We start from the raw sequence: 115,343 nt of genomic DNA on the forward strand, positions 1-115,343 counted from the left end.
TATATTGTATAAAGAACCTACTAACATACTTATTATGGCAGGCCCTGAAAATTTAAGGATTAACTTCCCTATTCGTTCGCTTCCAAGCGGATTTACTACATTCTCACTCATATGCTCCTCCTTATTACTCTTGACATTTTAGTACGTTTGTACTAGAATGTCAAATATGAAAACGCCTACAAAAGTAAAAATTTTAAATACAGCTCGAGATTTGTTTAATAAAGAAGGTTATAATCGTGTTTCTATGCGTGATATTGCAGCTGCTTTAGACATGAGTGTTGGTAACTTAACCTACCATTTCAAGAAGAAAGAAGACTTGGTAGAAGCCATCGTATTACGAAGTCATATGGCTTATGTAATACCACAACCAGCTTCATCGATTGAAGAATTGGATGAACTGTTTAAAAAGAAAAGAGTTCATCATAAAGACAATGCTTATTACTATCGTCACTATAAACAATTATCTCGTATCAGTATTATTATTAAAGATGTCCAACAGGAAGCAACCTATGACTTCTACCATGCACTGAAGAAAACATTTGAGAATCTTCAGGCCAATGGACTTATGCAAAAGGAAAGCATTCCTAACCAATATGATTCGCTTATTCAGATTATTATGGCATCTAATGTTTATGGTGCACCTGAAGTAACAGGATTTGAAAAAAGGCCTCTTGTGGAGACCTATTGGAATGTTATCCATTTTTTCTTAACTGATAAAGGAAAAGACGATTATCATAAAATGCGCACTCAGAATATATCCTGAGTGCGTTTTTCTATATATTATATTTAGCAACTTCCTGCACATAACGTGCCGTAATTACTTCTGGTCTGGTAATGCTGGTTCCAACAACAACCGCATATGCCCCAGCTTCCAGTGTTTGTTTTGCCTGTAATGGAGTTTCAATTTTCCCTTCCGCAATCACAGGAATATCTAATTCCTTTGTGATTGATCTGATTAAATCTATATTCACACTGGTTACTTCCCGACTCGCTTCTGTATATCCAGATAGCGTAGTCGAAATAAAATCAAAACCTAAGTTTTCAATTGCTTTTGCTTCTTCCAGTGTTGATATCTCACCCATTAACAATACTTCAGGATAGTTGCTTTTAATTTTAACAACGATATCCTCTAATTTTTCCCCATTTGGTCGTTTGCGATTTGTAGCATCAATCGCAAGTATTTCAACCCCTTCATTTAACACAGCTTCTGCACTAGCATACGTTGGTGTAATATATACATCATACCCATCAATGAATTGCTTGTTGATACCAATGATTGGTAAATCTACACATTCTTTAATCGCATGAATGTTATCCGCTCCAGTTGCTCGTATCCCAACTGCACCACCTTCTTGTGCTGCTTTGGCAAATGCTGCCATAATACTATTTCCATACATTGCCCAACCTACTCGTGCCTGACAGGACACAATTAGACCATGCTTTATTTTTTCCATTACATCTTTTTTCATACTAGAACATTCCTATCGCTTTACCTAAGATACCAATTACAAAACTTCCAATTACACAAATATACATTCCTTTTTTGTTTTTTACTAAGATTTGGTAGAAACCAAGAGTAATTAATAATGGAAGCATACATGGAAGAATCGCATCTAACAATTCTTGTACAATGATTTCTTTTTCACCAAAGTTCCAAACAAAGGCAACTGGCATTTTAACAAATCCAACAATCATTGCACCTACAACCATCATTCCAACAATTGTAGCTCCTTCAACAAACTTATCTAACAAGTTACCTTGTTTCATTTTACTTACAATACTTGTACCTAGTTTATGTCCATACTTAATAAAGTACCAGCGTGATCCAACATTTAGAATAATGTTAGGAACAATAAAGATGATTGGTCCCAAGATACTTCCATCCAATGCCAGACCAGCTCCAATCGCTGCGAACACGGTCATAAACGTTGCTTTAAAGACAGAATCCCCAATTCCTGATAATGGTCCCATAAGCGCTGCTTTGGTAGACGAGATTGCCTCTGCAGTAATTGGTTTTCCCATTGCTCTTTGTTCTTCAAGCGCAAGTGCTACCCCTAATACTGCATTTCCTGTATATGGATGACAGTTAAAGAATTCATTATGACGAATAAGTGCTTCATTTAATTCATCCTGATCAGTATATAATTTCTTCAGTGCAGGAATCATTGCGAATGCAAATCCCAAACTGCAGTAACGTTCGTAGTTAATACTTGTCATTGAGAAGAATGAACGAACAAACGTTTGCCTTAATTCTTTCTTTGTCAGAATGCCTGGTTGTGTATCTTCTTCAACCACCTCATCGTCATCCAACACAAACTCATCATCTGCTTCTTTATCTTTCTTATTAAGTAAGAACAGTGATGCTGCAATACTAAATCCAATTAAAGAAATTGGTAGTACTGCTAATTCTAGATAAGTAGCTAATACAAATCCAAGCATAAATAATGGCCAGAATTTCTTCATGTTCATCATCTTTAATAACATTGCCATACCAACAGCAGGCAAGATTCCAGATGCCACTTTCATACCATCCATCAGTAAAGCAGGCATTCCAGCAACTACATCATTTACAAAGCCACTACCATAATACACTGCTAAAAATGATGGAATGAAGAATACAATAAAGAAAATTAACAATCCTGAAAGGTGGGTTAACTCCACTTTTCTTGTTTCTCCATTTGCAAGATATTTATCTGCTCTATGCATCAATAAGATATTGATATTCCAGGCAAACATAATTAATAATTGAGCAAGCATCCCAATTGGAAGTGCCAAGGTAATTCCGACTTCAGGATTCCCACCATTTTGAATTGCAAATACAGTCGATAGCATTCCTGCAATCTGTGCATTTGGTGGAACACTACCACCGATTGGCAGAATTCCCATATACATTAATTCAACACTACCACCAACGATTAATCCAGTTTGCACATCTCCTAAGATTAACCCAACTAATGGTCCTGCAAAGATTGGTCTGGAAATCATCCAGTATCCATATCCATAATTTTCGGTAATAATAACTGCTATAAAAACACTAAGCAATAATGCTGTAATAAGACTCATGACAATTTACCCCCCCTATAGTAGTTTCATTAAATCAATACTGGTATCCGATGGTGTTGTGCGAACCTCCAGTGCTACTCCTAATGTATTTAACTTCTTAAAAGTATCCACCATTTCATCATCCACATACACCGTTTTTTCAATTTGTCGTCTTCCTTCTTTGAAGTATAATCCCCCAACATTGATTGATTCTAAAGGTATTCCATGTTCAACTAAATATAAAAGTGCGTTTGGATGTTTCACCACAATAAAGAACTTCTTATTTGGATTATTCTCTAAGAACTTTACTGCCTTCACTTCATCTACAATCAAACACTTCAATCCAGCTGGACAAGCCATTTCTAATAATGATTTTTGAAAGTCATCTTTTGAGACTTCTTCATCAATCACCATAACTGCCTGACATTTATAAGCAGTTGTCCAAGCAAATGCTACCTGTCCATGAATCAATCGTTCATCTATTCTTGCAATTGTAATCATAGTTGTGCTCCTTTCAATTTCATTTTATCTTTGCGAAACAAATTGTCAATGAATCCTATAAATAACGAAATAAAGTTTCATATTATGAAACTTTATCTTTGTTTGTGATTCGAGTTTTTACTACTTTTGCTTTTACATTATCATAGTCATATTGACAGCATAATGCATATAATATATCTACGATATATAGTTGTGTAATTCTTGAAGCCATCGCTCCACTTCGAAATAAAGTTTCTTTGCTACTAACAGAAATTGAATTATCTGCAAGTTTCGCCAATGTATTCGATGAACTACAAGTCACAGTTATAACATAACACCCATTTTTCTGCAATTCATTTAATACCTCAACCATCTCTTTGGTTTCACCACTATAGGAGAAGATAACTGCTACATGCTTAGCATCTGCATTTACTGCCTGGACATACTGGCGATCATATAACTGATAACAAGCTACATTCTTACCAATTCGCATAAACTTATAGGTTGCATCAAAGGCGACAATATTACTGGCACCAACACCAAAGAAATCAATAATGGTTGCATTGTGTAAATGGTCAGCAGCTTTCATCAAATCCTTTTCATTCAACAGCATCCTTGTTTCTTCAATTGATTGTCGCTCGATATTAGTGATTTTATCTATAATCATCACTGGACTATCATTTGGTGAAACATTAGTCACATCCAAGATATCAAGTTGCATATTATCAAACCCTCGAATCTCTGAAGCAAGTTTAATCTTAAACTGATTGAATCCTTTTAAATCCAACTTCTTACACAAACGAATGACCGTTGCTGGTGATGTATAAGAATTCTTTGCCACATCATATACTGTCATTTCCAGTACTTCCTTAGAATTCTTCAAGATATACTTTCGAACTTCACTCTCAGCTTCTGGTAGATTTCTATAATCTCTTAACTTTATTAGTACACTCATAACTATGTCCTCCATTGTTATTATACCAATATACGAAATAAAGTTTCAAGATACTCTATATCCATTGAAACTTCCATTCCTTGAGGTATGATATGAATAGAGGTGAACTATGCAAAATATTACAAAATTAAATACCGAAAGAAGAAATCCAAATACAACAAAAATAGATACTTATAGTACTAGAGAAATATTGGAAACAATCAACAAAGAAGATGAAGTAATTACAGGTGCTGTAAAAAAGACAATCCCTGAAATTGAAAAGATTGTGGACTATGCAAGTGAACACATTCCACAAGGTGGAAGAATCATTTATATGGGTGCAGGTACATCTGGACGCTTAGGTGTACTGGATGCAAGTGAGTGTCCTCCTACTTATGGTGTATCGTTTGAAATGGTGCAAGGAATTATTGCTGGAGGTTTCCCTGCTTTACTGAAAGCAAAAGAAGGTGCAGAGGATGATGCAGAGTTAGGACGTAGTGATTTAAAAGAACTTAACATCACAATTCACGATACAGTAATTGGTATTGCAGCAAGTGGTAGAACTCCATATGTCATTGGAGCACTTCAATACGCAAATGAAGTTGGTGCATTCACTGGAGCAATCAGTTGTGTGGAAGACAGCGAAATATCAAAACATGCGAAAGCAAGAATCGAAGCAATCACCGGTCCTGAAGTAATCAGTGGATCTACTCGCATGAAAGCAGGTACTGCACAAAAACTAATTCTTAATATGATCTCAACAAGTACCATGATTAAGATGGGTAAAGTTTACAGCAACTACATGGTGGACTTAAATCCTTCTAATGAAAAACTGGTAATCCGAGCTAAAAACATGATCAAAGAAGTTGTGGGCTGTGATGATGAAACTTGTGATCGATTATTTGAAGATAGTAAGCACAATGTTAAACTAGCTATTTGTATGGGATTAACTGGACATAGTATCGAAGAATGCATGCAGGCATTAACTGACAACAGCGGACACCTTCATTTAGCAATCAAATCATTAAACAACTAACAACTTGTCCTGCTTCATTTCATTCCCTATATTAACAGGTTCATTTGATTAACAACTATAGAACCTATATAATATACAAGGGCATGGAAAAGGAGCTAGTATGAGAAGAAAATGTATACTTGGACTATCATTATTACTAACACTTACGTTAGTCGCATGTGGTGGTAGTTCAGAACCAACAAATGTATCGAAAGACGATGCAAAGATTAAGGAATTAAAAGGGAACGAAACAACAGCAGTGTATATCGGAGATGAAATGTATCAGCTATATGAACCATTTTCACAGTTTTTAGAAAATGACGAATGGGTATTTCAAAGTGGTGATAATATTTACACCACACAAGATAAATTAGCAGATATCACTTTATATAGTGAAACTTATGAAACGATTTATCTAGAAGGTGATGCAGGAAATCTTGAAGTTATTGTCGCAAATAAAGACAAAGGAACTCCAGTTACAGAAGCAGAAGTTATTTCAATTAAACTAGAATTAAATGAAGACAAGAAAGAAACAGACAAAGATATCTTTGTGTTAGCAAATGGAATCAACCAGACAACTACATCACAAGAAATCAATAGTATATCAAATGACTTAGGATTAAATGAAAACAAGAATACTTCATTAAATGATGGAACTTGTGAAGTATCATTTGTATTCGCTACTGATGGTGAAAAGATTGCTAATTTCACAGTAGCTGATACCAAATATATTGAAGATAACAATTTAGAAGAATACGAATTACATTATTCAGGAACTAATAAAGAAAAAATATTAGAACGTTCTGATGTAATTGAGGGAACGGTAAGTGGCCAAGTCGAAATAACATCTACAAGTTTTTCTAGTTCAAGCAGTAATTCAACAAAAGAAACTTTATTTACAGCAACAACAGCTGATGGAACTCAATTTATTATTGGAAAAAATCAAGAAGGATTCACTAATTTCCCAGATCTTAAAGATGGCGATCAAGTAAAAATCTACTACACTAATTCAGAATCAGTTTTCTTTGATAATTTTTCCTCAAGTATGAAACTAGTTTACAGTTCTATTATTTATGTAAACGATGTTGAATATTTCTGTTTCAAATAGAATACAAAAGTTTAAAACACCTAAGATTTTAAAAATCTCAGGTGTTTTCTTTTTAACAACATTACTCTTCTGCAGTTCTCTCTTGCACTACAATTGTAATTTCCTTTTCCGTTTTATTCCCATACTCATCTTTTGCAGTAGCAACCGTTTCATATCTACCTACCTTGGTTAAGTCAACATTATCCATAGCCACAGTAACAACTACTTCACTTAAATCATAAGCATTAAGATCCAATTCTTGAAACTCACCATTACTTCCATCAGCATCAACTTGAACTTCTATTTCATCATCTAAATCAACAAACTCAGGAGCTGTTGTATCTTCTACGATTAATTTATATTCTATCTTTTTATCTTCATATTCAACATATGCATTGTACTCACCGACTGGCAGATTCAGTATAGAAACAACACTTCCCATATTATCTTTAATTTCAGTAACCTCTTCATCCCCAGTATCAACACTAAGTACAACATCTTCTAACACATCATTATCATCTGTATCTACGATATCTTCTTTCACAAGATTAACTTCACTACCTAGTTCAAATCTAAGCTCTTCTTGCTTAAGACTCAACTCATCTTCACCACTACCACATGCCACCATTAATAATGATAATATTCCTACAGTTATAATCTTTATCTTTCTCATACATGTTCCTCTTTCTTATATATTTAAGTAATCAATCAGCTTTCTTTTTTGACATAGTAATATCTTTATAGCTTTCACCACTCAGATCATCGTCTATTAGATATACGTCAAATGATTTAATATGATTCCATCCTGCAGTAGTGGTTAAACACTCACGTTCTAGATTAAAAGCAATATTATTCATTATAGATATAAATGAATCTTTATCTTTACTACTATTTTTTAAAAAGCTTCTGAAATTATATATGACTATTATAAATCCCTGTTCTTCTCTAAAATCTAAATCTCTCATAGAATCATAAAATGCATCTAGATTGTCTTTTAAATATGATGGTAAATTATATGCTTTTTTGAAGTTTAATAAATAATCTTCTTTTGTTTGAATTACTTTTCCATCCATATAATGAACAAAATATTCTTTTAAATGTTGAATATACTCTTCATGAAATTGTAAGAATTCTTTCTTTTTCATTTTTGTTATACCATTTATAATCATGGTTTCCCCCTAATATAAATAATTTATTTGTACTTAATACTTATCATCACCTTTGATTATTTCATTACTTTTTTCAAATTCAGTTGGTTTAATTTGCTTTAAAGTAATCATTATCCAAATTAAAGCAAATATAATTTCCAATCCTAATAACCAGAAAACAAAATGAAAATTATTTCTATACACAGGATATCGTGAAGTTATATATACAACCATAATAGTACAAATAGGTAAAAGTATGCAGGGTAAACTAATAAGTACTGTCTTCATAGCATATCGAAAGGATTGGTCATTTTTCCTAGCAATCATTCGCGCATATTTTCTATACCATTTTCTATGCTTACATTCACCAAACATAAATTGTTCACTATCTTTATATAATTCTATATATTGATTTACTTCATATTCAATCTCTTCTATCGGTTTCTTTTTTAATTTATTATAATCTTTTAGATACATACTAACATTACTGGAGTCTATACCTGAATAATGGATATGAAAATTTGGACATGCTCTCATTAAATCACTTAAGTACGGAATATAGATAGTATTACCATCTATCCATATCTTGCCTTTCAAAAATGAAGGGAGTTCTTCTTCTATTGAAATTATATGAATTAAAAATAATATTTTTTCTGATTTATCAAAGTATTCTTCGGGATTCTTTAATTTAGTCTGTCTACTGCATAGCATTGATAAAATGATGTCTTTCTTGATAATTTCAAAAATCATTAAACTCTCCTTTCATATAGAAATGGTTTCTCCTTCTAAATATAACTTAGTTGATTAATTAATAATAAATATAGTTCAAGTTAAACTCTATAGCATACTGTTCAGCAAGTGATCCTTCCTTTACTCGAAGTATAATATCATCTGGAAAAATAAATATATTATATTCAGGAAACTTTACAACTGAAGCTGGTATATATAGTTCTTCAAGATTATAAGGATGATATCCAAATGCTGCCTCTATCTCTTCTACTCCATCTGGAACATAATATCTTCTAGTATTACTTCCTTCTGGGTATGCTATTAATCGCTTCATTTCCTTATCAAAGAGAACACCATCGATTGAGATAAAATTAGGATTTAATGGATCCACTTCTATAGAGGTTAACCTTATACATCGAAAGAACGCACTACCATCTATGTTCTCAACTGATTTTGGAATAACTATTGACCCCAAAGAATAACACCGATAAAAAGCACTTCCTTCAATAGTTTTTAGCGTATCTGGAATTTCAATTTGTGTCAAATGAGTACGTTGATAAAATGCATTCCATCCAATCCCAGTAACTGGTTTTCCATCTAAACTTTCAGGTATTATTGCTTTTGACATAGTACCATCAAAGTCAGTTATCGTGATTGTTCCATCGACTTCTTCATAATAGTACTGTCCGGATCTATATTCTATATTCTTAAGCGATTCCTCGTAGACATCAGGACAATATGCCATATCCCCATTCATGTATGTTGTATCGTATATATCTTGAAAATATGCAGTTAAATCTTCAACATCAAATCCAGAATCATTTAAAAATTCATCCTTAGCTTTTTTACTGATTTCCGATTCGCTCTCTTCACTCCAATCAGAATTAGGATCGGAATTATAAAGTACACTACGATAGCTTGAGTGTCCTTCAATACGACTAAACCAAGCAGACTCTACTTCTCCATTCTCTATTGTAATAGAGAATCCATTTTTTCTGTTACTTACATGAATATAAATAATATCATCTTCCTGCGTATCGTTGTAACAAGAAGTGTAATGATTCTCTTCAAAATATTGATTTATTTTTTCACCTGTTGTAGACATACAGCCACTAAATAGTAGTATAGCTACGGTGACGATTATAGATTTTTTAAATATTCTTTCCATTTCCCCCATCACCTTCTTATCATTTAATTGATTAACATATTTTAAGAATTCATCTTATTTAACTATATCCCATTTAAATAATTCTTTAAAATCTTCGAAGCATTTATCGCAAATCCAATATTTATTATCTAAAGTTAAGTAACCAAATATAGAACAATCAATAACATCAGTACAATCCTCCATAAACTTGTGCCAACAGAATATACAGTGCTCATGTTCATTAGTTTTAGACGATACATACCTTGTATATTTTAGTGAAACATTTATCAGATAGTCCTCTTGCCCATTTAATCTCCAATCATTTTCCATTATATTTATCTCCGTTTCAAAAGTTGTTACCATTTAGCAACAAATGTAATTTTACCTACTGTTTTTCTGCTTAGTTAATTTTCATTATTATTCACAAACCTAATAATTCTATTAATATTAATCAATTTTCTTAGAATAGCAGTCTAATGCTTTATTTAAAATATTATTTGTTTTCTAAAATCATTTTTGGTTTCATCCATAACGATACCAATTCATTATCTACTATTACAACACCTATATTTTCTGCAAACATAATTGCATCTTCAAGTGTATCTTTATCTCCTACACATACCCATCCACTGTTCTTATCAAAATAAGTAAGCCAATCATTACATTCCTCTAATGTACATCCAATTCCTTCAATGAAATCTCCTTCACATTCAATTACCCCATTTTTAAAGTCAGGCACTTTTAGACTTGTCTTTTCCCACACACGATCTGGATGCAATCCCCATACTGAAACAAATTTGTTATTAATTACATCTACAGATATTTGTAAGTAATGAATTAAATATACAAATGTTCCATATTTATTTGACAAGAAATCGAAAGAATATTCATATTTTCGATAGATCAACTCACCTTCAGTAATTTGATTAGAATAATAATATTTTACTTTCATATATATCACTTCCTATTTTAAAACTTAATCAATTGCTTTTATACTATTTGTATAATTCTGATATAACTTATAAACTATGAATTCATTATTTTCTCTAAATCATATCCGAAAGAATCTTTTTTGCTAATTTAGTTTTTATTATTCACAGATAATTGATTTACTTAATTCACATAAAGAGATTTCCTATTTCATCAATTAATTTTTCTAATCGTATTCCATAATTATTTGGCTCATAATTTTCATTAAACCCTTTAGCTATTAATTCGCAGCCTACAACATCTCGTAATTGATTATAAAAACTTTCGGTGTATTTTAAAGTATTAACATCTTCAACCATTAGTATGAGTTCAGGTCTCCATTCTTTTAGACATTTTTTTAACAGCGTATTAGACTCTATAGATAAATCAATCATATTCTCCCTCCTAATCCTCACATTGATTATTTATTCCCAATTTACAGTATCAACAAATAACCCTAACTTTTCAATTTCATCAATTATTGTTTCACTCAGATTATCACATACACAATACATATAATAATCATATCCAAACGTAATTTTAAATGCTTGATTCACATCATTAAGTTCACACCATAGTTGTTCACGAAGAATCATAGCAATTATTAATTTAATATCTTCTTCATTAAGAATCATTCCGTTCTTGGACAACTCAAGTAAACTTTTTACCCTTTGATTAGGTAATGCAAATACTCTATCTTGAATTTCATAATGAGATGACCATTTTTCAATTCTTTCTATAACAGTTGAAGAAGATTTAAAGTCTCTCATAATAATCAGAACTGCATTTATATATGCATTTTCCACATTCAAATATGTAGATTTTTCAAGGATTGTTCCATCGAACGTCATCCCTATATCGCTTACTGCTGTCCAATCATCTACAGTATATGCTCCATTTTTTGCTCTATACTCAGGATTATATTTTGTTATTCTGTATCTCATTTCAACTTCCCTCAACAAGGCTTCTTTATTCAGTCTATCTAATTCTCATTTAAAACAATTTATATTTTTTTAAAAACTCCAAGAATGATGTATTTTGAATATCATTTATAATTTCATTATCTTCTGACCACCATGCATCACCTATGTATTTTTTTCCACTACATATGTCCACTCAATTTTATCTTTCACAATTCTTGTATCTTTTCTATATAGATTAATATGTCCTTCATCATCTATTTGAACTATGTAATCATCGCTTAGTTCATATGCACAAGCGAAGTAATCATTATTCTTTCCTGTATCTTTTATCTTATTGTAATAACTGTATAGTTTCTCAAAATCTCCATCTTTATAATACTTTGCTAGAATTTCTTCCTGTGATATTGAATCAATCTCATCTGCGACCTTACTGTCATAATTCCACAAATCAATTTCATCCACATTTATACTACTGTATTCCTTCAAAATTTCTTTTCTAATTATAACCCTTTTCATAATATACCTCCTATCAAAACCTACTACCTATCATTTTCAAGCCAATGGTAAGTATCTAAGTTAGATTGAATATTTTTATACCCCTTTAACAAAGATAATGCTTCTTCTTTTATTCTTATAATCTCATCATCAAGTTTATCTGGTATTATTGACTCAAAGTCTTCTAATAAGCATCCATCCTTTATCAATTCTATTATTTCTTTTTTTACCTTCATCTCTTCCAATGTAATAAAAGTGTATGGGGAGAAAAGTCTTCTGTCAATTTCATTTATACTTATTGCATCGCACTGTAGAGATTCTAATAAACCAATAATTGCAATTAGTAGGAATCTTTCTATTTCTTTTGAATCATCTAAATTTATTTTTAGATTCTTTTCTTTTTCACTTTGATTTAAAGAATCATAACTCTTTTTTAACCTGTTATAAACTAAAGATGTTTCTTGACCCATTAAGTCTTGTAAATATTCATCATGTTTTAAAATACTAAGACTACTTTCTAAAACACTCAAAGTAACAACATCTTTTACATATGCATTATTCATATTTAACAAGTCTTCTATAAATTTAAAAAGTTTTTTTACTTCATCGATATTTTCTTCTTCAATGCAATTAATAAAGTAAGGAGTAAAAACATCTCCATATACTACATGAGATCCTGTGGAATCTCCTTCCTGCCAATTTACTTCGTCTAAATATTTACTTTTTAGATTTGGAAATACTTCAATGATTTTACGATTAAGTTCTTCTACTATCATTGTTTTACCTTTCACTTTCAAACATTTTATTAAATAATTTTTGAATTTTACACTTTAACTTTTATTATAAAATTTAGTCTGTATCATTTTTCTCCATTATTAAAATAAAACTTTCACGCTCATCTTATTCCAATAATTAACAAAGTAACCTTCACCAACTTCACCCTTAATAACCAAACTCCATACGTCATCAAAATACAGCGAGTTATCATTATCTGCTAGAATCAATTTATCATTTAAACGAGTAATACTAATAACTTCATCATTGTATCTAAGTTCTATTTCTCTTCCCATTTCAATCAACTGCATTAACGCAGCAATGGAGTGATTTTGTAATAGTTCAGTTGTTAATAATTTATGTAAGCTTATATTGTTTTCAATAATTTTATCTTTTTCCATATTTTACTCTACCTTATCTGCTCAAGAATACTTGGATCCTTAATCTTATTATCTTCAGCAAACATTACTATTTTTGATATTATTTCTGCAGATTTTGGATCTTCATCAAAGAATGGTAAATATACTTTTCCTCTTTGTCCACTAAATACAGGAACAATATGAATCTCCGCTCCACCACTTTGATGAATTAATCCACTTCCAAGATGAATACTATATTCATTTAATACACCTTTTATATTCACAAAATGATCCTGTACTTCTATATTATCCAACTTCATAAGTTGAGCAGTATATTTTACCATTGATCTTCTAAGTTCAATGGTAGAGAAAGAAGTGACAGGATCTACACCACCTACATATGCTGTACTAACTGCAAGATCAATATCTCTCATTATCTCACTAAACAATACATCATCAATATCTTTTATCTGGATACTACTAAATCCTGTTCTATCTCTAAATTCAATATAATCAATACTTGGTGCCTCAATTTCACTTGGTGAAAACCAGTCTGCATTAGCATACAAATTAACTACTAAATTACTTTTGTAATATACTCTTTCCAATCTGTTCTCATAACTAATATTCCACCCTCTTCCTTTAAGTGTGGCAGCTGCTTTTTTAGCTTGAATTTGATATCCTGTATAACGATTGGTGCAATAACCAGTAAACTCATCATTTAATTTTAAATACAGTTCTCTAAACACTTGTTTGAATGGTTGAATTATTTTATTGGTAAAAATATACGCCTGAAAATCTTGCCATACTCCTGCTTCATATAAGTCATATGAATGAGCTATATATACTTCTTTTTCTATAGCAACTATATTCTCCTTGTTTACGATTTTTCCTTTATCATAAAAACCAAAATTATCATTGCTTTTTAATACTAATTTTTTCATAATTGGAGCAACAATAGGATTGTTCATAATTATTTCAATTTCATCTTTATCAAACATCATACGTTCTTCCAGTGCATTTTCTAATGTTTTTCTAGAACGCTTGTATTGTTCACTCCAATTTTTATGTACTTCTTTAAGTCTTAAAATCTTATCATGATTTCTTAAATTTTCTGGAATTGATTTTTGAATTTTATCATTCTTTCTCACTTTAATTTCATTTTTTCCATTTTCATCTATTTCAATCCACACTTCAATATCTTCAATAGATTGTGGATTCAATACATCAGCATTTTCAGAAACCATTACCCCTTCTAAGAACCAGCTTAAACGAGTAACTGTTTCAAAACGTGAATTTCTAGCTAGATTCAACATTGCTATATCACATGCACGTTTTTCACTCGCCTGTCTTTGAGAACCATAATTTTTTGACTCTTTTTCAAATTTTTGTATTATCATATAACGTTCTAATAAATCTTTATCTTTTTTCATTTCCATGACACAATATGCATTTAATGAGTCTTTATTCCTTTTCTCATTTATTTGTTTAAGCAATACTTTTTTATCCGTCTTTCCTAAACAAGCATCTGCATACTTTTTAGCTCTTGAATGATTTGAATTATCACATAGGAATTTTGATGCATTATAAATCATTTTGAATCTCTTCTCGCCTAGAGATGCATATATTCTTTTACACCATTCACCATCAAAAGCACCATCACTTAATTCATTTGGTTCTAAAGATGTATAATGAGCAATTTCTGCTTTCTTTTGCGCATAATCATAGTGCTTCATATGTGCAATGAAATAGTAGCAAGCTTCTTTTAAACTATCCCACCCTAAGACTTCCACTATTGTGTCGATCCACTGAGGAGCCAGCATTGCAACTTCCACAAGTCGTTCTTCTTTTATGTTTGCATCTCGTAACTCTTGAATATCATCTGAATCCAATAGATATGAATGCTTAATAACGCTCACAAAAACTGAAGTTCTACTATGTGGATCATTTGTACTTCTAGTAATTTTTTCTTTTTCAATTTCTCTTAATGCAAAAAGTAAATATTTGATTCCTGGAAATACTGTAATTTCTTCAATATAACGAGTAGCATCTGTCTCTTCATTTATTCTTTGTTGCTCCATTGCAAGCAATGTTTCCATAATTTCTACCAAAGTTTCTCTTAATAAAGCAATTACTTCCTTATCTATCTCTTTATCCCCAACCAAATAATTACTCATGTCAAATGTTGGTACTTTCTTTTGATACATATCTTGAAAATAAGCAATTAAACACGCTTCACGAATTTTATTATCTTCTCCCGAATAGCCATACCCATTTTCGATATATGTATTCAGAATATTTTCATATAACACCTCTTTAGGTAACATATTCAAATGAACTGCTCTAGCAATATGGAATGGATGAATTGTGTATTTTGATCTTGCATCTTTACTGCATTCAATATTAAAGTTTACATAACTTTTATACTCTAATGGAAATTTTTCTTTAAATTCTTCATCTGTATCATAGTAAGATAAAAAATCAGAGGAATAATAATTCAGCCTTGCTCCTGTTGAAATAATAAATCTGTCATGCATATAGTATTCTTGTTCATACTCTCTTCTTTTAGCATATTCATTGATGAACTGAATCAACATGTATTTTTTATTTATATTTTCTGTACAATTTCTTTCTTTACAAAAATGCGTAATAATGGAAATTACTTGCCATATATAAGGTATTGTATTAATTTCAGTATTTGTTATAGCAAGAAAACTTGAAGAAACCGTAAACTCATCTTCAAATACACTATCACGTGGAACTGTTAATATGAGATTTAATTCATATAAAATATCTTCTGATAAATTATCTTCCTCAAAATAAGAACGCCATAGTTCTGCTAACGGAAGTGCATCTAACCCTCCAACTTGATAATTCAAAACAAATGAATGCATACTATTTTTTATTTGACAATATTCTCTACCATTGTAGTATTCTTCATTTTCATGTTTCAATAATCTTTCCGTCCATTTTTTTAGATAATTAAATACCTCTTCTTTATTCCATACAAAAATAGAGTCTAAACATTCTGTTCTATTATCCTCATCTTCTTTTCTAATCAATTTATCTTGATAGGGTAAATCATAAATCATTTTTGGTTTATAAAAACCAAATCCATCTTCTTTTCCTAACAGTTTAACTGTCTTACTTTCCCCTAATATTTGAGGAACTTTATTCTTTAGTTCAATAGATGCATCTTTAAGTATATTATTGTTTGAAGCAGATAACCTGTTGTACACATCTTTAATAATATGAATATCTTGTTTTGATAAAATATCAATTATCAACGCTCGATTATATGTTTTCTTAGTTGTGAGTTTTCTTTCTAAAAATCTAATTTCTTTATCTGTTAAGTCCATTCTTTTATATTTAATAGCACACCAGTCTGCAAGTTGCTGTTTTGATGAAATAATACCTTTTTCCATAACCTGCAATTTTACATCATGGGATGCATTATCAAAATACCTTTGCATAAATGTATCCAGCTCATTTTCATAGTACTGTGTGCTTACATTCATATACGGCATAAACAAATCAACATTTTCTTGAGTAGGAGCCTTTTTAACAATTTCATGCATACATGCTGCAATCTCATTTTTACTTACACGAACCCTAAACCACTCAAACCCTTTTGAACTATATGTCTGAGATGCTTTTAGCTTTGGTAAGCGCTCAGCAAATTCACTCATCAAAAACTCTGCTTCTTCATTACTGAATGGCATGAATTCGAAATAAAATCTATTGTATTCAGATAAAATCAATCCTTGAATCCATTCATCATCTTTATACTTCTTTAGTAAATATGAATGCGCTATTAAATTGAATCTACATGAAAGTTTAAAGTATACTAAGGCAGCAGCTACAATATGTCTTTCTTTGCTGTCTAGCAAATGGAGAACCTCTTGAGTAGCCTCTTCTATAGAATAAATACCTTTTACATATAAGGCTAAATAAACTTCTAACGGATTATTTGATAATAATCCTTCTTTGCGACATTCATCATTCTTTAGATAAGAATGTATAATATTCAATATATACTGAATGTCTTTCTCTTTCGCTGTCTTATAACTTATACCAGTCCATTTCATTACACCACGTTGTACAGATGAAAACCTATACAATTTTTCTTTCAATATTACATCTATTATTTCCATAAAGTAAGAAATACTATTTTCGTTAACTGTTTCAACTACAGCCTGACGTAATCCTTCTTGAAGTTTTGCAGCTAGAAAAACTTGAGTCAGTAAATCTTGCAACTCTTTATTGTTACTTTGTTCAATAGCAATAATTACATTTCTAGTCAAAACTCCTGTATTATTTTCACTCATCAAAACATCTTTACAATACTGAATAACCTCTTTATTATTATTCAAAAGTTCTGCAGTAATAATGCAATGTAATTGAGATTGTCTAGGTAAGTCACGATACTCTCCATATATTAAACTTTTTATAGATAAATTTGCTCCATAAAAAACATAAAAAGCTCCAATTGTACTAATTATCTTAAATTTATAATTGAGTATATTATCACTCCTGGTATCTACCTTTATTCTTCCCATACTACAAGAATACTTTCTAATATTCTGTAAGTAGAGAAGTAATGCATCTGAATTATCTTTCAACAAACCTTTAAACTCATTATTTTTTGTTATCAATTCTTCTAGAGTATCTTCAAAATGTTCCGTATTACTATGGATAAAGTAAAAATCAAAATACATATCTTCAACTTTTTCGGTTAACTCTTTCTCTAAATCACTCAGTCCATGTAACGTCTTATTATAATCCAAAAGTCTTTTTTTCAGTTCTTTTGCTTCCATTACCATAACCTCCCTGCTAACATAACAAATCTTATAAACACAAACGTATCATAATCTTTTATATCTAACTTTTCATCTAACGACGTACACTCTTCTTCATTCCACCAAACTCGAAACAATCCATCTATAAAATCTAGAATCATTACTTTTATTGCATGATCCAATTCTTCTTTATTATCATTATAAAATTTCGAAAAAGAGACCTTCCCCAATTTAGCTTGATCTTCTATTATATCTTTTGTTAGATTTTTAATCTCATTTTTGTTGTAATGTTCATTATATACTTGTACAGTTACTGCAATCAAAAGTTCTTTTAAAGTAGTAACTGTAGGTATTGTATATTCAATTATTTCCTCTTTATGTGCTGAACTGGCCTTCTTTTTCACAACCCTTATTTTCATAATCAGTTTTCTCCTACCTTAATTTTTCTATTATATGCATAAAAAAATCATACAATCATTTTAGATTATATGACTTTTGTTTATTATAAAAAGACCGTTTACGGCTAAGTTACTATATTTCGTATCTTCTCTCCTATTTGCTTTTGTTTCCCTCTGCAATTTAGAAAGTGATAAACTTTGCTCCTCCATAAAGTTTGTCTCCTTGTTTATTGCCCATTATCTGTCTGTTTTTATTATACCAAAAATTTTAATTTTATTAAATTCTTTAAAATTTAATTCAAAAGAATCAGACTCACTTAAGAATCTGATTCTTCATTTACTTATATCATATCTATTAATAGTAAATCTTATTTGCATAATATAGCTAAGAGTTAAATACTAAGTTTTCTCTTTACTAGAATAATAAAAATGATTGTTAGCACTTCATTTTAAATACAAGCTTCATCTTCAATTATACACATTACTTTCTCGTAATAATGCAGTAATTATTTGTTTTTCTAATATGTATATTAGTTATCTTTTCTCCAATTGCTATAAACATCTTGAAAACTTACGAAGTGAGAACTATAATTATTTACTGCAAAATCATCATTCATCTCCTCGCAATCAATTATTAGATTTTTTTCTTTCTCTTTATGTAAGGTTACTAAACTCATTTCTTTTTCACAAGCAAAAATCAATTGTACATATGAATGTAAAACTATCATTTTGAATTTCATTTCTTCTTTACCTATAAAATCTTCATCATGAAACCATATATTATTACGTAAGAAAGTAAAATGGATCTGCATATAGTACTCTGAACAACATATTAAAACTTTTATTTCATTAAAGTCACCTACTATTGTTTCTATTATACTTAATAATATTTCACATCTTGCCTCTAAAGATTTTGAAATTTCATATTGATTTCTTATATTCTCAATATATTTTTTTGATTCATAGGATAGTTTATCTTGATTTCTCACTCCATAATTCCGAATAATATTCTGATAATTATGTTTATCTTCTGCGATACTATCCTCCAAATTATCATTGTTATTTTGATCTAATCCAATTTCTAAAAAATCACTAAATGCTTTAAATCCTTTCTCGTCGTTTCCAAATACTCTTATAAGTAACCCTCGAGAAGAAATTAAAGAATTGTTTAATGACGCTGAGTATTTATTAAATAACCAATTTTCTATTTTTAAATTTAAGTTCAGACTAAATGAGTATTTTCTTCCAAAAAGATAACCATCTATAAAAGTATTTAGATAGTCTATTCTTCTTTTTATTAAATACATTTCAGGTTTCGAAATGACTTCAGAAATAAAATTTAGAAATTCTATTTTTTCTTTTTCTTGTATTTTATCCATAATAAAACCTCCTTTTATACAAAGTATTATGCATATGCAGAATACTTTGCAGGATCAATTGTTCTTATGCTACCAAATTGTCCCCAAATCTCTCGTGACACTTGATTTTACTTTCTATACTTCACTTATGACTATATTATATAAATCTATTCTTGTTGCATCATTATATGAACCTGCTCCACCCAAGAAAAATACTTAAACGATCTTAATACATTCCCACTTGGATCTATAATATTTATAAAATCAACTATCTCTTTTGCTATTTTGTCACACTATCTAGTAACAACTATATTAATATTGAACACTTCAATTACATTTTACTAATTATCCTTTAATATTTCATCTAGTTGTTCTTTAGGATTCCATCCAATAGGAGCTTTCCTTGCTTTCGAAAACCATTTATAGCCACTTTTGACCCATTTTGATCTCCATGCGTTAATACCAGATTCTTTTTCCGGATAATCATTAAATACAAAACCTCCTGCAGTGTGTGTAACATCCGAAGGAATATATGTTCCATAATATCCATAATCTTGAAGTATTTGGTCTCCATCTATTTCTTCCCACACTATTGGTATTCAATCATATTAATTGTGTCTTTTATTAATACAGCATTTCACATTCTAAGCAACAAAAAATTATTTCCTTTTCGTTCTCAACTTAAAATGGCAACTTTAATTTTTCAATATTTTCTTTTATATTTTCTGTTAAATATTCATTACTTTTTTGAGGATCACTAAAAACTTCTTTTGGGATTTTTAGCAAACGCATATATGCATCAGTCTTAAATACCTTTTCACCTGTGAATATGCTTTCAACGTTATTCAAAGCATATTCATAATCTTTCTTTGCTTGATCATAGTTTTTATAATATAACTCTATAAGGATTTTTATGTAGTTCTTAAAATTAACCATCCCTCCAGCTGTTGCTTCTAGTAAAATTTCCTTCTTTTCATATTGTTTCAGTATAGGAAACACAATATTTACAAATATATCATAAAAATCATTAAAGGCTTTTTCGCAATCTTCATCTGTTTCTAACGGCCACCAAAATGATTTATCGTAGGGCGATAACTTATCAAATCTCGTATTCCTCGTATTCCCTAAGAAACTTCCTGGATAAAGTGGTTCATATAGTATAAAAATATTATAGTTTGCGGTTATTCTTCCTCCACTACTAAGACGTTGTATATGAATTTCTTGAACGATATCATTATCTGTACGCCTTACAAATCTATTTGTTCTCTGTCGATTAAACCCATACTCCCTCAACTTCTTCGTAAATTGTCTTAAATATTTATTAAATACCTTATTATCCATAATACATATTCACTCCTTTCTTTACGGAAATGCAGGTTTTAGACGTTCTAAAATTGGTATTGATATAGGTATAGAAGCTGGATTAACAATCGCTGCCGCTACTGCACCTACAAGAGCAAGTGCAAAGACTCCTTCTGGAGTAAAAATTGCATTAACTGCTCCTTCCACATATGGCTTTGCTGATTTTCCAAAATTATAAAATGGATTTTCATTCTTGTAAGCTTCAACTTGCTTATTTATGATTATACAATATGCTTCCCACTCTTTTTGAGTATACCTATTCTTTAAAAAATCAGGAACTGGATTTGGGTTAGGTGATTTAACCTTATCTTTATCTTTTACCATTTCAAACACTAATGTTGGTATTTCTTTTCCTATAAATTTTCGCTCTGGTTGTTCATAACTAACTAATCTAGTAGTATAACCTGCAGTTTGAGTCTGTACATCTATATAGTAATCTGCATATGAGAAAGACATTGGTGCTATGTATATTGGTCCGCCTCGTCTTATGGGCCTTTTTAGAGCATCAGGAGCCGCAAGAATATAACGATTCAATTGATTCTGACCTTCAATTTCTTGACCTTGCGGTTTAATTTCCCATACCTCTCCTGTAGATTCATTAAATAAATCCATTTTTTGAGCATATGGCCATATCGCTGTAGGTTTCATATAGCGCTCAGGAGTCAACCATGGATGCTGTATTACATATCTTGCTTGGACTATAATATGCCCAAAACCTTGAGCTAAAGCATTGTTCCCATCCTTATCTACATATTTATATGGATTACTTAATGTATAGTTATATCTATTCTGTGTAGCTACATTCTCTGCTTCTCCAGCATAGTTGTTATCTATCTGAATAAAGTTTCCTGTACTTGGATTATAGTATCTTGCTCTTAAGTATATCAATCCATTTGATTGTACATACTCTCCATTATAAGCATGACCTTCTTCTTTTGTGTTACTAACTCCATAATAACTATAGCTGTGAGTGGTAATTTCTTCATCTTCATCCACTTCTGCTATTACAGATCCATTTAATCCTACTACTTCTTTATCATTTCCTGATAATACAATCTCTTCATTTGCATATACATTACTTTCACCATTCTCTTGTAACACTACTGCATACTCTTGATTTCTATCTAATGTATAGTATGTTATCTCTGGATCTTTTCTATATGAGCCTTCTTTATGTGCTGTTACTTCTACATCGCATGTATTATCATTCGCTTCTCTTTTTGCTACTTGTTCTCTCAACATTTCAAATGTTTCATTGTGATCTTTCTTCACATCTTTAAACTCCATGTTGACAGTGTAATTATACCATGTAAGCATTGGGTAATCACGAACATCTATTTTTACTTCAGTGATTCTTTCTATTTCTGAATTATAGAAAAATATGTTTATCTTTATAAAAAAATCAGGCTTATTTCGACCTGATTTTTCAGATTATATAAAATAAATTTATAAAATCTATATATAACCTTTTCCTATTTTCTTTCTACTGCTTTACACCCTGATTTTAAAATTATGTCTCCCATAAAGCTCTTCCTCTAAGGAAATTAGTTACCTTTCTTTTCAAGAAAATCTATTTCCTTCTCAGTATAACCCTCTTTCCTATCATGTAATAGTTACACGCTTCCTTTTACTTGTTCTTGAATTTGTTCAAAGCTTCTGGTTGTTTAGGTTGACTCATTCTAGCAATTGATGCACAAGATAGTGTACCAACTGATTTTTTCAAACAAACATTTGACATTTTCTTTAGTAAAAGTTTTTTCATTTGAAGACCTCCATTTCTGTATAGAATTAATATATACCAAAAAGGAGGTTTTGTATCACTTTTGTGACAATCGGTCACTGAGAAGTGATAATCGGTAATTATTTGATTAAAATTGAGCAATAAAACCGATTATTGTCTTCATAAAAATCAACTGTACCATCATATCGTTTTACAATTTCTTTGATACTTTTGACTCCATATCCATGACCTTTGCTTTCTTTAGTAGTTTCTAAATTTTCATTATTTTCTAAAACACTATTTTTTATTCTATTACTCACTGTGATATGTAGATATTCATTCTTGTCTTCAATTCTAACTTCTATGGTTTTTCCTACGCAGTTTTCTATTGCATTATCAATTGCATTTCCTAGCAGAATTACTAAATCAACATCATTAATAAGTAATTCATGGCAGAAATTCAAAACAAACCTCATTGAAAGTCCACGTTCCGATGCAACACCATTTTTTGTATTTAAAACATAATTGATTATCTCATTCGAAGTTAATATAACCTTGTTATTTAGCTCACTATTCTTGGAATGTGCTTGAACTGCATCAATTGCTTCACTATATCTCTTTTCTCTAAGTAAAAAATCGATATGTGATAAAAAATGTTTTAAATCATGCTGAATTCTTCCTGTTTCGCGATTTACTTCTATTGCCATTTCATTTAAACCTTTTTGATAATCTAATGCTTGCAATTTCAGCTCATTCTCTAAGTTCTTTTCATTGGTTACTTGCATTTTAAAGAATACGATAAACACAGCAATAACTAGCAGTAATAATCCTACTAGCGCAATTGTTACATCCATCAAGTTTACATAATTCAAGTAAAGGATATCTTCTAAACTAATATAAATAAGTAATGCAACTATAGAGAATGCCGCAAAACCAATAAGCACACTAAATTGTAATGATGATTTAAGTTTTCTCCTTTCCTTGGCAATGATTAAACTCACAATTAAGAATACAAACTTATTTATCAATGTACTAATTTCATAATAGTTTTGTAAAACTTTTGATGTATCTACAGTGCCATACATAATTAACGAAGTAATGATAACAACTAAAATCCCAACTAGTGCGAGAAGTTGAACTGTAAAAATACTTATATATCCTTTTTCTATAACACTTCCTTCTGCAAATACTAATAACCAAGGAAAATATGCCCACAAAGGAATTAATAACATAAAGTATTTTTCATATCCTAAATAAACATTCATTACTGTAACTCCAACAACTAAATATAATACCCAAATTATAAAATATACTGCATTAAATGATGTTTTCATCCTGAAATATCTAGTTAAAAAGAAGACAGCAGTTATTGCCTCTACAAAATTAATAAATAAATCAAATAATGATATTGGCATTAAACGTCACGCTCCATCAAATATTTTTCATAATCTTCTTTGAAATCATGGAAATATCTTCTACTAGTTCTTAGATTAAAGTTATTTTTCAAGTAAATATCATAACCATTAAGTCGTGTTACACATGCTAAATTCACACATGTACCTGAATTAATCATACTAAAATGATGCTTTTTTAAATCTATTTCTTCATTTAATGCTTTCATAGTTTTCACTTCGTAAAAATCCCCATAATTTAGAGTAGCGGTCAATAGTTTATTATCAATTTTTTCAAAATACAAAATGTCACTGTACCTAAGGGCTGCTTTATTTCCTCTTGTTTCAACAATATAACGTTCCTCACGTTTTGAAAATTTCTCATATGCACGATGTAACGCATCATTCATATCTGCATCAAAATGATCTTTCCTTACAAAATAGAATGCCGAAAATTTAAAAGAATCATACACAAATTCATTATGACTAGAAACAAATAGAAAAATTGCATCTGAATATTTCTTTTGAATTTTTACAGCTAATTCAAAGCCACTGATTTCTGGCATATCAATATCAAGGAAATATAAATCAAATTCTTTTTTCATAATTCTAGGATCAGAAGGATTAGAATAGGAATGCACATCACAATCTTTGAATACTCTTTGAGATTCAATAAATCTTCTCATCGTTTCTAAATACAGTTGATCATCATCAACAATACATATCGTTTGACTCAATCTAAATCACCCCTTTCATTAAATAGTAAACCTAACATCATTAGTATTGCATTCATAAAAATTGGAATTACTAGAGTTAATGCATAATAAACTTCGTTATATACTATTAATCCTATAAATATTAACGAAAACATACAAATTAATAAAATACTCCTTTTTTTATATTGCTTCATCTCTATTTTTGATAATGGATTATGTTCATGCGTAACTGGTGCTTTCACACAAATAAATAGACTCGATATTATAAATGTAATAATTATTATTAAAAGTGGAACCTCCATATTAATCACAAATAAATAATATATACCATAAGCAAATAAATAACTTACATTGCATCCCCAATACGTTTTTGCATGATATCCACCAGTATATTTACGAAGCGACTCAAAGAATACTATAAACATTGCGGTTTCAATCCAAAAGCCACTGAATATACAAAATATAATTTGAATAGTGAATCCCACCATATAAGATAGAATTAACTCCAAACCATGTTGGTATATCTCTCTTTCGTGTTCTAACACATCATTTTTTTCAAAAATACTAATTATTTTTGCTGCTATTGCCTGTATCATTTTATCCCTCTATTTCTTATTTAAACAGGAAATTAGTTTTCCCCATTGTTACCTACTCCATTATTATAGCACAAACACAGGCGAATAAAGATGCCTTCATAAAACTTATACAATGTAAACATGCTCATCATAGTATAGGAAAAAAGTACGTCATTACGACGCACTTTAGTATTTTTTTTCTATTAATTTGTTGATTGTTAAAACTGACAATAACGCAAGTGACATAAATAAAACAACATTTGTAGTATCACCTGTAGCAGGTGCTATAGCATTAGAACTTGTTGTATTACTACCACTGTTAGCAGTATTAATTCCATTTTGGGTTTGGTTTGATTCTTGGTTTTGATTATAGTTTTGTCCTTGGTTACCATCAACTGGTGGAATTACAATTGTATCTTCCTCTGAAGTAATTTTAAATTTCATTGCGAATTCTTCACCATTCATAGTCCATGACAGAATATACGAACCATCCGAGCTCTTAACTGCACTACCATATACTTCTTTTCCCTCAGAATTTAAAACATCATATGTTGCTTTATGTGTTCCATCTAAATTGGCAGTTATTACTTTTGCTCCATAGTCAGGAAAAGTACCTGCTCTTGCAACATATACATATCCATTTGTATTCACAAATGTATCATGTATACTAAATCCTTCGTACTCACTTTCCCATTCAACATCACCATTAGAATCACACTTTACAACAACACTATAGTCTGTACGAACTCCTTCAGCGTTTATTTTAATTTCAACAGCCGAATATATGAATCCTCCATCTGAAGTTGCAGAAATTGACGTAAAGTTAGCAAAATTTCTCGTTGCTGATGGATATAATTTTGATGAAAGTACATTTCCACTCTTATCTACTTCAACAACAAAAACCACTCTACCTGGAGCTGCTGAAGCTCCATCAAGACTTCCAGCAATTAATACTGTTCCCCTTGTTGTAATTGTTGAGTCAGAGAAATTATTTGCTGATCCATCTTCAATATTATGATAATTCTCAGAAACTAGATTTCCATTTTTATCTACTTTAACTATATTTACTTTGCTTGATCCTTCTCCAGTAGCTAAATAGGTACCATCGTCTAATTCTACTACTTTATGAAAAATATCAAAAGATGTGTATGAAGTTTTATACTGCCACTCTTCATTACCATTTGCATCTATCTTTACCAGAAAACCATCTCCATGAGTAGTATCTCTAGTAACAAGAGTATATCCAGCTGCTAAATATCCTCCATCACTCGTTGGAATGATATCCCAAAGTTCATCGTTGCCTTCTGTTCCATATAATTTTTGCCATTCAATTTTTCCTGACGAATTATATTTTGTTACAAAACCATCTGTAAACCCTCTGACAGATTGATTAGGTAAATTTGCAGAAGTTTGTCCTGCAACAACATATCCACCATCAGGAGTAGCTGCTACAGCTCTACCATATTCACTTCCATCTGTCGTACGCTCGTTATACCATACTTCTTCTAGTCCTTCTTCTGCATGCAATGTCCCTGTAAATGTAACTAAGATTGCAGCAAAAAGACCAATTTTAAATAATCTTTTCATTCTTTCCCTCCTAAGATTATGAAAGCGCATTCACTTCCTTTTTGATTATACCATATTCTTTTTTTGATTAATATATACAGTTTAGGATACAAAAAAGTTACAGTATAAACTGCAACTTTCGTTAGACTTCTTGAATAATATCAATTATTCTTGTAACTCGTTTCTTTAACTTCTTCTTAGGAATTGCTCCAAATCCTCCAGTGATTCCCATTTCCCCTAGGAATATTCCTGGTAATAAAGCAAACTTAATCCAAGCTCCAAGAACAACTGTTCCTTCAAAGTATTCAACTTTTAAATACTCAGGTCCTGTTAAAATTCCATAACCTTTCTTAAAGACATCTTCCCCTTTATAATTGGTTAATTTAAAACCTTCTTGGTCCATATAGTTTTGAACCTGTACTTCTAATTGTTCCTGATTTCCATCAAAAACAAACTCTTCTGTATATCTAGCCATGTATACCCTCCATTATATCTTCACTATTATACCAACTACATCACTGTAAATCAATTTACAGTTTTAATATGTTCAAGATATCTTTTTCTTAAACTTATAATATCTTCTTCTAAGACTTCATCGTCAAGTTCTGCAATAAATAAGAAGAATGATCTTGCATCTTCATCTAAGTTTTTTGGTGCTTTCTTATGCCTTAACCATGTATCTTTTGCACCACGCATTCGCTTCCAATACTTATAGTATGCTAATTTCATTTTAAACATAAATCCTGAAGCATCTTCACAGACAAACCCTTCTATGTATTCTCCATCAAATTTATATTCTTTATCATCAATTACTCGATCATGAAATTCTTTGAATGATGCAAAGTCATCAAACACAAAACATACTTCTTTGAATCTGCATCCAATTCCTTTTGCACATGCTTTTCCTTGATTATTATCTTGTCGTTCAAATTCAAGTTTATTGTAGATACAATCAAGTAAAATAAGTTCTGGTTTATCATATTCAATCATATGTGTATCAAATGGTGGAGCGATTACTTCAAAGACTAATGTACAATTATGTTCTTTTGTATACTTCTTAATAAACTCAACATCATACATTCCACTATATAGTATCTTTTTAAACTCTACTGCAAAGTCTCCATCAAGTGAACCTTTCGTTCCTACAATTAAATCATCAGTTGCATCTAAGTAACTGACAAGTCCTAAATAACCATTATATTTATGATACAGGGTAAGTGGGAAGATTAACTTCTTTTCTAATGTAGATAATCTTGTTTCACTCACTTCTCCTGTATTCATAAATTTCTCATACCCACGCATGACTACTTCATTAGTTTTGGTATTGATGAATAATCCTCTAGCTTTCATTGTTAATGCATTCCATTTCTGTTTTGTGAAAGCTTCACGGGTAAAGTTAAATGCTGATATATCATTATCAAACACATTCTCACGAATGAATTTACTCTTTCTTAATTCATCAACAATACCACCACTGCTTAAGTCAAAGTTATTGTTATCACGGGTTGTTGGTAATGAAGTCATTCCAAATACATTGTTCTTTACTTCAATACAATCAAATCCTGATTCATCTAAAACTACTGCACGTAAATGTCCACCAAATTCTACTTCACCTTCTAAACAGAAGCATGATGTATTTACTTGAATATCACTTTTTTGAATATTACGATGTCCAAAAATCTGATAGATATTTTGGTCATTTTCAAATGCAGTACAAACTTCTATCATTTCTTCATAATTTCCTACTCCCTTAATTAACTGGTAAGTAGGTACTTTATAAATATCTTTATCTAATACTTTAGAGATACCACCATGATCTACTAATACCGTTTTATCTCCGTATGTATAACTAGCTAACTGTAATAATGACTTACAGAATCCTTTAAGTTCTTTTCTAGAGAATGATTCTAAGTCTTTCATTGTATCTGTTTTGAATCCACGATTACGAATCTTGTGGATGTCATCATTTGCATAATGAAGAATCCATTGTTCATGGTTTCCCTCTAAAAACAATAGATTAGGCCTTTGATAGTTTTGAAGAATCCACTTCATAACTTCTTTGTTTTGAATTCCTCTATCTAAATAATCACCACAAAAGATATAAAGTTCATCTTCTTTGATTACTCCATTACTGTAAGTATCAAAGTATTCCATTAATACATCATAACATCCATGGATATCGCCAATGTGATGAATCTTCTTATAGTTTGAAAAGTCTCTAGGTGCATACAGTTTTTCAATTTCTTCTTGATAAGTATCTGTACTAACAATCTGAATTCCACCTGGCACTGCCTGTGTATCAAAACGTTTATACATACGATCAATTACATGTTCAGGCACATACTTATAATACTGTTCTCCATTCAATCGCATTTCATTTTGTTTCTTTGCCTGTTCAATTGGGACATTACTCATATCTACTAACAGTACTCGATAACGATATTCTTCTGCCAGTTTCTTATAACGTTTGATTTCTGAACTGGTTGATGCTGTTGCATCAATTACCGTAAAAATACCATCTGCCATTCTTTGTTCAAGAAGTTCATATAGTAATTTCCATGTTGATTTTTCCTTTTCTAAGGATACGATTTCTCTTCCCTCACTACTCAATACAATTCCATGATGCATCAGTCGAATGTCATCTGGACATAAGGTATAAGGTTCTAATTGGTGTTTTCTAATGAATGTACTTTTCCCACATCCTGGCGCACCACGCATAATAACTAAAATTCTCATATTCTATTCCCCTCGCTGATTTTAGTATACATTATTCGACAAAAAAACACGAGTATGAATTACCCGTGTCTCTTGTATTAATGTTTGAAATGACGTACGCCTGTGTACACCATTGCGATGTTATGTTCATCACATACATCGATTGACAACTGATCCTTAATCGAACCACCTGGTTGAATAATTGCAGTAACTCCTGCAGCAACTGCTGATTCTACTGTATCCGGCATTGGGAAGTAAGCATCACTGCTCATTACACTTCCTTTTGCTTTTTCTCCAGCTTGTTCAAGAGCAATCTTTGCAGCACCAACACGATTCATCTGTCCAGCACCTACTCCGATTGTCATATTGTCTTTTACTAAAACAATGGCATTACTTTTAACATGTTTTACTACTTTCCACGCAAATAGTAATTGTTCAAGTTCTTCTTTGGTTGGTTTTCTCTTTGTAGGGAATGTAAGTTCCTCTTCGCTAATCTTTTTAAGATCCATATCCTGTACTAATAAACCATCGTTTACGTTTGTTACTTTTAGTTTTGAGTTTACTGCTAAACTAGTATCTAATTGTAATAAACGAATGTTTTTCTTTTGACTTAATATTTCAAATGCTTTATCACTGAATTTTGGGGCAATAATGATTTCCAAGAAAATCTTAGATAACTTTTCTGCAGTTACTTCTTCTACTTCACCATTGAAGGCCACAATACCACCAAAGATTGATGTAGAGTCTGCTTCATAAGCTTTATCCCAAGCTTGGTCAATCGTTGCTCCAATTCCTACTCCACATGGGTTCATATGTTTCATACCAACTGCACATGGTTCATCAAAGTCTTTTAATACTTCAATACAAGCATTTGCATCTTGAATATTGTTGTAAGATAATTCTTTACCATGTAGTTGTTTTGCATTCGCAATTGAATATTTAGGATCTGCTGATTTATAGAAAGCAGCATCCTGATGAGGGTTTTCCCCATAACGTAAATCTTGTACTTTATCATAAGTAACCGTAAATGTTTCAGGGAATTTCTCTCCTGTTTTTTCAGTTAAATATTGCGCAATAATTGCATCATAACTTGCTGTATGACGGAATACTTTCGCAGCAAGATATTCTCTAGTAATTGGACAAGTTTCTCCATTTTCTTTTAGTTCCTTGATGACTGGTTCATAATCTTTAGGATCTACTAAAACTGGAATAAACTTGTAGTTCTTCGATGCACTACGAAGCATACTTGGACCACCAATATCGATGTTCTCAATAATTTCTTCATGTGTTACTCCATCTTTCATAAGCGTTTGCTTAAATGGATATAAGTTTACACATACAAGATCAATATACTGAATATTCAAATCTTCTAATTGTTTTACATGATTAGGATTGTCACGAACACAAAGCAGAGCTCCGTGTACATTTGGATGTAATGTCTTTACCCTACCATCCATAATTTCAGGAAAGTTGGTAACTTCACTAATTCCAATTGTTGCAATTCCATTTTCATCTAATGTCTTCTTTGTTCCCCCTGTAGAGATGATTTCGTATCCTAAGCCTACTAATTCTTTTGCGAATTCTACGATTCCATCTTTATCGGAAACACTAATCAATGCTCTTTTCATGATTTACCTCCTTGCATACATTTTCTAATACAACTGGAAACATTTTGTATTCCAGTTCATGTATCTTCTCTTCAAATTCATCAAGCGACCACGTTGGCTCAATAACCACCTTCTCCTGATGAATAATCTCTCCTGTGTCAATTCCTTCATCCACATAGTGAATCGTCACTCCACTGTACTCAGCCTTTGCCTCATAGGCATCCTGAATACTGTGAGCACCTGGAAATGCAGGCAGATATGCAGGATGTAAATTGATAATGCGATTTGCATAATTGGTTAATAATACATTACCAATAAAACGCATATATCCTGCTAATGCAATTAAATCAATTTCATACTTTTTCAAGTATTCTACAATCTTTTCTTCATATTCCTTTTTTGATGAAAAGGCTTTTGGGTTCACATATACATAAGGAACTCCAAGTTTTAATGCACGCGTAATTGCATATGCATTTTCTTTGTCTACAATCAGCAGACAGATGTTGGTATGTTCATAATCTTTACTTACCAGGTTTTCGAAATTGGTTCCACTACCTGAAGCAAAGACTGCAACATTTACCATGTCAGTTCAACCTCACCTGAGTTTGTAACTTCACCAATTACATATGCTTTTTCATCAATATCATTTAACAGCGACAATGTCTTATCAACATCCGCTTTATCTATAGCTAATACAAATCCAATTCCCATATTAAACACATTAAACATTTCTTTTTCTTCCATATTTCCTGTCGACTTTAATAAATCAAATATTCTCGGTCTTGGGAAAGATGTAACATCGATTTTCACACCTAAACCATCTTTCAGCATTCTAGGTACATTTTCATAGAATCCACCACCAGTGATGTGTGACATTCCTTTGATTTGTACATGTTCCAACAGATGCTTAATTGCTTTTACATAAATTCTAGTAGGCGTTAACAACACTTCCCCAAGTGGTTTGTCAAAGTCCTCATATGTTTTATGAATATCTAGATGTGCATCTTTTAATAATATTTTACGAATTAGTGAGAAACCATTTGAATGAACTCCTGATGAAGGTAATCCAACCAATACCTGACCCTCGCCAATTGTAGAACCATCTAACAATTTACTCTTTTCAACTGCCCCTACACAGAAACCAGCAACATCATAGTGATCAGCACTATACATATCTGGCATTTCAGCAGTTTCTCCACCAATCAGTGCACATTCACTTAATTCACACCCATCAGCTACACCCTTAACAATCTGTTCGATTTGTTTTGGGTTGTTTTTGCCTACTGCAAGATAATCCAAGAAGAATATTGGCATTGCCCCTTGCACAAGAACGTCATTCACACACATTGCAACTGCATCGATACCAATGGTATCGTGCTTGTCAGCAGCAAATGCAATCATCAGTTTGGTCCCTACACCATCCGTTCCTGACACTAATACTGGTTCTTTCATTCCTAATACACTTAAGTCAAACATTCCACCAAAGGCACCGATAGAATCCTGAGCACCTTTAATTTTCGTTCTTGCTACATGTGACTTAATCAATTGTACGGATTCATAACCTGCTTCTAAATCTACACCAGCCTCACGATACTTATCGCTCATTTTCTATTTCCTCCTTCAGTTGTACTCCTAAGTTAAATAAATCAGTAGGATATACTCCATTGAAACATGCAACACAAAGGTTTTCGGTTTCAAATGCTTCCATCATTTTATCTACTTCTAAAAATTTCAGTGAATCAGCAATAATGAAATCTCTAACTTCTTCATTGTTTTTTCTGGCACTAATTAATTCCTTACGACTAGATGTATCTACACCATAGAAGCAAGGGTGCGTAATTGCTGGTGAACCAATACGAACATGTACTTCCGTTGCACCTGCATCTTTTAATAACTGTACAATACGTTTACTTGTAGTTCCACGCACAATACTGTCATCAACTAAGATAATTCGTTTTCCCTTAACAATATCACGCACTGCACTTAACTTCATACGTACACCACGTTCTCTTTGGGCTTGGGTTGGTTGAATAAAGGTTCTACCTACATAACGGTTTTTAATTAACCCTAATTCGTATGGAAGACCACTTTCTTCTGCATAACCCATTGCAGCACTTAAACTTGAATCTGGAACTCCAACAACGATATCAGCTTCAACATCACCTGCTTCTTTGTCGATTTTCGCTAACATTCTTCCTGACAACTTACGTGCCGTATGAACATTGATTCCATCAATACTACTATCTGGACGTGAGAAATAGATATACTCCATTGCACACATCTTTAACTGTGTTTTTTCTGCATATTGAATATGCTGTATTCCATTGTAATCAATCTTTAATAATTCCCCAGGTAATACATCAAATTCTTCTCTACCATTTACGATATCAAAGGCACATGATTCACTACTTACCACATAACCATTATCAACTTTCGCAACACTTAGTGGACGAAGTCCATTGTGATCACGTACTGCATACATTTCATTTTCACGCATTACCACAAAGGCAAATGCACCTTCCAAATGAAGTACGGCTTTTCTGATTTTCTCTACGAAATCACCTTGTTCACGTTGAATCAAGTGACCAATAATTTCCGAATCACTCGTCCCTTGGAAAATACTCCCATTGTTTTCCATCTCTTCACGTAACTCTTTCGCATTTACAATATTACCATTGTGCGATACCGCAAAGTCACCTTTGTGAGAACGAACCATGATTGGCTGAATATTTTCAATTTCATTACCACCAGCAGTAGAATAACGAACATGTCCTACTGCATGTACTCCCTTTAACTCTTTAATAACACGGTTGTTAAATGTTTCAGTCAGCAGTCCTCTACCTTTGATACATTTAATTTCTTTTTTGTTACTAGTTGCAATACCACTCGCTTCCTGACCACGGTGTTGTAGCGCATGAAGACCGAAATACGTAAGAGAGGCAGCATCTTTGACATTGAATACCCCAAAGACACCACATTCTTCATTGATTTTACCTGTTAAGAAATAATCCTTTTCAAATAGCATTCTTAATCCTCTTTCTTTTCTAGTCGAGCAAAGATTTCTTCATATGCTTCTTCCACATTTCCCATATCCCTACGGAAGCGATCCTTGTCTAGTTTTTCGTTAGTTTCTTTATCCCATAAACGACATGTATCAGGTGAGATTTCATCTGCCAGTATAATTTCTCCATCACTTGTTTTACCAAACTCAACTTTGAAATCAATCAGACGAATTCCCATATGATCCCACATCTCAATCATTAATTCATTAATCTTCTTTACTTGTGCATACATTTCATCCAACTCTTCACGAGTTGCCAAACCAAATGCAATTGCATGATAATCATTGATAAGTGGATCACCAAGATTATCATCTTTCCAACATATTTCAAATATTGGTTCTTTTACTTCTGTTCCTTCATCAATATGATATGCTTTCGCTGCACTTCCAGCGATTACATTACGAACGATAACCTCAAGAGGTAGAATGTCAACTTTGCGGCATAACTGATCTCTCTCATTTATAGTTTTAATCAAATGAGTTTTAATTCCATGTTTCATTAAATACTTATAAATTAATGTAGTAATCTTATTATTTAAGACTCCCTTATTCTCTATAGTTCCTTTTTTCTCTCCATTACCAGCTGTAGCATCATCCTTGTAATGTACAATAATTTCTTCTGGATTTTCTGTTTCAAATATTTGTTTTGCTTTGCCTTCGTATAACATTCTCATAATCTTTACCTCACTTTATTTTTTGAAATACTCAATACCATTTTTGAATATGTTCTGTTCCTTTTCACCATAGATGTTTTTAAACAGACCATCTTCATAACGTTCACTATGTCCCATTTTACCAAAAATACGTCCATCAGCACTTGTGATACCTTCAATAGCATAACTACTTCCATTTAGGTTATAGGTACCATTCATTGTTGGATCACCATTCAAATCTACATACTGTGTAGCAACCTGACCATTTTCAAATAATGCATTTGCTTCTTCATCACTGATGACAAATTTACCTTCACCATGTGAAATGGCAATACTATGAACATCATCAGTTTTAAAACTACTCAACCAAGGTGACTTATTAGAAGTAACCTTCGTTGAAGCAATATGCGATACATGTCGGTTGATATCATTTCTGAATAACGTTGGTGATGATTCATCTAATTTACTAATGTCACCATATGGTAATAAACCTGATTTAATTAATGCCTGGAATCCATTACAGATACCCAAGATTAATCCATCATTTGCCAGCAATGTCTGAACTGCTGCATTTACTTGTTCATTACTCAGTACATTGGCAATAAACTTACCACTACCATCTGGCTCATCTCCACTACTGAATCCACCAGGAATCATCAGAATTTGTGCATTAGCGATTTTATCGCTTAATTCACGTAATGATTTCTTTGTATCTTCTACACTCAGGTTATTGAATACATAAATCTCTGCATCTCCACCTGCGCGATCGAATGCCTGCTTACAATCATATTCACAATTATTTCCTGGGAAAACAGGAATAATAACTTTTGGTTTATCAACTTTTTGTTTTGGTTCTACTTGTTTATCTGCATTGTACACTGGTGTATCAATTACTTTTTTATCTGCATCAATCACTGGTGCATAGATATCTTTGTAACGTTCTTCCCATGCGTCAATCGCATCATCCATCATAACTGCATCATCATTAATGAAGATTTCGTTATTGTCTGTCGTTTTACCAATTAGGATAAAGTTATCAGCACTAATCTCCTGCGTACTTTCAACAATTAAACTACCGATTGACAATTCATATACATCTTCATGCGTTTCCACGTGGGCACCAATCTTATTACCAAAACTCATTTTGGCAACACTCTCAGCTACTCCACCAAACTTGACAGTTGAAGCAGAAACAATTGTTTTCGCATCTACTAACTCTTTTACTTTCGTAAAGTTGTTACGTAGTACTTCATAATTCGGTGCATCATCCAGATGTCTTTCATGCTTTACATAGTAGATATAATTTCCAGGTTTCTTAAATTCACTAGAAATAATATTATCAACATTTTCCGTTGTTACTGCAAAGGTAATCAAAGTTGGAGGAACATGAATATCTTTGTATGTTCCACTCATACTATCTTTACCACCAATTGCAGGGGTTTTAAATTCATATTGTGCTTCCACAAGTCCAAGTAATGCCTGTGCTGGTTTTCCCCAAGCCTTTGGATCCTGATTCAAACGTTCGAAGTATTCCTGACAAGATAGTCTTGCTGACTCATAACTTGCACCAACGGCAACTAAACGAGCCAATGCTTCAACTACACTATACGCTCCTCCTAAGTACGGTGAGTACGCACTTAGTTTTGGATGATATCCATAGCTAAGAACACTTGTTGTTTTGGTATGTCCAAATACAGCCACCTTCTGAACACTTGCTTCACTCTCAGTCAATTGATACTTACCACCAAATGGCATCAGTACGGTTGACTTTCCAATTGTCGCATCAAACATTTCAACTAATCCACGTTGTGATGCCACATTGTCTTGTTTTAAGTTTTCCAAGATATGTTCTTTTTTAACTGTAAACGGATTTACATATTCTTCACTGTAATCACAAATGGTAACTGCCTGGCTTTGAGTAACTCCATTGGTGTCTAGGAAGTCTCTAGAGATATCTACAATTGTTTCTCCCTTAAACTTCATTACCAGACGATTGTCATCACTTACCTCTGCAACTACATAAGTGTTTAAGTTTTCTTCATATGCATATTTTTTAAATTCTTCATAATCCTTTGGATCAATTACACAAGCCATACGTTCTTGTGATTCACTAATTGCCAACTCGGTACCATTTAATCCAGCATACTTTGTTGGAACTTTATCTAAGTCAATGTGAATACCATCGGCCAATTCACCAATCGCAACACTAACACCACCTGCTCCAAAGTCATTTGCCTTTTTAATCAAACGTGTACAGTCAGGATTACGGAACAGACGTTGTAACTTACGTTCAATTGGTGCATTCCCTTTTTGAACTTCACTTGAACATTTAGTCAGTGATGTTTCATTGTGTTCCTTACTGGAACCAGTTGCTCCACCAATCCCATCCCTTCCTGTATCTCCACCTAGAAGTACGACGATATCGTTTGCTTCCGGATGCTTTCTAACTACATTCGCTTTCGGTGCTGCACCTACCACAGCTCCAACTTCCATTCGTTTTGCCACATACCCTTCATCATAAATCTCTTTGACATAAGTAGTAGCCAAACCAATCTGGTTACCATATGATGCATATCCTTGCGCTGCGGTTTTTGAAATTACGCGTTGTGGTAATTTATTTGGCAGGGTATCTTTTAAATCTTTAGTGATATCTCCTGCACCAGTAATACGCATTGCCTGATATACATAACTTCTTCCAGATAATGGATCACGAATCGCTCCACCAATACATGTACTCGCCCCACCAAATGGTTCGATTTCTGTAGGGTGATTATGCGTTTCATTTTTAAACATCAATAAGTAATCTTCTTGTTTACCATCCACATCCACTTTGATTTCAATGCTGCATGCATTAATTTCATCCGTGATTTCCATGTCATCCAGTAAACCAATTTTACGTAAATATTTTCCACCAATTGTTGCCATGTTCATTAGCGTAATTGGTTTATCCTTTTTATTTGCTTCCTGATTTAGTTTTAGGAACAGTTCATATGCTTCCTGAATCTTTTGTGAGAATTTACCTTTTTCAATTACGATAGAATTCAACACTGTTTCAAATGTTGTATGACGACAGTGATCTGACCAATACGTATCCAACACCTTAATTTCGGTAATCGTTGGATCACGATCTTCATCCCTGAAGTATTTTTGAATAAACAGAATATCTTCAGCACTCATTGCCAGGGATTCATTTACTCTATATTCTTCTACTTCTTTTGGATTCCAGTTAATAAATCCATTTACGGTTTCCACTGGTTCAATCGTTACATCTTCATCATTCTCTAAAACACTTAAATCTTTTTCTCTCATCTCTACTGGATTAATCAGATAGCCTTTGATCGTGTCTAACTCATCTTTAGAAATGTTACCTTCTAATACAACTATTTTTCCACTCTTCACAACCACATCTTCTTTACTATTCAATAGCATCAGACACGCTTGTGCACTATCACTTCTTTGATCATATTGACCTGGAAGACTTTCAAATGCAATGTATGTTTTTCCAGTCAAATCAAGTTCTTCATATACATTATCAGTTACCACTTCTGAAAGAACTTTTGTTTTCAGTAAATGGATATCCTGATCATCTGCATTGAAGACATCATATACATTATAGAGAACTACATGTTTTACACTATCAATCCCAAGGTTATGATTAAGTTCCTTGTTTAAGGAAAGTGCCTCTACATTATATTCTTCTTTCTTGCTTACAAATAATCGTTTATTCATTAGTTTGACCCCGTATATGTTTCAACATTTGTATCTTCTAATACCTTTTCAGCCATTGACTTCTTATAATCCTGAAGTCTGTCTGCCATTTTCGCATCACTTACTCCTAAGATTTGTGCAGCTAAGATCGCAGCATTTGCAGCACCTGCTTTTCCAATCGCAACAGTTGCAACTGGAATTCCTTTTGGCATCTGTACAATTGATAACAGTGAGTCCATCCCACCTAGTGCTTTGGTTTCGATTGGAACACCAATTACTGGTAAAGTAGTTGTCCCAGCAATTACTCCAGCCAAATGAGCAGCTCCACCAGCGGCAGCAATTACCACTTGTATACCACGCTCTCTCAAGCCTACTGCATACTCGTGTGACTCCACAGGTGTACGATGCGCTGATAAGATTCTAACTTCATATCCAATTTCAAATTCTTTCAGCATGTCCATACAGTTCTTCATTACTTCTAAATCACTTTTACTACCCATCACAATACTCACTTTTATCATTTTCTTTTACCTCCAAAAAATAAAAAAGCGCGGTAAGATACACTCCACCACTACTACACTAAAATATACAGTTGTAACTTGTAGAATCCGTTCACGTAATAGCTGATGTGCATTTTTATACCTCCTACAAAACAACGATTAAATAAAAAAGCACCTATCTTTTTACGTTCACAGATTGCTGTCCTTGTAGTCCGACAATAACGGAGTCGGGTAGAAACTTGTTGACCTTATCTCAACGACTATACAAGCACTTTTTTATACAAACCTATCATACAAGAAAAAGAAGCGTTTTTCAACCAACAATTACGCTTTATTTACATTATTTTCACTGATATTTATTCTTTTATCACATTTCTAAAAAAGTAAGCCTTTTCATAACTAGCAATACGTCTAATTATAGATAACTTTTGAGATTACCAACATATCTTTAGAAGAAAACCGATTATTCAAATATTCATAGTAAGTACCTGGAGTAATGATTCCATTCATTTTTAAAACATCAATTCCTGCACTACCAACAATCTGGTCTGCCAACTTTACACAGTTACTTCCCAATACAAAGAAGGTCTTAAATTTTCCTTTTTTAAATTTATAAAATTCAGTAGGAACATTAAAACTAAGTCGTGATGCATAATAGTCATTTCTTCCCACATAAAATGGTGGTACCCATTTATACAAATCAACAATTATTTCATCCAGTTTTCGTTTCGCTTCCTGCTTCTGTTCTTTGGTTAATTTCAAACCAAAGGACACAAGAGTTTTATTACTGTCTTCAATTACAAAAGGGATATATTTTTCACGTTTCGCAAAAAATAATACACCATCACCAATCATCTCAAAGAAACGCTGGGAATGATGGTCATAATTACCATAAGACATTACAACACCTTCAAAACAGACATCCACATGACCAATGATTCCAAATCCCTTTGGACTCATATGAACAAATACTTCAATATCTGGTTCTTCATCCAATTTAATTTCTTCCACTTCGGGAATGGTATGTTCCTTATATTTATCACTTGGCGCAAGAAACTCATTCATTTCATCCAGTACAAACTTAGGAATTAGGAACTCTACAAACACTGGTAAGGTAATACGTATCTTACGTTTTATTTTATCTTGTTGCTGTACTGGTATAACTTCTTTTAATCCATCATTACAATACGTAAATCCATAAAGAATAAAATATACAGCTATAATATTTAATACGACATTCACATGTAAGTATGGAGAGAATAGTAAGAATCCACCTAGTCCTAAATAGAATAAACTAAGAAACAGATCTTTCACTCTTCCTGTTACATTGTTTCTCCTTAATATATAGTAGTTAAGTGCCCGAATCGCACATTGTAGCAATGCATATAATCCACAGATAATTCCAAATAAGGATATCTGCATCGTCTGAAAAGTAATAACTAAAATCCCTAACCCAATATTTAGAACTGCAGTAGACAGTGGAATTGCCCCTTCTTTTCCACGCACCTTATGAAGAATCAAACGTAAAATGTTCGATACCCCAACGACAATAAATGCGATACCAAAAATGTAGAACATTGCCTGCAAGGTAAAAAGACCAGTGTTTAAAATGAAAACACCTAGTCCAATTAATGCAATCCCCGTAAGAAATAAGCGAAGAGCGTCCGCTTTTTTAGTAACAATCTTTTTCTCCATATGATAATTATACCGTTTGTGCAAACGATTACAAGCCTGTTATTTTCTATTAATATCTGTTCACTTACAACCCAATTAGAGTTATAATGATTTTAGTGAAGGAGGATATCTCATTGAAACCGGATATTAGAGAATTTATTGCAGAATTAGATACAGGAGTTTTAGAAAATTTAATGGATGTACACTCTGCAAGCCGACTACAAGCTGGGATGGATATTCAAGAAGTAGTTATTCAATTAAATCATGGATCTATGTTGTTCGCTTTAGATTTATTAAACCTATACCACGATTGGTTAATGGAACGATTGGATAAAGATGCATTAACATAATTCAACAATATAATTATATTGTAAGGTCTTCCCATGAAGACCTTATTTATTTTATAATAAGTATATAAATGAGGTGATTCTTATGAGTGCATATTTTGTAGTATCAGTAGAGATTAATGAACAAAGCAACCAGCAAGACTATGATAAGTATATTGATAAAGTAGTTCCTATCGTTAAAAAGTATGGTGGCGAATATCTTGTCAGAAGCAACCTTATCACTCCATTATCAGATAACTGGAAACCAGATCGTATGATTATCATTCGCTTCGATAACAAACAGCAAATTTTTGATTGGTTAAATAGTGAGGAATATAAAAACATTGCCGACTACAGAATTAACTCTGTTATCAGCAATGCCGTTATTATTGAACAGTAAAAGAGGAACGATTGATTCCTCTTTCTTTATAATATAACGAAGGGCAATTATTATATTATTGCATTTTTCTTTTCTTAGTAACTACTGCAATTCCAAGTAATGAACTAATTAATAATCCATATAATAGAACCATATTCGTTTGATCACCTGTATTTACTGTGTTTACGCCAGATGTAGAAGTTCCATTAGGATTTACACTTGGTTTTGATACAGTAGGTGCATCTACTGTAGGTTGTGATGGATCTGTTGGTTTTGTAGAAGGGTTATTACTTACATTAACTGTAAGCTTTGTTTTCACTACTGCTCCGCTACTAAACTCTACATCTACATCATATGTTCCATTCGCAAGTGTTTTTAAGTATGTTCCATTTAATGTAATAACGGTACTTCCACTCGTTACTTCATAATTACTTGCTGCTAGTTCTTTTCCATCTACATAAACTTTTGTAAACTTTTCTACTGGTGCATCAATTTTTGTATATACTGTTCCTTTTCCAGTGAAAACCTTGAACGCTTCAAGAACTACAAAGTTTTTCTCATCTAATTGTTTTTGTGCTTCATCCAATTTATCTTGAAGTTATGCTTTCTTATCTTCATCTTTTACTTTGTTTACCAATTCTTGTGCATTGTTAATATCTTCTTGCGTTACAGTGTCTTTAATTTTTGCATCTTCATTAAATAAATCATCTACTGCTTTTTCCGCATTTTTTTTATTCAATTGTCTTTGTGCTTCATCTAATTTATCTTGAAATTCTTTTTTCTTATCTATGTCCGTTACTTTATTTACCAATTCTTGTGCATTGTTAATATCTTCTTGCGTTACAGTGTCCTTAATTTTTGTATCTTTATCAAATAAATCATTTACTGCCTTTTCTGCATTTTTTTCATTTAATTGTTCTTGAGCATCTTTAATTTTACTTTGAAGTGTATCTTTTAAATCACTTTCCGCTAATAGATTTACAGCAGTATTAGCATTATCAATCAGTTTTTGATCTAAATTATCAACTATTTTCCCACTATTATCGGTTTTAAATAATTCATAAACTTTCTTTTTGGCATCTTCTCTAAGATCGAATTGTTTTTGTGAGTTTTCAATTTTAATTTCACCCTCTTTTACTAATAGATCCCAGTAGCTTCCTGATCCAGATTCTACATTTTTTATATCTTTTAAGTTCTCTAGTGATTCTAATTGCTCATTAATATCATCTTGTGTCAGATAATCATAAATATTACCATCTTCATCAAATAAATCTGTAATAAATACTGTCAATATATCACTTTCTGGTCTGTTTTTTGTTGTTGAAGTACCATTAATTACTAAAAAAGTTAATGAAGGATGTAGAGCGAACATTGTTTCTAAATCACCAGTAAGACCTTTGTTATTACATATCATAAGTTCTCTTAATGCTGTATTTTTAGCTATTTCAGCAGGAATTTCTCCACTCAAATAGTTATTACCAACATATATAATCTGCAATGAATGATTTCCCAATGAAGATGGAATAGTACCTTCTAACTTATTTTCATTAAGCAGCAATTGTTGTAGATTTGATAAATTACCTAACTCTGAAGGAATATTTCCCTCTAATTGATTATTGTTTAAATAGATAACTGTCAATGAACTTATATTACCAATTGATTTTGGTATTGATCCAGTTAATTGATTTCCTTCCAAACGTAACAAGGTTAATCTTTTCATTTCTCCTATTGATTCAGGAATTACTCCAGTAAACTGATTATTGTTAATCGATAATCTTGTGATATTGGTAAAATTTTCTATACCTGTAATCGTACCTGTAAGTTCTTTTTTAGATAAAACTATTGTTCCAGTATATGCATTAGCCTCACCAATAGTAATAGAACCATCCTTATTACTATCAATACCTGGATAATTTTTCAAAATAGCATCATGAAGTGGTTTCGATGACTCAGGAAATGCTGAATCAGTTAAACCTAAAGGCGTTGTATCTACCGTCTTTTCCTCTTCCTCCATTTCATTCGCTTTCGTCATAGTTTGCGTTGTTAGTCCTAATAACAATCCACCAATTAATAAACTTATAAAAATCTTTTTTTTGCTTGCTTTCATTTTTTCCTCCATCTTTATTAATTTTATAAATATTATTCAATACTAAAATCAAAGTCATATTGTATACGGTGATTATTATAGTCAAATATCGTTACTGATATTTTTTCATCGAAACTTCCATAGACTTGATTATTTTTATTGATTTTTATTTTTCTTCCATTATATTCAACATATGATATATCATAATTAATTTGAGATAGTTCATCATTTACAATTAATTGCAAATAATTATGATATCTTTGTACTTCTACCACTTCTGGTGCATATTCATCAATCACATTAATATAAAATATTATTTCTTTATTATCTATTACAAGCTTATATTTTCCATTCTCGCTTATTTGAACTATCAGTGATAACCCATCTTGATTAAAATGAATATTTTCATCATTAAATAATACTTTGATATCTTCCTTATTCACTTCTTTCTTTAACTTAATAGTCACATCTACTGACATCCTTGTTGGAAAGGAGATATACTCAATACTTTCTACATAAGGACTCTTCTTTATTTGTTCATAGGTATCTTTATCTTTTATATAAGAAATATCATCAATATTTTTAGCTGGCTCTTCATACAAATTTGAGTACACAAGACCTGCAATTCCTACAAGTACCACTATTGAAGAAATAATAAGAATTTTTGTTGATAACAGTTCAACTAAATTTGATAGTCTCATTAAATGATTCATTTTATATAAATCATTATGAAACTGAAAATTTTGTTTATCACATATCTCATTTTGGTATTCCTGAAGAAGTAATCCTAGCATAGGAATTATCGCTATATTGTATAGTTTCACTTTATTTTTGTTTTGATATTCTTCTATCTGCATTTCTAAGTTTTTTCTTCCTGCATGCAAACGAGACTTCACTGATCCTGCATTATAATCAAGTAACTGTGCAATTTCTTCTATCTTATATTCTTCAAGATAATGTAGTGTTATAACTTCTCGTTGTTTTTTAGGAAGATTATCAATGAACTTAATAACTAGTTTTTTTGTTTCATTTAAATCATACACTTCATTTGGTAAACTATCTCTTCGTTCATCTTTAATCGTTGATTCAAATGATTCTTCATAATCATTACTATGTAGAAACTCAGAATCATAACGATTATTCTTTTTCAGATAATCTAGACAAGAGTTGCGAACTACTCTATACATCCAAGAACTGAACATTTCTGGATTTTTAAGTGTATTTAACTTTTTGTAAATTAGAAACATTGCATCCTGTGAAGCATCTAGTGCATCAGCTTCACTTCCCACTACGACGTAACACCAGAAATATACTTTATTTACGATTAGTGAGTATAACGACTCAAACTGCCCTCTATCTTTTTGTACTTCTTTGACAATCTGGGTAAGTTTCTCCTTCTTATCCATGATTTCGCCCTCCTTTATTACCATAATCTGCTTACCCTAATACTTAAACGATTGTCGCTACTATATGGTTCGCAAATTTCTTTTTATATTTTTCATCCATGAATTAGTCGAAATTAAACCCAACTTCGTTCACTATAATATTAATTATTTATTTCAAGCACAAAAAAAGCACCGAAGTGCTTTTCATTTTAATCAATTCCTTCAAATCGTTTAGTTACCATATCCCAGTTAACAACATTCCAGAATGCTTTAATATAGTCTGGACGAACATTACGATATTTTAAGTAATATGCATGTTCCCAAACATCCAATGCTAATAATGGTGTTTTACCTTCACTAATTGGAGTGTCTTGATTTGGTGTAGATACTACTTCTAGTTTATCTCCATTCTTAACTAACCAAGCCCATCCTGATCCAAAGCGAGAAGTTGCTGCTGCAGCAAACTCTTCCTTGAAGTTATCTACACTTCCAAATGCTTCTTCAATCTTAGTTTTCAGTAATCCTTCTAATTCTGTCTTTTCACCAGTCATACTATTCCAGAAGAATGTATGGTTGGCATGACCACCACCATTGTTACGAACAGCCATTCTAATATCTTCAGGAACATTATTTAAGTCCTTTAAGATATCCTCAACACCCATTTCAAATAATTCTGGGTGTTTTTCAACTGCTGCGTTTAAATTATTCACATATGTTTGATGATGCTTGTCATGATGTATATGCATTGTTTCCTCATCAATATATGGTTCTAAAGCGTCGTATGCGTATGGTAGGTTTCCTAATTCAAATTTCATAATAATCACTACTCCTTTTCCTTTTATCTTTAAACACATTCTAGCACTAGAACACAAATAAAGGAATTAGTTTGCTCGAGATAACTTTTATAAACTAAATACTTTATTTCTTATATAGATAGGTATATAATAATTATGTAATCTTCAGGGCAGGGTGAATCCATGTAATGGATAATTCCCGACCGGCGGTAAACTCCGCGAGCCATTTTTTGGTTGAACTGGTGCAATTCCAGTAGCGACAGTAAAGTCTGGATGAAAGAAGAACATTCTTTTCATATAAAAGTATCGCCCTGTTTTAAAACAGGTTTTTTTATTGAAAGGAGATTATAATGAAACCAAATTATTTACAGCTTATTGTTAAGATTGCCTTTATGGCAGCCGTTGCAGCGGTGGTGATGACATTTAAATTTGCTACACCATTTGCACCACCATTTTATACAATTGACTTCAGTGAGGTGATTGTATTACTTGCGGGATTCGCGTTAGGGCCAGTTCCTGCGATTGCAGTAGAAGCACTAAAGATTCTATTAAATCTTTTACTTAATGGAACATCTACTATGGGAATTGGAGAAGTTGCTAACTTCTTAATGGGATGCTCATTTGTAGTAACAGCAAGTGTTATTTACCACAAGAATAAAACTAGAAAACAGGCACTTATCGGAATGGGAGTTGGAGTTGTTGCATTGTGTGTGGTTGCATCTTTAATGAATTACTTTGTATTATTACCAGCATATGCATATTTCTTTCATATTCCAATGGATGCATTAATTGCACAATCGCCAATTACGGTTGATAATATATTCACGTTTATCCTTATTGCAGTTGTACCATTCAACATTCTAAAAGGAGTTGTATCTTCAACTGCTGTGTTCTTAGTATATAAGAAAGTAACACCAATTTTAAAGAAATCTATATAAGTATTATCAAGAGGACTAATTTATTAGTTCTTTTTTTAATTTAAAAGGCCTATTAACGATTGTTAATAGGCTTCAGTTTATCATATTATTTTTCTATTAATTTCAAATATTCTTCTCTTGTATATCCACCATATTCTTTATTAAACTCATCAAAAGAAATATCTGGTTCTATCCCAAAGTAACGAAACATAATTTCTCTTTGAGGATGATTTAAGAAATCAGAATAAGGAATATGAGGCTTATTATCTTTGTTTAAAATATACATTCCCCCAATTCCACGATTTGACATCTCAAAATATTTATCACATGGGGGCAACTTATTCATTAGTTCTTCAGTACTTTTTATTTTCATACCAAATCCCCATGCTAAACTTAATTGTGGTTTATATCCAAGTGATACTAAGTGTTTCAAGTGATCATTATCTTCTACAAGAAATCCTTTACTATTACTATTTGGATCATTTGATTTATATAAGATACTACAGTACTGTGGAAGTAAAATATCTTCTTCCTCTAATTTTTTGTGTAGTATTACTGGATATGTATTTCTTAAGATGCCATCATCCATTATAATTACTGGAGATTGTAAAGGCTGTTTATAGAGTTCTTCTAAAGTTGGCTTGTCATTATCACTTAAAACATCAAAAAAACGTAAAACAATAGGTACAGTCATAATATTTTTAAATGGATGATCTTCAGGAATTAGATTTTCTTTTCTATATTCAGAAAACCTTCCAATAATAAGCGCATATGCAAAGGTCTTCCAATCCAATGCAACTCTTACAATATCACCATTCTTATAGCGAATAGTTTTCTTTGGCAGATTCTTAATATCATCAACCATTTGTCCCCAATACGAAGGGGCTTCTTTCATTATTGTAGGTATATAATCAATAAAGTCATGAAACTCTTTAATTGTATCTGGAAGAGGAATTATTATTTTTAAATTATTATGTTCATTGAATACTTCAATATGTTCTTTTTGTGTTTTTGTTGGTTTTGTCACTTTAAAGAATACACCTTTGTGTTTCCTTTTCCCTAACTGCATTGAATCCAATTTTTTATTCTTTCCTTTTTTCGTAGTTGAAAGTATCCATTCTCTATTTTCAGTTTCCACATTCATATCGGTTTCACTATAAATGCTATAGTCACTTGTATAGTTGACTCTTTTCTTTATTGTATCTTTTTCAAAGTACAACGTAGTACCATTCATATCAAACTTATCCCACTTTGGATTAAGTGGTTCTAATCCAAAAAAGGCTCTTATTTCATCATTAATTAAATGTTCCACTATAATTCTCCTTTTGCTTTGTATAGTAACTATTATAGCATATGAAGTTTTTTAGTAATAAAGCAAAAAACTGATGATTTGTTCATCAGCTTATTGATTAAAATCCAATATATTCTAGGAATGTATCTTCATCACGATCACCAATTTCAAAGTTAATGTGTTCGTCATTTCCGTTGTCTTCCTTGAAGTTTTCTTGTACGTAATCTTTAATTGCTTCTTTGTCTAATGAATTCTCTACTTGTTGTGAGATAATTCCTACAATTGATAATATACTTAATGCGATTACAATTCTTTTTGCTAATTTATTATTTTTTAAGTTGTTCATGTTATTTTCTCCTCTGTTATGTTAACTTTCTTTATTTAAAATCCGATATACTCTAGAAATGAATCTTCACTACGATCACCAATTTCAAAGTTGATGTGTTCATCATTCTCATTGTCTTCTTTGAAATTTGTTTGTACATAATCTTTGATTGCTTCTTTGTCTAATGAACTTTCTACCTGTTGTGAGACAATTCCTACGATTGATAATATGCTTAGTCCGATTACGATTCTTTTTACTAATTTGTTATTTGTATTTTTCATGATTTTTCTCCTTATTTTTCTTTATCTGTTAAAATCCAATGTATTCTAGAAATGAGTCTTCATTTTGGTTCCCATTTTCAAAGTTAATATGTTCTTCATTATTGTCATCTTCTTTAAAGTTTTCTTGTACATATGCTTTTACTTCTTCTTTGTCTAATTCTTTTTCTACTTGTTGTGATAATACTCCTACGATTGATAATACACTTACTGCTACGACTACCTTTGCTACTAATTTGTTATTTGATTTTTTCATGATTTTCTCCTCTTACTTTCTTTGTTTATTTCACGAATGGTATTTTATTTTTTAATTGTGCTTTTGCTGTTTGGAAGAATGCTTCCATTACTGCTTGTATTTCATCTGTTTCAATATTTGTTGCTTCATGTACGTATTGTACGATTGCTTCTTTATGCTTTTCTCTTCCTTTAAACATTTGTCCTTCACAATACTTTTCGTATGCCTTTAAAATTTTTGCACTCTTTACTTCTTCTACATTTGATACTCTACTTACTTCTCTGATCATTTCTTGATTGTTCATGTTCTTTCTCCTTTAGATTTTTGAATTTTCTTTTTATTTTGATTTTATTGTTCTTTTTTAGTGAATGGAATTTTGTTTTTCATTTGCTTCTTAAATGTTTTGAAGAATGCTTCCATCACTGGTTGTACTTCATCTGCGTCAATGCTTGTTGCTTCTGTAATATACGCTACAATTACTTCCATATGTTTTGCACTTACTTTAAATACATTTGTTTCACAATACTTTTCATATGCTTTTAAGATCTCTGCACCCTTTAATTCTTCTACGTTTGATACTCTACTTATTTCTTTAATCATTTCACGGTTATTCATTTTTCTTTCCTCCTTGACCGACCGTCGGTCTTTTTGATTGTGTTTTTTAACTCAACTGTTACGTTGAGTTTATTTTGATAATACTTTATTTAGTTGTTGTTGCATATCCTTCATATTAATCTTTGTTTCATTTACACCTAATACCCGAAAGATTACGGTAATAAGTGACTGTATTCTTTGCTGAGGATCTTCATGTCCTTCGCTTACAATTCTTGAATCTAATAATGTCTGAATCCCTGCTGTCAGAAACTGAATTGATTCCAAAGGGTATGCTGTATTGAACTCCCCTGTTTTATTTCCTTCTTCAATTACTTCTGCCAGAATTGGACATATATATTCAATTGTTCTTTCTAATGATCTCTGTTTCATAAATGCGTTCTCAGTATATTGAAACTGTTCACTCAGCTGACTCTTTGTATCTTCTGGGTTAGCTGATTGTGATAGAAAGAATGTCATCAATTTTTCAAATGGTTTTAATTGTTTATCTTCAACAATCTTTTTTACTGCTTCAACTTCATGTTGGACAATTCGGATGATAACAGCATCCATTACTTCTTCTTTAGATTTGAAATAGTGATAGAAGGTACCTTTTGCTATTCCTATTGATTTAAGAATATCATTGATTGTTGTTTTTTCATAACTCTTGGAAATGAATAATGACTCTGCAGTATCAAGTATTTCATTTCTTCTTTCTTCATGTTCTTTTACTACTCTCATATGTATCCTTTCTCTAGACCGTCGGTCGGTCTACACTTATAATATACTATCACGTCAAACATATGTCAACACTTTTTTTAAACTTTTTTTGAAAAAGTTAATTGTCAAAGTAAACGAAACAAAGTATTTCATTAAATATAAGAAAGATACTGATATATAATTTATAAATATTACTAGCATGCAAAATAAAACCCTAAGTTCATTACTTAAGGTTTTACATCAGTATTAATCCCAAATACTCCTATGTCATAAACTATTTTATCCGTAATCCAGTTGTTTTCTATTTTTTTTAAGTAGAATGTATAGTTTACGGTATAAAACATAGTGTCTTTATTATCTTTTGTAATAGTGTTTGTTCCTATTCTATGTGGCTCATGTCTAAAAACAGTCATAATTGCTTTATTTTCATCTATAGTAATTTTATCTACATAACCAACATGTGACATTAAATTTTCTTTATTTCTTTTTTGCTTAAACATCTGAATTAATGATTCTCTTCCATAAATTGAATTTTCTTGTATGTCTGAGAATACATTTTCTGATAATACTGACTTAGTTATTTCAAAATCATTATAATCAATTCCCCATGCATATCTATTATAAACATCCATTATTTTTTCTTTTTCACTCCACTCATCTGAGTAATCATAATTTCTCCATGGAGCCTCAATATTAGAATTGATTGGATAATTTTTGTAACCATTATATATTGTGAAATCCATTAGCTTCCACCAATCACTAACAAAAGATGTATTTCCATCAATCATATCTAAGCCATATTTCAGTTTTGCTATTTTCCAATCTAAACCACTTTTTTCATAATAAACTAAGTATCTTCCTCCAAACTGAAGATAATGAAAATAATTATCTTTTTCATAACCAACCAAGGCTACTACATATACACTTTGAATTCCTGTCTTATCATTTGTAAACACTGAGTTATTAAATAACCTATATCTAGAATAGTCTAAATCTGGACCTTTCCATTTGAATATTTCTTTAGCTGTTTCTATATTACTGAAATTCCCAAAAATAGTTGTTTCAAATTCTACATTATCTGCGAAATTAATATCAAAACAATCAAATTTATTTTTTTCCAAACCATTAATAAAAGTATCAAATATTTCTTTTATTATTTTTCTACTCATAAGCTACCCCAAATGTTCTCCATTTGAAACTATTACATTCTTATACCAGTAGAAAGAATCTTTTTTTATTCTTTTATAAGTACCTGTGTCATCATCATTTTTATCTACATAAATAATCCCATATCGTTTAGACATTTCTCCTGTACTTACACTAATTAGATCTATACATCCCCAAATGGTATAAGCAATTACATCAACTCCATCATTATATGCTTCACTTATCGATCCAATATGTTCTCTTAAATATTCTATACGATATTCATCATGAACACTATTTTGCTCTATTGTATCTCTTGCTCCCAAACCATTTTCCAATACCATAATAGGAACATTATAACGATCATAAATATCATTTAGGGTATATCTAAGTCCTACTGGATCAATTTGCCAACCCCACTCACTATTTTTTAAATAGGGATTTTTTGATCCTTTCATCAAATTACCCATTGCAGGTTCAAGTGATGTAGTTGCACTAATGCAATTTGAGAAATAATAACTTATTCCACAGAAATCTACTGTTCCTTTTTTTAGAATATCTTTATCAGATTTATCTACTTTTACTTTGATACCATTTTCCTTAAAATATCGATCTATATAAGAAGGATATTTTCCTTTTATCTGAACATCTAAACAAAACAGATTATGAACTTGATGATGTTTCTGTGCAAGCAACATATCTTCAGGATGACATGAGTAAGGATAAGTACAATAATATGCAATCATACAACCTATCTTAATATCTGAGTATTCTTCATGAGTATATTGAGAAACTACTGCACTTGCTAGAAACTGATGATGCAGGCATTGAAAACGTTCCTCTGCATTATTCTTTTCCGGCAATAATGCTTTCTCATCTAAAAGCATCCCACCCCCATATACTGTTCCCAAAGGAATCGTCAGACAATTAATCTCATTAAAAGTAATCCAGTATTTAACATATGAATGAAACTTATCAATTATATATTTTGCATACTTTACATAACAATCAATAACTTTTCGATCCGTCCATCCATTATATTTCTTACTTAAATATAATGGCATTTCATAGTGAGAAATCGTTACAATAGGTTCTATATTATAGTTTCTACATTCTTCAAATATATTTCGATAAAATTCTATTCCTTCTTTGTTCGCTTCTTCCTCATCACCATTTGGAAAAATTCTCGTCCATGAAATAGACATTCTATAACATTTAAACCCTGCTTCTGCAAAAAGTTTAATGTCTTCTTTGTAGTAATCATAAAAACGAATTGCATCATGAGAAGGGTATTCATATTTCTTGTTTAAGTTTGAACTACATACTCGTTCTGTTGTTTTGCTTCCTTTTGTAAGTACATCAGCTATACTTATTCCCTTACCATCTGTATTCCATGAACCTTCTATTTGTGATGCAGAGGTAGCACCTCCCCAAAGAAATCCTTTGGGGAAGGCTGTAGTCTTATATCGTTCCAATCAATTCATCTCCTTGCTTAACTGCTTTTTTATTTAGCGCAAATATATCATTATAATTTTCCACATTTGTTATAATCACAGGAGTAACCACTTCATAACCTGCATCTTTAATCTTTTCAATATCAAACTCAAGAAGCAAATCTCCTTGCTTCACGATATCTCCTTGCTTAACTTTTGGATAAAAGTATTTTCCTTCTAATTGAACCGTATTAATACCAACATGAATCAATAATTCAACTCCTTCATTTGTTTTTAAACCTATTGCATGATTAGATGGTAAAAATGAAACTATTTCTGCACCATCAGGTGCGAAAACTTTTCCTTCACTGGGTTGAATCGCGACACCTTTTCCTACCATTTCGCTGGCAAAAACATCATCATTCAAATCACTTAGTTGAATTACTTCACCTTTAATTGGCGTTAATATATTCTTTGCGCCTTTTACTACCTCAACTTTTTCCTTTGTAAATCCGAATAATATCATTCCTGCAAACGCACAAATAACAGTAGTAAGAATTGCAATTATATAATATACAAATGTATCAGAGTAATAACCTGGAAGGCCTAAAATTCCTGCATTCACGAATCCATGTGCAGCACAATTGAAAATCCCCATAATTGCACCACCAATTGCACCTGCAATTCCAATCACTGCAAATGATCGTTTATATCTTACACACAATCCAAATAAAATTGGTTCAGATATACCTGAAATAATCGCGGTTGCTGAAGATGCTGCTGCCAACGACTTCAGTTGCGGATCTTTTGCTTTAAATAGAATGGCTAATGAAACACCGATTTGCGCATAACAAGTTGCTGACATAAATGCCAATACTGGATCATAACCAAAACTTGTAAAGTTTAGTAAGATGATTGGAAGTAATGCTAAATGCATGCCAAGCATCGTTAAATATCCACAAGTTCCTCCTACTAAAATACCCAGAAGAATTGGATTATTCTCATTTAACCATGTACTAAAATCTTGAATCCCTAAAGATATAGTTTGACTCACTGGACCAATCAGCATAATCAACAATGGAACTAAAATTACAATACATGCCATCGGTACAATTAATAATTGAATTGATTTTGGTACAAACTTTTTTAATCCATCTTCTAGTAATTTCAATATTGGTGTCATAATTAGTGCTGGAATTATTAAATTCGAATAATCAATTATTGTTAATGGAAGCCCAAAAAGTGATACACCACCTTCCACAGCAGCGAGTGCTGTGAAGTTTGGTTCCATTAATGCACCAACGATTACCATTCCTACCAAAACATTTACCTTTAGATATTTTGCAGTATTATATGCAATCATGAATGGAATAAAGTAGAATACTGCATTTCCTGCAGCAGTAAAAACTGAATAAACTGTTGAATCTGCTGCTAACCATCCTAATGATGTGAATAATGCTAAAAATCCTTTAATCATACCAGATCCAACCAACGCAGGAACCATTGGTATAAACGCATTACTAATATAATCTAAAATTGCTTGTCCTATATTTTTTTTACTACTAGTTTCTTGATTTTTCTCTCCTATTATTTCTTTCACTTCTTTATATACATCACCTACATGGCTTCCAATCACTATTTGAAATTGTCCTCCTGCCATTGCGGTTCCATAGACATCATTTAATTCTTCTATTTTATTACGTTGAATCAATGAAGTATCTTTTACTACAAATCGTAATCTAGTTGAACAAAATATAACATTTTCAATATTTTCCTTATCTCCAACTAATTCAATAATCTTTAATGCTAATTCATTGTTTTTCATATGTTTTCTCCTTAAATAAATAAAAACCCAAACAATCACAAAAAATGTAATCATTCAGGTTATGCCTTTTCAGTAACAATCCTGTCTTTCTTTTCATCTCTTAATATTCTCTGAATATGAATTGTGAGATATAACAATTCATTATCTTGTATATCCACATTATACTTTTTTTCAATAAACTGTTTGATTTTAATTGAACAGTTATATGCTTCAACATAATTTATTTTAATATTCCTTAGTAAGTCATCATCTTCTTCAAGTCGTTCTCCCCTTAAAATTCGATAAGCAAAATATTTTAAATGAGTGATTAATCTTGAATAATTCATAGTTCCTTCATCCAAAATTATAGCTAGATGAATTCTTATAATTTGAACTATTTCCTGAATCAATTTTGTAATCTGCTGACTCAAATGTGTATCATCTCCATACATTGCATTCACAAAGTGAAAAACAATATATCCTGCTTCATCTTCTGGGAAGTGAATACCCGTTTTTAACTCAACCATATTCAATGATGCCAATGCAACTGCATATTCTTCTGGATAAAATCTTTTCAAATCCCAAAGCATCATGTTTTTGAATTTAATCCCATCTTTTTGTCTCTCAATGGCAAAGTTCAAATGATCCGTCAAAGTAAGATAAATATTATTATGAAATTTCGTTTTCAGAAGTGATTGAGCATACTCAATTATTTCACTAGATAATTCAAAAATATCTGGTGAAATATTATTGATTAAATTCATTAAATCATTCGATTCTTTTTCTATAAAGATTTGTGTCGCCGTTTCTTCGTCAATAATCTCTCCAATTTTCTTATTAAACCCAAGTCCTTTCCCTATTAATATTTTATCGATATCATTCTCATCTTTGGCCTGAATTACATTATTATTGTAGATTCTCATAATAACTAGCTTTTTCAAAAAATCACCTCACAAACCAATAATTTTTCAAGAGATTACGTACAAAAAAAACCTGTTCTCTACTATGTGTGCACAACAAACAATAGTCGACCTAGGTTTCGCCTTTTCATATAAAGTAACAATCCTTATTGTCACTTTTATTATAGCATGATTATTTTATCGTGCAATATGCAATTTTATTATTAAATTCTAAGTTGTGATTATTGTTACTAAAAAAGGCTCCCAACATAGTTTGTCAGCAACCTTTGATGTATTTCTATTTTATTTCTTCAAGACGGAAAATAAAATCATCTCCATCTTCAATTACTAATTTATCAATTGTATCGCACCCATTGTTCTCAAGACACTGAACATTATTTTCTGAATAATAATTCCAGTATAGATTCTCTTCCTGATCTTCGACGATTAATGTATCTTCTCCAAGACCAACGATTCTTACTTCTCCCTCATTACTTCCTGATTCAAACTTAATTTCGTTTTGGTCATTCAGTTCTGTAAGTAGTTCATCTAATTCTGTTTGTGTTGTTTCTATATCTTCATCATATACAACATCATCTTTATCATCAATGATGGTAACATGAATTACTTTTCCATGTCGGTTTGTTACAACTGTATAAACTGCAAAGATTGCAACAATTACAACTATAGAAAATAGTATAAGAATTAATGTCTTTCGTGTGCTGTGTTTCATTTTTTTCTACTGTCTCCCTCGAATATATGCAACAATAACATCTGCAGCATGCTCAAGGCCTACCTTCGATGTGTTCACTACTAAATCATAATTTCCTATCTTACCCCAAATTTGATTACTGAAATAATTATAATAATTTGCCCTACGTTTGTCCATATCCGCCAAAGTTTTTTCAATCCCTTCAGCTTCTTCATGGTAATCTTCAATTGCTCTTTTCTTTTTATCTTCAGGATTTGCACTAATATATACCATTACTGCATCTGAGTTATCTCTTAAGATGTAGTCCGAACATCTACCTAAGATAACACAAGAATCCTTCGCAACATTTTCAATCACCTCTTTTTGTACCTGATAAATCTTTTCATGCATTGATAGTTCACCCAAGACAGAACTTGGCCCGATAAACTTTGTTGTTGGAATACTAAGATAATATTCTTTCTTACTCACCTGATCATATATCTGATCATATAATTCTTTATCAATTCCACTTTGCTCGTTGATCTGCAAGAGTAATTCTTTATCATAGTATGGAATGTTTAGTTTTTGTGACAGGAGTTTTGCCACTTCTTTTCCACCACTCCCATATTCTCTTGAAATCGTAATAACCACTTTTTTGCTCATGATGGACCTCCTTGATATATGTTTATTATACCATTCTAAGAAATTAATAAAACTTAAATTACTGCTTATTTATATCATAAGCAAAAAGAATGCTATACTTATAGATGAAACAAAGTACCTGTTTTAGGCAATGTAAAGACATTTTGATAGTGCTTTATTTCATTGATTGTTATAGTTGAAATACAAAGGAGAACTTATGAATATCGCAAATCAGTTAAAGACATTTCGAAGTAGTAGACAGATATCACAAGATGAACTTGCTGATATCATCCATGTATCAAGACAGACCATTTCCAGTTGGGAGAATAATCGAAGTTATCCTGACATTCACAGTTTAATCTTACTGAGCGAGTTTTATGAGGTTTCTTTAGATGAACTAGTTAAAGGAGATATAACAATGATGAAAGAAAAACTAGAAATAAGAAAAATGAATCGTCTATCATATTTAATGCTTACTTGTTTTTGCATGATGGTAGTTACAATGCCAATTGGGGCGAACTTTGGAACTCTATATTTTTTGATTCCACTATTCTTTATGATTAGTATGCTGATTATCAGTTTGCGTTTAGAAAAACTAAAGAAGGAAAAGAACATTCAGACATATGAAGAAATATTAAATTATATAGAAACTGGTGCTTTACCAAATCCAAATAAAACAAAGTCCAGAAAAAAAATCATTATAGAACGAATTCTATTTGCTGTTGGTTCCGCTGTTGTAGCATTTGTTTTAGTTTATACATTTATGAAGATATTTTAAAAGGTAGAAATCAGTGGATTTCTACCTTTGTGTTTTATGATTCCGATGCTGTGTAACTAAACTTTTGTAGCATTTCACTTACTGACTTACCATCTTCGATTCTTTCAATCGTAGATGCAAGTACTTCCGCTACACTGATTACTCTCATCTTCTTTAAGTCATCTAATTTATCGCTTTGATCAATTGTATTTGTACAAACGAACTCAACAATGCGAGAGTTGTTGATTCTTTCTACTGCTGGTCCAGATAATACTCCATGTACACATGCTGTGTATACTTCAGTAGCACCTTTCTTATACAACATATCAATTCCCGCCATCAATGTTCCTGCAGTATCTACAATATCATCAATAACGATTGCTTTCTTTCCTTTAACATCTCCAATCAAATTCATAGCTTCTGCTACATTTGGTTTTGGACGACGTTTATCTATAATAGCTAATGGACAATCTAGTGCTTTGGCTAGTTTGCGAGCTCTGGTTGTTCCACCATGGTCTGGTGATACCACAACGATGTCTTTCCCCATTTTCTTTTCCAAGAAATAATTACCAATAAGACACATTGCGCTAATATCATCAGCAGGAATATTGAAGAATCCCTGAATCTGACTTGCATGCAACTCCATCGTAATTACACGAGTTGCTCCAGCTGCCTGTAATAAATCTGCTACAAGTTTTGCTGTAATCGGCTGACGTGGTTTCGCTTTACGATCCTGACGCGCATATCCAAAGTATGGCATAATTACACTGATGCTTTTTGCACTTGCTCTTTTACATGCATCAATTGCAATTAAGATCTCCATAAGGTTACTTGAAACAGGTGCACTAGTTGATTGAACTAGAAATACATCTTTTCCACGAACAGTTTCTTGTAACTGTACCATAATCTCTCCATCAGCAAAATGTGTTACGTCACACTTTCCTAATGGTAAACCTGCATGTTTACAAATTTCTTTCGCTAATTCAACGCTTGAAGTTAATGAAAACACGATTGCTCTATTCTTGTCCATTTTGTCTTGTTTCTCCTCTTATTTGTTCTTGTATTTATCTCCAAAGCCGGCTTTATTTTCCTGACGTGATCTGGCAATTCCCATATCACCATCTGCAACATCGTGATCGATTGTACTACCTGCAGCTAATAGTGCATTTTTTCCAACTTTCACTGGTGCGATAAGATTGACATTGCTTCCAATGAATGCGCCATCACCAATTGTTGTTCTGAATTTGTTTTTTCCATCATAATTAACGGTAACAACACCACATCCGAAGTTGACCTTCTCACCCACGTCACTGTCTCCAATATATGTTAAATGTGCACACTTGCTTCCTCTCCCGAAGCTTGAGTTTTTGAACTCAACAAAGTTTCCAATACGTGCATCACCTATGATTTTTGTATGATTACGTAAATGCGACATTGGTCCAACAACACTGTTTTCTCCAACTTCACTGTCTGTAATCTTACTTGAATCAATCGTTGTTCCATCTCCAATTATTGAATTAGAGATAAATGAGTTTGGCAGAATAGTTACATTCTTTCCAATTTTACTACCTTTTAGAATATGTACATTTGGATAAATAACACTATCTTCTCCAATTTCTACATCTTCATCAATGTATACATTTCCTGTATCCATGACGAACACTCCATTACGTAATAATTCTTCATTCTTTTTAATGCAATTCTCTTTGTACTTTAACATTTTGTCTGTATAGTCCATAGTTAACTCCTTACACCCCAATATAGTACCAAATTTTCAAGAAATATTCATCTCTTTCTTACGAATTTTCTTGTTTTTTATAATCCTTCTCGTAAATTGTCATATTCGCTCTACTAACTTTACGAATTTTGCCTTTAATTTTCATATTTTGTAGAGCATCTAAAACCAAGTTTCCTTTCTGATTCAGGATTTCTACAAATGTTGCAACATCAATTACTTCAATAATTCCAATATCATCACTAGTAATTCCTTCAATTGAACAAATCGCACCAACAATATCCATTGGTCGTATCTTTGCTTTCTTACCTGCATTGATATGCAACTTCATAATTTCATCTTCAAACAACAAGTTCTTTTCTGCTTTGATTGTTCTTGAAGAAGATGCATCAGCAAACAACACTTCTTTTTCTTTTAAAATTTCATCATCAGGTAGCGTGTACTCATTCAAATCTCTTCCACTATCTTTAATCTGGTTAAAGAATCGTTTTCCTTCTTCATCCACAATAGTAACTGCTTTTCCCTGTTTTTCCATTCTAGCAGTTCTACCAATTCGATGCACATAGATTTCACTACTAGTAGGAACATCATAATTAACAATAAGTTCAATACCATCTACATCAATTCCTCTGGCTGCAACATCAGTTGCAATCAGGTATTTTATATACCCTAGTTTAAATTCTTTAATCGCCTGAATTCGTTTCTTCTGTTCCATTCCTCCATGCAGTTTGCCAACAAGTTTACTCTCACTAGATAATTTATCATATAAATTATCTACCTCTACTTGCGTATTACAGAAGATAATAGAACTGCTTGGATTTTCATTTACTAAGATATCAAATACTTTTGGTTGTTTATCTTCACTATATATATAGTATTCATCTATTTGCGGCCTCGAGTCTTGTTCAACTTCAATATAGGTTGGATTATCCATATAGCGTTTACACAATTGTTCAATGTTCTGATTTAAGGTTGCTGATAATAACGTCATCACATATGGTGTAGTAATCGAATCCAGAATATCATTTACCTGTTCTTCGAATCCAATTGCAAACATTTCATCTGCTTCATCTATTACCACATATTCTATTTCACTCAAATCAATAGTACCTTGTTCAATGTGATCCAGCACTCTTCCAGGAGTACCAACTACAATGTGTGTACGTTGCTGTAATTGTTTCTCTTGCGCTTTATAAGAAACCTGTCCATAGATTGGTTCTACCTTTAATCGTTTATATCTTCCAATATGAAACATCTCTTCACGGACCTGTAATGCTAATTCTCTGGTTGGCGTTAACACCAATACCTGTGGTGTTCTCACACTCCAATCCAGCATCTGAATAATTGGGATTGCGAATGCAGCCGTTTTTCCACTTCCAGTTTTTGACTTTACAATCGCATCCTGATGCGAAAATAAAAGAGGAAATAACTCTGACTGTACAGATGTTGGTTTCTGATACCCCAACTTATCCAGTGCCTTTAATATTTCCTCATCGAAATTGTAATCTTGAAAATTTGTCATGTCTATCCTCTTTATTTTCTTATGTACTTTAAGTATACCCTCAAAATCAATTTACGTCTATCACTCGAAGATATAAAATCTACATCTGCCATGCATTGATTACCACCCATAATTGAAATATAATAACTATAGATAACAGGAGAGGAAATCATATGAGTGACTATTTAATATTTTTCTTTGTTTATGCTTCTATTCTTACTTTATCAATGATTATAAGCAAAAAGCATTATACATATCTTGGTTTGCGATATAAATTTTATGCTTTACCGTATGGTAGAGTTTATGATGTGTTAATCATTTTAGTTCTTATTATTATTCCAATCATTATAGAAGTAAATTCTATAGACAATTATTTAATTCTTATGAGTCCTTGTTATTTACAATTACTTATTATTGCAATCACTGAAATAGCACATAAAATAATCAATAGAAAGAAAGTTGTAACGCACAGTTAACCATTACAATGATACTATACGTTACAACTTTTTATTTTTTTATTATGCTCTTTGTTTTTTTATTTTAATTACAACTATGCTCAACAATGATAAACCACCTAATAACATCATTGCAGCTACATTTGTTGAATCACCTGTTGCTGGTGCAACTGATGCTGATGTTTTAGTTGCTGCCTTTGTTTGTTTCTTATACACGAATATCATTTTTTGATCAGGGTTATCTTTTGTTAAAGTTACTGATTGTGATTCAGCTCCACTTAACTTGTAACTATCAAATGATTTAGCTTTTGCTTTATACTCTTGCAAACCTAATCCTTTATCAAATGTTTCTGTTGAAAGAACTTTCCCATTTTCATCTACATGTTCAACTGTATATTTTGGGTGTACATAGTATAATTGAACACTTTGAGGATTTGTTGTATAGGTACCAGTATTTGCATCAAGACTACTTCCTACGTATACATAATCACCAATTGTTGCTGGTGGATTTACTGTGAAGTTTTGACCTTCATATCCATCTGCTGTCATTGTATCTTTTACACTCATATTGGTATCACCCAAAGTTGTATAATCAATGAACTCAACATTCACTTCTCCTACTTCACGTGTTGTTTTTGAAAGAATTGTAATATCTGAGAAGGTTGCATAAGATAATGATGAGCAATAGTGTGAATTATATGCACTGTAGATACCAAAATCATTACCACCTGTGTACCCTGTTGGAACTTGGTCACTAGTTGCAGTTGCAAGATCTAAATCAAAATTAATCATACTAACTGAAGAATCACTCGCTGTTCTTGTTACTTCAACTGAAAACTTAGTTTCTTCAGATTTTAACTTTACTGTATATGTATCATTTGATCCTGTTGGAATTGGTTGTGAATAAACTACTGGACAAGAATAAATTAAACTAGATCCGCCAAGTACATGATTTCCTTCTAAATCGAAATGATCCATTTTTCTTAAAGCAATTCGGTAACTTTCAAGTGAGAAATAATAACCACTGTATGTCCCATCAGTATTTTTTACACAGTTCACAAAGAATCCTACACTATTAATTGTATGCCAATCCATTTGGTCTTGGCTTATACTAAATGTAAATTCTTTCGCTGAAGCATCACTTTCTGTATAATATAAAAAATCTAGATATGGGTTAGAATAGTAACCAAAAAACTTAACTTCATTTCCAATTAATTGAATATGTTCATCACTTCCATCACCAAGTAATCCTGACTGTGCTGAAGTAAAGGCCATATCATGACCTACTTCCTGATATTTATCCCAACTGATTGCAGTTACTGCTGGATTATTGATTGTTGAATCAAAATTTTCATCATTTACAACAATCGCCTCTTCTTCCTCTGCAACTACATTGTTTGGAAATATACCAACTACTAAACTAAGTGCAATCGCTGAGATTGCTAAAAATATACTCTTTTTCTTCATTCCCTCTCTCCTCTAAAGTAACTTAATACTTCTCATTTATAAGAACGTATTTACAGTTTGAACTTTTCTTATCCATTCATAAACCGCATGCCCTCTATTTATCGTCCTCTAATTTAAAGATGCAATTTATCTTAATTTAGTTCCATCTTTTTATTGTTTTTTTCATATCGATCAAAAAAAACGATAGAATATGGCTAATTCCATAATCTCTATCGCCTTTTTATATAAACTGTTTTAAATATTCAATTACTCCATTGTTGCGATTACTTCCACAAAAGGCTTTGGCAACTTCTTTCAATGCTGATTCAGCATTTGCTACAGCTACTCCATATCCTGCAACTTCAAACATACTAATATCATTATAATTATCTCCAAATACAAGTACTTGTTCTTCCTTAATATTTAAATAGTTACACAATCTATGAATTGCTTCGCCTTTTGTAGCTAGTCGATCAGAAAAAGTATAAATAGAACCTTCTGATTTTAGAAGAATTGACTCCTTACAGATAAATTCTAATTCCTTCTGTATTCTTTTCATTTTATTATCATCTTCATCAATACAAACCAATTTAAGTATTGCTTTCTTAGGTCTGACAAACGTTGTTGTATATGTAATATCAACCTTTCCTTCCAGTCTCTTTATAAAAGGAATTATTGGATTTGTCTTTCTCACAAAGACTTCATCATTTGCATAAGCAATATACCCAATATTATTTTCTTCCAATACTTTAGTTGCGCTCTCTAAATCATCCATATTGATATTTTGCTGGTGTAGGCATTTACTATGATAAAAAATATTTGCACCATTATTGCAGATAACTGGAACTTCTATTTTAATCTGTTGAATATAGTTTTCTAAGATATGAATATTTCTTCCACTAGCTAAAGTGAAATCAATTCCTTTTGATCTTAGTTTTTCCTTTATCCAAGATACTTCACTACTTAATTCTTTTTCATCATTCAGCAAAGTTCCATCCATATCACATACAACTAGTTTATAATCATCAAGATTCATCATAAAATACCATATCCAGATGATTTCTTAAAAATTTAGATGCATCTTGAATCACTGTTTTCCAGTCCTCATTATTTATATACCAGAATTCACCAACGAAACGTTGAACGTTCATATCTTTTAATACTTTTAGGTTTTCTATATATTCGGTATGTCCAGTTCCAAAAGGAATCTCACGATAATGATTAGGTATTGTTTCTTTTAAATGTGTTGCGATAATCTTTCCAGTTCCTAATTTTAAATCTTCACTAACACTAGTTCCATATAATAGACTGGCATTTTTAAGATTACCAATGTCTGGGTAAACGCCTAGGTATGGATTATTGATTAAGTTTACATATTCCATACTCTTACTTACGGTATCCATAAACGATGTTTCCATTGTTTCAAACCCTAATAAGATTCCTTTAGCTGCAGCCATCAGTACACAACTCTTTAAGTTCTTTTCAAACAATTGTTTTGTTTCATCATTTCCTTCTTCATAATATACATCATATCCAGCTAATTGAATAATGGGTATTCCTAAATCACTAGCTAGCTGAATTGCTTTTTTCATAATGTTCAGTGATTGATTCTGCATAACAGTTTCTGGATGCCCCAAAGGAAATCTGCGATGTCCACTTAAACATATAGAACCAATTTTTACTTCGGTATCGTACATTGCTTTTACAATCGCAAAACGTTCGTCTTTTCTCATATCAAGTCTGGATAATTTCTCATCACTTTCATCAATACTCAACTCAAAAAAATCAAATCCACATTCTTTGGTAACTGCAAGCTTCTCATGAATGCTTAAACTATTTGGCATTGATTTTTCATACAAACCTAATTGATAACTATTTCTTTTGTCCATAATAAGCATTCGCTCCATGTTTTCTTAAGAAATGTTTATCTAATAATACTGGCTGCATTTCTTCAATCACTCCTTGGTGCAGTTGTGATGAAACAAATGCCATCATTGCACACTCTTCCATTACCACTGCATTGTGTACTGCATCCGCTGCATTCTTTCCCCAGGCAAAAGGTCCATGACTATGTACCAATACCCCAGGAACTGCATTTGGATCAATCTCTCTTTCATGAAATGTCTCAACTATTACTTTACCAGTTTCTAATTCATAGTCTTCTACAATCTCTTTGTAATTCATTTTCCTTGTACATGGAATCGCACCATGAAAATAATCAGCATGTGTTGTTCCTAATGCAGGTAAATCCATTCCTGCCTGTGCCCAAGAAGTTGCCCATCTGGAATGCGTATGTACTACTCCACCAATATCAGGGAAGTTTTTATAAAACTCCAGATGTGTCATTAAATCACTTGATGGATTTAATGTACCTTCTACAACATTCCCATCTAGGTCACATAAAACAATATCATCACTCGTCATACCATCATATTCAACTCCACTTGGTTTGATTGCAACAATACCTTTTTCACGGTCAATTGCAGATACATTTCCCCAAGTGAAGGTTATCAATCCATGTTTTGGCAGATCCAAATTAGCTTGTAGGACTTTCTCTTTTAGTTCTTCTAACATAGAATCCTCCTAATCTTTCACTATATATACGGCTGCTTCATTTAATGTATGATTCGCTGCAATAATCAGATCCTGATCTTTCTGATTAACAACTGCAAGATTGGCTGGTCCACAACCACGTTCAATTACGGTTGTTTCAAACTTCCCATCAATATATTGTACATAAAATAATTCACAGTCATTTCTACGTACTCCAGCTAGGAATGTTGGAACTCCTCTTAATGTAGTTGCGACTAATGTATGGGCAAAATCAATCTCATTGCGATATTCATATACACGTTTATATTCATTTCCATCTTTCTTATAAATATATATTTGATTTCCATGGAATGGCTCAATGGTCATGATTTCATCTTCACCATCACCATCAATATCCATAATAGCAATTTCACTAATCGTTCCTTCCATAATTGTTTCACTCTTCCACTCACCATCTTCTTTCTGTGGAGGTGTAACCTTCAGGATACCTTGATCACTTCCAAAGTAACCAATATATTGTCCATTTTCAATTCGACTAAAATATCCATGATTTCTAAACAATCCATCTTTTAGAACAGTTAATTCAATTCCATCTTCTAAATTATCATTCATCTTTCCAATATATATTTTACCTGGTGATCTCCAGTCTTCTTTATTTTCTTTTACCGTTGCTATGGTAGCAGCAATAAAGTAATTTACTCCATTTACATCATAAATATCAAAACGATGTAGATATGGAAGATATAAGACATCTTTGATTTCCCAGCCATTTTCACCATACTTACCCCAAACAATTTTCGCTTTGCTCGGTGATACTTTTAGATAAAAGTCTTGTACTGCCAGAAACTCATTCTTTTTATTTGGAATCGGAATAATTGACATTGTTCCTCCACCATGATCCCAAACACTTTCACGCTTTTCAAAGCGTTCTCCACTGTATGCATAACAAGGTCCATCCACTTCCTCACTCGCTAATAGCAAGTTCAGTTCATCGTTCACTTCAATACTGCTTGCACAGTAACAACGATACATGTCGTCCAAGTGTATTTTTGTTATTTTCATTTTCTCCTCCATTTTTAAGAAAACAACTATCGGCGAAGCCGATAGCTGTTTACTTGAAACGTTGTGCTAAATCTGTCTCTTCGACACGTTCTTTTACTTCTTTTGGAGACATTACATTACGGATACCAATAACAGTGATTCCTTTTGCTTTTGCATCTGTAAACATGTCTACAAAGTTCATCGGTGTAAATACTACATCATATTGTGATGCAGATGATTTACCTTCGGCAATTGAACAGTGATGTGACTTTGTAAGGTTAAATCCTAAATCTTTCAATCCAGTTTCTACACTCTTTTTCAACATCAAACTTGTTCCCGATCCATTTGCACATGATATTAAAACTCTCATAATTACCTCCTTAAAATTTTAATTATTGAGAATTACCAACTTTTTCTAAGTAAGCATCATAGTCTTCTGTAATTAAGAAGTAAGTATCTTTATTTTTACGGTATTGCAGTTGTGGAATCGCTATTAAAATAATTACAACGATACCAATTCCAATATAACCTGCGTATTTCATAATTACGGTGAATACTGGCCATACTGTAGCCCAGTCAAACATTCCTAAGTATCCTCCATATTGAGCCAATCCCACCCATGTTGCAATCAGTGCTGAACCAGCTACCTGAATGATTCCTGAGAAGAATGGTAAGATACATGCGGCTTTTACTCCACCTTTATTGTTGGCAAATACTGCGATTGCAGCATTGTCAAAGAACATTGGAATAAATCCTGCAATAATAACGGTTGGTGATTTAAATAGAATCAATAGACCAATTGTTAAAAACTGTCCTAATGCTCCAAATAAGAATCCAAGAGTTACAGCATTTGGTGATCCAAACGCCAGTGTTGCTGATACATCGATACCTGGAACTGCTCCTGGTAATAATGTATTTGAAATCCCATGGAATGATTCAGTTAATTCATCAACGAATGTACGTACTCCTAATTGTAGGATAGCAAGATATACTGCAAAGTTCAATGATGTCGTTAGGATATAGAAGAAGAAACTTTGTCCTTCACTCATAAACCCTGCTTCAATCAGATATGGCTGTCCAAGAACTAATAAGATAATTCCAAAGAACAGTAACATAAGAATTGAAGTTGATACCATATTTTCATTAAAGATTGACAAGAAACCTGGTAGGTTAATATCTTCTATTTTTTTACTTGATTTAAACTTTAATTTACTAGCTACCCATGAACTTAAAGCAATCCCAAACATCTGTTGGTGAGCTACGGCAAATCCCGCCCCTCCAGTTAAGTCCTGGGTGATATCGGCAGTTAAGTTGGAACCAACTGCCCAATACAATCCTAATACTAATCCCATAACAGCTAAGATTTCAATTCTTCCCAAGTCTGGGAAACAGAATAGAATTAGCCAGAATGCTGTTGCGGCCTGTTGTACCTGTACATTACCAGTCGTAAATACAGAACGCATTTTTGTGTACTTCTTTAATCTAACTAAAATCAGATTGGCAATAAAAGCAATTAGTAGAAGAATCATTACATCTCCAAATGTTCTTCCAAATGTTTCTTCTATTCCATCCGTAATTGCATTTTGCCCAAAGTAAGGGTCAATTACAGTTGCACTTAAATCAAATCTTTCTTTTAGTCCTACCAAAATTGGTCTAAAGTTGTTGATTAACCCTCCAGAACCAACCGACAGAATAAAGTAACCTACGGTTGCTTTTAAGAATCCTGCGAAACTTTGGTATAACGGTTTCTTTAATAACATATATCCTAATAATACGATAAATCCAATAAAGTATGCTGGTTGCGTCAATACGTTTGTCGCAAAAAACTCCCATATATCTAGTAAAAAATCCATCTCTATTCCTCCTCGACTACGTCCTTATATTTTTCTTTAATTGCAGTAAAGTCTTCCATGGAATTCATTTCCATCAAATCCTCTACGACTCCTTCATGCATAAGCATATTTGACAATCTTGAAATATTATTGCAATGTTCATCATGATTCTTTGCTGCTAAAGTAAAGAATAACTTCGCACTCTTATCAGGATTCCCCACTTCAAATTCAATATCCTGATCAAATTTTGTAAATCCAATACCAGTCCCTAAAACGCCTTCGCTTTTATCTGTAGAATGTGGCATTGCAACACCTGGAATCAATACAATGTATGCTCCATGTGTTTCCACACATTCAATGATTTCCTTTACATATGTTTCTGTAATGATTTCTTTTTCAATCATATTCTGGCAACTTAAACTAATCGCTTCTTTCCAATCCTCTGTACCTGTTTCGAAACGAACTAAATCATTTTCATACAGGTAATCTAACATCTTCATAAATTATAGAATCGATGTAAACGGAACGTTTGGTTCGTCCGTGAAACAGTCTTCGAATCCTCTGCGATAGTGATAAATTCTCTTATCTTTATCAGTTGGCCATACATATTTTCCACCTACATCCCAGATGAATGGTGTGAACTTATAATCTAATGTATCTTTTTTGAAATCATACAGCATTGTAATTTCTTTAGGGTCTGCTTTAAAGTTGGTCCAAACATCATAGTGAATTGGAATTACAACTTTGGTTTGTAATGCTTCTGCCATTCTTAGAATGTCGATAGAAGTCATTTTATCTTGATTTCCAACTGGATTTTCCCCATAAGATCCAAATGCTACATCGATATCATGATCTTTCCCATGTTTTGCATAGTACACACTATAGTGTGAATCACCACTGTGGTAAACATTACCTGCTGGTGTTTTAATTAGGTAGTTAACTGCTTTATCATCCATGTCATCTGGTAAGACACCACGAATATCTTCATCTGCTGTAACTAGACAAGTACGATCGAAACTTTCTAATACAACGATTTCAATATCTTTTACTTTTACTACATCTCCTGGTTTTACAATTTGACAACGCTCTTCTGGAACTCCATAGCTCAACCATTTCTTAACACTTTCAAGTGGTCCAATAAATGGAACATTACCTTCAACATTCTTTAATACAGAAGCTGCAAAGAAAGGATCAATATGGTCATTGTGGTAATGCGTTGATAATACTGCATCAACTTCTTTTACCGCAAATGGATCAAACACAATTGGTGCTGCTCTAAGATTTGGTTGCGTTGCTCTTCCACCAGTCATGTTTCGCATTTGGTGATATGGTGCCATTTCTTTTGTCTTTTGTGTTCGTTTACCATTACCAAACCATAAATCAATTGCTAGGTTTGTGTTGTTTTCGGTCTTAAACCAAACTCCAGTACATCCTATCCACCACATTGCGAATGTACCTGGTTTTACTTCTTCGTTTTCAATCTCTTCATTTAGCCAAGTTCCCCATTCAGGAAACGCGCCAAGAATCCAAGATTCTCGTGTTATATCATTTATCTGACTCATTGTTTCTCCTCCAATACAAATTTCCTAGGTTTTGTTGTACACCTAAATAGTAATGAATAAAAATTCATAACGCAATGCTATTTTATGATTTATTTATCTTTTTTATGAACGTTTACGATTATGTAACCGTATACAGTTCGTAAAATATAAAATTTATTTGTTTATTACGTTGACAATCATTCAAAACGAACATATAATGCAATTAGAGGTGATCATCATGAAGTTTCTAAAATTTAAATCAACAATCTCAGATAAGACCAGAACTTATCTTTCTTATCTGGTATACATTGTCTTTTTCTTTTATAGTATTAATATTATTGTAAACGCTGAAAGCATGGGTGGTAAAGTTTTAATTGGAATAATTGCGGCTATCTTTCTTTCTGTTACCTTACTGGGAGAATATCTGAAACACCTGCAGCGTAACTTAATTCTAACTCTGGCATATAAATGTCAGGTAGATGAAGTAGAGACTATTATGAATAAAATCAAACGTTTGGATATCTTTCATTCTTATAAAGAGATCTTACTGACATTTGAAACTCTTTATAATTGTGATATTGATAAACCACAAGATAATTTAGACTTACTTCAATCAAATGAAAAACTATTTTTATCTTCATTAGATTATTGTCTAGTTTATAACTATACTAGTTTTTATTCTTTCTATCGTATGGGGAATAAAACCAAAGCAAAAAAGTATTATAATGAATTTATCAAAATGAAAGATTTGAAAATTAAACGTAAAAAAGTATCTTCTGTTTATTCTTGGGAGTTTGCCACAGGAACTTACTACTCAATGATTGGTGACTATAAGAAAAGTAAATCTTCATTTCAGAAGTGTGACTTAGATACATTCAATCATCGCGAACAAGCATTGTATTATCTGGAGTATATGAAAGTTTGCAAACAAATAAAAGATACCAAGACGTTTGGTAAATTAGCGCAAAAAGCAGTGAAACTTGAAGGAAATTCAGCTATACTAAAGGAAATAAAAGAATTATAGGAACTGGGGTGAATTAATTATGAAAATGAATAAATCAGTTGTGGATGCAAGAAGAAATAGAATCATGCAACAGATTCAAAAAAATGGAAAAGTAAATGTAGATGACCTGGCACAGGACTTACAGGTATCTCCACTTACGATTCGCAGAGACTTGCAGTATTGGGAAGAAAAAGGTGCAGTAGAACGCTTTTATGGTGGGGCCAAACTGATTCAGCAGTTTGTGGATATTGAAGACTTCTCTTCATCAAATGAACCATACAAACATGCAATCGCAAAATATGCAGCTAATTTTGTAGAGGATGGAGATACCATCTTTATCAATACAAGTTCAACTGCATTATTAATTCTTAAATATATTATTAATAAACGAGTTACGGTTATTACCAACAATGGGAAAGCTATCTTGATGGAATACGATCCAGGAATTTCTATTTTCTTAACTGGTGGAGAATTAAGAACACCAAAAGAAGCAATGGTTGGAGAGTTCGCATTAAACAACCTAAACCGGATTAGTGCAAATAAATGCTTTCTAGGATGTAGTGGTATTAGTGCTAAAGATGGAATGACGACTGCAATCTTACAAGAAGTTGTAATCAATGAAGGAATGATCAATCGCTGTATTGGTGAAACTTTCATCCTAGCTGATCACACTAAAATTGGAAATGTGCATAGTTTTGTATCAGGAGAAATTCATAACTTTGACTATATCATCACTGACAAGTTAGCTGATGAAGGTGAAATGATGGCAATGGAAGATATGGGAATCAAGACAGTGAAATTGGATCCCCTGCAAAAAATATAATAATTAAAAAAAACTAACACCGCATCATTTTGGTGTTAGTTTTCTAATATAGCCTTTTGCTCTTTTTTGGTCATTTTTGATAAGACCAATTCATAAGAGATATCAATCATTTTAAAGATATCTTCATCTGTGAGTTCTTCCGTATTCAGATAAACTGAATTCCAGTGAACCTTATTAGCATAGTAGCCAGGAATTACATCCTTATACATTTCACGCATAGCTTCATTATCTTGAGGATTCCCTTTTAAAGTAATGATTTCATCTCCCATCATTCCAAAACATTTACCATTTAATGAATAGTAGTAACACTCCCAATCATCACGATAATAAACTTCTGCACCTTTCAACTTATTTCCATGTTCAATGAAACTCTTTGTTCTTTTCTTGATATCCTTCATAAATACTCCTTTATTTATTGCAATATAAACTTAATAAATTCCCATCTGGATCTTTCACAATTGCATAATACTGTCCCCAAAATGCATCCCATGGTTCTTTATAAACTGTATAACCTTGTTCATTTACCCATTTACATACATTATCTAACTCTTCATTTGATTCACATTCAAATGCTAGCTCTACTTTATCTCCACTACTTTCTGGAGTAAAGCCATACATACCTGTTACCATTTCTTTACTGTTTAAAGAAATACGTAATGATGAATTATTAATCTCTACATAATTATCATCATAATCACCATTTAAATGAAATCCAATACACTCATAAAAGGCAATTGCCTTTTTCATATCTTCCACTATAATTCCAACCATTCCTAATCTCATGTAATACACCTCTTTTCAGTGATATATTAGCATAACCAATATGACAACTATCTGTCATATTCATATAAATTCTTCATATTATTTGCAATATTCCTTATTTCTTCTCTTATTTCTAGTGGTTCTAGCACTTCTATCTTATCACCAAAACCAAGAATCCATGTCATCATATAGTCCTTGGTTGTGAATCCCCTTTTAAAGTACAACCCATCTTCCTGCTCATCAAAACTATTGATACCATAATCATCAATTAAACGATGACGTACTTCTTTATCAAAGATCGCAACTAATTCATAGTTCACTGTTTCAAAGTAATGTTCTTTGTGATGATACTCTCTTACTACAGCAACTTCTTCAGTTATTTGTAATTGATCCATTCGATTAAGCTTATATGTCCTGAAGTCATCTCGCTCATCACAGATTCCAATCAGATACCAGGAACTCCAACGAAATACGATTTTAACTGGAGATACTTTCTTCTCACTCGTTCCTTTTCCAGTATGATAATGAAATGTTATTTTCTTATCTTCTAAAATTGCATTACGAATACAATCTATTTTCGCAATTAATTCTGTCCCATACCAAGAAGACAAATTGATATCAATTATCTCATTATACTTTGATGGTACATCTTGGCTTAATAATTTATTGATAAAACTTGGAAGAACGGGAGACGTACTTACACTATCAATTGCCTTCAATCCATCTAAAATGGATTGTCGCTCATCAATCGTCATTAAATCAGAGTCAATCTGATAACTTTTGTCTATGGTAATTCCACCTTCAAATCCTACTTGGGTTTGAACTGGAATACCCGCCACTAATAATTTATCTAAATCTCGCATGATTGTTCTTTGCGATACTTCAAAATGCTCCGCCAGATACTTTGCAGTTACTTTTTCTTTTTCTAATAATATGATTAAGATTTCAAATAATCGATTCATAACTTACCTCTATTTACTATTGTATCAAATAACTTATTATATTCCATAAGAAAAAAGATGAATCATCTTTAAGATAACTCATCTTTCTATAAATTATATAATCAATAATTAAGCTTTGTTGTCAGAACCGAATTCTTTAATTTTTTCGATTACCATTGCTTTAATAGCATCACATCCAGGAGCTAATAATTTACGAGGATCATATCCTTTTCCTTGTAAATCTTTACCTTCTTCGATGAATTTTCTTGTAGCAGCTGCAAACACTAATTGACATTCAGTGTTAACGTTAATTTTAGAAACTCCAAGAGAAATTGCTTTTGCAATTTGGTCAGTTGGGATTCCAGATCCACCATGTAATACTAATGGTTTACCACTTGTAACATCTTGGATTTCTGCTAATACATCAAAGTTTAATCCTGTCCAGTTTTCTGGGTATTTTCCATGAATGTTTCCAATCCCTGCTGCTAGCATATCTACACCTAAGTCAGCGATTGTTTTACATTCTTGAGGGTCAGCAACTTCACCGTTACCTACAACTCCATCTTCTTCTCCACCGATTGCTCCAACTTCACATTCAACTGAAACACCTTGTGCGTGACACAATTCGATGATTTCTTTTGATTTTGCTAAGTTTTCTTCAAATGGGTAGTGAGATCCATCAAACATAATTGATGAGAATCCTGCTGCTAAAGCAGCTTTTGCTCCATCGTAACTTCCGTGGTCCAAGTGTAATGCAACTGGTACTGTGATTCCTAAATCATCAATCATAGCTGATACCATAGCTGTAACTGTTTTGTAACCAGTCATGTATTTTCCAGCACCTTCAGAAACTCCAAGAATTACTGGAGAGTTTGTTTCTTGAGATGCTAACAAAATCATTTTTGTCCACTCTAAATTATTGATATTAAATTGTCCTACTGCGTAATGACCTGCATGTGCTTTTTCAAGCATTTCTTTTGCTGATACTAATGCCATGTTCTATTTCCTCCTTGGTTAACACTCTTATTTTACTCCATTTCTTCGCAAAAATAAAGACAAATAGTGCATTTGATAATTTTTTCACATTTTTATTTTAATTCATTTAAAGATTTGTATTCTTTTCCAGTTGCTTCAGCTACTGCCTGGAATGTTACATGTCCTTTGTACGTGTTAATTGCAGTTGATAAAACTGGTGAATCGATTGCATTTTCAATTCCTTTTGTAGCAATCTGTAATCCATAAGCTAACGTAGCATTTGTTAATGCAAGGGTTGAAGTACGTGGTACAGCTCCTGGCATATTTGCTACACAATAGTGCACTACATCATCAATGATAAAGGTTGGATTGTCATGATATGTTGCTTTTGTTGTTTCAATACAACCACCTTGATCAACCGCCACATCAACGATAACTGCTCCTTTTTTCATTGTTTTCAGATATTCTCTTTTTACTAACTTTGGTGCTGCTGCTCCTGGAATCAGAACAGCTCCAATTACCAAGTCTGCTTCATCACATTGTCTTTGAATTTCAAAGTCTGTACTATATAATGTTTGCAGTTCATTTCCAAATATATCATCCAGATAAGCTAAACGATTGATGCTCTTATCTAGAATCACTACATCTGCTCCCATACCAACTGCAGCCTTCGCCGCATTGATACCTACAGCTCCTCCTCCAATGATTACAACCTTCCCGCGCTTAACACCTGGAACTCCACCAAGTAGCACTCCACTACCTCCCTGTGGCTTCTCAAGACATCTTGCACCTTCCTGAACGGCAAGTTTCCCAGCAACCTCACTCATGGGTTTTAATAGTGGTAATTCATGGTGATCACTTAAAGTTTCATAAGCAACACCAGTTACTTTGTATTTTACTAATGCATCTACTAATGCTTTATCTGCAGCTAAATGCAGATACGTATATAAGATAAGTCCTTCTCTAAATAAAGGATACTCACTTTCTAAAGGTTCTTTTACTTTAATCATCATGTCAACTGTTGCCCAGATATCTTTTGGATCCGCTACAATGACTGCACCTGCATCTTTGTATTCCTGATCAGAAAATCCACTTCCTTCTCCAGCACCACTTTCAATATAGAACTCATGTCCTTCATTCACATAAGCAGCTACAGATGCTGGTGTACAACCAACACGATATTCATGTTTCTTAATTTCTTTTACACATCCTATTTTCATATAAGTACCTCTTCTCTGTTATTGTTTATTCTACCTTTTTTTCTAGTTATATGCAAAAAGCCTTAGAAAAAAGTGCAATGAGAAATCACTGCACTTCTGGAGTTTGCGACATTTGTCTTAGTTTGTAAATAGAGAATCCTGAAAGAATCCACGTAAGAATTCCTGAGTTGATTCCTGAAGTCATTGCAACAAGAGTAAGCCCTGCAGAAAACAATAAAGGTATAATTCCTTTTACATCAAACTTCTTACCTTTGAAATATGTATAAACACTCCCCAAAAAGATAATTGACAGTAATGCCAGTACAACAACATAGACAATAAAGAAATTATTAACTACATTACTATCTACTACCTTTCCATCTTCCATCCACATAGATGAAACAACTACATTAAGGATCGTCATTCCCAACATAATTACAATCAATGCAATGTTTAATATTTTGGCTATTTTAATTATTTGTTCTTTTGCCATTATTATTCTCCTCTACGAATATTCATTCTTCCTCTATTTTATGTTAGTTTTCATATTTATTCAAGAATAGAAGCATAATTTCACTTTATATTCACAAAAAGGAGAATGAAACCATTCTCCTCTTTAAACAAATAATTATTTAATCATAATTATGCACGTTTTCTTCTTTTAAGAACAATATACAATCCAGCCAATGAAGCCATCATAATATATAACTCTTTATTATTCATATCTCCTGTATCAACTGAAGTACCATTTGTAGTATTGCTACCACTTGGTGCAACTGAAGGTTGTTCCCCTTTTGCCAATACAGTTACTTTGATAGTTACTTGTGTTGTATAAGTAGAACCATCTTCTAATGTATACGTAGCTATGAATGTTAAATCATACACGCCACCTTTTGCAGGAGCTTTCGTAATTGCTTCTAACTCTTCAGCATTTACACTTACTTCAACAGGCAATTGTGAATTAATCAACATTGCTTTTGCTTCTGCTAACTGAATAGCCAAATCACTAGATAGTGGTGCTGCTTCTGCATTTGTTATTGTAAAGTCATGAGCAGTAATTGATAGCGCATCACCGTTTGGTAACTCTACTACTGGTGGAGTTCCATCTCCAGTAACTACTACCATTACTGTTTTCTCTACAGTTACATCATTGTCTACTACAGTAAATGTTAATGGGAAAATTCCACCATTACTTGTAGCTTTTTGAATAGCATCAAGTTCTTCACTGTTTACAGTAATTTTACTTGTGATATCTTCATAACCAACAATGTTTCCATCTGCATTCATTAATTGCTTGATTGCAGATGTATATGCTTTTTCTATTGATTTCGTAGAGTTAAGACTCGCTGCATCTTTATAACTGATTTCAAACCCAGTTGCTCCTAATGTGATAACTTCGTCATCATCAACAGAACTATACAGAGGTTTAACAAATACTGTTACATCTTTTGCTACTGTAATTGCAGCTTTGTTAGTTACACTAAATTCCAGATCATATAGTCCACCTTGAATTGATGCACCTTGAATCTCTTTTAAATCTGCTGCATTTACAGTTACATTTGCAGTAATTGTATCAATACGAACAATTACATTATTACTGTCACGAATAACTTCATAAGCAATCGCTTTTCCTAATGTTATTGCTTTTGCTTGGTCTACCTTTGAAGCATCGGTATTTTCTAGCGAGAATGATTTTGCATCAATCACAACGGTACCAGTTGGATCAACTACTCCACCATCTGGTGTTACAAGAACTACTACTGTAAGTTTTGCTGTTGTTGTATTACCATCTGGTCCAACATAAGTCACAGTATATGTTAAATCAAAGATTCCACCATCACTATTCGTATTATTAATAGCAGCAAGTTGATCTTTATCAACCTTAATATCTGTAACTTCTTCTCCAGTTTCTGCAATCAATGCTTCTACATTTCCATTTTTAATTGCAGCTTTTTCTGTTAATTCTTTTGCTTCTTTCGTAGTTTGAGTAAATCCACCACCAGTTACAACTAATGAATTTCCATCTGGTGTTGGTTCAACAATTGTTGTCTTACCTTGAATTACGACATTCACAGTTACATCAATCGTATGTATATCCCCATCTGAGTCTACATATGTTGTAGTTAACGTAGTAGGAACAACTCCACCTGCTTCACCAATTCCATTGATTGTAGCTAAATCATCAGCTTTCACAGTAATCGTTCCAACTTCTTCACCAGTTTCAAGAATCATTGAAACTGCTTTTGATTCTGTTATTACACCAGCTTCATCAATTGTTTTCGCTGCATCATTTGTAAGTACAAATCCTTTTGCAGTAAATACCAATTGCCCATCTGGTGTTGGTTCTGGATCTGGAGTGGCTGTACCTTTCACTACTACTTTTACTGTTGTTGAGATTGTCACACCTTGATCTTCAGCAGTATAAGTAAGATCATAAATTCCTCCTGCCTCACTAACACTTTGAATTGCTGTTAATTCTGTCTTATCTACAGTAATATTTGTTACTTCATTACCTGATTTCAATAAGTATGCTTTCGCTTTTCCTAAAGTAATTGCATCTGCTTCACTAAGTGGCGCTGCATCTGCATTTTCCAGAGTAAATCCCTTTGCACTAATTGATAATTCATCACCATCTGGTGTCGGTTTTGGATCTGGAGTATTCGTTCCCCTAACAACTACTTTTACTGTTGTTGAAATTTCTACTCCTTGATCTTGCGCTGTATATGTTAAATCATAGATTCCTCCATCTTTACCAACTGCATTAATTGCATCCAGTTCAGAAGTAGTTACAGTAATATTTGTAACTGCAGTTCCTGCATCTACCAATACCGCTGTTGCATTTCCTTTAATAATTGCATCTGCTTCATTCAATGCTAATGCATCTGTGTTTTCAATGGTAAATCCACTTGCACTAATTGCTAATGTATCGCCATCTGGTGTCGGCTCTGGATCTGGAGTATTTGTTCCCTTAACAACTACTTTTACCGTTGTTGAAATACTTACTCCTTGGTCTTCTGCTGTATACGTAAGATTATAAATTCCTCCACCTGCTGGTGCTTTTTGAATCGCTGTTAATTGTGTGGCATCTACCTTGATATCTGTAATGCTCACACCTGCGTTTACTAACCATGCTTGTGCATCTGCATTTGTAACTGCACTACTGCTTGTTAGTTTTGAAGCATCTGCATTTTCTAGTGTGAATCCTTTTGCGCTAATTGATAAGGTATCGCCATCTGGCGTTGGTTTTGGATCCGGGGTACTTGTTCCCTTAACAACTACTTTTACCGTTGTTGAGATTGTTATACCTTGATCTTGCGCTGTATATGTTAAGTCATAAATTCCGCCTGATGTTGGTGCATTATTAACTTTTGTAAGATCACTTGTTTTCACTGTAATGTTCGTTACTGATGTACCAGCATCTATTAGATATGCCTGTGCATTACCTTTTGTAATTGCTGTTGTTTCATCTAATCCAGCAGCATCTACATTTTCTAATGTGAATCCATCTGCAGTAATTGCCAATTTATCACCATCTGGTGTCGGCTTTGGATCCGGAGTACTAATCCCTTTTACCACTACTTTTACAGTTGTCGTAATTGTGATTCCTTGATCTTCTGCACTATATGTTAAGTCATAGATTCCTCCACCTTTATTAGCATTTTGAATTGCTGCTAACTGAGTAGCATCTACTGTAATATTTGTAACTTCCGTTCCTGATGTTACTAAGTAAGCTTTCGCTCCACCTTTCGTAATTGCTGTTGCATCGCTTAATGCTGATGCTTCACTATTTTCAAGAGTAAAGCCTTTTGCTGTGATTGCTATCTTATCACCATCTGGTGTAGGTACTGGATCTGGTGTACTTGTTCCTTTCACTACTGCTTTTACAGTTGAAGAAATGTTTACTCCTTGATCTGTTGCTGTAAATACTACATCATAGATTCCTCCTGATATAGGTGCATTATTAATGTTTGCAACATCACTTGCTTTCACCGTAATATTTGTAATTGCTGTTTTCGCATTTACTAACCATGATTTTACATCACTCTTTGTTTTCGCTCCATCAGAATCAAATCCTGCTGCTTCACTGTTTTCAAGAATAAATCCTTTTGCAGTAATTGCTAGTGTATCGCCATCTGGCGTTGGTTTTGGATCTGGTGTTGTTGTTCCTTTCACTACTACTTTTACGGTTGTTGAAATTTCAACTCCTTGATCTTTCGCAGTATAAGTAAGGTCAAAGATTCCACCTTCTTTGCTTGCTGCATTGATTGCCGCAAGTTGTGTTGCATCCACACTCAAATCAGTAATGTTTGTTCCTGCATTCACCAAATATGCACTTGCTTTTCCACTTGTAATTGCAGCTGTTGTATCTAAACTTGCTGCAGCTGCATTTTCTAATGTGAATCCTGTTGCTGTAATTGCTAGACTATCACCATCTGGTGTTGGCTTAGGGTCTGGTGTTGTGATTCCTTTTACTACTACTTTAACAGTTGTTGAAGTTGTGACTCCTTGACTTGTTGCTGTATAAGTAAGATCATAAATCCCTCCAGAAACACTAACATTATGAATAGCTGTTAGTTGTGTTTGGTTTACAGTAATTCCAGTTACTGATGTTCCTGCATTCACTAACCAAGCGCTTGCATTAGCATTTGTAATTGCAGAACCATCCGTTAATACTTTTGCTTGTAAATTTGTTATTGTAAATCCTTGTGCACTAATCGCTAACACATCACCATCAGGGGTTGGTTTTGGATCTGGTGTACTTGTTCCTTTTACCACTACTTTTACAGTCACTGAAACCGTTTCGCCTTGATCTTCTGCAGTAAGCGTTAAGTTATACACTCCACCTGATTTTGGTGCAGCCTGTATTGCAGTTAAATCACTAGCTTTTGCAGTAATATTTGTTATTGGTGTTCCTGCTTTTACTAGCAATGCTGTTGCCGTTGATTTCGTTACTGAAACCGTACTATCAAGTCCTGCAGCTTCATTGTTTTCAATTGTAAATCCTTCTGCAGTTAGTGCTAATGTATCTCCATCTGGTGTTGGAATAACACCTGTTTGCGTTCCTTCAATAACTACGGTTACTTGTTTTGCTGATGTTTTCCCATCTTCTGTAACTGTAAACTCAATTTGTTCGATTCCACCTTCTGATCCAACATTCTTAAGCTTATTTACATCTGATGAAGAAACAGTAACATTACTAGTAATATCTTTATAAGTTATTTCTCCATCATTATCTGTTGTTTTATAGAATGCACTTGCATTTCCATGATTTGCATCTTTTAACTTATCTGCAGTTAATGATGTTAATTCGTTTTGTTTTAATACAAGATTATCTGCACTGATTGCAATATCATTACTATCTGGTAATGTTTTTGTAATCAATACTTCTACTGTTTTACTAACTGTTTTCCCTTGAGGATTTGTTGCTGTATATTTTACTTTATATACTCCAACTTTACTAAAGTCAGTTGTACTACTTGGGCCACTTAATACTTCATAAGAAATCTTATTGTTTGCTGCAGTTGTTACTGCTGGCCCACTGATTGCAGTTGGCACTGTAGTTGAGCCAACTGGTAATACTGCTTTATTCCATGTAGCCGTTGGATTGCCTGCTACTCCAGTTAAAATTCCCGAAGATCCCAACAAGTATTCCTGTCCAGTTGCAGTAATTGTAGGTAAGCCATGAACAAGAACTTCACGTTTCACTTCAACTTCTGAACCTGTTGATGGATTCGTTATTGTAAGTGTTACTTCATAAGAACCTTCTGTTTTATAGTTACCACTAGAGTCTATCATATCTGTTGGATAAGCAATCACAACATTTTGACTTGCTCCTGGTAATGGATTTAATGGAATTGGTAATCCAGTAGCTGGATCACTAACACTAACTCCATCAAGAACATTTGCAACATCGCCTACCGAACCTTCTAATGGATTCTTTGTAGGATCAATTGTTACTGTTGGTGGGAATGCAATAACCGCTCTGATAATTACTGTATCTCCAGATGCAGCCTTTTTAACAACTGTATCCTTCAAATTACCTTTAGCAATTACATCACCTTGTTTTACTGCACCACTTCCATCATCTACATAAATTTGCCATCCAGTATGTACATAACCACTTGGTATACTAACTGTTGGCTCAACTCCATATGTTTCTTTTGGGAATGTTGTACCGTATACAAAACTTGTATTATAGTTTGCTGTTTGTCCATTTAAAGTAATTGTTGATGATGCAAATGTTGTACCATCCGCTTTCACATTACTTTCGAACTCAAATGTTACTGGTTGAGCTTCAACTAATCCAACCCCAAAATCAGTATATTCAAACACATTTTGTGAATCAATTATAATATTCTCTATTTTTGCTTCTGTGTGTGTTGTGTTAAACACCGGATCAGACGCCAATTGACCACTTGTACTTGTTGTTGTAGTTGAGAAATGATAAGCACTTGGATTGTTGTTCAAAATACTAATCGTATATGTTCCTTGTTTCAACATTTCTAAGTAATATTTTGCCTCTGTTGCATTATATGGTAATACCTGAGTAGGTGTCTTTCCATCCTTTTCAGAAATCATGATTGTAAGATCTGAACCTGTATAATAAGATTCTCCACTGTCATATTTTCCATTTCCATTTGTATCAATAAATGGTTTAATTCCTAATTTACCAACACTCAAAGAACCTGCTAATACTGAACCCACTGACCAAGAATTCTTTCCTGAACCTGTAGCTTCTGCACCAGTGAATGGTCTCCAATAGTTAATTTCGTCTACAGGCGACCCTGAAGCTGCAGATAATTCAAAAGTGAAACTTCCCTCTGCTCCTGATGCAATAACTCCAGTTGATTCAAACTTTACAAAAATTACATCACTTAAATTTTTACCTGCTGCAGTCAATTGAGTATATGTATACCATTGTGTTGCTGGTATAAATGCTTCCCAAGTTAAGTTAGAATCAAAATCTGTACTATTAACGCTTCCATCTATAGCATACAGTGTATTAAATCCTGGTGCACTAATGTCACTGACTAGATTTGCATTCCATGTAAATGGTGATGAGTCTACATTATTTAAAGGATCACTGATTGCTTTGTTATTAAAGTATTTTCCATAATCCGCTCCTGCTTTCGGGATTGGGAAATAAATATCTGCATTATCAAATGAATTTGGTGCATTATTTTTGTATGATAACTCTACTGTTGCATTATAATCTTGCGACAGTGACGCTACGGTTGAATCTGTACCATTGTATTGATAGAAATCCTCTGCGGATCCAGAAATTTTAATTCCTGAATATACTTGAAGTTCTGGTAACTTAACTACACTAAAAGATGCAGTTGCACTACCTGAAATCAGATTTTGACCACTTGTTGTTAATCCATATGTATCTGAAATTATTTGAGATTTAGCATATTCAGCATTTTTAAAATTTGCTTTTCCTTCAATAAAAATAATATCCTGAAGTTTTAAATTTGCTACTCCTTGATTTGATGGAGATACATTCAATTCAAAATATACATTAAATTTTTGATTAACTGTATATGATATACTGTTTCCTTTTGTATGCAATCCTGCCATAACTGTATATGGTTCATCAAATGTATACTTGTAAATAGTAGAACCATCTCCTGCAACACTTTTGCTTTTTAAAGTTGCTTTTGCAGTCACATCTGTAGTTCCTACCATTAATTTCATGCTAGATTCATCTAAATTAAATCCCTCTGGAACTCTCACATATACTGTTGGATCTTGAAGATAGTTGTCAGTGACTTTATCTCGGTCATATGTTGCATTTCCTGCTTCAACTTGTAATCCTATTGGAATCGTATCTCCTGGAAGATAAGAAGTCTCTAAGCTAGTAGTTTCATCAACTTGCATTATCGAAATAAGTCTATCTGTTGTAGGACTAGTATTCACAGTATCACTTATTCCATCTATGGTAAGTGTGTGTGATCCACCACTGTTATTTTGGAACACCCCATATAATTGATAACCAGATATATAATATGCTTGTGGATATCCAAGGTCACTTGATGAAGTTAATTGTGCAGTATACTTATTAATTGTCCCTGTAATTTTAGTGATATATTCATTTGGACCTAATCCTATTACATCTCCATCCAATACAACTCCTGTACTTGATGATGCAGACACCATGTTTGCCACATCGTAACCTGTAGAATTTGTCGTTGTATATACTTTTATATTACTTAGAGTTGAGTTTTTAGGTACTGCAAGGCGTGCAATTTTCACCCCTAAATCTCCATTAATTTCCCATTCTAAAGCAACATCTGTTTTTTCTTTAAACGATGGATTTGTTACTCTATAACCTCCCAAATTATAATAGCCATCAAATCCTGCTTCTGTATAGTCATAAGATTTCGAATCAAATCCCACAACAACCAAATCTTCATCTTCATCTAGTATCGATACATTAAACCCATCACTTTGATATGGTGTGATTTTTCTGTATCCATCTGAGTTAGAATACTTTACATAAGCACTAACCAAAAACCTTGCAGTAGTGCTCTTGCCACTATCGGTTCCATACTTTGTTCCTGATAACGTAAATTTCGGTTGTCTTAATGTTGCATAACCATTATCACTTACAAAATATGAATTTTTATAAGTAACTGTTATCGTCCTGCTAATTGGGTCGTGAACTTCATTTTCGAAACTACTATTCATCACAGAATTAGCTAATCCATTATATGTAGCTCCTTCTGGATAAGTATAAACAACAATAATTTCTTCTGCTAAAGTCTCAGTACTAGCAATAGAATTTGATCTGTAAATTCCTGAACGAAGATCAGCACCTGCTACAGGTCCATAGGGTGATATTTCAGGAGAGCTATTTGATCCACTATTAATATAAGTACTGTCAACATTATCTAAAGTAAATCCTCTATGTAAATATGTTAATGTATAATTACCTACTACATTAGCTTGGACTTCTTCAGATAATGATTCCGATCCTGAAGTCATCTCCACTGTCATTTCATCTTTTAATTGTCCAGTACTTACTGAACTGCTTGTTTCATTTATATCACTATATAGTGTAGAACCAGAATTATAATCGTAAGTCCCTTTCTGAATACCAACATTTAGAGTTAAAACTACTGTGTCTGTATTCGAATTAAATTTGTATGTAATCTTTCCACCTTTATAGTATGCAGTCGTTGTACCACCACTAATATTTGAAAAACTTCCCCACAACTTGCTACCAAATGCATTACCATCAGTTGCTGTAAGCGAGCTAGAAACCATCGCCTGTTGCGTCGATGTTGTTGTAGTTAATATTTGCTCACCAGACTGAGATACCGTTCCATCCTTTGCAGAATAAGCCAAGAGTTCATAACCATCTGGTATTTCTATTTCAATTGTTCTATCTTTTGTAGTTCCTTGGTTTGCAAACGTTGCAGAAATCTCTATTTGCTCTGTATCATAAAAATTCCAATTATAAATACCTACTGAACTCCAGTCAATTGGAGTTGAGCCAGTTTTGTTAAATTGTACAGTTAAGCTATCTCCACTAGGAGAAGTAACTGTTCTCGGTTGTCTTGGTAACAATACATTTAAACCACCATCTTCCTGTGTTGTATTATCACCTTCAACTTCTTCAGTTGTTTTGTTGATTCCACTAACCTGAACCTCTTTCAATAATTCAAGGTCATCTTCATCAGCTTCTGAAGAATTATTACGATAGTTTACTAAGAACTTATATGTTCCATTAGCATTTACTATGTAAGATGGTTCACTGACCATATCCATCATTGAACCATCTGGATTTTGAATACTCTGAATTGTATAATTTTCATTTATATTTACCACATCCAAAGTAATTGTAGCCTGCGTTTCATCTTCGTTAACTGTCACTGTCTCTTTCACGTCGAATTCTTCAGTTGCTAATAAATCTGTAGTACTTACTAAAGTTCCAACCGCTGAAATAGAGATAGCAAAAGCCAATGCGATTTTCCACATTTTGCTAACCTTAATCTTTTTCATTTTTGCCCTCCTTATAGGTTATTGCGATTATACGATTTAAAATAAATAGCATAATCCTGTCTATATGTTTCAAAATGAAATCAAAGGGTTTGATTTTTTATAAAAAAGAATTAAATTAATTAATCCTTTTTCTCATTCTTACATAAATTAAAATGGTTCCCGCTATAATAATACTTCCCAATCCTATAAATAGAATTGAAGGTGTATTGTCTTTCTTATTTCCTTCTGCTTGTTGATTTAGAATTACTTCTTCTTCACTATCAACTACAATTTCTTCCTCGCCCTGAATACGAATAATCATTTTACTTTTTTCATCTTGTGATTTCGTATTCTCTAATTTTTCAGAATTCATTTGAATCAATACCTGTTTTAATTTTTCTTCTGACTCTACTTCATCTGCTTTCATATCTATTCGTTCATTATCAATATAGAAATATCCTTCATATTCATACAATGCATATAAATACACATCCGATTCCACATGATTAATAATTCCTATCCATTCAACAAATCGATAATTCTCTATATTCGGTGGTATAACTCTTTGCGTTGTTTCACCATAATTTATTTGCTGTTCACTATATAATTCATCATTTACATAATAATAAACATTAAACTTCTTTGGTGTAATGACCGCATAATAGTTTGTAGACTTCTCTATTTGTTCTCCACTATATAATTCATCTGCATTATCAGCTTTATAGCCTTCTATTTCGTATCCAAACAATTCATAAGTAGGAATATCAACTGATTGTCCCTTCTCTATTTGCTCATGTTTAAGTAGTTTCCCTGAAGGAGTTAGAAATTTAATATCTAATTTTTGATTGGCTGATGTTGCAACTGCTTCACTTCTAACAAAATCAAATTGTTTTGTGTAAGTAGAATTGTCTAAATATTTCATTGAAAAACTCACACTGATATCTTCATCTGCAATTGCATTGGCTTTGATTTTTATTATATTGTCAGTTTCTGCTGATACAGAATACCATTCATTAATTTCTTTTTTATTAACTAGTAAAGATACATTGTTCCAAGTTATTGTATTTATATTTTCAACACCACTTAACTCTGTCACTTGTACTGATACAGTTTCTGTTGTTTGTAAATCAACATCGATTATAATTTCTATTTCATTACCTGAAGATATACCGGATATATCTTCTTTTGTGCTATACATTTGATCACTTGTAATATCATGCAAAGAAGCTGTAGAATCTACAGCCTTTGATTGTGCACCAATAGCTTGTGGAAACAATAGTATAAGACATAAACTGATACTTAGAATAGTTATAGCTTTCTTCATAACATCACCTTACTGTTTTACACTGTTTACCATAACGGTATCTTGTGTTGTATTTCCAGCCATATCAACTAAGATTACTTTTATTTCACCAATGTAATCTTCTTCTATTTGAATCTTATCTTTTAAAGAATATTCTTGATTATTATATAAAACAAATGAATTACTGTAATCTATTCCAGCTCCTTCATCATCTACTACAATCGATAACGTATTATCATCATTTAATTGCAATGATGATAATACAGGGTAAGCCTTATCTATATTATTTATATTTATATTTCTTTTTACATCATCTATTTGAACTGTGTAAGTCCCATTCTTTTCAACATAAAAAATTAATTCATTATCCTTAATTATTAAATTATTATTTTCAATATTACTTACAGACACTGTATTTTGATCAATTGATTGATTTGTTTTTACAATCACTTCCACATCTTCGCCAATTGGTTCATTGTAGTATGCAATCTCTTCTATCTGCATTGTCTCTTGTGCATCAATTACACCCTTAGCTAAAAGGCCTCCGCCGCTCATCAATCCAACAACAAGTGCTACCTTTATTCCTATACCGGAACTGGTTGCTGCAATGGTATTTGGTGTAACAATCGAACTTGCACTTAATGACATTGAAGTTGCCGTTTCTGCCATAATTGATTGATATGCTTCAAACATAAGTGGTGTAAAAGCCACACCAAAGATTTTATCTGGTGCATATCCTTTATCATCAAGTCGTTGCTTAATTAATTTTCTTGAACGAAATAAACGATTCTTGATTGTACCTTTAGGAACATCAAGAATATCTGATATCTCTGAAATAGTTAATGAATTTAAATAATATAATTGAGCTGTTTGTGATAATGTGTTTGGTAAATCATTAATTTCACCACTAACTGCCCGTATAACTTCATTCTTTTGAAATAAAGCCGTTGGTTCTTCATCAGATTCTATCTGTTCTTCGATATTGTATTCTTCTTTTGGACTTGAGTATTTTCGATTCTTTCTATGTAACAACATTGATTGGTTGTAACAAATACGAAAAATCCAAGAATGAAATCTTGATTCGTCGTTTAATGAATGAATCATTTTTATTACATTTATAAATGTTTCCTGTACTACCTCTTCTGCATCAGGTACATTTTTTACTAACGTCATCGCAAACAGAAACAACTGATCTTTATAATGATTAAAGACCACTTCAAAAACCGATGTATCGCCTTGCTTAAGTTTCAGTATATACTTTGTATCTATTGTTTTTTTCATGTCCGCCCCCAGATGAGATACTGACCTCATCATATAATTAGTCGCTGTAAAGTTATAAATCGTTCATTATATTTTACTTAATTTTATACTTTTATTATTGCTCACACTCTAGCCCTAATGCTTCATAATTATCAAACAATGATTTTAACTTTACTGTTTTCGCATCATCACTACTCTTTGTTATTAAACCAAGTTTTGATAATGCATCTAAATCTCCTTCTTCTAAATCTATTTCTAATATTTCAGTATAAACATTATCTTTTATCTCATAACTATAACTGACACCATTTACCGTTTTGATTGTTGTTTCATATTCTTTTCCATTCGTTTCTAAATCTTCTTTGGTATAACTGCTTTCTTCAATATTGATTTTTGTAGTATAGGCAACCAATACTACTTTGTTATCATCTTTCTCATATTCTATATCAACGCTTAATTCCTGAATGTCCTCTTTGCGAGTACATACAGCATTCTCATTTGAGTTTCCACATGCTACTAGAAATAACATGCTAAAAATAACTAAAATACATTTTTTCATCTTGCCCTCCATGACAAAAATAGTCCACTATGTATTTATTAGTTGCTTTTATTTGATGAAAGGTTTGATAAAAAGATGAAAAAAGTTCTGCATCAATCAACAGAACTTCGTAATATCATTATTTTTTTACTATTTGGTGCTTTCGATCTTATTCTATAAATATAATCAAAAAATACTCTTAGGCTCGTCACTTCCCGAATGGTGGGAGGATTACTGCTAAGAGTACACTTTAACGGTTGCAGTACACTTTCGTGCTGCACCATTATAATACACTTTTCTCTGCATTTATGCAATAGAATAAGAATATTTATTTCGGTTTTTTAGAACAATCCAACAATATTTCCTTCTTCATCAATATCCATACGATTTGCTGCTGGAACTTTTGGCAGACCTGGCATTGTCATTACACTACCTGTAAGAGCAACAATAAATCCTGCTCCTAAAGATGGGCGTAATTCACGAATGGTAATTGTGAAGTCTTTTGGTGCTCCACAGATTTTTGCATCATCAGTTAAGCTTGTAGGAACCTTTGCCATACAGATTGGTAGATTATCCCAACCATTTTTTTCAAACAATGCAATTTGTTCTTTTGCCTCTTCACTATATGCAACATCTTTTGCACCATAGCAAGTTTGAGCAATCGTTAAGATTTTATTTTCAATTGTATCTTCTACTTCATAAAGCGGTTTGTAATTGTTCTCCATTTCTACTAGATCAACTAAGATTTCAGCAAGATCAACTGCTCCTGCACCTCCCTTGGCCCACACTTGTGATAGTGCCATTGGGTGTCCATGAGTTTTACACCAATCTTGCAGTGCTTCCACTTCTTCTTTTGTATCTGTTGCAAATTCATTGATTGCAACTACATATGGTAATCCAAATGCTTGGATTGTTTCAATATGTTTTTTAAGGTTACAGCAACCTTCTAACATTGCATCAACATTTTCTTTTTGAAGATCTTCATATGCAATATTACCATGTTGTTTTAATGCACGAATTGTTGCAACAATTACAACTGCATTTGGTTTTAGATTTGCTTTACGACATTTGATGTCTAAGAACTTCTCTGCACCTAAGTCTGCTCCAAATCCTGCTTCTGTTATTACATAGTCTGCTAACTTCAGACAAGTCTTTGTAGCTAGTACACTGTTACATCCATGAGCAATATTTGCAAATGGACCACCGTGGATCAGTACTGGATTGTTTTCAATTGTTTGTACTAGGTTTGGCTTGATTGCATCTTTCATAACCATTGCCAAAGCACCAGCAATTTCTAAATCCTTTACATATACTGCTTCTCCATCCATATTATACGCAACTAGCATATTTCCTAGTTTTTCTTTTAAATCCATAAGTGAATCAGCAAGACATAACACTGCCATTACTTCGCTGGCCACTGTGATATTAAAACCATCTTTTCTTTCGACACCATTTGCTTTTGGACCTAGTCCAACTTCAACTTGACGAAGAACACGATCATTCATATCTAACACACGTTTGAATACAACACGGTCCTTATCAATATTTAATACATTTCCTTGGTGAATATGATTATCCAGACATGCACTAATTAAATTATTACATGTAGTAATTGCATGCATATCACCAGTAAAGTGAAGATTAATATCTTCCATTGGTACAACTTGTGCATATCCTCCACCAGCTGCTCCACCTTTTAATCCAAACACTGGACCTAGTGATGGTTCACGTAATGCAACCATTGCATTCTTTCCAATCTTTTGAAAAGCGTCCACAAGACCTACAGTAGTTGTTGATTTTCCTTCTCCTGCTTTTGTTGGATTGATTGCTGTTACTAAAATCAGTTTCCCATCCTCTTCGTTTTTTCGTTCCTTTAACACATCCAAAGATACTTTGGCTTTGTAGTTACCATAATACTCGATATCTTCTACTGGAATCCCTGCCTTCTTGGCAATTTCATCAATTTTCATCATTGTTGCTTCTTGGGCAATTTCTAAATCAGTTTTGTACATATGAGTCTCCTATTACATTTACACAAATATTGTATCGCATTTTTGATTCATTAACAATTTACTATTCATTTCTTTTTTCTTTTGAGTATTAAAAAGAAAAAAGTGATCATTTCTGACCACTTATCAATTATTTAGAAGTACAAGTATATCCTTCATCTTCTAGTGCAGTTTTTGCTGACTTTGTAGTAAATGTTCCATCTTCACTTAATAAATCATCTACAAGTAAGTCTTCTGCTTTATAATCGTCCATATTATAAGTTAATGTTCCTGTAAACACTTTATCTTTTTCTTCATACTTATAACTCATTTCTTCGTATTGTTCATAATATGTAACATTATCATCTTGATCTGTTTTATAACTTTCAATTGTTTCATCACTTTCTCCACTTAAATCATCTTCGAAAGTTTCGTATAATTCTGTTACCTTATCATCCTCTACTGTAAATACAAAAGATGATTTTGATAACTCATCCTCAATCGTACAAGTAGTCGTATCACCACCACTATCACCACAACCGCCGACAAACATCATTAGTCCTAATGAAATAACTATTAATTTTTTCATAATTGCCTCCTAACTAATATACTATCGGTTACTCACAAAAGTTTCAATGATTTATTGAGAAAATTCACAAAACATTCATGTTATAATGCTTTATAAGAGGATATTTCTATGAATAATATAAAAGAACAGTTTGCAATTGATCTTAATTGTAAACCAGAAGAATTAGAAAATAATATATTTGTATATGCTTCACCAAATGATCATACTTCTGCAGAATCAAGAAGTAATGGAATTATTATCATTTACAAAGGAAAACTGTATATTCGTTTGGACCATGAAGACTTAACATTAAAGTTAGAAAATAAATACAAAGAAAAAGTGAGTGATTGGTTTTTTGAACCATCCAATATTATGCAGCTAGAATCTTTACTGCTTGAGCATGATTATTTCATCTCTGAGTGGAAAATGTATTTTCTTCCTTTTAATGATGAGTTACATGATATTGATACAACAAACTTAGTGTATTATCACGATGATGAACTTATGCAGTTCAAAGGTGATAGTCGCTTTGATGAATGCTTTATGTATGATGAGGCATATCCGGATCGCATTGGGATTGCTTATGTTGAAGATGGAGAAATACTGGGAATGTGTGGGAGTAACCAGACCGGAACCTATATGTTTGAAATGGGAATAAACACTATACCAGGAAGTGAAGGAAAAGGAATTGCACCACTATTGGTAAAAGCAACCATGAATGAAATCAGAAGAATATCAGATAATACATGTATTCCAGTATATGGAACGCAGTTCTCTCATATGCGTTCTATTAATGTGGCTTTACGTAGTGGATATAAAGCAGGATGGACACAAATTAATATCTTGAAGAAAAAGAAAGGAAATTAGTTATGATAAGTGCAGAAAGCAGAAAACAAAAATCAATTGAAAAATTAAATGAATTGGATATTCCTTATATTGAACATTTACCAGTAATTGAAACAAGTGATTCTTTTGAAGCAAGAACTGTAGAAGAAGTCGTACGTCGTGCTGCAGCTTCATTCTTTACAATTCAACATGCCTGTGACATTATGGCAGAAACGGATGTTGAACAGTCAAAGGAATTCTTTTTATCAATGCTTGATAAATGGGGATTAATGGATGATCTTACAAATAAAGAAAAAGCAATTTTTGATGGAACGAGTTCAAATCAGGATGCTATTAACATGGTCTGGAAATATGAGGCAAACTATCCATTGCTTTGGTATCTTGGACTAATTGATGAACTTGATGTTCCTAATCACATTTGTGATACCAATACCGTGATTCAGATATTCCAAAATAACGCTTCTGTGGAAGAATTATGTAAGGCATCTACTTTACGTGATGTAGAAGAATTATTGGATGAAGCAGATTTAATTTATCGTTACAACTGGGCTTGTGTAGATCATCGAGTAAACCAAAACAAAGATCCTAATTTGGATCCAGGTGTTGTATACGAAAGACACTGGGGACTTAACTGGCTGATTCGTTATGATGAAGATTGGGATTTTGTTTCAACGGACACATAAGATATGAAAAAAGATTATTATACTCAATCACTGGAGATGTTGATTTATCTGATAGATATCTATCAAATTGATAGCGAAAATAGTAATTGGATCAATTGGTTACAGGAAGATATTCGTGCATGGAATAACACTCAGAGTGTTGAGCATCATACACAGGCTTATGGTGGTACAGGCTCTTTTAATGACCTTGCACTTTTAAAGATGCCAAAAGACAAACAATTGATCTTTGATACATTAAAAGATTTTTGTTATCAGTTTACCTTCTTTTATAAACGAATTCATAGTGATCCTAACGTTTTAGAAAAAGAACTTTTACATGAAATTGTATTTAAGATAAAAGACAAAAATGTATCTGTTTATCTTATAGAGGGATTACAAAGTGGTGATTTTTTATCTTTTTATAAAGATGATCTTGTTTATAATAAAATTGTTAATATCCGCTTTACTCGTGATAGTGTTTGTATGGCTGATGATGTGATGGATAACAGTAGAACGTATCCATGTAATATCAATCACCTCTATGAGTCTATTATTACAATTGTAAAAGAACATCATTTCCTTGCAAGTATATCAGGAAATAATGTTGTATGGGTTCTATATAATCATCTTCATAAAGAAATATTATCTTATTATACAAAAGTTGATAAAGTTATCAGAATTATGAATAAACATAGTATTGATGAAGTATGTGAAGGTGAATACACTTTACACTTTCGCTATATAACATCACCAAAAGTACGTAAAGAACAATTAATGGAATCCTATAACTATAAGATGCGTGAAATGTATATTAATGGTTTAAAAGAAGAACTGGAACTTTGTGATAAGTTAGGAGAATAGTTTACATGAATAATATAGATTTCTCACAACCTGATGTCCTCCTGTTATTTGGAGGGTTAACATTCGCTATCCTTATATTTATGATAGTTCTTTTCATTGTATTTCGATTATTCAAATTGTATATTCCAAAATCTAAATTATTTAATGATGACTATATAAAACAATCAATTCGAAACACCAGTATACTAAGAAAAAGCTGTTTGGTAGTGTTTACTATTCAAGTCATAGTGGCAGTATTGTGGCATTTCAATATTATTAGTTTCATTCCTAAAGATAGTTTTCCTTTTATTGGTATCTTTATTGTATTTATGACGCTGATGATGGTGATTGGTCTTGGACCCGTTCTGGTAAGATCAAGACACTATACAAAGAATTTTAAAGAGTACTTAAATGGTACAGATATTAATAATCAAATTAGAAATAAACGAATGTATATAAATAGAAAATTGTAAAAAAGATGTTACTTCTTGTTGTTGAGTAACATCTTTCTTACTTATTTATAGAATTTTTCCATTTGTTTCAATTACTTTTTGATACCAATAATAAGATTTTTTAGGTATACGTTTTGCACTTCCTTGAAGTTTATTGTCTAAGTCTACATAAACAAATCCATAGCGCTTACTCATTTCACCACTCGAACCACTTACAAGATCAATCGATGTCCAAGCATGATATCCAATACAATTAACGCCATCAACTTCAATAGCAAGTTTCATTTGTTCGATATGTTTTCTTAAATAATCAATACGATATGTGTCATCAACGTTATTATCAACTACTTCTTCTTCACCACCAATTCCATTTTCAACAACCATAATTGGTAATTGATAGCGATTATGTAATACATTGAGTGCATATCGAAAACCTACAGGATCAATCGTAAATCCCCAAGGTGTTTTTTCTAAGTAAGGATTATCTATTCCCATAGAAAATCCAGCATTTTGCATTTTCATTTTTGATTTATCATTAGATGCTACATTAGACATATAATAAGAAAACGCAAGATAGTCAATTTTTCCATTTTCCATATCTTCTTTATCTCCAGGAAGAATTGGCAATACAATTCCAGCATCTTTGTATGCATTTAGTTGATACTGAGGATAACTACCTCGGCAAAGAATATCAAGAATAAAGAAGTCATTTTCAGATTGTTTAACACTTTCCATAACATCCAAAGGATTACATGTATTTGGATAAATAGGTATAAAAGCATTCATAATACTTACTTTTATATTTGGATCAATACTGTGTCCTAACAGTACTGTTTTCGATGTAGCTAAAATCATATGATAAACAATATCTGCTGTTGCTTGTTCTTTATTATCATATTTATCAATTTCTACTCCAGAGCTCATAAAAGCAAGAACTGAAGCATAGTCATTCTTTGGAATCGCATGGTTTACTTCATTGAATGTCATCCAGTATTTAACTTTTCCTTTGTAGCGTTCCATTACCGTTTTGGCGTAAATAAGAAATAAATCAACAAGTTTTCTATTTGTCCATGAGCCATATTTTTTTGTTAGATTAAGTGGGAAATCTATATGAACAAGTGTTACTACAGGTTCAATATTATATTCTAACAGTGCATCAATAATTTTCTCATAAAAAAGTAATCCTTCTTCATTTGGAACTTCATCATCCCCATTTGGAAAAATTCGTGCCCATGATATTGAAAAGCGATAACTCTTTACTCCAAGTTCTGCAAGTAACTTTAAGTCTTCTGGATATGTGTGATAAAAATCAATTGCGTTATGACTAGGATAAAACTCTCCCTCTTCAACTTCTTTTGTTGCCCTTCTGGCATATGTTTTTCCTCCAACAGTTATAACATCCGCAATTGTTAGTCCTTTTCCACCTTCTAAATATGCACCTTCCATCTGCGGAGCAGAAGAGGCTGTACCCCATAAAAAATTACTGTTCATTATGATGCCTCCTTTATTTCAATTGACAGCATTAATTCATTCACCTTAATATCTTTTGCATCTACAGTTATAACATTTTTATAGTCATCCGTATTTGTAACAATAAACATTACAACATTGTCATATCCTTCTTTTTCTATTTCTTCATAATCAAATTCAATCAACGTTTGTCCTGCAGTTACTTTTTCTCCTGCTTTAATTTTAGGATTAAACCATTTTCCATTTAGATTAACAGTATCTATACCAATATGAATTAATAACTCTAAACCATCTTCAGTTGTTAAACCTATTGCATGGTTTGTAGGAAATAATGTTGTTACTATTGCATCAAAAGGAGCTACTAAAACATTACTTTTCGGTTTTATTGCAATACCCTTTCCTATTGATTCAGAAGAAAATACACGGTCATTTACTTCGGAAAGAGGAATCACTTTTCCGGTGATAGGTGCAAAAACTTTAAACGTATCCAACATTCCATTTTTCGGATTATTTTCTGGTGTTAAACTATAAAAATAAGAAATGAGAAATGATACTCCAAATGAAATAGCAACGGTTCCACAAGCAACATAGAAATTTCCCATTGGATTTTCACCAGCAATGTAAGCAGGTAACCCTATAATTGAACTAGTTAATGCATATGTTCTCAGTCCAAAGATTCCAGCAAACAGACCACCTAATCCACCACCAATTGCTGTCGCAACATATGGTCGTTTATACTTCATAAGCACTCCATAGTTTGCTGGTTCAGTAACACCTAGTAGAGCACTGGTTCCTGTTGCAAATGCTAGTTGTTTTACCTGTGTTTTATGAGCTCTCAAAGCGATAGCTAAAGTAGCTCCAGCAACTGCCATATCAGCTGCCTGACCAATAGGACTAATTAATGGATCATATCCTAATTCTGCTAAGTTCGTAAATATTATTGGAATCATAAAACCTGCTGTACCACTAATTATTAAGAATGGATAAATAATTGCAGTTAATGGTATTACAAGCCAATATCCTACTGTATTACCAATAAAATCAAATATATAACCTAATCCATTACCAACCCATGTTCCTAGTGGGCCAAAAATAAATAGAGTTACACTTAACGTAATTACTATTAAGAATACAGGTTGAATGATAAATCTAATCTTTTCATTAATATATTTCTCTGTTTTCTTCTCTATAAAACTCATAAACCAAACTGCCATAATAATTGGTAAAATAGAATTTGAATATGTCACTGTTGGTACACCAACACCAAATAACCCTAACCCTTCTACTCCGTTAATTGAAGTAGACACCAATACAGTTGCTAAGGCCATAGCTAAATACGGGTTTGTATTAAGTTTTAGTGCAACTGCATTCGCTATAAAAATAGGAAGGAAGAAGAAGATTGATGTTTGGATTGCTGATAAAACTATATAAGTTGAACTATCTTCTTGTAATATTCCTGTTAATTTTAAAACTGTTAACAACGCGGTTAAAACCCCCGATATCATAAATAATGGAATAATTGGATTAATACCATTTATCAACAAATCCAATGCTGTTTTAAATGGATTCATTTTCTTAGTACTACTTTTTGTATTCTTATTTATTAATGTTGTTTGATTAATAATTTCATCATATACATGAGCTACTTCTGTTCCGATAATGATTTGAAATAACATATCTGTACTAACAATACCTATTACTATTACTCCATCTGTATCTTCTAATTCTTTTATGTTTGCTTTGCTTTGATCTTTTAATTCAAAACGTAATCTTGTAACACAATACGTTAAGCTAATAATATTCTCTTGTCCGCCTACTAAATTAATAATTGTCTTCGCGGTTTCTTTAAAATTCATAATTTTTTCTCCTTTTTGTTCAAAAAGGTTTTGCCCTTACGGTAACAAGCCAACTATTTTATTTTTTATAACTTCGACTAATGTGTATAGCCAAATATAATCTTTCATCTTTTGTCATTGTATATTGATAAGAATGATACAAGTATTTTTCAATCGTATCGATACTTTTTTCAATCACACTATCAATTTTATAAAATGTTTGATTATCTGCAATTTCGATCGCCTCACCTCTTTTCTCTTGATCATCTTGAAGTATTCTTTTCGCAAAGTACCGAAGATGTGTAATCAACCTTTGTCCATCCAATGATGTTTCATCAATACTCATCATTAATGACACTCTGATAATTTTCAAAATATCTGCTACAATTTCAGTCATTTTAACAGCTAATCCAGTATCTCTGTTTGATGACTGATTATTTACAAAATGAAGTGCAATCTGAACTGCTTCTTCTTCATCCATCGTAAGATTATAATATTCATTTATTCTTTCTACTGCATATTCTCCAATCGCATATTCTTTTTGATAAAAGTGTTTAACATCATAACTCAATGGACTCTTCAAAAATATATGATTTGAAAAGCGTTCAATTGCAAAACTAATATGTTCTAGAAAAGCTAAATAAACAAAATCATGTATTTCACTTTCTAATAAATTTGATGCATAAGTAACTACTTCATCAGCAATTGTTATATTTAATTCTGGAGTTGTTTTAAGCAATCGACTAAAGTCTTCAACTAACTTATGAGAATTCAAAATAAAGGTTTTATCAATTTCTTCTGGCAATACTTCATCTCCCACTTTTTTTCTAAACCCAATCCCTGTGGCTATAACGATTATTTCATCTTTTTGTTTAGATGCAATAATTACATTATTGTTTAGAACTTGCTTTACATACATAGAATTTCCTCCTTTAGAACAAAAAAACAGAACACACAAAAACATGTTAGTTTTTGCAAGTTCTGCCCATTAGGTAACAGTCTTGATATATCTTTTACACTTAGATTATAGCAACATAATAAATTAGAGTCAATCACGAAAAAAAAAGACAACGAATCTTATAACATCCATTGTCTAATATTTATCTTATTCACCATGTACTAATTTTTCAACATACGCATTTGCTGGATTTGCTTGTATTTCTTCAGCAGTTCCATATTGTGCAATTTCACCACTTTCCAGTACTAATATTTTCGTACCTAACTTTAGTGCCTCTTGAATATCATGAGTTACAAAGATAATGGTTACATTCGTTTCATCATGAATTCGTTTAATTTCTTCTTGCAACTGATGTCTGGTAATTTCATCTACTGCCCCAAATGGTTCATCCATTAATAGAATATCTGGAGACGCTGCTAGTGATCTGGCAATACCTACACGTTGCTGTTGTCCACCTGATAATTCATCTGGATAACGATCCAGTAAGTCTTGATCAAGACCAACAACATGAATCCATTTTTCAACTGCTGCTTTGGTTTTTGCTTTGTTTCGTTTATTTAATAAGTTTGGTACATAAGCAATGTTATCTTTTACACTCATATGTGGAAACAATCCACTACCTTGAATTGCATAGCCAATGTTTCTTCTTAACTCAATAAGATTTTCTTTCTGGATATCTTTTCCTTCTACATAAATGGTTCCACTATCTAAAGAATTTAAACCATTAATCATTTTCAACAATGTTGTTTTACCACAACCAGATGTTCCAATTAAAGTTACAAATTCACCTTTATCAATTTCTAAATTAAAGTCAGGAATAATAACATTATCGCCATAAGATTTTTTTGCATGTTCAAATTTAATGATACTCATATGTTATACCCCCTTACTCATCAACAAGCCATTCTCTATCAAGAATGCTTTCGCTACGGCTTTTGGTTCTTTTTCTTCAACTTCTACCTGATAGTTCAATTCTGACATTGTACCATCATCAATCAGATCTTCGAATTTGTCTAGTGCTCCTTCTAACTCTGGATGAGCATCTAATACTTCAGCACGTACAACGTTGTAACACATATAAGAAGGATAGAAACTCTTATCATCTTCTAATACTGTTGCATCTGCTTTTGATAACTGCCCATCTGTGGTAAAGACTACCATAACATCAATTTGTTTATTTGCTAATGCCTGATATTTTAACCCTATATCTAAATCAACTGTAGATTTAAAATTATATCCATAAGTTTCACTTAATGCTTCATAACCATCCTGGCGTTCAAAGAAATCATATTCTGCACCAAATACTAACTGATCAGAAATAGCTGCTAAGTCTGAGTATGTTTTTATATTATACTCATCTGCAATTTCTTTTCTAACAACCATACCATATGTATTATTGAATCCATATCCAGCTATCCATTCAAAGTCATACTTGTCTTTGTACATCTCTGTCATTTCACCAAACATGCTTTCATCATAAACGCTGTCTTGTTTTAGAACCGCATTCCATCCAGTTCCTGTATATTCTGGGTATAAATCAAAGTCACCTTTTTCCATTGCTGGTTGAATGTTTGATGTACCTCCACCAACATTCGTTGTAAGTTCAACTTTTAAATCCGTTTCATCTTCAATTACATACTTCAACATCTCACCCATAATCAACTGCTCCGTCATTGGTTTGGTTGCAATATGAATTGTATCGTCATTACTTTTTCCAATTCCGCTAACTGTTACTACCATAAGAACAAGGGCGCAAGCTACAGTTGCAGTTAAAGCAATTCTTGCTCTTTTCTTTTTGGCTTTAGATCTTGAGTTAATTAGTTTTTCAATTCTACCTAAAAGGAAATCCATAAAGAATGCTAATAACGCTATCATTAAACTTCCTGCTAATGTCATTGCTGTGTTGTTAGTTGTAATACCACGATAAATGGCAACTCCTAATCCTCCAGCACCAATAAATGATGCAATACCAGCTAATGCAATTGTCATAATTACCATATTACGTAATCCAGACATAATAACTGGAAGTGCTAGTGGTAATTTAATTTTATATAATATTTGTAGATTGGTACTTCCCATTCCTCGTGCTGCTTCAATAATAGCAGGATCAATATTGGTAATCCCTGTATGGGTACTTCTTACCATTGGCAGTAATGCATAAATCGTTAATGCAATAATTACGGTTGTATCCCCTATTCCTGAAAATGGTATTAAAAACCCTAGTAATGATATTGATGGTACTGTGTATATAAAGTTAACAATCCCCAAAACAATGCCAGATGTCTTTTTGTATTCACTAATAAAAATCCCCAATAACAGACCTATAACAGTGGCAATTACAATTGCAATCATTGAAATCTGTATATGTTGCATTAATAATTGTATAAAAAAATCTGAGCGTTCTTGAATCAAAGAAAAAACCTCAGCTAATAAATCGATCATATCGTTCATCCCCTTTCGATTAAAATTCGTCCTAGTAACAGTATACATATATTTTTATGTTTTTGCATTTATGAAGCATACTTTTTAAAATCTTAGATCTATTATCTCTTCAAAAAACAATAATTTCACAATGTTATTATCAATCAATATATGGTAATATGGTAGTTACAAAGGAAGAGGTATATTATGAGATTTAAAAAAGCAGAAACACAATTTGAATACTTTTCACTAATGCAGATAAGAGCAACCGTTTTTATGTGTGAACAAAATGTGGACCCACTGCTTGAAATAGATGATGAAGACAAAACTTGTGATCAGTTTGTCGTATATGACAATGATGAAATCATTGGTACTTGTCGTGTATTAAAACATGAAAGTGACTGGCACATTGGAAGAGTTGCAGTATTAAAAGAGCATCGTAAAAAGCATTGCGGGTCGTTCATGTTGAGTGAAGTAGAAAAGATTGCCAGAGAAAGTGGTGTTAAAAAGTTAGAACTTGGTGCACAAGTTGCTGCAATGCCATTTTATGAAAATAATGGATATCGTGGGTATGGTGATATTTATCTGGATGCTGATATCGATCACATGATGATGGAGAAACGCCTATGAAACAAAGTTTATCTAGAGTGCGTCAGCCTCAGAAGTTTGATTTTATCCTTACCCTCATTCTAGTCTTAATTTTTATATCTAGTATGCTAGCAATCTATGCAGCAACACCTTTGGTACCTGCATATGTTCAAACGGGTGGATTTAATGGACTTCTTGGAAGACAAATACAATTTTATGTATTAGGGATTATTGTTATTGCAGTTATTATGTATCTTGGAAATGATAATTTGTATACATTCGCTAAGATGGGATATTTTATCTTTTTAGCACTATTACTTTATTTGAATTTTGATTCACACGTACTGTATCGGTTCTTGGGAATTCATGTTCCATTTGTAACTCCAGTAAATGGAGCCACCTCCTGGATAAATTTGCCAGTGTTAGGATCACTGCAGCCTTCGGAATATATGAAAGTCATCTTAATTATTATTAGTGCATACGTTATTATTGACCACAATGCGGATAAAACAGACGATTCTTTCGAAAGTGATATTCAGTTATTTTTAAAATTAGGTAAATGGGCTGCAATCCCATTGATTTCTATATTAATTCAACCAGATACAGGTATCTTTATTATTATAATATTTACAATTCTACTCATGGTTATCTGTTCAGGAATACGAAGAGAATGGATTATTGCAGGAGTTATTATTGTCGTAGTTGCTCTTGTTGGATTCTTCTATCTGTTTTATTTCAATCAAGACTTATTTGGTAAAATATTTGGAACAGGTTATAAAGTAAGAAGATTCTATGGATGGCTATATCCTGAGCAGTATGCAAACAGTGATGGATTACAGTTATATTCATCCTTGCTGTCATTAGGTTCAGGTGGACTATTTGGACATGGTATTCAGGCAAATGTAATTTCTATACCTGAAGCACATACAGATTTTATCTTTGCAGTCATTGGAATGAACTTTGGATTTATTGGCTGTATTGCAGTGCTTGGCTTATGTGCTGCACTTGATTTACGACTCTTTATTATCGCTCAGCGTAGTAAGAGTAATGTAGAAAAACTAATGATTATAGGATTCTTAGCAATGCTGATTATCCAGCAGTTTGAAAATATTGGAATGGTTGTAGGACTCTTCCCGATAACCGGGATTACCCTCCCATTAATTTCTTCTGGTGGATCATCATTATTGTCGTATATGATTGCATTTGGAATTATCTTTAATGCAAGTATGAAAGCAAAAAAACTATCTGATTATGTCTATGACTAATCAGATAGTTTTTCTTTATTTTCGCTTATATTGAAATATGTAATTTTCTTTAGCTTTTGCTAACCCTAAATTCTTGCTTACTATCTCAAACCTATCTTTATTGGTAATTACAACTGCTGTTTCAGTTGAAATGTTTTCTTTTTTAAAAACATCAAAATCAATTGAACACAGTAATGTTCCCACCTCTACATTTTCTTCGACAGACACATATGATGTGATTCCTCTTCCATCTAACTCAACTGAATCAATTCCTACATGAATCATAACTTCAAGTTCATCTTCTCCTATGATTCCATATGCATGCTTCGTATCTGCTACCACTGCAAGTTTTCCTTTGATTGGCGAATATACATTATTATCTGATGGAACAATACATACTCCATCCCCTAATGCCTTCTGTGCAAATACTGGATCATTCATTTCCTCAATTGCTTTTACATCTCCATCTTGTGTTGCAAATACAAGATTTTTCTCTTTTTCCATATCCATCTCTTTCATATATGTTTGTCCTCCTGTTTTCTTATCTTAGTGGTGATTGAGCCATTCTACGATATGTATGTCTCTTTCCTTTTACTGCAATACAAATATCCTGCATTGCCTCTGGTAATGTAACACTTTCAAATACACCACCTGCTGCTATATTAAACATATCGACTCCACATGTTTTGTTATCAACAATAATTCTTTCCAAAACGCTACTGCTTGATGCTTCCAAAGAATGGGCAACACTTGAAGCTGCTAATGCTTTTCCTTCATGAATTGCATCTACAATCTTCGTTACATAATCCAACGTAAATCCTGGCACAATTCCAACTGCAGGAATATCAATAATATCTGCTCCTGCTTCTGCTAGTCCTCTTACAAATTCTGGTGTTACCATATCTCTTAGATTATGAGATGGGAAATCTCCATCAATATTGCCTGGCCCATGTGGAATTCCTGCTTCAATTACAATCTTGTCACCGAAGTTTTCATTTGCTTCTTTTACTGCTTTGGTTAGTGCTTCTTGTCCATATCCACACAGACAGATAAAGTCATATCCTTCATCTACTAAATACTGCATCATTTCTGTTGAATAAATTGATTCTTTGTAGATACCACCAAATACTTCGTTTTCATCTCTTGGTACTAACAGAATCATTCCTACTGGACGTCCAGTTAATTTCTTTATTTCAGGAATGGTCCAGCCTTTTCCCATTTCTACCTGCAAAAACTCTTTTGAGAATTTGTCATCTTCACTGTTTTTAGATGGTAATCCTGGTAACTGTAAGTTTCTAGGATCATATCCTTCTAATGTAATATAGTCTGCTCCAAATGATGCTACAAGTTCTGCATTTGATACTTTCTCTACATAGTTAGCCGCAAATGGACATACATATGCTCCTACTACTCTTCCTTCCGATGCACGTATTCCATCTAGAAAATCTTGCTTACTTAAGTTTGTTAATTGGGTTGGTGTTAATTCTAAAAATCGCTTACTCATTATTATGCTTCCTCCTGTGCTGTTTTTAATCTATATTGTGGAATAACTTCTTCATCTCCTGCTTTGTATCCCCAAATCCATGTTCCAACAAATGCAATCACTGCTGTAAAGATTGCTCCAATTACCCAGTATACAAATGTATCTGTGAAATATAATGGAATAGAACCTAATGGTGATAATCCAAGTGATAATGCTGATACATTAAATAGTCCATAGAATGCTCCTCCAATTCCACTACAGATACAACTGATAATAAGTGGTTTCTTTAATGGTAAAGCAACTCCATATAGTGCTGGTTCTGTTAATCCAATACCAGTTACGATTGCTCCAGTTGCTGCAACAGATTTAAATTTTGGATTCTTTGTTTTAATATAAACTGCTAATGATGCTGCTGCTAATCCACAGTGTGCAATTGACATAAGTGGCATAATGTAATCAACACCTGTTTTCGCAATGCTATCTAACATTAATGGTACAAAACTTAAATGAGTACCTGATAATACAATTAATGGATATAAAGCTCCAAATAATATACTTGCAGGTATACTTGCTACTGCATATAAACTTGCATATCCATTCGCTAATAAATCACTTGCCCATTGTGAGAATGGTCCAATAACGATTAATACTAATGGTCCTAAAATTCCAATTTCTAAGAAAGGCACAAGTACTGTATTTAATGATGCAGGTACTATCTTTGTTAGTATCTTTTCCGTTTTTGATAATAAGTATACTGACAATAGTGGTGGTATTACTGATGAAGAATAACTCAACAAACGAATTGGTAAAACTCCAAATAAAGAAATTGAGGTTGTTTCTTCAGTAAGTAATGATAACCATGTAGGATGCATCAATACTCCTACAAGTGCTACTGCCATATATTTATTACAGTTAAATCTGTCTGCTGCACTAATTGCTACCATAAATGGCAAGAAATAAAACGCTGTATCTCCCAGTACTGCTAATGTTGTATAGACAGCATCACCATCCATAATAATTCCAGTTTTAAGTAATAAAATCTGGATTCCTGTCATCAACCCTGATCCACAAATTGCAATAATCAAAGGTGTAAATACTGCAGACATTGTTTCCGCAAATGCACTAATTGGATTAAACTTTTTCTTTTCTTTTGGTTCACTCTCCTGTGCATCTACATTATCTCCACTAAAATCACCTAGTTTCATTAACTCATTGTAGACATCTTTTACTTTATCTCCAATCACAATTTGGAATTGGTCAGCAGAGTCTTTCGTTGTCATAACCCCTTCAAGAGCTCTTACTCCTTCTTTATCTACTACACTATAATCATATAAAGTTAAACGTAATCTTGTATGACAATGAATTGCTTTTTTAATATTTTCTTTACCACCAACGAGTGGTAACATATCTTCGATAAATTTTTTGTTATCCATAATTTCCTCCGTTATAAATAGGTTCAGAAATAGTCTTAAGTTCTATCACTGATGATATATAAACTGCTGTAGTACTTTAGCGCTAGCAGTAATATCTTACTTCGATATAAGGTTATGAAGATGAATCATCAAATATGTTTTTTCATTCTCCGATAATTTAAAGTCATATTCACGCAATATACATTCTTCTATTTTACAGACACATTCATAACTGTCTGATAATTCTAACTTTAACTTTTCAAATAAAGATTTCTCTTGTCCATTATTCTTGGGAACTTCTTCACTCTTGAATATTCTTCGTGCAAGATATTGCAAGTGAATAATAAATCGATTATAAGAAACAGAATCTTCATTCGTATCAATTGTATAGGAATCCGTGATCGTTCTTAGTACATGTCTTGTTAGATCAATTGACTGTTCTGAAAATCCGTCATCTTTTACTCTTGAGTTAATAAAGTGAAATGCGATATAAACTGCTTCATCGTTTGGTAATCGTATATTCAATCGTTTCTCTACAATATCCAAAGCTTCCAAGCCTACTTCGTATTCTTTTGGTGCAATTTTCTTTATTTCCCACTTCAACAAGCTACTGATATCAAATCCTGCCTGATGCCTTTCAATCGCAAATGAAATATGATCAATCAACGTTAAATAGATTTTTTCATTTAACTCATCTTGCAGTCGTTTCTTTGCCATGTTGATGATTTCATCACAGACCTTTACATGCTCAATGGGAATCTCTTCAATAATCTGACTCAGTTTTTCAGCAACCCCTTTTTCCTTGGTAGAAAATATCTTTTCCGCAACATTTGAGTCAATATTATCCCCTGCTTTTTTATCAAATGCTATCCCCTTTCCTGATAAAACAAATTCTGTATTCATTTCATTTGTTGCGATAACAACATTGTTATTAAGTTTCTTCTTAATTTTCATTTTTTCACCTCACAAAATAAAAAAAGCCCAAGTACAATTAAAAATAATTGTCCCTAGGTCACGCCTCAATCTTTTTGAGTTACATTCCTATTACTGATTCTTTTTGCACTGTCATCATAGCATGTAAGGGATTTCATTGTCAAACATTTTATAAATCAAAAAAATAAAAGAGCAAAGGATATCCTACTAGAAATCCTCTACTCTCCATTTTAGATTAATTTAATCCGTGATAATCACGATACAGGTCATTTCTTGAAATCCCCTGTTCTTTTGCAACCTTTTTGATTGCATCTTTACTGCTCAATCCACAATCCACATACTGGTCAATTTTTTCTCTTAACACCGATAGTGGAATAATATCTTTCTCTTTTTCGGTTGCTTCAACTACTACAACCATTTCTCCTTTGATTTCATCTACCACTTCCAATACTTCACTGATGGTTCCTCTTAGGAACTCTTCATATTTCTTCGTTAATTCTCTAGCCAGACAGATTTGTCTGTTTCCAAGAATCTCCAAGCAACTTTTCAGCATCTTTTCAATTCGATGTGGTGCTTCATAAAAGATAATTGTATATGGTAAATCTTTTAATTCAATCAAAGCTTTTGTTCGTTTTCCTTCACCAGAATCTAAGAATCCATAGAAAAGAAATGGTTGTGTACAAATACCACTGGCTACCAGTGCATTTAATACCGCACTACTTCCAGAAACTGGGACAACATTAAATCCAGCTTCAATTACATAGTTTACTAATTTCTCTCCTGGATCAGAAATTAATGGATATCCAGCATCACTAACTAAAGCAATGTCTTTTCCTTCTTCCAATAATTTAATGATTCCATGAATACTTTCATTTTCATTATGAAGATGATGAGATATACATCTTGTGGTAATATCAAATGCCTGTAATAACTTCATTGTATTGCGCGTATCTTCTGCCGCAATAATATCTACTTCATTTAATATTTCGATTGCTCTTGGTGTCATCTCCTTTAAATTACCAATAGGAGTAGCTACCAGATAAAGCGTTGGTGCAGTGTTATGGAAACTTTTCTGACGATTAATCACTATACTTAAAATCAGGCCACAGTTCTCTGAAATCCAATAACTGGATATCTTCACTGTTTTCTATTTTTACCTGACTCATAATAATGTTATAGCTGGTAATTCTGTATTGTTTTCCATTGTACTGCACTCTGGAATTAATCTTAGGTAAATCCTTTTTTAATTCCTTGTATAATTCATCTTCAAAACGTAGACAACATTTTAACTTTCCACATTGTCCAGATAACTTTTGGATATTCAATGCTAACATCTGATTCTTTGCCATGTTGATAGAAACCATTTCAAAGTCATTCATAAAACGACTGCAGCATGTTTCCTGTCCACACTGACCAATCCCACCAACAAGTTTTGCTTTGTTTCTAGGACCAATCTGGCGAAGTTCAATACGACAATGAAAGATTGTCGCAAGACTTTTCAGCAGTTCTCTAAAGTCTACTCTTTCTTCAGATACATACACAAAGGTAACCTTGCTTTGGTCAAGTGTATATTCTGCTTCTATCAGGTTCATATCTAAACCAATCTTTTTAATTTCACGATCACAAATTTTCATTGCGTCTTTCGCTTTTTCAAGATTTGCATCATAGTTACGCAAGTCTTTATTACTTGCTTTTCTTAATACTGGTTTTAGTTCAAGATTATTCTTATAATCTTCAATCTTTGTAATATCACTCACAACCGTTGATAGTTCAATCCCACGTATGGTTTCAACTACTACTTTATCACCGACTGCGAAATTTCCATGTTCAGCTCCGAATGTATATGATCTACCATTCTCATCAAAACTTACAGGAACGACATGTGTAAATTTATAGGTTTTACTCATCGAATTCCCCCATTTCATATATAAACTGGTCTATTAATAATCCCAGATTAACTGATTTTATATTCTTATCTTTGATCGTATTTGATACGTTTAGAATATGTTCTGCCTGTTTTTTACTCATTAAGTCAATCATTGATTGATACCATGAACTATCAATTCGCTTTTCAATTAAAGCATCTTTTGCTAATAATCCTAGCATATCCAGAAAGTAGCGACAAACAAGTTTGCTGTCTAACTTGTTCTTTCCAAAACCTTCGGTCTGCAGAAATACATTTGCATCTTGATATCGTTTCAGATATTTTTCGATATAAGTCTTAAATGTATATAAGGCATGCTGATATTCTTCACATTCCATTACTTCCGCAATCTTTTTTTCAGGTATACCAAGGTAACTTAATAGGTATGCATCTAGTATATCATATTCTTCACGAAATCTCTTAAATGTATCAGCTTTATTTTGCTTTTGAAACGTAATCATCTGACATCTGGATTTGATTGTATCAAGAATCTGATCAGGATTTTCCACTAAGAGAATTGCAATTGTCTGTGATCCTGGTTCTTCCAAAAAGGTAAGTAAACTATTTAATGCACTGATAGTTGCATACTCTGCACCATCAATTACATAAATCTTTTTTCCTTTACTTTCCATATTTGTTTTAGAAAATTCTTCTTTTACTTTTAAAATATCTTCTTTCTTAATTGATATCGTTGAACCATCAAGATAAATCATATCTGCGTAGTTATTGTGGATTACTCGCATACAACTTTCACACGTTTCATCTGCAAATCCATCTTCATCACAGACCAGACTCTGCGCAAGAAGATATGCCGTTTCTTTTTTCGGAGCACTGGCTTCCCCAACAAACATATAGGCATGTGCCAAACGATCACGTTTTAGTGCGTTTTCCAGTACCTTATATACGGTTGGATGGTCCTTTCTTAGTTCCTCTTGAAACATATTATTTCACCAATTCCTTTATTAGCTTATAGGTTGCCTGAAATACTTCTTCCTCACTTTGAGAAGCATCAATCACACGAATACGATCAGGGTAACGTTTTACAACTTCATCGTATCCTTGTGCAACTAGATGATGAAACTTTTCACTTTCTTCATCCAAGCGATCTTTTTGTTGTCTTGAAGCAATTCTTGCCAGACCAATTTCTGGATCTACACGTAAAAGAATCGTTGCATCTGGCATTGCATTGTCAATTGCAAACTCATTTACTTTATAAACTTCATCAATTCCCAGTCCTCTGGCAACACCTTGGTAAGCAAGTGATGAATCAATAAAACGATCACATATAACAAGGGTTCCTTTTTCTAAAGCTGGAATAACTCTTTCAACTAAATGCTGTCTTCTGGCTGCTGCATATAACAACGCTTCACAACGACCATCCATTGCAGTGTTTTTTGAATCTAGAATCACTTCACGAATCTGTTCCGCAATATCAATACCACCAGGTTCTCTGGTCATAATAACATCGTATCCTTCATCCAACAATTGTTTGTATATTCTATTTGAGATGGTTGTTTTTCCACATCCATCATTACCTTCAAAAGTAATAAATTTTCCTTTGTTCATAGTAACCTCACATCCTTTCCTCATTATAACACTTTCCCCACCTATCATAAATGAAAACTTATATTGGATTCCTATTGACCGAACCCTTAGGGACTACTTTATAATAAGTATAGGAGGTGTAACATATGAAAACAAAAGATGTATGTAAAGTAACAGGACTTACTAGGAAAGCACTTCAGTATTATAAGCAAGAGAATCTTATTGATCCTGATGTATCGGATAATGGATACCGTGAATTTAGTGATGAGGATGTAAAGAAGTTAAAACGAATTACGATTTACCGTAAATTTGGATTATCTACTTCTGAAATATATGAGTTATTGAACAGTACAAATCTGAAGCAAGATTTAATGACTGTATTAAAAAGCAAGCAATTAGAGTTAGAGAAAAAAGAAAAGATTCAGGATGTATTTCTTCAATACATTTATAATGATACAGAAGAAGAAACATGGAAAAAACTATCTTCTATAGATAAAACAACTTCCATTAAAGAAAAAATTTTATTTTCCTTCCCTGGTTATTATGGAAGATACTTCGCTCTTCACTTTGGTCAATTTCTGGATATTACAATCAATACGCCACAGCAACAACAAGCATATGAATTTATTATAGAGTTCCTAGACAACATGGAACCAATTGTTTTTGATGATGAAATGAAAAAAGAAATTGAAGAAGTATCAAAAGTAATGGACGATGATAAAATTAAAGATATGCTACATGTATATGATGAAGTTTTTGATGATTTTGAATCTTACTATGACAAGAATAAAGAGATGCTACAAGAATATCAGAACTTTAAACAAACCCAAGAATTTAAAGAGTCTACTGGTAATCGTTTGATGAAATTATTTAAAGAAACCTTCTCTACAAATGGTTATTATGACGAGTTTCTTCCAGCGATGAGAAGACTTAGTCCACTCTATGAAACGTATTATCAAAATCTTTTAGAAGCAAGTGATAAACTCTTGGAAAAGATGCCAGAAATAAAAGATTCAACTTTATAATTATATAATTAGACTTTTTTCATCTTATCCCCTAAAATGTTAATAACTAATAGGGAGTATATTATGGAAATGATCTTAATGTTTGTATTGGCATTATTACCAATCTTTTGGTTGATAATAGCACTAACAAAATTTAAAATACCTGGATTTATTGCAAGTTTAGTTGCTTTAGGAATTGCAATTGCACTCGCAATGAGTGTTTGGAGTATGCCTGTTGTTGATACAGCTACTGCAACTCTTGAAGGCTTTGCGATGGCACTATGGCCAATTTCTCTGGTTATTATTGCAGCAGTATTTACGTATAACTTAACTGTTTATTCAGGAGCTATGAATGTAATCAAAACAATGATCACATCTGTAAGTGATGATAAACGTATTTTAGTAATTTTAATTGGATGGTGTTTTGGTGGATTCTTGGAAGGAATGGCAGGATTTGGAACCGCTATTGCAATCCCAGCAAGTATGCTTGTTGTACTTGGTTTCTCACCAACCAAAGCAATTCTTGTCTGTCTGATTGCAAATGGAATGCCAACCATGTTTGGTTCGATTGGAATACCAACGGTAACACTTGCAAATCTGACCGGTTTAGATCCATTAAAGTTAGGATTTATTTCAACACTGCAGGCAGCACCATTACTGTTCATCTCGCCATTCTTGATGGTGATGTTAGTCGGTGGAGGATTCAAAGCATTAAAAGGGGTAGCTGGAATTACAGCTTTATCAGCAATCTCATTTATTCTTCCACAGATGCTAGTTGCTCGTTTTGTGGCTGCAGAATTGCCAGTTATTGTAGGTAGTGTATGTTCTCTGATTGTGACTTTTGTGGTTGCCAGCAAATATAGTAAAAATCATACAACACCAGAGGAATATCATATGGAAGTAGAAGAAAATGACACTCAGATTACTGTGCGCTCAGCATTAGTTGCATGGTCACCTTTCATCTTAATCTTTGTATTATTATTACTTACAAGTAAGATGGTTCCATTTATCAATGAGCCATTGAATCGAATTTCTTCTTCTGTGCAGATTTACACTGGAGAGAATGCAACACCTTATCTTTTCACATGGGTTGCAACCCCTGGAGTGCTGATTTTCTTATCAGCTTTTATTGGTGGTAAGATACAAAAGTTAAGTTTTGGTGGAATGTTTTATGTATTAAAAAACACGATTATTCAAATGTCAAAGACAGTAGTTACCATGCTTGGCGTATTGGGTACTGCAAAAATCATGGGTTACAGTGGTATGATTGGATCTATTTCTGAATTGCTAGTAACCGTAATGGGTTCGTTTTATCCACTTGTGGCACCTGTTCTTGGAGGTCTAGGTACCTTTGTAACTGGTAGTGGAACCAGCTCTGAAGTTCTTTTCGGAAATGTCCAAATGGAAGCAGCAAGTGCAATTGGTGCAAACAGCTATTGGTTGGCTGCCGCAAATTCACTTGGTACTGGAGTAGGTAAAATGCTATCACCACAAAGTATCGCTATCGGCTGTGCAGCAACTGCATTGGTTGGTAAGGATGGAGAAATCTTAAAAGGCATTGCAAAGTATGCCCTGCTTTATCTTATTATCATGGCTTTGATTGTTTACTTTGGCCAGCCATTAGTTAATCTTCTTATTTAGATTATCTACACAGAAACAATGCAGGAAAATAATTACCTTAATTCATTAAAATAACGATGAATTAAGGTTTTTTTCACTATTTATACTTTCAATTTTCACAAAAATATATTACGATTAAATAAATTTGACAAAAAATGAACTGTTTTCAAATAAAATACGACTAATGTATGAGAAAAAGTAGTAATATTTTTCAGGGAAATTTGAACGAAATTCAGGTTCATGTTGTCTAAATAAAAGTAGGGCGATTCAAAATTTAGCATTAAACATTACATTCTTTCAGTTATTTTGAAAAGATATACTTAGAATATCTTTTCATTAGCTGTTTTATGCTTAATCCAATAATCTCCTATTCCGTATTTTTGGCAACTGTCAAGAAAACGGAATTTTGATTTTATTAGGAAGAGTTTAAATTTCTAATTTAATGTTTCTAATTTTGAACATGTAATCTTATTGCTTTAAGTTACTTAATTGGTTGGAGGTGATAACATCAACACAGAAACAGATAAACAAAAGCCCATACATTTTAAAGGTGAACTAAAACGATTATTAATAAAGATAGCAATTATAATCGTTGTATTCATTTGCTTGTTTACCTTTGTATTTGGATTATTCCAAAACAGTGATAATGCAATGTCTCCAGCAGTAAACAATGGAGATTTGGTTCTGTATTATCGTTTAGATAAGGACTACAAAGCAAATGATGTGATTGTTGTTAATTACAACAGTGAAAACCAAATAAGAAGAGTAATTGCTGTAGCAGGAGATGAAGTTGACATCACAAGTGAAGGGCTTGTGATCAATGGTTCATTGCAGAATGAATCAAAAATATATCGGGAAACACTTCCCTATAGTGAAGGGATTACCTTCCCTGTCACCGTAAAGGAAGGAGAAGTATTTGTCCTTGGTGATGATCGATATAATGCAATTGATTCAAGAATATATGGCTGTGTAAAAATTAGCGACACGAAGGGAACACTAATAACCATACTAAGAAGAAGTGGATTTTAATGGTCTTACGAAATGACAGAAAACTTTCGAAAAAGGGCGTTGCAAAAACAGGGCTCCATATTAATAAGGAGAAATTAATGAGAAAAATTAAGAAAATAGTATCAATATTTATGATTGCTGCAGTAGCATTTACTGTAGCAGTAACAAACACTAGTATTAATGCAGATGATTCTGCTAAAGGTGCATATTCATCTGCACCAGGAACTGATGCAGTAGTGAAAATCACAAAAGAAATCGTTGCTGGTGAAGGAGTATCTTTGGACACAGCTGAAAGATTCACATTTACAGCAGCATTGAAAGAAGTAAGCACAGGTACTTATACTGATGCTACATATAATAGTGTTAAATCATTATCAACATATGTTGATTTTGCTATTAATACTAATGGTGATAATTTAATAGCGGAAACTAACAATATATTTACAGGAACAACTTATCCACATGCTGGAATTTATGTTTATACAGTAACCGAATCTACTACCAATGCAAATGGACACTTAATTGCTGGTGAAACATATACAATGTATGTTTATGTATATAACAAACCAGATACCAATCAACTTGAAGAAGGATACGATGGAACATATATTCACGCAGTAACAGTTGCTGTAGGAGATTTATCTGCTGGTGATTTAACAACTGACCCAGATATTGAAGATAAAAAAGTTGACTTAACTTATGATTCATCTGGTGATGTGACTGGAACTGGATTTAGATTCAAAGGTTATTACAATGAAGCAACTGGATTAGATATTCAGAAGAAAGTTGAAGGTGACTTGGTTAATTTAAACGATGAATATGACTTTACTGTTGTGTTTACATTCCCAAGTAGTGTTGAAGATGTACCTTCATCAGTTGGTGGTCCAGCTGCAACTCAATTTACATTTGCTGGAATTACTTACACAATTAAAAAAGATGCTACAACAATATCGTCAGGAAATGCAACTAGCAATACTGTAACATTCAAATTAAAAGCTGATGAGATTATTACATTTGATAATTTACCAGCAGGGACAACTTATACAGTAACTGAAGCCGTACCAAATGGTTTTACTGCAAGTGCATCAGTAACTGAAAAAGGTGCTACATATAACGAAAACAGCGTTCAAGTTAGTTCTGGACAAGTACAAGCAGATAGAGGGAATGGAATGACTCCAAATTTATTAGCCGCTGAAAAGAAAGATGGTTCAGCTCAAAATAAAGTTGTATATAAAAATACTGAAACTGATGTTAGTATCACAGGATTAATCATTGATAACCTACCATTTATTGCTTTAATGGGAGTTGGTATTGTAGGACTAGTATATATTGCTTTAAACAAGAAACGTAAAAGTATTTAATCATTAAAAAAATGAAACAGCAAGAACACAATTCAGAGATTAATAAAACTGAATTAAAAAAGATAAAGATCGTTCATAAAATTAGTAATACAATTGATAATATTTTAATGATTATCTTTATCTTATTACTGTTCTATGGAAGTTATGCATTGTATGACTCTAATCAGGTTCATAATGCATCAACTGCAACACAATATGAGCAATATAAACCTTCAAGTGATGATACTCTATCCTTTGAAGAACTAAAAGAAATAAATAGTGATGTGAAGGCATGGTTAAGTGTATATGGAACAAATATCGATTACCCTGTTGTTCACTCTACAAATAATCAAAAGTATTTAAATACAAATGCTTTAGGTGAGGCTTCCTTATCTGGAGCAATCTATATGGATTTTAGAAACAGTGAGGACTTTAGTGATTTTAATACCATCATTTATGGTCATCATATGGAAAAACAAACCATGTTTGGAGAATTGGATTTATTTAAAGATGAAGAATACTTTGAAGAACATGAATATGGAAACTTATACTATAATGGTGAAGATCATGGAATAGAATTCTTTGCATTCTTAGAAGCGGATGCTTATGATTCTTATTTATATTCACCAATAAAGATGACGAATACAAACCGATTTGAATATATTGAATATATCAAAAGTAATGCAATGAATTATCGTGATAT

At 32.5% G+C, this 115,343-nt stretch carries 112 protein-coding genes and 2 riboswitches (2 of these 114 running past the window's edge); of the genes, 21 read left to right on the forward strand and 91 right to left on the reverse strand.

The genetic code is table 11. The annotated features are described in order from the left end of the window. Positions 1–111 carry the 5' end (the start) of an MATE family efflux transporter gene (locus J2S15_RS06615; RefSeq protein ID WP_307406636.1) on the reverse strand. Its footprint begins 1,302 nt before the window's first position, so only the first 111 of its 1,413 coding nucleotides appear in the window; it begins with the start codon at positions 109–111; its stop codon lies off the left edge, out of view. Positions 112–166: 55 nt separating this feature from the next. Here J2S15_RS06615 and J2S15_RS06620 point away from each other — a divergent pair, with 55 nt between their 5' ends. After that, positions 167–763 (forward strand): TetR/AcrR family transcriptional regulator, encoded by a 597-nt coding sequence (locus J2S15_RS06620; RefSeq protein WP_307406638.1) that lies wholly within the window; start codon positions 167–169, stop codon positions 761–763. Positions 764–773: 10 nt separating this feature from the next. Here the strand turns inward: J2S15_RS06620 and J2S15_RS06625 are convergent, their stop codons facing one another. The 4 genes from J2S15_RS06625 to J2S15_RS06640 all read right to left on the reverse strand — a co-directional run bounded on the left by J2S15_RS06625 (position 774) and on the right by J2S15_RS06640 (position 4,477). Further along, a complete protein-coding gene (locus tag J2S15_RS06625; RefSeq protein ID WP_307406640.1) occupies positions 774–1,469 on the reverse strand; it encodes an N-acetylmannosamine-6-phosphate 2-epimerase in 696 nt (231 codons plus the stop codon). A gap of 1 nt (position 1,470) precedes the next feature. Continuing rightward, positions 1,471–3,063 carry a PTS system mannose/fructose/sorbose family transporter subunit IID gene (locus tag J2S15_RS06630; RefSeq protein ID WP_307406641.1) on the reverse strand — a complete coding sequence of 531 codons (1,593 nt, stop codon included), beginning with the start codon at positions 3,061–3,063 and terminating at the stop codon, positions 1,471–1,473. A 15-nt stretch (positions 3,064–3,078) separates the two neighbouring features. Then, complete coding sequence (locus J2S15_RS06635) at positions 3,079–3,543, reverse strand: PTS sugar transporter subunit IIB (RefSeq protein ID WP_307406643.1); 465 nt, start codon at positions 3,541–3,543, stop codon at positions 3,079–3,081. An 82-nt stretch (positions 3,544–3,625) separates the two neighbouring features. Beyond that, a complete protein-coding gene (locus J2S15_RS06640) occupies positions 3,626–4,477 on the reverse strand; it encodes a MurR/RpiR family transcriptional regulator (protein ID WP_307406645.1) in 852 nt (283 codons plus the stop codon). Positions 4,478–4,586: 109 nt separating this feature from the next. Between J2S15_RS06640 and murQ the strand changes: the two genes are divergently transcribed. Together murQ and J2S15_RS06650 are read left to right on the forward strand one after the other, a co-directional pair. Next, positions 4,587–5,492, forward strand: coding sequence for an N-acetylmuramic acid 6-phosphate etherase (gene murQ, locus J2S15_RS06645; RefSeq protein WP_307406647.1), 906 nt, complete (start codon positions 4,587–4,589; stop codon positions 5,490–5,492). A gap of 100 nt (positions 5,493–5,592) precedes the next feature. Then, positions 5,593–6,579 (forward strand): hypothetical protein, encoded by a 987-nt coding sequence (locus J2S15_RS06650; RefSeq protein WP_307406649.1) that lies wholly within the window; start codon positions 5,593–5,595, stop codon positions 6,577–6,579. 61 nt (positions 6,580–6,640) lie between these two features. Here the strand turns inward: J2S15_RS06650 and J2S15_RS06655 are convergent, their stop codons facing one another. The 32 genes from J2S15_RS06655 to J2S15_RS06810 form a co-directional block, all read right to left on the reverse strand. Then, positions 6,641–7,231 carry a hypothetical protein gene (locus J2S15_RS06655; RefSeq protein WP_307406650.1) on the reverse strand — a complete coding sequence of 197 codons (591 nt, stop codon included), beginning with the start codon at positions 7,229–7,231 and terminating at the stop codon, positions 6,641–6,643. A 31-nt stretch (positions 7,232–7,262) separates the two neighbouring features. Beyond that, positions 7,263–7,727, reverse strand: a complete 465-nt coding sequence (locus J2S15_RS06660) for a barstar family protein (protein WP_307406651.1) — start codon at positions 7,725–7,727, stop codon at positions 7,263–7,265. Positions 7,728–7,760: 33 nt separating this feature from the next. After that, a complete protein-coding gene (locus tag J2S15_RS06665; protein WP_307406653.1) occupies positions 7,761–8,456 on the reverse strand; it encodes a hypothetical protein in 696 nt (231 codons plus the stop codon). 58 nt (positions 8,457–8,514) lie between these two features. Continuing rightward, positions 8,515–9,603, reverse strand: coding sequence for a leucine-rich repeat domain-containing protein (locus J2S15_RS06670; protein WP_307406655.1), 1,089 nt, complete (start codon positions 9,601–9,603; stop codon positions 8,515–8,517). Positions 9,604–9,657: 54 nt separating this feature from the next. After that, positions 9,658–9,912 carry a hypothetical protein gene (locus J2S15_RS06675; protein ID WP_307406657.1) on the reverse strand — a complete coding sequence of 85 codons (255 nt, stop codon included), beginning with the start codon at positions 9,910–9,912 and terminating at the stop codon, positions 9,658–9,660. 163 nt (positions 9,913–10,075) lie between these two features. Continuing rightward, entirely contained in the window at positions 10,076–10,534 is a 459-nt protein-coding gene (locus J2S15_RS06680; RefSeq protein WP_307406659.1) for a hypothetical protein, read from the reverse strand. 166 nt (positions 10,535–10,700) lie between these two features. Then, positions 10,701–10,946, reverse strand: coding sequence for a hypothetical protein (locus J2S15_RS06685; RefSeq protein WP_307406661.1), 246 nt, complete (start codon positions 10,944–10,946; stop codon positions 10,701–10,703). A gap of 30 nt (positions 10,947–10,976) precedes the next feature. Further along, positions 10,977–11,495 carry a hypothetical protein gene (locus J2S15_RS06690; RefSeq protein ID WP_307406663.1) on the reverse strand — a complete coding sequence of 173 codons (519 nt, stop codon included), beginning with the start codon at positions 11,493–11,495 and terminating at the stop codon, positions 10,977–10,979. A 141-nt stretch (positions 11,496–11,636) separates the two neighbouring features. Beyond that, entirely contained in the window at positions 11,637–11,990 is a 354-nt protein-coding gene (locus J2S15_RS06695) for a hypothetical protein (RefSeq protein ID WP_307406665.1), read from the reverse strand. Between the two features lie 23 nt (positions 11,991–12,013). Further along, positions 12,014–12,745, reverse strand: a complete 732-nt coding sequence (locus J2S15_RS06700; protein WP_307406667.1) for a DUF7674 family protein — start codon at positions 12,743–12,745, stop codon at positions 12,014–12,016. Between the two features lie 99 nt (positions 12,746–12,844). Next, on the reverse strand, positions 12,845–13,144 hold the full coding sequence (locus J2S15_RS06705; RefSeq protein ID WP_307406669.1) for a hypothetical protein: 300 nt from the start codon (positions 13,142–13,144) through the stop codon (positions 12,845–12,847). A gap of 8 nt (positions 13,145–13,152) precedes the next feature. Beyond that, a complete protein-coding gene (locus J2S15_RS06710) occupies positions 13,153–17,919 on the reverse strand; it encodes a DUF4132 domain-containing protein (RefSeq protein ID WP_307406671.1) in 4,767 nt (1,588 codons plus the stop codon). Then, positions 17,919–18,320 carry a hypothetical protein gene (locus J2S15_RS06715; protein WP_307406673.1) on the reverse strand — a complete coding sequence of 134 codons (402 nt, stop codon included), beginning with the start codon at positions 18,318–18,320 and terminating at the stop codon, positions 17,919–17,921. The genes J2S15_RS06710 and J2S15_RS06715 overlap by 1 nt, the downstream gene beginning before the upstream one ends. Before the next feature lie 509 nt (positions 18,321–18,829). Beyond that, positions 18,830–19,678 carry a hypothetical protein gene (locus tag J2S15_RS06720; protein WP_307406675.1) on the reverse strand — a complete coding sequence of 283 codons (849 nt, stop codon included), beginning with the start codon at positions 19,676–19,678 and terminating at the stop codon, positions 18,830–18,832. A gap of 320 nt (positions 19,679–19,998) precedes the next feature. Beyond that, positions 19,999–20,247: a hypothetical protein gene (locus J2S15_RS06725; RefSeq protein ID WP_307406676.1), complete on the reverse strand. Its 249-nt coding sequence runs from the start codon at positions 20,245–20,247 to the stop codon at positions 19,999–20,001. A gap of 91 nt (positions 20,248–20,338) precedes the next feature. Then, the gene (locus J2S15_RS06730) at positions 20,339–20,998 is read right to left on the reverse strand and encodes a hypothetical protein (protein WP_307406678.1); all 660 of its coding nucleotides are present in this window, start codon (positions 20,996–20,998) and stop codon (positions 20,339–20,341) included. Positions 20,999–21,019: 21 nt separating this feature from the next. Further along, positions 21,020–22,291 carry an RHS repeat domain-containing protein gene (locus J2S15_RS06735; protein ID WP_307406680.1) on the reverse strand — a complete coding sequence of 424 codons (1,272 nt, stop codon included), beginning with the start codon at positions 22,289–22,291 and terminating at the stop codon, positions 21,020–21,022. Positions 22,292–22,646: 355 nt separating this feature from the next. Beyond that, a complete protein-coding gene (locus J2S15_RS06740; protein ID WP_307406681.1) occupies positions 22,647–22,781 on the reverse strand; it encodes a hypothetical protein in 135 nt (44 codons plus the stop codon). Positions 22,782–22,879: 98 nt separating this feature from the next. After that, positions 22,880–24,154: a sensor histidine kinase gene (locus J2S15_RS06745; RefSeq protein ID WP_307406682.1), complete on the reverse strand. Its 1,275-nt coding sequence runs from the start codon at positions 24,152–24,154 to the stop codon at positions 22,880–22,882. Further along, positions 24,154–24,867 carry a LytR/AlgR family response regulator transcription factor gene (locus tag J2S15_RS06750; protein WP_307406684.1) on the reverse strand — a complete coding sequence of 238 codons (714 nt, stop codon included), beginning with the start codon at positions 24,865–24,867 and terminating at the stop codon, positions 24,154–24,156. The genes J2S15_RS06745 and J2S15_RS06750 overlap by 1 nt, the downstream gene beginning before the upstream one ends. Then, on the reverse strand, positions 24,864–25,442 hold the full coding sequence (locus tag J2S15_RS06755) for an accessory gene regulator B family protein (protein WP_307406685.1): 579 nt from the start codon (positions 25,440–25,442) through the stop codon (positions 24,864–24,866). The genes J2S15_RS06750 and J2S15_RS06755 overlap by 4 nt, the downstream gene beginning before the upstream one ends. A 165-nt stretch (positions 25,443–25,607) precedes the next feature. Beyond that, entirely contained in the window at positions 25,608–27,008 is a 1,401-nt protein-coding gene (locus J2S15_RS06760) for an aryl-sulfate sulfotransferase (protein WP_307406688.1), read from the reverse strand. Positions 27,009–27,129: 121 nt separating this feature from the next. Further along, entirely contained in the window at positions 27,130–27,462 is a 333-nt protein-coding gene (locus J2S15_RS06765) for a hypothetical protein (protein ID WP_307406689.1), read from the reverse strand. A 50-nt stretch (positions 27,463–27,512) separates the two neighbouring features. Next, a complete protein-coding gene (locus J2S15_RS06770; protein ID WP_307406691.1) occupies positions 27,513–29,723 on the reverse strand; it encodes an RNA ligase in 2,211 nt (736 codons plus the stop codon). Positions 29,724–29,800: 77 nt separating this feature from the next. Then, positions 29,801–31,330, reverse strand: a complete 1,530-nt coding sequence (gene purH, locus J2S15_RS06775) for a bifunctional phosphoribosylaminoimidazolecarboxamide formyltransferase/IMP cyclohydrolase (RefSeq protein WP_307406692.1) — start codon at positions 31,328–31,330, stop codon at positions 29,801–29,803. Continuing rightward, on the reverse strand, positions 31,311–31,892 hold the full coding sequence (gene purN / locus J2S15_RS06780; RefSeq protein ID WP_307406694.1) for a phosphoribosylglycinamide formyltransferase: 582 nt from the start codon (positions 31,890–31,892) through the stop codon (positions 31,311–31,313). Before purN ends, purH begins: the two co-directional genes overlap by 20 nt. Continuing rightward, complete coding sequence (gene purM, locus J2S15_RS06785; RefSeq protein ID WP_307406695.1) at positions 31,886–32,914, reverse strand: phosphoribosylformylglycinamidine cyclo-ligase; 1,029 nt, start codon at positions 32,912–32,914, stop codon at positions 31,886–31,888. The genes purN and purM overlap by 7 nt, the downstream gene beginning before the upstream one ends. Further along, on the reverse strand, positions 32,904–34,334 hold the full coding sequence (purF, locus tag J2S15_RS06790) for an amidophosphoribosyltransferase (protein ID WP_307406697.1): 1,431 nt from the start codon (positions 34,332–34,334) through the stop codon (positions 32,904–32,906). Before purF ends, purM begins: the two co-directional genes overlap by 11 nt. A 2-nt stretch (positions 34,335–34,336) precedes the next feature. Continuing rightward, a complete protein-coding gene (gene purC, locus J2S15_RS06795; RefSeq protein WP_307406698.1) occupies positions 34,337–35,044 on the reverse strand; it encodes a phosphoribosylaminoimidazolesuccinocarboxamide synthase in 708 nt (235 codons plus the stop codon). Positions 35,045–35,059: 15 nt separating this feature from the next. After that, positions 35,060–38,752 carry a phosphoribosylformylglycinamidine synthase gene (locus tag J2S15_RS06800; RefSeq protein WP_307406700.1) on the reverse strand — a complete coding sequence of 1,231 codons (3,693 nt, stop codon included), beginning with the start codon at positions 38,750–38,752 and terminating at the stop codon, positions 35,060–35,062. Then, positions 38,752–39,252 (reverse strand): 5-(carboxyamino)imidazole ribonucleotide mutase, encoded by a 501-nt coding sequence (gene purE, locus J2S15_RS06805; protein WP_307406701.1) that lies wholly within the window; start codon positions 39,250–39,252, stop codon positions 38,752–38,754. Before purE ends, J2S15_RS06800 begins: the two co-directional genes overlap by 1 nt. Before the next feature lie 167 nt (positions 39,253–39,419). After that, positions 39,420–39,519, reverse strand: a riboswitch (purine riboswitch). Between the two features lie 123 nt (positions 39,520–39,642). Next, entirely contained in the window at positions 39,643–40,926 is a 1,284-nt protein-coding gene (locus J2S15_RS06810; protein WP_307406702.1) for an HdeD family acid-resistance protein, read from the reverse strand. A 113-nt stretch (positions 40,927–41,039) separates the two neighbouring features. Here J2S15_RS06810 and J2S15_RS06815 point away from each other — a divergent pair, with 113 nt between their 5' ends. Both J2S15_RS06815 and J2S15_RS06820 read left to right on the forward strand, forming a co-directional pair. After that, the gene (locus tag J2S15_RS06815; RefSeq protein WP_307406704.1) at positions 41,040–41,255 is read left to right on the forward strand and encodes a hypothetical protein; all 216 of its coding nucleotides are present in this window, start codon (positions 41,040–41,042) and stop codon (positions 41,253–41,255) included. A gap of 82 nt (positions 41,256–41,337) precedes the next feature. Next, a complete protein-coding gene (locus J2S15_RS06820) occupies positions 41,338–41,631 on the forward strand; it encodes a DUF1330 domain-containing protein (RefSeq protein WP_307406706.1) in 294 nt (97 codons plus the stop codon). A gap of 55 nt (positions 41,632–41,686) precedes the next feature. Here J2S15_RS06820 and J2S15_RS06825 read toward each other — a convergent pair whose 3' ends face one another. The 4 genes from J2S15_RS06825 to J2S15_RS06840 form a co-directional block, all read right to left on the reverse strand. Next, positions 41,687–42,196, reverse strand: coding sequence for an LPXTG cell wall anchor domain-containing protein (locus tag J2S15_RS06825; protein ID WP_307406708.1), 510 nt, complete (start codon positions 42,194–42,196; stop codon positions 41,687–41,689). Between the two features lie 12 nt (positions 42,197–42,208). Then, positions 42,209–43,717, reverse strand: a complete 1,509-nt coding sequence (locus J2S15_RS06830) for a toxin Cry1Ac domain D-VI-related protein (RefSeq protein ID WP_307406709.1) — start codon at positions 43,715–43,717, stop codon at positions 42,209–42,211. A 32-nt stretch (positions 43,718–43,749) separates the two neighbouring features. Continuing rightward, on the reverse strand, positions 43,750–45,102 hold the full coding sequence (locus J2S15_RS06835) for an RNA polymerase sigma factor (protein ID WP_307406711.1): 1,353 nt from the start codon (positions 45,100–45,102) through the stop codon (positions 43,750–43,752). A gap of 188 nt (positions 45,103–45,290) precedes the next feature. Further along, on the reverse strand, positions 45,291–45,896 hold the full coding sequence (locus J2S15_RS06840) for a superoxide dismutase (RefSeq protein WP_307406713.1): 606 nt from the start codon (positions 45,894–45,896) through the stop codon (positions 45,291–45,293). Between the two features lie 136 nt (positions 45,897–46,032). Beyond that, a riboswitch (FMN riboswitch) is annotated at positions 46,033–46,164 on the forward strand. 61 nt (positions 46,165–46,225) lie between these two features. Between J2S15_RS06840 and J2S15_RS06845 the strand changes: the two genes are divergently transcribed. Beyond that, positions 46,226–46,813 (forward strand): ECF transporter S component, encoded by a 588-nt coding sequence (locus J2S15_RS06845; protein WP_307406714.1) that lies wholly within the window; start codon positions 46,226–46,228, stop codon positions 46,811–46,813. 85 nt (positions 46,814–46,898) lie between these two features. Here the strand turns inward: J2S15_RS06845 and J2S15_RS06850 are convergent, their stop codons facing one another. From J2S15_RS06850 to J2S15_RS06910, 13 genes are all read right to left on the reverse strand, one after another. Further along, a complete protein-coding gene (locus tag J2S15_RS06850) occupies positions 46,899–48,104 on the reverse strand; it encodes an immunity 26/phosphotriesterase HocA family protein (RefSeq protein ID WP_307406716.1) in 1,206 nt (401 codons plus the stop codon). A 97-nt stretch (positions 48,105–48,201) separates the two neighbouring features. Continuing rightward, complete coding sequence (locus J2S15_RS06855) at positions 48,202–48,429, reverse strand: hypothetical protein (RefSeq protein ID WP_307406718.1); 228 nt, start codon at positions 48,427–48,429, stop codon at positions 48,202–48,204. Positions 48,430–48,464: 35 nt separating this feature from the next. Further along, positions 48,465–48,689 carry a hypothetical protein gene (locus tag J2S15_RS06860; RefSeq protein WP_307406719.1) on the reverse strand — a complete coding sequence of 75 codons (225 nt, stop codon included), beginning with the start codon at positions 48,687–48,689 and terminating at the stop codon, positions 48,465–48,467. A 28-nt stretch (positions 48,690–48,717) separates the two neighbouring features. Continuing rightward, positions 48,718–48,942, reverse strand: a complete 225-nt coding sequence (locus J2S15_RS06865) for a hypothetical protein (protein ID WP_307406721.1) — start codon at positions 48,940–48,942, stop codon at positions 48,718–48,720. Between the two features lie 25 nt (positions 48,943–48,967). After that, a complete protein-coding gene (locus tag J2S15_RS06870) occupies positions 48,968–49,225 on the reverse strand; it encodes a hypothetical protein (RefSeq protein ID WP_307406723.1) in 258 nt (85 codons plus the stop codon). A 44-nt stretch (positions 49,226–49,269) separates the two neighbouring features. Further along, complete coding sequence (locus J2S15_RS06875; protein WP_307406725.1) at positions 49,270–49,536, reverse strand: hypothetical protein; 267 nt, start codon at positions 49,534–49,536, stop codon at positions 49,270–49,272. 69 nt (positions 49,537–49,605) lie between these two features. Continuing rightward, a complete protein-coding gene (locus tag J2S15_RS06880; protein ID WP_307406727.1) occupies positions 49,606–50,253 on the reverse strand; it encodes a TetR/AcrR family transcriptional regulator in 648 nt (215 codons plus the stop codon). Between the two features lie 206 nt (positions 50,254–50,459). Next, positions 50,460–51,401, reverse strand: coding sequence for a nuclear transport factor 2 family protein (locus J2S15_RS06885; RefSeq protein WP_307406728.1), 942 nt, complete (start codon positions 51,399–51,401; stop codon positions 50,460–50,462). Between the two features lie 3 nt (positions 51,402–51,404). Then, entirely contained in the window at positions 51,405–52,853 is a 1,449-nt protein-coding gene (locus tag J2S15_RS06890; RefSeq protein ID WP_307406730.1) for a glycoside hydrolase family 1 protein, read from the reverse strand. Continuing rightward, positions 52,840–54,636: a glucose PTS transporter subunit IIA gene (locus J2S15_RS06895; RefSeq protein WP_307406731.1), complete on the reverse strand. Its 1,797-nt coding sequence runs from the start codon at positions 54,634–54,636 to the stop codon at positions 52,840–52,842. The genes J2S15_RS06890 and J2S15_RS06895 overlap by 14 nt, the downstream gene beginning before the upstream one ends. Before the next feature lie 59 nt (positions 54,637–54,695). After that, positions 54,696–55,556 carry a BglG family transcription antiterminator LicT gene (gene licT / locus J2S15_RS06900; RefSeq protein ID WP_307406733.1) on the reverse strand — a complete coding sequence of 287 codons (861 nt, stop codon included), beginning with the start codon at positions 55,554–55,556 and terminating at the stop codon, positions 54,696–54,698. A 256-nt stretch (positions 55,557–55,812) separates the two neighbouring features. Beyond that, a complete protein-coding gene (locus J2S15_RS06905; RefSeq protein WP_307406735.1) occupies positions 55,813–56,247 on the reverse strand; it encodes a hypothetical protein in 435 nt (144 codons plus the stop codon). Between the two features lie 6 nt (positions 56,248–56,253). Beyond that, positions 56,254–56,868 (reverse strand): cytidylate kinase-like family protein, encoded by a 615-nt coding sequence (locus tag J2S15_RS06910; RefSeq protein ID WP_307406737.1) that lies wholly within the window; start codon positions 56,866–56,868, stop codon positions 56,254–56,256. Positions 56,869–57,064: 196 nt separating this feature from the next. On the opposite strand from J2S15_RS06910, the gene J2S15_RS06915 reads away from it, so the two are divergent. After that, complete coding sequence (locus tag J2S15_RS06915) at positions 57,065–57,625, forward strand: helix-turn-helix domain-containing protein (protein ID WP_307406739.1); 561 nt, start codon at positions 57,065–57,067, stop codon at positions 57,623–57,625. A 34-nt stretch (positions 57,626–57,659) separates the two neighbouring features. On the opposite strand, the gene J2S15_RS06920 is transcribed toward J2S15_RS06915, so the two are convergent. Genes J2S15_RS06920 through J2S15_RS06930 form a run of 3 tightly spaced genes read right to left on the reverse strand, consistent with a single transcriptional unit; the run spans position 57,660 to position 60,861 of the window. After that, complete coding sequence (locus tag J2S15_RS06920; protein ID WP_307406741.1) at positions 57,660–58,634, reverse strand: ribose-phosphate pyrophosphokinase; 975 nt, start codon at positions 58,632–58,634, stop codon at positions 57,660–57,662. An 18-nt stretch (positions 58,635–58,652) separates the two neighbouring features. Then, positions 58,653–59,342, reverse strand: a complete 690-nt coding sequence (locus J2S15_RS06925) for a DapH/DapD/GlmU-related protein (RefSeq protein ID WP_307406743.1) — start codon at positions 59,340–59,342, stop codon at positions 58,653–58,655. Positions 59,343–59,400: 58 nt separating this feature from the next. Further along, a complete protein-coding gene (locus J2S15_RS06930) occupies positions 59,401–60,861 on the reverse strand; it encodes a DEAD/DEAH box helicase (protein WP_307406745.1) in 1,461 nt (486 codons plus the stop codon). A 152-nt stretch (positions 60,862–61,013) separates the two neighbouring features. Here J2S15_RS06930 and J2S15_RS06935 point away from each other — a divergent pair, with 152 nt between their 5' ends. Further along, a complete protein-coding gene (locus J2S15_RS06935) occupies positions 61,014–61,316 on the forward strand; it encodes a hypothetical protein (protein ID WP_307406746.1) in 303 nt (100 codons plus the stop codon). Between the two features lie 42 nt (positions 61,317–61,358). Here J2S15_RS06935 and J2S15_RS06940 read toward each other — a convergent pair whose 3' ends face one another. From J2S15_RS06940 to ulaG, 9 genes are all read right to left on the reverse strand, one after another. After that, a complete protein-coding gene (locus J2S15_RS06940; protein ID WP_307406748.1) occupies positions 61,359–62,762 on the reverse strand; it encodes a MucBP domain-containing protein in 1,404 nt (467 codons plus the stop codon). Between the two features lie 220 nt (positions 62,763–62,982). After that, positions 62,983–63,780: an HAD family hydrolase gene (locus tag J2S15_RS06945; RefSeq protein WP_307406750.1), complete on the reverse strand. Its 798-nt coding sequence runs from the start codon at positions 63,778–63,780 to the stop codon at positions 62,983–62,985. Next, positions 63,767–64,630 carry an L-ribulose-5-phosphate 3-epimerase gene (locus tag J2S15_RS06950; protein WP_307406751.1) on the reverse strand — a complete coding sequence of 288 codons (864 nt, stop codon included), beginning with the start codon at positions 64,628–64,630 and terminating at the stop codon, positions 63,767–63,769. The genes J2S15_RS06945 and J2S15_RS06950 overlap by 14 nt, the downstream gene beginning before the upstream one ends. Further along, positions 64,614–65,315 carry an L-ribulose-5-phosphate 4-epimerase gene (gene araD / locus J2S15_RS06955; RefSeq protein ID WP_307406753.1) on the reverse strand — a complete coding sequence of 234 codons (702 nt, stop codon included), beginning with the start codon at positions 65,313–65,315 and terminating at the stop codon, positions 64,614–64,616. The genes J2S15_RS06950 and araD overlap by 17 nt, the downstream gene beginning before the upstream one ends. A 9-nt stretch (positions 65,316–65,324) precedes the next feature. Beyond that, positions 65,325–66,356 carry a hypothetical protein gene (locus J2S15_RS06960; protein ID WP_307406755.1) on the reverse strand — a complete coding sequence of 344 codons (1,032 nt, stop codon included), beginning with the start codon at positions 66,354–66,356 and terminating at the stop codon, positions 65,325–65,327. Positions 66,357–66,405: 49 nt separating this feature from the next. Beyond that, positions 66,406–66,705 (reverse strand): PTS sugar transporter subunit IIB, encoded by a 300-nt coding sequence (locus J2S15_RS06965; RefSeq protein WP_307406757.1) that lies wholly within the window; start codon positions 66,703–66,705, stop codon positions 66,406–66,408. A 22-nt stretch (positions 66,706–66,727) separates the two neighbouring features. Next, positions 66,728–68,188, reverse strand: a complete 1,461-nt coding sequence (ulaA, locus tag J2S15_RS06970) for a PTS ascorbate transporter subunit IIC (protein ID WP_307406759.1) — start codon at positions 68,186–68,188, stop codon at positions 66,728–66,730. A gap of 2 nt (positions 68,189–68,190) precedes the next feature. Next, positions 68,191–68,667, reverse strand: a complete 477-nt coding sequence (locus J2S15_RS06975) for a PTS sugar transporter subunit IIA (RefSeq protein ID WP_307406761.1) — start codon at positions 68,665–68,667, stop codon at positions 68,191–68,193. 3 nt (positions 68,668–68,670) lie between these two features. Next, positions 68,671–69,729: an L-ascorbate 6-phosphate lactonase gene (gene ulaG / locus J2S15_RS06980; protein ID WP_307406763.1), complete on the reverse strand. Its 1,059-nt coding sequence runs from the start codon at positions 69,727–69,729 to the stop codon at positions 68,671–68,673. Between the two features lie 217 nt (positions 69,730–69,946). Here ulaG and J2S15_RS06985 point away from each other — a divergent pair, with 217 nt between their 5' ends. Next, a complete protein-coding gene (locus tag J2S15_RS06985) occupies positions 69,947–70,732 on the forward strand; it encodes a hypothetical protein (protein ID WP_307406765.1) in 786 nt (261 codons plus the stop codon). A 19-nt stretch (positions 70,733–70,751) separates the two neighbouring features. Then, the gene (locus tag J2S15_RS06990) at positions 70,752–71,534 is read left to right on the forward strand and encodes a DeoR/GlpR family DNA-binding transcription regulator (protein WP_307406766.1); all 783 of its coding nucleotides are present in this window, start codon (positions 70,752–70,754) and stop codon (positions 71,532–71,534) included. A 35-nt stretch (positions 71,535–71,569) separates the two neighbouring features. Here J2S15_RS06990 and J2S15_RS06995 read toward each other — a convergent pair whose 3' ends face one another. The 12 genes from J2S15_RS06995 to J2S15_RS07050 form a co-directional block, all read right to left on the reverse strand. Further along, the gene (locus tag J2S15_RS06995) at positions 71,570–71,932 is read right to left on the reverse strand and encodes an MmcQ/YjbR family DNA-binding protein (RefSeq protein WP_307406768.1); all 363 of its coding nucleotides are present in this window, start codon (positions 71,930–71,932) and stop codon (positions 71,570–71,572) included. A 10-nt stretch (positions 71,933–71,942) separates the two neighbouring features. Next, positions 71,943–72,317 carry a VOC family protein gene (locus J2S15_RS07000; protein WP_307406770.1) on the reverse strand — a complete coding sequence of 125 codons (375 nt, stop codon included), beginning with the start codon at positions 72,315–72,317 and terminating at the stop codon, positions 71,943–71,945. Positions 72,318–72,364: 47 nt separating this feature from the next. After that, positions 72,365–73,258, reverse strand: coding sequence for a helix-turn-helix transcriptional regulator (locus tag J2S15_RS07005; RefSeq protein ID WP_307406772.1), 894 nt, complete (start codon positions 73,256–73,258; stop codon positions 72,365–72,367). A 108-nt stretch (positions 73,259–73,366) separates the two neighbouring features. Continuing rightward, the gene (fba, locus tag J2S15_RS07010; protein WP_307406774.1) at positions 73,367–74,233 is read right to left on the reverse strand and encodes a class II fructose-1,6-bisphosphate aldolase; all 867 of its coding nucleotides are present in this window, start codon (positions 74,231–74,233) and stop codon (positions 73,367–73,369) included. A 92-nt stretch (positions 74,234–74,325) separates the two neighbouring features. Then, entirely contained in the window at positions 74,326–75,432 is a 1,107-nt protein-coding gene (gene ald / locus J2S15_RS07015) for an alanine dehydrogenase (protein ID WP_307406776.1), read from the reverse strand. 85 nt (positions 75,433–75,517) lie between these two features. Further along, the gene (locus J2S15_RS07020; protein WP_307406777.1) at positions 75,518–75,904 is read right to left on the reverse strand and encodes a hypothetical protein; all 387 of its coding nucleotides are present in this window, start codon (positions 75,902–75,904) and stop codon (positions 75,518–75,520) included. 149 nt (positions 75,905–76,053) lie between these two features. Beyond that, entirely contained in the window at positions 76,054–85,419 is a 9,366-nt protein-coding gene (locus J2S15_RS07025) for a beta strand repeat-containing protein (RefSeq protein WP_307406779.1), read from the reverse strand. Positions 85,420–85,534: 115 nt separating this feature from the next. Further along, positions 85,535–86,722 (reverse strand): hypothetical protein, encoded by a 1,188-nt coding sequence (locus J2S15_RS07030; RefSeq protein WP_307406780.1) that lies wholly within the window; start codon positions 86,720–86,722, stop codon positions 85,535–85,537. 9 nt (positions 86,723–86,731) lie between these two features. Next, on the reverse strand, positions 86,732–87,982 hold the full coding sequence (locus J2S15_RS07035; protein ID WP_307406782.1) for an RNA polymerase sigma factor: 1,251 nt from the start codon (positions 87,980–87,982) through the stop codon (positions 86,732–86,734). 94 nt (positions 87,983–88,076) lie between these two features. Next, on the reverse strand, positions 88,077–88,520 hold the full coding sequence (locus tag J2S15_RS07040) for a DUF1307 domain-containing protein (protein WP_307406784.1): 444 nt from the start codon (positions 88,518–88,520) through the stop codon (positions 88,077–88,079). A 320-nt stretch (positions 88,521–88,840) separates the two neighbouring features. Beyond that, positions 88,841–90,511, reverse strand: a complete 1,671-nt coding sequence (locus J2S15_RS07045) for a formate--tetrahydrofolate ligase (RefSeq protein ID WP_307406786.1) — start codon at positions 90,509–90,511, stop codon at positions 88,841–88,843. A 127-nt stretch (positions 90,512–90,638) separates the two neighbouring features. Beyond that, entirely contained in the window at positions 90,639–91,076 is a 438-nt protein-coding gene (locus J2S15_RS07050; RefSeq protein WP_307406788.1) for a hypothetical protein, read from the reverse strand. Between the two features lie 108 nt (positions 91,077–91,184). Between J2S15_RS07050 and J2S15_RS07055 the strand changes: the two genes are divergently transcribed. From J2S15_RS07055 to J2S15_RS07070, 4 genes are read left to right on the forward strand one after another with little or no spacing between them, the layout of a single operon-like run. Next, positions 91,185–91,922: a GNAT family N-acetyltransferase gene (locus J2S15_RS07055; RefSeq protein ID WP_307406790.1), complete on the forward strand. Its 738-nt coding sequence runs from the start codon at positions 91,185–91,187 to the stop codon at positions 91,920–91,922. 2 nt (positions 91,923–91,924) lie between these two features. Continuing rightward, entirely contained in the window at positions 91,925–92,584 is a 660-nt protein-coding gene (locus J2S15_RS07060) for a DUF4272 domain-containing protein (protein ID WP_307406792.1), read from the forward strand. A 3-nt stretch (positions 92,585–92,587) separates the two neighbouring features. Further along, complete coding sequence (locus J2S15_RS07065; RefSeq protein WP_307406794.1) at positions 92,588–93,424, forward strand: DUF6966 domain-containing protein; 837 nt, start codon at positions 92,588–92,590, stop codon at positions 93,422–93,424. A gap of 5 nt (positions 93,425–93,429) precedes the next feature. After that, positions 93,430–93,876, forward strand: coding sequence for a hypothetical protein (locus J2S15_RS07070; RefSeq protein ID WP_307406796.1), 447 nt, complete (start codon positions 93,430–93,432; stop codon positions 93,874–93,876). A gap of 45 nt (positions 93,877–93,921) precedes the next feature. Here J2S15_RS07070 and J2S15_RS07075 read toward each other — a convergent pair whose 3' ends face one another. The 5 genes from J2S15_RS07075 to J2S15_RS07095 all read right to left on the reverse strand — a co-directional run bounded on the left by J2S15_RS07075 (position 93,922) and on the right by J2S15_RS07095 (position 100,560). After that, positions 93,922–95,346 carry a glycoside hydrolase family 1 protein gene (locus J2S15_RS07075; RefSeq protein ID WP_307406797.1) on the reverse strand — a complete coding sequence of 475 codons (1,425 nt, stop codon included), beginning with the start codon at positions 95,344–95,346 and terminating at the stop codon, positions 93,922–93,924. Then, positions 95,346–97,181: a beta-glucoside-specific PTS transporter subunit IIABC gene (locus J2S15_RS07080; protein ID WP_307406799.1), complete on the reverse strand. Its 1,836-nt coding sequence runs from the start codon at positions 97,179–97,181 to the stop codon at positions 95,346–95,348. The genes J2S15_RS07075 and J2S15_RS07080 overlap by 1 nt, the downstream gene beginning before the upstream one ends. A gap of 58 nt (positions 97,182–97,239) precedes the next feature. Then, positions 97,240–98,079 carry a PRD domain-containing protein gene (locus tag J2S15_RS07085; RefSeq protein WP_307406801.1) on the reverse strand — a complete coding sequence of 280 codons (840 nt, stop codon included), beginning with the start codon at positions 98,077–98,079 and terminating at the stop codon, positions 97,240–97,242. 186 nt (positions 98,080–98,265) lie between these two features. After that, entirely contained in the window at positions 98,266–98,991 is a 726-nt protein-coding gene (locus J2S15_RS07090; protein WP_307406802.1) for an ABC transporter ATP-binding protein, read from the reverse strand. A gap of 3 nt (positions 98,992–98,994) precedes the next feature. Beyond that, positions 98,995–100,560, reverse strand: a complete 1,566-nt coding sequence (locus J2S15_RS07095) for an ABC transporter permease/substrate-binding protein (RefSeq protein WP_307406804.1) — start codon at positions 100,558–100,560, stop codon at positions 98,995–98,997. A gap of 186 nt (positions 100,561–100,746) precedes the next feature. Here J2S15_RS07095 and J2S15_RS07100 point away from each other — a divergent pair, with 186 nt between their 5' ends. Continuing rightward, positions 100,747–101,169 carry a GNAT family N-acetyltransferase gene (locus tag J2S15_RS07100; protein ID WP_307406805.1) on the forward strand — a complete coding sequence of 141 codons (423 nt, stop codon included), beginning with the start codon at positions 100,747–100,749 and terminating at the stop codon, positions 101,167–101,169. Further along, the gene (locus J2S15_RS07105) at positions 101,166–102,392 is read left to right on the forward strand and encodes an FtsW/RodA/SpoVE family cell cycle protein (RefSeq protein WP_307406806.1); all 1,227 of its coding nucleotides are present in this window, start codon (positions 101,166–101,168) and stop codon (positions 102,390–102,392) included. The genes J2S15_RS07100 and J2S15_RS07105 overlap by 4 nt, the downstream gene beginning before the upstream one ends. Positions 102,393–102,407: 15 nt before the next feature. Here the strand turns inward: J2S15_RS07105 and J2S15_RS07110 are convergent, their stop codons facing one another. The 8 genes from J2S15_RS07110 to tmk form a co-directional block, all read right to left on the reverse strand. Next, entirely contained in the window at positions 102,408–102,890 is a 483-nt protein-coding gene (locus tag J2S15_RS07110) for a PTS sugar transporter subunit IIA (RefSeq protein ID WP_307406807.1), read from the reverse strand. 22 nt (positions 102,891–102,912) lie between these two features. Then, positions 102,913–103,875 carry a DUF7916 family protein gene (locus tag J2S15_RS07115; protein WP_307406808.1) on the reverse strand — a complete coding sequence of 321 codons (963 nt, stop codon included), beginning with the start codon at positions 103,873–103,875 and terminating at the stop codon, positions 102,913–102,915. 2 nt (positions 103,876–103,877) lie between these two features. Then, a complete protein-coding gene (locus tag J2S15_RS07120) occupies positions 103,878–105,287 on the reverse strand; it encodes a PTS transporter subunit EIIC (protein WP_307406809.1) in 1,410 nt (469 codons plus the stop codon). A 96-nt stretch (positions 105,288–105,383) separates the two neighbouring features. Continuing rightward, positions 105,384–106,220 carry a PRD domain-containing protein gene (locus J2S15_RS07125; protein ID WP_307406810.1) on the reverse strand — a complete coding sequence of 279 codons (837 nt, stop codon included), beginning with the start codon at positions 106,218–106,220 and terminating at the stop codon, positions 105,384–105,386. 214 nt (positions 106,221–106,434) lie between these two features. Then, entirely contained in the window at positions 106,435–107,283 is an 849-nt protein-coding gene (rsmI, locus tag J2S15_RS07130; protein WP_307407289.1) for a 16S rRNA (cytidine(1402)-2'-O)-methyltransferase, read from the reverse strand. Further along, positions 107,279–108,106 carry a regulatory iron-sulfur-containing complex subunit RicT gene (ricT, locus tag J2S15_RS07135; RefSeq protein ID WP_307406811.1) on the reverse strand — a complete coding sequence of 276 codons (828 nt, stop codon included), beginning with the start codon at positions 108,104–108,106 and terminating at the stop codon, positions 107,279–107,281. The genes rsmI and ricT overlap by 5 nt, the downstream gene beginning before the upstream one ends. Further along, positions 108,099–109,064: a DNA polymerase III delta subunit-related protein gene (locus tag J2S15_RS07140; RefSeq protein WP_307406812.1), complete on the reverse strand. Its 966-nt coding sequence runs from the start codon at positions 109,062–109,064 to the stop codon at positions 108,099–108,101. The genes ricT and J2S15_RS07140 overlap by 8 nt, the downstream gene beginning before the upstream one ends. A 1-nt stretch (position 109,065) precedes the next feature. Next, entirely contained in the window at positions 109,066–109,689 is a 624-nt protein-coding gene (tmk, locus tag J2S15_RS07145; RefSeq protein WP_307406813.1) for a dTMP kinase, read from the reverse strand. A gap of 125 nt (positions 109,690–109,814) precedes the next feature. Here tmk and J2S15_RS07150 point away from each other — a divergent pair, with 125 nt between their 5' ends. The 5 genes from J2S15_RS07150 to srtB form a co-directional block, all read left to right on the forward strand. Continuing rightward, a complete protein-coding gene (locus J2S15_RS07150; RefSeq protein WP_307406814.1) occupies positions 109,815–110,693 on the forward strand; it encodes a MerR family transcriptional regulator in 879 nt (292 codons plus the stop codon). Positions 110,694–110,756: 63 nt separating this feature from the next. After that, positions 110,757–112,313 (forward strand): L-lactate permease, encoded by a 1,557-nt coding sequence (locus J2S15_RS07155; protein WP_307406815.1) that lies wholly within the window; start codon positions 110,757–110,759, stop codon positions 112,311–112,313. A 468-nt stretch (positions 112,314–112,781) separates the two neighbouring features. Continuing rightward, positions 112,782–113,321, forward strand: a complete 540-nt coding sequence (gene lepB, locus J2S15_RS07160; protein ID WP_307406817.1) for a signal peptidase I — start codon at positions 112,782–112,784, stop codon at positions 113,319–113,321. A 77-nt stretch (positions 113,322–113,398) separates the two neighbouring features. After that, a complete protein-coding gene (locus J2S15_RS07165) occupies positions 113,399–114,661 on the forward strand; it encodes a DUF7601 domain-containing protein (RefSeq protein WP_307406819.1) in 1,263 nt (420 codons plus the stop codon). An 11-nt stretch (positions 114,662–114,672) separates the two neighbouring features. Further along, positions 114,673–115,343: the 5' portion of a class B sortase gene (gene srtB / locus J2S15_RS07170; RefSeq protein WP_307406821.1), read on the forward strand. 334 nt of this gene lie beyond the right edge of the window; the window shows 671 of its 1,005 coding nt (coding positions 1–671); it begins with the start codon at positions 114,673–114,675; its stop codon lies beyond the right edge, outside the window.

It is taken from the genome of Breznakia pachnodae (assembly GCF_030814225.1).
Taxonomy (GTDB): Bacteria; Bacillota_I; Bacilli_A; order Erysipelotrichales; family Erysipelotrichaceae; genus Breznakia; species Breznakia pachnodae.

What these genes read in the sequence shown, in the direction of transcription:
- J2S15_RS06620 (WP_307406638.1), top strand. Translation starts at nt 167, where the DNA reads ATGAAAACGCCTACAAAAGTAAAAATTTTAAATACAGCTCGAGATTTG.
- J2S15_RS06625 (WP_307406640.1), bottom strand. Translation starts at nt 1,469, where the DNA reads ATGAAAAAAGATGTAATGGAAAAAATAAAGCATGGTCTAATTGTGTCC.
- J2S15_RS06630 (WP_307406641.1), bottom strand. Translation starts at nt 3,063, where the DNA reads ATGAGTCTTATTACAGCATTATTGCTTAGTGTTTTTATAGCAGTTATT.
- J2S15_RS06635 (WP_307406643.1), bottom strand. Translation starts at nt 3,543, where the DNA reads ATGATTACAATTGCAAGAATAGATGAACGATTGATTCATGGACAGGTA.
- J2S15_RS06640 (WP_307406645.1), bottom strand. Translation starts at nt 4,477, where the DNA reads ATGAGTGTACTAATAAAGTTAAGAGATTATAGAAATCTACCAGAAGCT.
- murQ (WP_307406647.1), top strand. Translation starts at nt 4,587, where the DNA reads ATGCAAAATATTACAAAATTAAATACCGAAAGAAGAAATCCAAATACA.
- J2S15_RS06650 (WP_307406649.1), top strand. Translation starts at nt 5,593, where the DNA reads ATGAGAAGAAAATGTATACTTGGACTATCATTATTACTAACACTTACG.
- J2S15_RS06655 (WP_307406650.1), bottom strand. Translation starts at nt 7,231, where the DNA reads ATGAGAAAGATAAAGATTATAACTGTAGGAATATTATCATTATTAATG.
- J2S15_RS06660 (WP_307406651.1), bottom strand. Translation starts at nt 7,727, where the DNA reads ATGATTATAAATGGTATAACAAAAATGAAAAAGAAAGAATTCTTACAA.
- J2S15_RS06665 (WP_307406653.1), bottom strand. Translation starts at nt 8,456, where the DNA reads ATGATTTTTGAAATTATCAAGAAAGACATCATTTTATCAATGCTATGC.
- J2S15_RS06670 (WP_307406655.1), bottom strand. Translation starts at nt 9,603, where the DNA reads ATGGAAAGAATATTTAAAAAATCTATAATCGTCACCGTAGCTATACTA.
- J2S15_RS06675 (WP_307406657.1), bottom strand. Translation starts at nt 9,912, where the DNA reads ATGGAAAATGATTGGAGATTAAATGGGCAAGAGGACTATCTGATAAAT.
- J2S15_RS06680 (WP_307406659.1), bottom strand. Translation starts at nt 10,534, where the DNA reads ATGAAAGTAAAATATTATTATTCTAATCAAATTACTGAAGGTGAGTTG.
- J2S15_RS06685 (WP_307406661.1), bottom strand. Translation starts at nt 10,946, where the DNA reads ATGATTGATTTATCTATAGAGTCTAATACGCTGTTAAAAAAATGTCTA.
- J2S15_RS06690 (WP_307406663.1), bottom strand. Translation starts at nt 11,495, where the DNA reads ATGAGATACAGAATAACAAAATATAATCCTGAGTATAGAGCAAAAAAT.
- J2S15_RS06695 (WP_307406665.1), bottom strand. Translation starts at nt 11,990, where the DNA reads ATGAAAAGGGTTATAATTAGAAAAGAAATTTTGAAGGAATACAGTAGT.
- J2S15_RS06700 (WP_307406667.1), bottom strand. Translation starts at nt 12,745, where the DNA reads ATGATAGTAGAAGAACTTAATCGTAAAATCATTGAAGTATTTCCAAAT.
- J2S15_RS06705 (WP_307406669.1), bottom strand. Translation starts at nt 13,144, where the DNA reads ATGGAAAAAGATAAAATTATTGAAAACAATATAAGCTTACATAAATTA.
- J2S15_RS06710 (WP_307406671.1), bottom strand. Translation starts at nt 17,919, where the DNA reads ATGGAAGCAAAAGAACTGAAAAAAAGACTTTTGGATTATAATAAGACG.
- J2S15_RS06715 (WP_307406673.1), bottom strand. Translation starts at nt 18,320, where the DNA reads ATGAAAATAAGGGTTGTGAAAAAGAAGGCCAGTTCAGCACATAAAGAG.
- J2S15_RS06720 (WP_307406675.1), bottom strand. Translation starts at nt 19,678, where the DNA reads ATGGATAAAATACAAGAAAAAGAAAAAATAGAATTTCTAAATTTTATT.
- J2S15_RS06730 (WP_307406678.1), bottom strand. Translation starts at nt 20,998, where the DNA reads ATGGATAATAAGGTATTTAATAAATATTTAAGACAATTTACGAAGAAG.
- J2S15_RS06740 (WP_307406681.1), bottom strand. Translation starts at nt 22,781, where the DNA reads ATGAAAAAACTTTTACTAAAGAAAATGTCAAATGTTTGTTTGAAAAAA.
- J2S15_RS06745 (WP_307406682.1), bottom strand. Translation starts at nt 24,154, where the DNA reads ATGCCAATATCATTATTTGATTTATTTATTAATTTTGTAGAGGCAATA.
- J2S15_RS06755 (WP_307406685.1), bottom strand. Translation starts at nt 25,442, where the DNA reads ATGATACAGGCAATAGCAGCAAAAATAATTAGTATTTTTGAAAAAAAT.
- J2S15_RS06760 (WP_307406688.1), bottom strand. Translation starts at nt 27,008, where the DNA reads ATGAAAAGATTATTTAAAATTGGTCTTTTTGCTGCAATCTTAGTTACA.
- J2S15_RS06765 (WP_307406689.1), bottom strand. Translation starts at nt 27,462, where the DNA reads ATGGCTAGATATACAGAAGAGTTTGTTTTTGATGGAAATCAGGAACAA.
- J2S15_RS06770 (WP_307406691.1), bottom strand. Translation starts at nt 29,723, where the DNA reads ATGAGAATTTTAGTTATTATGCGTGGTGCGCCAGGATGTGGGAAAAGT.
- purH (WP_307406692.1), bottom strand. Translation starts at nt 31,330, where the DNA reads ATGAAAAGAGCATTGATTAGTGTTTCCGATAAAGATGGAATCGTAGAA.
- purN (WP_307406694.1), bottom strand. Translation starts at nt 31,892, where the DNA reads ATGGTAAATGTTGCAGTCTTTGCTTCAGGTAGTGGAACCAATTTCGAA.
- purM (WP_307406695.1), bottom strand. Translation starts at nt 32,914, where the DNA reads ATGAGCGATAAGTATCGTGAGGCTGGTGTAGATTTAGAAGCAGGTTAT.
- purF (WP_307406697.1), bottom strand. Translation starts at nt 34,334, where the DNA reads ATGCTATTTGAAAAGGATTATTTCTTAACAGGTAAAATCAATGAAGAA.
- purC (WP_307406698.1), bottom strand. Translation starts at nt 35,044, where the DNA reads ATGAGAATGTTATACGAAGGCAAAGCAAAACAAATATTTGAAACAGAA.
- J2S15_RS06800 (WP_307406700.1), bottom strand. Translation starts at nt 38,752, where the DNA reads ATGAATAAACGATTATTTGTAAGCAAGAAAGAAGAATATAATGTAGAG.
- purE (WP_307406701.1), bottom strand. Translation starts at nt 39,252, where the DNA reads ATGATAAAAGTGAGTATTGTGATGGGTAGTAAAAGTGATTTAGAAGTA.
- J2S15_RS06810 (WP_307406702.1), bottom strand. Translation starts at nt 40,926, where the DNA reads ATGGAGAAAAAGATTGTTACTAAAAAAGCGGACGCTCTTCGCTTATTT.
- J2S15_RS06820 (WP_307406706.1), top strand. Translation starts at nt 41,338, where the DNA reads ATGAGTGCATATTTTGTAGTATCAGTAGAGATTAATGAACAAAGCAAC.
- J2S15_RS06830 (WP_307406709.1), bottom strand. Translation starts at nt 43,717, where the DNA reads ATGAAAGCAAGCAAAAAAAAGATTTTTATAAGTTTATTAATTGGTGGA.
- J2S15_RS06835 (WP_307406711.1), bottom strand. Translation starts at nt 45,102, where the DNA reads ATGGATAAGAAGGAGAAACTTACCCAGATTGTCAAAGAAGTACAAAAA.
- J2S15_RS06840 (WP_307406713.1), bottom strand. Translation starts at nt 45,896, where the DNA reads ATGAAATTTGAATTAGGAAACCTACCATACGCATACGACGCTTTAGAA.
- J2S15_RS06845 (WP_307406714.1), top strand. Translation starts at nt 46,226, where the DNA reads ATGAAACCAAATTATTTACAGCTTATTGTTAAGATTGCCTTTATGGCA.
- J2S15_RS06855 (WP_307406718.1), bottom strand. Translation starts at nt 48,429, where the DNA reads ATGAACAACTTAAAAAATAATAAATTAGCAAAAAGAATTGTAATCGCA.
- J2S15_RS06860 (WP_307406719.1), bottom strand. Translation starts at nt 48,689, where the DNA reads ATGAAAAATACAAATAACAAATTAGTAAAAAGAATCGTAATCGGACTA.
- J2S15_RS06865 (WP_307406721.1), bottom strand. Translation starts at nt 48,942, where the DNA reads ATGAAAAAATCAAATAACAAATTAGTAGCAAAGGTAGTCGTAGCAGTA.
- J2S15_RS06870 (WP_307406723.1), bottom strand. Translation starts at nt 49,225, where the DNA reads ATGAACAATCAAGAAATGATCAGAGAAGTAAGTAGAGTATCAAATGTA.
- J2S15_RS06875 (WP_307406725.1), bottom strand. Translation starts at nt 49,536, where the DNA reads ATGAATAACCGTGAAATGATTAAAGAAATAAGTAGAGTATCAAACGTA.
- J2S15_RS06880 (WP_307406727.1), bottom strand. Translation starts at nt 50,253, where the DNA reads ATGAGAGTAGTAAAAGAACATGAAGAAAGAAGAAATGAAATACTTGAT.
- J2S15_RS06885 (WP_307406728.1), bottom strand. Translation starts at nt 51,401, where the DNA reads ATGAGTAGAAAAATAATAAAAGAAATATTTGATACTTTTATTAATGGT.
- J2S15_RS06895 (WP_307406731.1), bottom strand. Translation starts at nt 54,636, where the DNA reads ATGAAAAACAATGAATTAGCATTAAAGATTATTGAATTAGTTGGAGAT.
- J2S15_RS06905 (WP_307406735.1), bottom strand. Translation starts at nt 56,247, where the DNA reads ATGAAACACAGCACACGAAAGACATTAATTCTTATACTATTTTCTATA.
- J2S15_RS06910 (WP_307406737.1), bottom strand. Translation starts at nt 56,868, where the DNA reads ATGAGCAAAAAAGTGGTTATTACGATTTCAAGAGAATATGGGAGTGGT.
- J2S15_RS06915 (WP_307406739.1), top strand. Translation starts at nt 57,065, where the DNA reads ATGAATATCGCAAATCAGTTAAAGACATTTCGAAGTAGTAGACAGATA.
- J2S15_RS06920 (WP_307406741.1), bottom strand. Translation starts at nt 58,634, where the DNA reads ATGGACAAGAATAGAGCAATCGTGTTTTCATTAACTTCAAGCGTTGAA.
- J2S15_RS06925 (WP_307406743.1), bottom strand. Translation starts at nt 59,342, where the DNA reads ATGGACTATACAGACAAAATGTTAAAGTACAAAGAGAATTGCATTAAA.
- J2S15_RS06930 (WP_307406745.1), bottom strand. Translation starts at nt 60,861, where the DNA reads ATGACAAATTTTCAAGATTACAATTTCGATGAGGAAATATTAAAGGCA.
- J2S15_RS06935 (WP_307406746.1), top strand. Translation starts at nt 61,014, where the DNA reads ATGAGTGACTATTTAATATTTTTCTTTGTTTATGCTTCTATTCTTACT.
- J2S15_RS06940 (WP_307406748.1), bottom strand. Translation starts at nt 62,762, where the DNA reads ATGAAGAAAAAGAGTATATTTTTAGCAATCTCAGCGATTGCACTTAGT.
- J2S15_RS06945 (WP_307406750.1), bottom strand. Translation starts at nt 63,780, where the DNA reads ATGATGAATCTTGATGATTATAAACTAGTTGTATGTGATATGGATGGA.
- J2S15_RS06950 (WP_307406751.1), bottom strand. Translation starts at nt 64,630, where the DNA reads ATGGACAAAAGAAATAGTTATCAATTAGGTTTGTATGAAAAATCAATG.
- araD (WP_307406753.1), bottom strand. Translation starts at nt 65,315, where the DNA reads ATGTTAGAAGAACTAAAAGAGAAAGTCCTACAAGCTAATTTGGATCTG.
- J2S15_RS06960 (WP_307406755.1), bottom strand. Translation starts at nt 66,356, where the DNA reads ATGAAAATAACAAAAATACACTTGGACGACATGTATCGTTGTTACTGT.
- J2S15_RS06965 (WP_307406757.1), bottom strand. Translation starts at nt 66,705, where the DNA reads ATGAGAGTTTTAATATCATGTGCAAATGGATCGGGAACAAGTTTGATG.
- ulaA (WP_307406759.1), bottom strand. Translation starts at nt 68,188, where the DNA reads ATGGATTTTTTACTAGATATATGGGAGTTTTTTGCGACAAACGTATTG.
- J2S15_RS06975 (WP_307406761.1), bottom strand. Translation starts at nt 68,667, where the DNA reads ATGAAGATGTTAGATTACCTGTATGAAAATGATTTAGTTCGTTTCGAA.
- ulaG (WP_307406763.1), bottom strand. Translation starts at nt 69,729, where the DNA reads ATGAGTCAGATAAATGATATAACACGAGAATCTTGGATTCTTGGCGCG.
- J2S15_RS06985 (WP_307406765.1), top strand. Translation starts at nt 69,947, where the DNA reads ATGAAGTTTCTAAAATTTAAATCAACAATCTCAGATAAGACCAGAACT.
- J2S15_RS06990 (WP_307406766.1), top strand. Translation starts at nt 70,752, where the DNA reads ATGAAAATGAATAAATCAGTTGTGGATGCAAGAAGAAATAGAATCATG.
- J2S15_RS06995 (WP_307406768.1), bottom strand. Translation starts at nt 71,932, where the DNA reads ATGAAGGATATCAAGAAAAGAACAAAGAGTTTCATTGAACATGGAAAT.
- J2S15_RS07000 (WP_307406770.1), bottom strand. Translation starts at nt 72,317, where the DNA reads ATGAGATTAGGAATGGTTGGAATTATAGTGGAAGATATGAAAAAGGCA.
- J2S15_RS07005 (WP_307406772.1), bottom strand. Translation starts at nt 73,258, where the DNA reads ATGAATCGATTATTTGAAATCTTAATCATATTATTAGAAAAAGAAAAA.
- fba (WP_307406774.1), bottom strand. Translation starts at nt 74,233, where the DNA reads ATGGCATTAGTATCAGCAAAAGAAATGCTTGAAAAAGCACATGCAGGT.
- ald (WP_307406776.1), bottom strand. Translation starts at nt 75,432, where the DNA reads ATGAAAATAGGATGTGTAAAAGAAATTAAGAAACATGAATATCGTGTT.
- J2S15_RS07020 (WP_307406777.1), bottom strand. Translation starts at nt 75,904, where the DNA reads ATGGCAAAAGAACAAATAATTAAAATAGCCAAAATATTAAACATTGCA.
- J2S15_RS07025 (WP_307406779.1), bottom strand. Translation starts at nt 85,419, where the DNA reads ATGAAAAAGATTAAGGTTAGCAAAATGTGGAAAATCGCATTGGCTTTT.
- J2S15_RS07030 (WP_307406780.1), bottom strand. Translation starts at nt 86,722, where the DNA reads ATGAAGAAAGCTATAACTATTCTAAGTATCAGTTTATGTCTTATACTA.
- J2S15_RS07035 (WP_307406782.1), bottom strand. Translation starts at nt 87,982, where the DNA reads ATGAAAAAAACAATAGATACAAAGTATATACTGAAACTTAAGCAAGGC.
- J2S15_RS07040 (WP_307406784.1), bottom strand. Translation starts at nt 88,520, where the DNA reads ATGAAAAAATGTATTTTAGTTATTTTTAGCATGTTATTTCTAGTAGCA.
- J2S15_RS07045 (WP_307406786.1), bottom strand. Translation starts at nt 90,511, where the DNA reads ATGTACAAAACTGATTTAGAAATTGCCCAAGAAGCAACAATGATGAAA.
- J2S15_RS07050 (WP_307406788.1), bottom strand. Translation starts at nt 91,076, where the DNA reads ATGAAAAAATTAATAGTTATTTCATTAGGACTAATGATGTTTGTCGGC.
- J2S15_RS07055 (WP_307406790.1), top strand. Translation starts at nt 91,185, where the DNA reads ATGAATAATATAAAAGAACAGTTTGCAATTGATCTTAATTGTAAACCA.
- J2S15_RS07060 (WP_307406792.1), top strand. Translation starts at nt 91,925, where the DNA reads ATGATAAGTGCAGAAAGCAGAAAACAAAAATCAATTGAAAAATTAAAT.
- J2S15_RS07065 (WP_307406794.1), top strand. Translation starts at nt 92,588, where the DNA reads ATGAAAAAAGATTATTATACTCAATCACTGGAGATGTTGATTTATCTG.
- J2S15_RS07070 (WP_307406796.1), top strand. Translation starts at nt 93,430, where the DNA reads ATGAATAATATAGATTTCTCACAACCTGATGTCCTCCTGTTATTTGGA.
- J2S15_RS07075 (WP_307406797.1), bottom strand. Translation starts at nt 95,346, where the DNA reads ATGAACAGTAATTTTTTATGGGGTACAGCCTCTTCTGCTCCGCAGATG.
- J2S15_RS07080 (WP_307406799.1), bottom strand. Translation starts at nt 97,181, where the DNA reads ATGAATTTTAAAGAAACCGCGAAGACAATTATTAATTTAGTAGGCGGA.
- J2S15_RS07085 (WP_307406801.1), bottom strand. Translation starts at nt 98,079, where the DNA reads ATGTATGTAAAGCAAGTTCTAAACAATAATGTAATTATTGCATCTAAA.
- J2S15_RS07090 (WP_307406802.1), bottom strand. Translation starts at nt 98,991, where the DNA reads ATGAGTATCATTAAATTTGAACATGCAAAAAAATCTTATGGCGATAAT.
- J2S15_RS07095 (WP_307406804.1), bottom strand. Translation starts at nt 100,560, where the DNA reads ATGATCGATTTATTAGCTGAGGTTTTTTCTTTGATTCAAGAACGCTCA.
- J2S15_RS07100 (WP_307406805.1), top strand. Translation starts at nt 100,747, where the DNA reads ATGAGATTTAAAAAAGCAGAAACACAATTTGAATACTTTTCACTAATG.
- J2S15_RS07105 (WP_307406806.1), top strand. Translation starts at nt 101,166, where the DNA reads ATGAAACAAAGTTTATCTAGAGTGCGTCAGCCTCAGAAGTTTGATTTT.
- J2S15_RS07110 (WP_307406807.1), bottom strand. Translation starts at nt 102,890, where the DNA reads ATGAAAGAGATGGATATGGAAAAAGAGAAAAATCTTGTATTTGCAACA.
- J2S15_RS07115 (WP_307406808.1), bottom strand. Translation starts at nt 103,875, where the DNA reads ATGAGTAAGCGATTTTTAGAATTAACACCAACCCAATTAACAAACTTA.
- J2S15_RS07120 (WP_307406809.1), bottom strand. Translation starts at nt 105,287, where the DNA reads ATGGATAACAAAAAATTTATCGAAGATATGTTACCACTCGTTGGTGGT.
- J2S15_RS07125 (WP_307406810.1), bottom strand. Translation starts at nt 106,220, where the DNA reads ATGAAAATTAAGAAGAAACTTAATAACAATGTTGTTATCGCAACAAAT.
- ricT (WP_307406811.1), bottom strand. Translation starts at nt 108,106, where the DNA reads ATGAGTAAAACCTATAAATTTACACATGTCGTTCCTGTAAGTTTTGAT.
- J2S15_RS07140 (WP_307406812.1), bottom strand. Translation starts at nt 109,064, where the DNA reads ATGTTTCAAGAGGAACTAAGAAAGGACCATCCAACCGTATATAAGGTA.
- tmk (WP_307406813.1), bottom strand. Translation starts at nt 109,689, where the DNA reads ATGAACAAAGGAAAATTTATTACTTTTGAAGGTAATGATGGATGTGGA.
- J2S15_RS07150 (WP_307406814.1), top strand. Translation starts at nt 109,815, where the DNA reads ATGAAAACAAAAGATGTATGTAAAGTAACAGGACTTACTAGGAAAGCA.
- J2S15_RS07155 (WP_307406815.1), top strand. Translation starts at nt 110,757, where the DNA reads ATGGAAATGATCTTAATGTTTGTATTGGCATTATTACCAATCTTTTGG.
- J2S15_RS07165 (WP_307406819.1), top strand. Translation starts at nt 113,399, where the DNA reads ATGAGAAAAATTAAGAAAATAGTATCAATATTTATGATTGCTGCAGTA.